This window comes from Pseudomonas sp. LBUM1658, from assembly GCF_059716055.1.
The window spans coordinates 4,080,335-4,193,590 of record NZ_CP166798.1 but is presented as its reverse complement, the minus strand read 5'-3'; the positions used below and the strand labels follow the sequence as shown (position 1 = coordinate 4,193,590).

At 58.3% G+C, this 113,256-nt stretch carries 102 protein-coding genes and 19 pseudogenes (2 of these 121 only partly in view); 59 read left to right on the top strand and 62 right to left on the bottom strand.

Annotation, left to right across the window (positions count from 1 at the left end; translation table 11 throughout):
- The 4 genes from cobN to ACA064_RS19190 all read left to right on the top strand — a co-directional run.
- Positions 1-3,677, top strand: partial view of a cobaltochelatase subunit CobN gene (gene cobN / locus ACA064_RS19205; RefSeq protein ID WP_497669530.1) — the 3' portion only. 97 nt of this gene lie to the left of the window's left edge; 3,677 of the gene's 3,774 nt are visible here — the last part of the coding sequence; the start codon falls outside the window, past its left edge; its stop codon occupies positions 3,675-3,677.
- A gap of 192 nt (positions 3,678-3,869) precedes the next feature.
- The gene (locus ACA064_RS19200; RefSeq protein ID WP_497669529.1) at positions 3,870-4,877 is read left to right on the top strand and encodes a magnesium chelatase ATPase subunit I; all 1,008 of its coding nucleotides are present in this window, start codon (positions 3,870-3,872) and stop codon (positions 4,875-4,877) included.
- Positions 4,878-4,930: 53 nt separating this feature from the next.
- Positions 4,931-5,533: a vWA domain-containing protein gene (locus ACA064_RS19195; protein ID WP_497669528.1), complete on the top strand. Its 603-nt coding sequence runs from the start codon at positions 4,931-4,933 to the stop codon at positions 5,531-5,533.
- 90 nt (positions 5,534-5,623) lie between these two features.
- A complete protein-coding gene (locus ACA064_RS19190) occupies positions 5,624-7,270 on the top strand; it encodes a phospholipase D-like domain-containing protein (protein ID WP_497669527.1) in 1,647 nt (548 codons plus the stop codon).
- 63 nt (positions 7,271-7,333) lie between these two features.
- Here ACA064_RS19190 and ACA064_RS19185 read toward each other — a convergent pair whose 3' ends face one another.
- Positions 7,334-7,591 carry a DUF2790 domain-containing protein gene (locus ACA064_RS19185; RefSeq protein ID WP_497669526.1) on the bottom strand — a complete coding sequence of 86 codons (258 nt, stop codon included), beginning with the start codon at positions 7,589-7,591 and terminating at the stop codon, positions 7,334-7,336.
- A gap of 63 nt (positions 7,592-7,654) precedes the next feature.
- Positions 7,655-9,193 (bottom strand): MFS transporter, encoded by a 1,539-nt coding sequence (locus tag ACA064_RS19180; protein WP_497669525.1) that lies wholly within the window; start codon positions 9,191-9,193, stop codon positions 7,655-7,657.
- 209 nt (positions 9,194-9,402) lie between these two features.
- Here ACA064_RS19180 and ACA064_RS19175 point away from each other — a divergent pair, with 209 nt between their 5' ends.
- The 4 genes from ACA064_RS19175 (at position 9,403) to ACA064_RS19160 (ending at position 14,416) form a co-directional block, all read left to right on the top strand.
- Positions 9,403-10,284 (top strand): LysR family transcriptional regulator, encoded by an 882-nt coding sequence (locus tag ACA064_RS19175; RefSeq protein ID WP_497669524.1) that lies wholly within the window; start codon positions 9,403-9,405, stop codon positions 10,282-10,284.
- A 359-nt stretch (positions 10,285-10,643) separates the two neighbouring features.
- Positions 10,644-12,218: a TerC family protein gene (locus ACA064_RS19170; RefSeq protein ID WP_497669523.1), complete on the top strand. Its 1,575-nt coding sequence runs from the start codon at positions 10,644-10,646 to the stop codon at positions 12,216-12,218.
- A gap of 492 nt (positions 12,219-12,710) precedes the next feature.
- Entirely contained in the window at positions 12,711-13,100 is a 390-nt protein-coding gene (locus tag ACA064_RS19165; RefSeq protein WP_497669522.1) for a RidA family protein, read from the top strand.
- A 98-nt stretch (positions 13,101-13,198) separates the two neighbouring features.
- Positions 13,199-14,416, top strand: coding sequence for an amino acid deaminase (locus ACA064_RS19160; protein ID WP_497669521.1), 1,218 nt, complete (start codon positions 13,199-13,201; stop codon positions 14,414-14,416).
- A 145-nt stretch (positions 14,417-14,561) separates the two neighbouring features.
- On the opposite strand, the gene ACA064_RS19155 is transcribed toward ACA064_RS19160, so the two are convergent.
- From ACA064_RS19155 to ACA064_RS19105, 11 genes are all read right to left on the bottom strand, one after another.
- A complete protein-coding gene (locus ACA064_RS19155) occupies positions 14,562-14,837 on the bottom strand; it encodes a peptidylprolyl isomerase (RefSeq protein ID WP_150642867.1) in 276 nt (91 codons plus the stop codon).
- A gap of 56 nt (positions 14,838-14,893) precedes the next feature.
- Positions 14,894-17,431 (bottom strand): PAS domain-containing hybrid sensor histidine kinase/response regulator, encoded by a 2,538-nt coding sequence (locus ACA064_RS19150; RefSeq protein WP_497669520.1) that lies wholly within the window; start codon positions 17,429-17,431, stop codon positions 14,894-14,896.
- A 136-nt stretch (positions 17,432-17,567) separates the two neighbouring features.
- Positions 17,568-19,523, bottom strand: a complete 1,956-nt coding sequence (locus ACA064_RS19145) for an acetoacetate--CoA ligase (RefSeq protein ID WP_497669519.1) — start codon at positions 19,521-19,523, stop codon at positions 17,568-17,570.
- Positions 19,524-19,730: 207 nt separating this feature from the next.
- Positions 19,731-20,504, bottom strand: a complete 774-nt coding sequence (locus ACA064_RS19140) for a 3-hydroxybutyrate dehydrogenase (protein ID WP_497669518.1) — start codon at positions 20,502-20,504, stop codon at positions 19,731-19,733.
- A gap of 7 nt (positions 20,505-20,511) precedes the next feature.
- Positions 20,512-21,903 carry a GntP family permease gene (locus ACA064_RS19135; RefSeq protein WP_497669517.1) on the bottom strand — a complete coding sequence of 464 codons (1,392 nt, stop codon included), beginning with the start codon at positions 21,901-21,903 and terminating at the stop codon, positions 20,512-20,514.
- 295 nt (positions 21,904-22,198) lie between these two features.
- Complete coding sequence (locus tag ACA064_RS19130) at positions 22,199-23,614, bottom strand: sigma-54 interaction domain-containing protein (RefSeq protein ID WP_497669516.1); 1,416 nt, start codon at positions 23,612-23,614, stop codon at positions 22,199-22,201.
- 18 nt (positions 23,615-23,632) lie between these two features.
- Positions 23,633-23,872, bottom strand: coding sequence for a hypothetical protein (locus ACA064_RS19125; RefSeq protein WP_497669515.1), 240 nt, complete (start codon positions 23,870-23,872; stop codon positions 23,633-23,635).
- A gap of 42 nt (positions 23,873-23,914) precedes the next feature.
- The gene (locus ACA064_RS19120) at positions 23,915-25,504 is read right to left on the bottom strand and encodes an ABC transporter ATP-binding protein (RefSeq protein ID WP_497669514.1); all 1,590 of its coding nucleotides are present in this window, start codon (positions 25,502-25,504) and stop codon (positions 23,915-23,917) included.
- Positions 25,505-25,519: 15 nt separating this feature from the next.
- Positions 25,520-26,542, bottom strand: coding sequence for an ABC transporter permease (locus ACA064_RS19115; protein ID WP_497669513.1), 1,023 nt, complete (start codon positions 26,540-26,542; stop codon positions 25,520-25,522).
- Positions 26,542-27,600 (bottom strand): microcin C ABC transporter permease YejB, encoded by a 1,059-nt coding sequence (locus ACA064_RS19110; protein ID WP_497669512.1) that lies wholly within the window; start codon positions 27,598-27,600, stop codon positions 26,542-26,544. Before ACA064_RS19110 ends, ACA064_RS19115 begins: the two co-directional genes overlap by 1 nt.
- Entirely contained in the window at positions 27,600-29,468 is a 1,869-nt protein-coding gene (locus tag ACA064_RS19105; RefSeq protein WP_497669511.1) for an extracellular solute-binding protein, read from the bottom strand. Before ACA064_RS19105 ends, ACA064_RS19110 begins: the two co-directional genes overlap by 1 nt.
- A 450-nt stretch (positions 29,469-29,918) precedes the next feature.
- On the opposite strand from ACA064_RS19105, the gene ACA064_RS19100 reads away from it, so the two are divergent.
- Positions 29,919-30,896 carry an IS5 family transposase gene (locus tag ACA064_RS19100; protein WP_497669155.1) on the top strand — a complete coding sequence of 326 codons (978 nt, stop codon included), beginning with the start codon at positions 29,919-29,921 and terminating at the stop codon, positions 30,894-30,896.
- A gap of 218 nt (positions 30,897-31,114) precedes the next feature.
- Positions 31,115-32,092, top strand: a complete 978-nt coding sequence (locus ACA064_RS19095) for an IS5 family transposase (protein WP_497669155.1) — start codon at positions 31,115-31,117, stop codon at positions 32,090-32,092.
- A 358-nt stretch (positions 32,093-32,450) separates the two neighbouring features.
- Here ACA064_RS19095 and ACA064_RS19090 read toward each other — a convergent pair whose 3' ends face one another.
- On the bottom strand, positions 32,451-32,909 hold the full coding sequence (locus tag ACA064_RS19090) for a hemerythrin domain-containing protein (protein WP_497669510.1): 459 nt from the start codon (positions 32,907-32,909) through the stop codon (positions 32,451-32,453).
- Positions 32,910-33,237: 328 nt separating this feature from the next.
- Here ACA064_RS19090 and ACA064_RS19085 point away from each other — a divergent pair.
- From ACA064_RS19085 to ACA064_RS19075, 3 pseudogenes are all read left to right on the top strand, one after another.
- A pseudogene (locus ACA064_RS19085) lies at positions 33,238-33,408 on the top strand (IS5/IS1182 family transposase); the annotation flags it as partial.
- Positions 33,405-33,557, top strand: a pseudogene (locus ACA064_RS19080) (methyl-accepting chemotaxis protein); the annotation flags it as partial. The pseudogenes ACA064_RS19085 and ACA064_RS19080, both read left to right, overlap by 4 nt.
- Positions 33,558-33,633: 76 nt before the next feature.
- Positions 33,634-33,858, top strand: a pseudogene (locus ACA064_RS19075) (putative PII-like signaling protein); the annotation flags it as partial.
- A 158-nt stretch (positions 33,859-34,016) separates the two neighbouring features.
- Here the strand turns inward: ACA064_RS19075 and ACA064_RS19070 are convergent.
- On the bottom strand, positions 34,017-35,144 hold the full coding sequence (locus ACA064_RS19070) for an alkene reductase (protein WP_497669509.1): 1,128 nt from the start codon (positions 35,142-35,144) through the stop codon (positions 34,017-34,019).
- 195 nt (positions 35,145-35,339) lie between these two features.
- On the opposite strand from ACA064_RS19070, the gene ACA064_RS19065 reads away from it, so the two are divergent.
- Positions 35,340-36,257 carry a LysR family transcriptional regulator gene (locus ACA064_RS19065; RefSeq protein WP_497669508.1) on the top strand — a complete coding sequence of 306 codons (918 nt, stop codon included), beginning with the start codon at positions 35,340-35,342 and terminating at the stop codon, positions 36,255-36,257.
- A 3-nt stretch (positions 36,258-36,260) separates the two neighbouring features.
- On the opposite strand, the gene ACA064_RS19060 is transcribed toward ACA064_RS19065, so the two are convergent.
- Positions 36,261-37,423, bottom strand: a protein-coding gene (locus ACA064_RS19060) for an IS3 family transposase (RefSeq protein WP_497669507.1) whose coding sequence is annotated in 2 segments (ribosomal slippage) — positions 36,261-37,168 and positions 37,168-37,423 — 1,164 coding nt in all. Because the reading frame shifts where the segments join, the coding sequence is not laid out codon by codon here.
- 550 nt (positions 37,424-37,973) lie between these two features.
- Between ACA064_RS19060 and ACA064_RS19055 the strand changes: the two genes are divergently transcribed.
- Entirely contained in the window at positions 37,974-38,300 is a 327-nt protein-coding gene (locus ACA064_RS19055) for a helix-turn-helix transcriptional regulator (RefSeq protein ID WP_497669506.1), read from the top strand.
- Between the two features lie 56 nt (positions 38,301-38,356).
- Positions 38,357-39,811 carry an ApeA N-terminal domain 1-containing protein gene (locus ACA064_RS19050; protein WP_497669505.1) on the top strand — a complete coding sequence of 485 codons (1,455 nt, stop codon included), beginning with the start codon at positions 38,357-38,359 and terminating at the stop codon, positions 39,809-39,811.
- A 133-nt stretch (positions 39,812-39,944) separates the two neighbouring features.
- Here ACA064_RS19050 and ACA064_RS19045 read toward each other — a convergent pair whose 3' ends face one another.
- A complete protein-coding gene (locus tag ACA064_RS19045; RefSeq protein WP_497669155.1) occupies positions 39,945-40,922 on the bottom strand; it encodes an IS5 family transposase in 978 nt (325 codons plus the stop codon).
- 230 nt (positions 40,923-41,152) lie between these two features.
- Here ACA064_RS19045 and ACA064_RS19040 point away from each other — a divergent pair.
- From ACA064_RS19040 to ACA064_RS19010, 7 genes and pseudogenes are all read left to right on the top strand, one after another.
- Positions 41,153-41,298: pseudogene (locus ACA064_RS19040) on the top strand (integrase); the annotation flags it as partial.
- Positions 41,299-41,801: 503 nt separating this feature from the next.
- Positions 41,802-42,242: a PRC-barrel domain-containing protein gene (locus ACA064_RS19035; RefSeq protein ID WP_497669504.1), complete on the top strand. Its 441-nt coding sequence runs from the start codon at positions 41,802-41,804 to the stop codon at positions 42,240-42,242.
- A gap of 118 nt (positions 42,243-42,360) precedes the next feature.
- A pseudogene (locus ACA064_RS19030) lies at positions 42,361-42,464 on the top strand (IS5/IS1182 family transposase); the annotation flags it as partial.
- A 218-nt stretch (positions 42,465-42,682) separates the two neighbouring features.
- A pseudogene (locus tag ACA064_RS19025) lies at positions 42,683-42,808 on the top strand (aldehyde dehydrogenase family protein); the annotation flags it as partial.
- Between the two features lie 105 nt (positions 42,809-42,913).
- Entirely contained in the window at positions 42,914-43,072 is a 159-nt protein-coding gene (locus tag ACA064_RS19020) for a hypothetical protein (RefSeq protein WP_497669503.1), read from the top strand.
- A 49-nt stretch (positions 43,073-43,121) separates the two neighbouring features.
- A complete protein-coding gene (locus ACA064_RS19015; RefSeq protein ID WP_497669502.1) occupies positions 43,122-43,313 on the top strand; it encodes a PLDc N-terminal domain-containing protein in 192 nt (63 codons plus the stop codon).
- Between the two features lie 39 nt (positions 43,314-43,352).
- Entirely contained in the window at positions 43,353-43,889 is a 537-nt protein-coding gene (locus ACA064_RS19010) for a hypothetical protein (RefSeq protein ID WP_497669501.1), read from the top strand.
- Positions 43,890-44,085: 196 nt separating this feature from the next.
- Here the strand turns inward: ACA064_RS19010 and ACA064_RS19005 are convergent, their stop codons facing one another.
- From ACA064_RS19005 to ACA064_RS18980, 6 genes are all read right to left on the bottom strand, one after another.
- Positions 44,086-44,334: a hypothetical protein gene (locus ACA064_RS19005; protein WP_497669500.1), complete on the bottom strand. Its 249-nt coding sequence runs from the start codon at positions 44,332-44,334 to the stop codon at positions 44,086-44,088.
- A gap of 70 nt (positions 44,335-44,404) precedes the next feature.
- Entirely contained in the window at positions 44,405-46,018 is a 1,614-nt protein-coding gene (locus ACA064_RS19000; protein WP_497669499.1) for a sensor histidine kinase, read from the bottom strand.
- Between the two features lie 5 nt (positions 46,019-46,023).
- Complete coding sequence (locus ACA064_RS18995) at positions 46,024-47,529, bottom strand: ATPase domain-containing protein (RefSeq protein WP_497669498.1); 1,506 nt, start codon at positions 47,527-47,529, stop codon at positions 46,024-46,026.
- Positions 47,526-47,948 (bottom strand): hypothetical protein, encoded by a 423-nt coding sequence (locus ACA064_RS18990; protein ID WP_497669497.1) that lies wholly within the window; start codon positions 47,946-47,948, stop codon positions 47,526-47,528. Before ACA064_RS18990 ends, ACA064_RS18995 begins: the two co-directional genes overlap by 4 nt.
- Positions 47,949-48,247: 299 nt before the next feature.
- Positions 48,248-48,520, bottom strand: coding sequence for a helix-turn-helix transcriptional regulator (locus ACA064_RS18985; RefSeq protein ID WP_497669496.1), 273 nt, complete (start codon positions 48,518-48,520; stop codon positions 48,248-48,250).
- Positions 48,517-49,215, bottom strand: a complete 699-nt coding sequence (locus ACA064_RS18980; RefSeq protein WP_497674282.1) for an AraC family transcriptional regulator — start codon at positions 49,213-49,215, stop codon at positions 48,517-48,519. Before ACA064_RS18980 ends, ACA064_RS18985 begins: the two co-directional genes overlap by 4 nt.
- A gap of 201 nt (positions 49,216-49,416) precedes the next feature.
- Here ACA064_RS18980 and ACA064_RS18975 point away from each other — a divergent pair, with 201 nt between their 5' ends.
- Together ACA064_RS18975 and ACA064_RS18970 are read left to right on the top strand one after the other, a co-directional pair.
- A complete protein-coding gene (locus ACA064_RS18975) occupies positions 49,417-49,905 on the top strand; it encodes a hypothetical protein (RefSeq protein ID WP_497669495.1) in 489 nt (162 codons plus the stop codon).
- Between the two features lie 195 nt (positions 49,906-50,100).
- The gene (locus ACA064_RS18970; RefSeq protein WP_497669494.1) at positions 50,101-50,283 is read left to right on the top strand and encodes a hypothetical protein; all 183 of its coding nucleotides are present in this window, start codon (positions 50,101-50,103) and stop codon (positions 50,281-50,283) included.
- A gap of 170 nt (positions 50,284-50,453) precedes the next feature.
- Here ACA064_RS18970 and ACA064_RS18965 read toward each other — a convergent pair whose 3' ends face one another.
- Both ACA064_RS18965 and ACA064_RS18960 read right to left on the bottom strand, forming a co-directional pair.
- Complete coding sequence (locus ACA064_RS18965) at positions 50,454-51,269, bottom strand: DUF1206 domain-containing protein (RefSeq protein ID WP_497669493.1); 816 nt, start codon at positions 51,267-51,269, stop codon at positions 50,454-50,456.
- 226 nt (positions 51,270-51,495) lie between these two features.
- Positions 51,496-52,179: a winged helix-turn-helix transcriptional regulator gene (locus ACA064_RS18960; protein ID WP_497669492.1), complete on the bottom strand. Its 684-nt coding sequence runs from the start codon at positions 52,177-52,179 to the stop codon at positions 51,496-51,498.
- A 104-nt stretch (positions 52,180-52,283) separates the two neighbouring features.
- On the opposite strand from ACA064_RS18960, the gene ACA064_RS18955 reads away from it, so the two are divergent.
- From ACA064_RS18955 to ACA064_RS18940, 4 genes are all read left to right on the top strand, one after another.
- Entirely contained in the window at positions 52,284-53,225 is a 942-nt protein-coding gene (locus ACA064_RS18955; protein ID WP_497669491.1) for a carbon-nitrogen hydrolase family protein, read from the top strand.
- Between the two features lie 69 nt (positions 53,226-53,294).
- The gene (locus ACA064_RS18950; protein ID WP_497669490.1) at positions 53,295-53,729 is read left to right on the top strand and encodes a GFA family protein; all 435 of its coding nucleotides are present in this window, start codon (positions 53,295-53,297) and stop codon (positions 53,727-53,729) included.
- Positions 53,730-53,932: 203 nt separating this feature from the next.
- Positions 53,933-54,148 carry a hypothetical protein gene (locus ACA064_RS18945; RefSeq protein WP_497669489.1) on the top strand — a complete coding sequence of 72 codons (216 nt, stop codon included), beginning with the start codon at positions 53,933-53,935 and terminating at the stop codon, positions 54,146-54,148.
- 168 nt (positions 54,149-54,316) lie between these two features.
- Positions 54,317-54,763, top strand: a complete 447-nt coding sequence (locus ACA064_RS18940; RefSeq protein WP_497674281.1) for a cupin domain-containing protein — start codon at positions 54,317-54,319, stop codon at positions 54,761-54,763.
- A 113-nt stretch (positions 54,764-54,876) separates the two neighbouring features.
- On the opposite strand, the gene ACA064_RS18935 is transcribed toward ACA064_RS18940, so the two are convergent.
- On the bottom strand, positions 54,877-55,296 hold the full coding sequence (locus ACA064_RS18935) for an organic hydroperoxide resistance protein (protein ID WP_497669488.1): 420 nt from the start codon (positions 55,294-55,296) through the stop codon (positions 54,877-54,879).
- A gap of 417 nt (positions 55,297-55,713) precedes the next feature.
- Between ACA064_RS18935 and ACA064_RS18930 the strand changes: the two genes are divergently transcribed.
- Entirely contained in the window at positions 55,714-56,187 is a 474-nt protein-coding gene (locus tag ACA064_RS18930) for an HvfA family oxazolone/thioamide-modified RiPP metallophore (protein WP_497669487.1), read from the top strand.
- A 98-nt stretch (positions 56,188-56,285) separates the two neighbouring features.
- On the opposite strand, the gene ACA064_RS18925 is transcribed toward ACA064_RS18930, so the two are convergent.
- Positions 56,286-58,010: an amidase gene (locus ACA064_RS18925; protein ID WP_497669486.1), complete on the bottom strand. Its 1,725-nt coding sequence runs from the start codon at positions 58,008-58,010 to the stop codon at positions 56,286-56,288.
- 406 nt (positions 58,011-58,416) lie between these two features.
- Here ACA064_RS18925 and ACA064_RS18920 point away from each other — a divergent pair, with 406 nt between their 5' ends.
- The 3 genes from ACA064_RS18920 (at position 58,417) to ACA064_RS18910 (ending at position 63,762) form a co-directional block, all read left to right on the top strand.
- Positions 58,417-60,093, top strand: coding sequence for an MFS transporter (locus ACA064_RS18920; protein ID WP_497669485.1), 1,677 nt, complete (start codon positions 58,417-58,419; stop codon positions 60,091-60,093).
- A 490-nt stretch (positions 60,094-60,583) separates the two neighbouring features.
- Positions 60,584-61,327, top strand: a complete 744-nt coding sequence (locus ACA064_RS18915) for a protein-L-isoaspartate(D-aspartate) O-methyltransferase (protein WP_497669484.1) — start codon at positions 60,584-60,586, stop codon at positions 61,325-61,327.
- 2 nt (positions 61,328-61,329) lie between these two features.
- Complete coding sequence (locus ACA064_RS18910) at positions 61,330-63,762, top strand: SAM-dependent methyltransferase (RefSeq protein ID WP_497669483.1); 2,433 nt, start codon at positions 61,330-61,332, stop codon at positions 63,760-63,762.
- Between the two features lie 252 nt (positions 63,763-64,014).
- Here the strand turns inward: ACA064_RS18910 and ACA064_RS18905 are convergent, their stop codons facing one another.
- The 4 genes and pseudogenes from ACA064_RS18905 to ACA064_RS18890 form a co-directional block, all read right to left on the bottom strand.
- A complete protein-coding gene (locus tag ACA064_RS18905) occupies positions 64,015-64,683 on the bottom strand; it encodes a polysaccharide lyase family 7 protein (RefSeq protein ID WP_497669482.1) in 669 nt (222 codons plus the stop codon).
- Between the two features lie 292 nt (positions 64,684-64,975).
- Positions 64,976-65,087, bottom strand: a pseudogene (locus ACA064_RS18900) (DNA adenine methylase); the annotation flags it as partial.
- 479 nt (positions 65,088-65,566) lie between these two features.
- Positions 65,567-65,779: pseudogene (locus tag ACA064_RS18895) on the bottom strand (transposase); the annotation flags it as partial.
- Complete coding sequence (locus tag ACA064_RS18890; protein ID WP_497674364.1) at positions 65,742-65,882, bottom strand: hypothetical protein; 141 nt, start codon at positions 65,880-65,882, stop codon at positions 65,742-65,744. The pseudogene ACA064_RS18895 and the gene ACA064_RS18890, both read right to left, overlap by 38 nt.
- 184 nt (positions 65,883-66,066) lie before the next feature.
- Here ACA064_RS18890 and ACA064_RS18885 point away from each other — a divergent pair, with 184 nt between their 5' ends.
- A complete protein-coding gene (locus tag ACA064_RS18885) occupies positions 66,067-66,270 on the top strand; it encodes a hypothetical protein (protein ID WP_497669481.1) in 204 nt (67 codons plus the stop codon).
- A 147-nt stretch (positions 66,271-66,417) separates the two neighbouring features.
- On the opposite strand, the gene ACA064_RS18880 is transcribed toward ACA064_RS18885, so the two are convergent.
- From ACA064_RS18880 to ACA064_RS18870, 3 genes are all read right to left on the bottom strand, one after another.
- Positions 66,418-66,657, bottom strand: a complete 240-nt coding sequence (locus ACA064_RS18880) for a hypothetical protein (RefSeq protein ID WP_497669480.1) — start codon at positions 66,655-66,657, stop codon at positions 66,418-66,420.
- 548 nt (positions 66,658-67,205) lie between these two features.
- Positions 67,206-67,493 (bottom strand): hypothetical protein, encoded by a 288-nt coding sequence (locus ACA064_RS18875; RefSeq protein WP_497669479.1) that lies wholly within the window; start codon positions 67,491-67,493, stop codon positions 67,206-67,208.
- A gap of 391 nt (positions 67,494-67,884) precedes the next feature.
- On the bottom strand, positions 67,885-68,517 hold the full coding sequence (locus ACA064_RS18870) for a TetR/AcrR family transcriptional regulator (RefSeq protein WP_497674280.1): 633 nt from the start codon (positions 68,515-68,517) through the stop codon (positions 67,885-67,887).
- Positions 68,518-68,932: 415 nt separating this feature from the next.
- On the opposite strand from ACA064_RS18870, the gene ACA064_RS18865 reads away from it, so the two are divergent.
- The 6 genes and pseudogenes from ACA064_RS18865 to ACA064_RS18840 all read left to right on the top strand — a co-directional run.
- Positions 68,933-70,963 carry an oxidoreductase gene (locus ACA064_RS18865; RefSeq protein WP_497669478.1) on the top strand — a complete coding sequence of 677 codons (2,031 nt, stop codon included), beginning with the start codon at positions 68,933-68,935 and terminating at the stop codon, positions 70,961-70,963.
- 52 nt (positions 70,964-71,015) lie between these two features.
- A complete protein-coding gene (locus ACA064_RS18860; RefSeq protein ID WP_497669477.1) occupies positions 71,016-71,441 on the top strand; it encodes a nuclear transport factor 2 family protein in 426 nt (141 codons plus the stop codon).
- A 276-nt stretch (positions 71,442-71,717) separates the two neighbouring features.
- Positions 71,718-72,158, top strand: a complete 441-nt coding sequence (locus ACA064_RS18855) for a hypothetical protein (RefSeq protein WP_497669476.1) — start codon at positions 71,718-71,720, stop codon at positions 72,156-72,158.
- 299 nt (positions 72,159-72,457) lie between these two features.
- Positions 72,458-72,859 carry a GFA family protein gene (locus tag ACA064_RS18850; RefSeq protein WP_497669475.1) on the top strand — a complete coding sequence of 134 codons (402 nt, stop codon included), beginning with the start codon at positions 72,458-72,460 and terminating at the stop codon, positions 72,857-72,859.
- A gap of 317 nt (positions 72,860-73,176) precedes the next feature.
- A pseudogene (locus tag ACA064_RS18845) lies at positions 73,177-73,371 on the top strand (tyrosine-type recombinase/integrase); the annotation flags it as partial.
- Positions 73,372-73,434: 63 nt separating this feature from the next.
- A pseudogene (locus ACA064_RS18840) lies at positions 73,435-73,813 on the top strand (N-acetyltransferase); the annotation flags it as partial.
- 288 nt (positions 73,814-74,101) lie between these two features.
- On the opposite strand, the gene ACA064_RS18835 reads toward ACA064_RS18840, so the two are convergent.
- Positions 74,102-75,556 (bottom strand): TrkH family potassium uptake protein, encoded by a 1,455-nt coding sequence (locus ACA064_RS18835; RefSeq protein WP_497669474.1) that lies wholly within the window; start codon positions 75,554-75,556, stop codon positions 74,102-74,104.
- Between the two features lie 689 nt (positions 75,557-76,245).
- Positions 76,246-76,538 (bottom strand): annotated as a pseudogene (locus tag ACA064_RS18830) (fructose-bisphosphate aldolase).
- Between the two features lie 668 nt (positions 76,539-77,206).
- Between ACA064_RS18830 and ACA064_RS18825 the strand changes: the two are divergent.
- The 6 genes and pseudogenes from ACA064_RS18825 (at position 77,207) to ACA064_RS18800 (ending at position 81,330) form a co-directional block, all read left to right on the top strand.
- Positions 77,207-77,629 carry an HD domain-containing protein gene (locus ACA064_RS18825; protein ID WP_497669473.1) on the top strand — a complete coding sequence of 141 codons (423 nt, stop codon included), beginning with the start codon at positions 77,207-77,209 and terminating at the stop codon, positions 77,627-77,629.
- 557 nt (positions 77,630-78,186) lie between these two features.
- A pseudogene (locus tag ACA064_RS18820) lies at positions 78,187-78,261 on the top strand (hypothetical protein); the annotation flags it as partial.
- A 33-nt stretch (positions 78,262-78,294) separates the two neighbouring features.
- Entirely contained in the window at positions 78,295-78,948 is a 654-nt protein-coding gene (locus ACA064_RS18815) for an alpha/beta fold hydrolase (protein WP_497669472.1), read from the top strand.
- Positions 78,945-79,577, top strand: coding sequence for a 4'-phosphopantetheinyl transferase family protein (locus ACA064_RS18810; protein ID WP_497669471.1), 633 nt, complete (start codon positions 78,945-78,947; stop codon positions 79,575-79,577). Before ACA064_RS18815 ends, ACA064_RS18810 begins: the two co-directional genes overlap by 4 nt.
- Positions 79,481-79,750, top strand: a complete 270-nt coding sequence (locus ACA064_RS18805) for a hypothetical protein (protein ID WP_497674279.1) — start codon at positions 79,481-79,483, stop codon at positions 79,748-79,750. The genes ACA064_RS18810 and ACA064_RS18805 overlap by 97 nt, the downstream gene beginning before the upstream one ends.
- Positions 79,747-81,330 carry an ATP-binding cassette domain-containing protein gene (locus ACA064_RS18800; protein WP_497669470.1) on the top strand — a complete coding sequence of 528 codons (1,584 nt, stop codon included), beginning with the start codon at positions 79,747-79,749 and terminating at the stop codon, positions 81,328-81,330. Before ACA064_RS18805 ends, ACA064_RS18800 begins: the two co-directional genes overlap by 4 nt.
- A 72-nt stretch (positions 81,331-81,402) precedes the next feature.
- Here the strand turns inward: ACA064_RS18800 and ACA064_RS18795 are convergent.
- From ACA064_RS18795 to ACA064_RS18775, 5 genes and pseudogenes are all read right to left on the bottom strand, one after another.
- Positions 81,403-81,711: pseudogene (locus ACA064_RS18795) on the bottom strand (transposase family protein); the annotation flags it as partial.
- A gap of 43 nt (positions 81,712-81,754) precedes the next feature.
- Positions 81,755-82,069: a hypothetical protein gene (locus ACA064_RS18790; RefSeq protein ID WP_497674363.1), complete on the bottom strand. Its 315-nt coding sequence runs from the start codon at positions 82,067-82,069 to the stop codon at positions 81,755-81,757.
- A 110-nt stretch (positions 82,070-82,179) separates the two neighbouring features.
- Positions 82,180-82,757 (bottom strand): annotated as a pseudogene (locus tag ACA064_RS18785) (isochorismatase family protein); the annotation flags it as partial.
- Positions 82,758-82,814: 57 nt separating this feature from the next.
- Positions 82,815-83,651, bottom strand: a complete 837-nt coding sequence (locus tag ACA064_RS18780; protein ID WP_497669469.1) for a pirin family protein — start codon at positions 83,649-83,651, stop codon at positions 82,815-82,817.
- A 10-nt stretch (positions 83,652-83,661) separates the two neighbouring features.
- Positions 83,662-84,669 (bottom strand): annotated as a pseudogene (locus ACA064_RS18775) (alkene reductase); the annotation flags it as partial.
- Between ACA064_RS18775 and ACA064_RS18770 the strand changes: the two are divergent.
- Positions 84,643-85,501: pseudogene (locus tag ACA064_RS18770) on the top strand (LysR family transcriptional regulator). The pseudogenes ACA064_RS18775 and ACA064_RS18770 sit on opposite strands and share 27 nt — an antisense overlap.
- Here the strand turns inward: ACA064_RS18770 and ACA064_RS18765 are convergent.
- Entirely contained in the window at positions 85,464-86,384 is a 921-nt protein-coding gene (locus ACA064_RS18765) for a LysR substrate-binding domain-containing protein (protein ID WP_497669468.1), read from the bottom strand. The pseudogene ACA064_RS18770 and the gene ACA064_RS18765 sit on opposite strands and share 38 nt — an antisense overlap.
- A 166-nt stretch (positions 86,385-86,550) precedes the next feature.
- Between ACA064_RS18765 and ACA064_RS18760 the strand changes: the two genes are divergently transcribed.
- Together ACA064_RS18760 and ACA064_RS18755 are read left to right on the top strand one after the other, a co-directional pair.
- Complete coding sequence (locus ACA064_RS18760) at positions 86,551-87,852, top strand: NAD(P)/FAD-dependent oxidoreductase (protein ID WP_497669467.1); 1,302 nt, start codon at positions 86,551-86,553, stop codon at positions 87,850-87,852.
- A 43-nt stretch (positions 87,853-87,895) separates the two neighbouring features.
- Entirely contained in the window at positions 87,896-88,984 is a 1,089-nt protein-coding gene (locus ACA064_RS18755) for a polyamine ABC transporter substrate-binding protein (protein WP_497669466.1), read from the top strand.
- 54 nt (positions 88,985-89,038) lie between these two features.
- Here the strand turns inward: ACA064_RS18755 and msrA are convergent, their stop codons facing one another.
- The 4 genes from msrA to ACA064_RS18735 all read right to left on the bottom strand — a co-directional run bounded on the left by msrA (position 89,039) and on the right by ACA064_RS18735 (position 91,170).
- Positions 89,039-89,545, bottom strand: coding sequence for a peptide-methionine (S)-S-oxide reductase MsrA (msrA, locus tag ACA064_RS18750; protein ID WP_497669465.1), 507 nt, complete (start codon positions 89,543-89,545; stop codon positions 89,039-89,041).
- 5 nt (positions 89,546-89,550) lie between these two features.
- Positions 89,551-90,009 (bottom strand): MarR family winged helix-turn-helix transcriptional regulator, encoded by a 459-nt coding sequence (locus ACA064_RS18745; RefSeq protein ID WP_497669464.1) that lies wholly within the window; start codon positions 90,007-90,009, stop codon positions 89,551-89,553.
- A 145-nt stretch (positions 90,010-90,154) separates the two neighbouring features.
- Positions 90,155-90,607 (bottom strand): Ohr family peroxiredoxin, encoded by a 453-nt coding sequence (locus ACA064_RS18740; protein ID WP_497669463.1) that lies wholly within the window; start codon positions 90,605-90,607, stop codon positions 90,155-90,157.
- Positions 90,608-90,717: 110 nt separating this feature from the next.
- A complete protein-coding gene (locus ACA064_RS18735; protein ID WP_497669462.1) occupies positions 90,718-91,170 on the bottom strand; it encodes an Ohr family peroxiredoxin in 453 nt (150 codons plus the stop codon).
- A gap of 550 nt (positions 91,171-91,720) precedes the next feature.
- On the opposite strand from ACA064_RS18735, the gene ACA064_RS18730 reads away from it, so the two are divergent.
- From ACA064_RS18730 to ACA064_RS18720, 3 genes are all read left to right on the top strand, one after another.
- A complete protein-coding gene (locus ACA064_RS18730) occupies positions 91,721-92,092 on the top strand; it encodes a hypothetical protein (RefSeq protein ID WP_497669461.1) in 372 nt (123 codons plus the stop codon).
- Positions 92,093-92,095: 3 nt separating this feature from the next.
- Complete coding sequence (locus tag ACA064_RS18725; protein WP_497669460.1) at positions 92,096-92,278, top strand: DUF1289 domain-containing protein; 183 nt, start codon at positions 92,096-92,098, stop codon at positions 92,276-92,278.
- Between the two features lie 116 nt (positions 92,279-92,394).
- Positions 92,395-93,750 carry an MATE family efflux transporter gene (locus tag ACA064_RS18720; protein ID WP_497669459.1) on the top strand — a complete coding sequence of 452 codons (1,356 nt, stop codon included), beginning with the start codon at positions 92,395-92,397 and terminating at the stop codon, positions 93,748-93,750.
- Between the two features lie 353 nt (positions 93,751-94,103).
- On the opposite strand, the gene ACA064_RS18715 is transcribed toward ACA064_RS18720, so the two are convergent.
- Together ACA064_RS18715 and ACA064_RS18710 are read right to left on the bottom strand one after the other, a co-directional pair.
- Entirely contained in the window at positions 94,104-95,321 is a 1,218-nt protein-coding gene (locus ACA064_RS18715; RefSeq protein ID WP_497669458.1) for a DUF3422 domain-containing protein, read from the bottom strand.
- Between the two features lie 126 nt (positions 95,322-95,447).
- On the bottom strand, positions 95,448-96,350 hold the full coding sequence (locus tag ACA064_RS18710) for a LysR family transcriptional regulator (protein ID WP_497669457.1): 903 nt from the start codon (positions 96,348-96,350) through the stop codon (positions 95,448-95,450).
- Between the two features lie 105 nt (positions 96,351-96,455).
- Between ACA064_RS18710 and ACA064_RS18705 the strand changes: the two genes are divergently transcribed.
- The 5 genes from ACA064_RS18705 to ACA064_RS18685 all read left to right on the top strand — a co-directional run bounded on the left by ACA064_RS18705 (position 96,456) and on the right by ACA064_RS18685 (position 101,031).
- Positions 96,456-97,853, top strand: coding sequence for an MFS transporter (locus ACA064_RS18705; RefSeq protein WP_497669456.1), 1,398 nt, complete (start codon positions 96,456-96,458; stop codon positions 97,851-97,853).
- Positions 97,850-99,124 (top strand): glucarate dehydratase family protein, encoded by a 1,275-nt coding sequence (locus tag ACA064_RS18700; protein WP_497669455.1) that lies wholly within the window; start codon positions 97,850-97,852, stop codon positions 99,122-99,124. The genes ACA064_RS18705 and ACA064_RS18700 overlap by 4 nt, the downstream gene beginning before the upstream one ends.
- Before the next feature lie 236 nt (positions 99,125-99,360).
- Positions 99,361-99,690, top strand: a complete 330-nt coding sequence (locus ACA064_RS18695) for a hypothetical protein (protein WP_497669454.1) — start codon at positions 99,361-99,363, stop codon at positions 99,688-99,690.
- 326 nt (positions 99,691-100,016) lie between these two features.
- Entirely contained in the window at positions 100,017-100,733 is a 717-nt protein-coding gene (locus tag ACA064_RS18690) for an AzlC family ABC transporter permease (RefSeq protein WP_497669453.1), read from the top strand.
- A complete protein-coding gene (locus tag ACA064_RS18685; protein WP_497669452.1) occupies positions 100,723-101,031 on the top strand; it encodes an AzlD family protein in 309 nt (102 codons plus the stop codon). Before ACA064_RS18690 ends, ACA064_RS18685 begins: the two co-directional genes overlap by 11 nt.
- Before the next feature lie 54 nt (positions 101,032-101,085).
- On the opposite strand, the gene phnE is transcribed toward ACA064_RS18685, so the two are convergent.
- From phnE to amrS, 5 genes are all read right to left on the bottom strand, one after another.
- Positions 101,086-101,853, bottom strand: a complete 768-nt coding sequence (gene phnE / locus ACA064_RS18680) for a phosphonate ABC transporter, permease protein PhnE (RefSeq protein ID WP_497669451.1) — start codon at positions 101,851-101,853, stop codon at positions 101,086-101,088.
- The gene (locus ACA064_RS18675; protein WP_497669450.1) at positions 101,850-102,677 is read right to left on the bottom strand and encodes a PhnE/PtxC family ABC transporter permease; all 828 of its coding nucleotides are present in this window, start codon (positions 102,675-102,677) and stop codon (positions 101,850-101,852) included. Before ACA064_RS18675 ends, phnE begins: the two co-directional genes overlap by 4 nt.
- Positions 102,671-103,468, bottom strand: coding sequence for a phosphonate ABC transporter ATP-binding protein (locus tag ACA064_RS18670; protein WP_497669449.1), 798 nt, complete (start codon positions 103,466-103,468; stop codon positions 102,671-102,673). The genes ACA064_RS18675 and ACA064_RS18670 overlap by 7 nt, the downstream gene beginning before the upstream one ends.
- Positions 103,465-104,316: a putative selenate ABC transporter substrate-binding protein gene (locus ACA064_RS18665; RefSeq protein ID WP_497669448.1), complete on the bottom strand. Its 852-nt coding sequence runs from the start codon at positions 104,314-104,316 to the stop codon at positions 103,465-103,467. The genes ACA064_RS18670 and ACA064_RS18665 overlap by 4 nt, the downstream gene beginning before the upstream one ends.
- Positions 104,317-104,435: 119 nt before the next feature.
- Positions 104,436-105,512, bottom strand: coding sequence for an AmmeMemoRadiSam system radical SAM enzyme (gene amrS / locus ACA064_RS18660; RefSeq protein WP_497669447.1), 1,077 nt, complete (start codon positions 105,510-105,512; stop codon positions 104,436-104,438).
- Positions 105,513-105,875: 363 nt separating this feature from the next.
- Here amrS and ACA064_RS18655 point away from each other — a divergent pair, with 363 nt between their 5' ends.
- The gene (locus tag ACA064_RS18655; protein ID WP_497669446.1) at positions 105,876-106,355 is read left to right on the top strand and encodes a VOC family protein; all 480 of its coding nucleotides are present in this window, start codon (positions 105,876-105,878) and stop codon (positions 106,353-106,355) included.
- A gap of 500 nt (positions 106,356-106,855) precedes the next feature.
- Here the strand turns inward: ACA064_RS18655 and ACA064_RS18650 are convergent, their stop codons facing one another.
- The gene (locus tag ACA064_RS18650) at positions 106,856-107,308 is read right to left on the bottom strand and encodes an MAPEG family protein (protein ID WP_497669445.1); all 453 of its coding nucleotides are present in this window, start codon (positions 107,306-107,308) and stop codon (positions 106,856-106,858) included.
- Between the two features lie 70 nt (positions 107,309-107,378).
- Positions 107,379-108,332: a diiron oxygenase gene (locus tag ACA064_RS18645; protein ID WP_497669444.1), complete on the bottom strand. Its 954-nt coding sequence runs from the start codon at positions 108,330-108,332 to the stop codon at positions 107,379-107,381.
- Between the two features lie 199 nt (positions 108,333-108,531).
- Between ACA064_RS18645 and ACA064_RS18640 the strand changes: the two genes are divergently transcribed.
- Positions 108,532-109,488: an AraC family transcriptional regulator gene (locus ACA064_RS18640; protein ID WP_497669443.1), complete on the top strand. Its 957-nt coding sequence runs from the start codon at positions 108,532-108,534 to the stop codon at positions 109,486-109,488.
- Positions 109,489-109,565: 77 nt separating this feature from the next.
- Here the strand turns inward: ACA064_RS18640 and ACA064_RS18635 are convergent, their stop codons facing one another.
- The 7 genes and pseudogenes from ACA064_RS18635 to ACA064_RS18605 all read right to left on the bottom strand — a co-directional run.
- A complete protein-coding gene (locus ACA064_RS18635; RefSeq protein WP_497669442.1) occupies positions 109,566-110,183 on the bottom strand; it encodes a DJ-1/PfpI family protein in 618 nt (205 codons plus the stop codon).
- Between the two features lie 259 nt (positions 110,184-110,442).
- Complete coding sequence (locus ACA064_RS18630) at positions 110,443-111,117, bottom strand: NADPH-dependent F420 reductase (RefSeq protein WP_497669441.1); 675 nt, start codon at positions 111,115-111,117, stop codon at positions 110,443-110,445.
- A gap of 282 nt (positions 111,118-111,399) precedes the next feature.
- A pseudogene (locus tag ACA064_RS18625) lies at positions 111,400-111,618 on the bottom strand (glutathione binding-like protein); the annotation flags it as partial.
- A gap of 307 nt (positions 111,619-111,925) precedes the next feature.
- Positions 111,926-112,324: pseudogene (locus tag ACA064_RS18620) on the bottom strand (SDR family NAD(P)-dependent oxidoreductase); the annotation flags it as partial.
- A gap of 21 nt (positions 112,325-112,345) precedes the next feature.
- Entirely contained in the window at positions 112,346-112,492 is a 147-nt protein-coding gene (locus ACA064_RS18615; RefSeq protein WP_497669440.1) for a hypothetical protein, read from the bottom strand.
- Entirely contained in the window at positions 112,489-112,953 is a 465-nt protein-coding gene (locus ACA064_RS18610; protein ID WP_497669439.1) for an NAD-dependent epimerase/dehydratase family protein, read from the bottom strand. The genes ACA064_RS18615 and ACA064_RS18610 overlap by 4 nt, the downstream gene beginning before the upstream one ends.
- A gap of 177 nt (positions 112,954-113,130) precedes the next feature.
- Positions 113,131-113,256, bottom strand: a pseudogene (locus ACA064_RS18605) (D-cysteine desulfhydrase family protein) (it continues 899 nt past the right edge of the window).

The following is a 113,256-nucleotide window of genomic DNA, read 5'->3' as shown; positions in this document are numbered from 1 at the left end:
GCGATTCCAGCCTGGCACTGCTCGCCGAAGCCGCGCAGCAGTTGCCGGAGGATTATCCGAGCCTGCGCCTTGCCAACCCGATGCAGGTGCAGAATCACGCCTCGGTCGACCTGTATGTCGACGAAGTACTGCGTCACGCAAAAATCATCCTGATCTCGCTGCATGGCGGAATCGGCTATTGGCGGTACGGCGTGGAGCGGCTGGTGCAGCTGGCCGAGCAGGGTGTGCAACTGATTCTGGTGCCGGGCGATGATCGCCCCGACCCTGAGTTGAGCGACCTGAGCACGGTGGCCGTCGAAGACCGCGATCGGCTTTGGCACTACTTGCGCCAAGGCGGTATGGGCAATGCGCTGGACCTGTATCGCTGCCTGGCCAGTCGCTGGCTGGGCCGCGATTACCCCTGGGCCGAACCACAAGTCCTGCCGCGCACGGCGATTTACCATCCGCTCAAAAGCCCCGCCGCACTCAGCGACTGGCAAACTGATTGGCGCGCCGATCAGCCGGTGGCGGCGGTGTTGTTTTATCGCTCGCACTTGCAGGCGGCCAACACCGCGTTCATCGATGTGTTCTGCCAGCGTTTGCAGGCAGCGGGGCTCAACCCGTTGCCGATTGCGCTGGCCAGTCTGAAGGAGCCCGGCTGCCTGACGGTAGTCGAGGACTTGCTGGATGAAGTCTCAGCCTCGGTGATTTTGAACACTACCGGCTTTGCCCAGTCCAGCCCCGAAGCCCCGCACCTGCGACCGTTCCGCCGCAATATTCCGGTGATCCAGGCGATCTGCGCCCAGGACAACGAGCCCGGCTGGCGCGCCAGTGAGCAGGGCCTCGGGCCGCGGGACCTGGCGATGCATATCGCCTTGCCGGAACTGGACGGACGGATCATCAGTCGGCCCATCAGCTTCAAGGACCTGGCCTGGCGCAGCGAGCGCAGCCAGTCGGATGTGGTTTGCTACCGCGCTGCACCTGCGCGCATGGACTTCGTCGCCGAACTGGCGCGGCGCTGGATCGAGCTGGCGCGGGTGCCGAACAGCGAAAAGCGCATCGCGCTGATCCTCGCCAATTACCCGACCCGCGATGGCCGGATCGGCAATGGGGTCGGTCTCGACACCCCGGCTGCCGCACTGAATATCCTGCGGGCGCTGCATGCCGAAGGCTACCCGCTACCGGCTGAGCTGCCGGAAAGTGGCACGGCGCTGATTCAGCAATTGCTCGGTGGGGTCAGCAATGACCTGGAGACCATCGACCAGCGGCCGTGCCAGCAAAGCCTGGCGCTGGACGCTTATTACGCAATGTTCAACACCTTGCCCGAAACCAATCGCAACGCAGTGCTGGAGCGTTGGGGCGCGCCTGACAGCGACCCGATGTTCCGTGGCGGGCGGATGATGATCGCCGGTCTGCGCTTTGGCCTTACCTTCGTAGGTATCCAGCCTGCGCGGGGCTATCAGGTCGACCCGAGCGCGGTCTATCACGACCCGGACCTGGTGCCGCCCCATGGCTATCTGGCGTTCTATTTCTGGCTGCGGCAAACCTACGGCGCCCACGGGGTGATCCACGTCGGCAAGCACGGCAACCTCGAATGGCTACCGGGCAAGGGCGTCGGCCTTTCGGAAAACTGCTGGCCGGACGCGCTGCTCGGCCCGTTGCCGAATATCTATCCGTTTATCGTCAACGACCCGGGCGAGGGCGCTCAGGCCAAGCGGCGCACCCAGGCGGTGATCATCGATCACCTGATGCCGCCGCTGAGCCGCGCCGAAACCTACGGCCCGCTGCGCGATCTTGAGTTGCTGGCCGACGAGTATTACGAAGCCCAGCTGCTGGATCCGCGCCGCGCCCAGGAGTTGCAGCGTGACATCCTGAAACTGGTACGCGATACCCACATCGATCGCGAACTGCAGCTGGACGAACAACTCGACAGCGACGCCGATGCGGCGATCTGGCTGCCGCGCCTCGACACCTATTTGTGCGACCTGAAAGAATCGCAGATCCGCGACGGTCTGCATGTGTTCGGAGAATCCCCTGTCGGCCGGCTGCGGATCGATACGCTGCTGGCGTTGTTGCGCATTCCCCGTGGCGATGGACGCGGCGCCCAGTCGAGTGTGCTGCGGGCCCTGGCCAAGGCTTTCGAACTGGGCTTCGATCCGCTGGATTGTGCCCTGGCCGAGCCCTGGACCGGGCCGCGGCCGGTTGAGCTGCAAGCACTCAGTGACGAGCTTTGGCGCAGCGCTGGCGACAGTCGCGAACGACTTGAGTTGTTTGCCGCGCAGTTGATCGAGCGGGCATTAAGCGCGGATATCGACCTATTGAATACACCTGGCTGGAGCGAAGTGAAGGCGATCATCGATAGCCTGCGCGAAGTCGTTGCGCCGCGTCTGGACGCTTGCGGCCCGGCAGAAATGCGCGGCCTGCTGGATGCCCTGAGCGGTCGTTTCGTCCCTGCCGGGCCCAGTGGTGCGCCAAGTCGCGGGCGGCTCGACGTGCTGCCCACCGGACGCAACTTCTTCTCGGTGGATGTGCGCAACCTGCCGACCACCACCGCCTGGCGCATCGGTTTTCAATCGGCCAACCTGATCCTCGAGCGGCATTTGCAGGATCACGGCGACCATCTGCGTCAGCTCGGGCTTTCGGTCTGGGGCACCGCGACCATGCGCACCGGCGGCGACGACATCGCCCAGGCCATGGGATTGATGGGGGTGCGCCCGGTGTGGGCTACCGGCAGCCAGCGGGTCGACGATTTCGAAATCCTGCCGCTGAGCCTGCTTGACCGGCCACGGGTGGATGTCACCCTGCGGGTCTCCGGGTTTTTCCGCGATGCTTTCGCCAACCTGATTCGCTTGTTCGATGCCGCGGTGCAGGCCGTGGCCGCGCTGGACGAGCCGGATGACATGAACCCGCTGGCGGCCAAGGTTCGCAGCGAACGTGAAGCGCTGATGTTGTCCGGACTGGATGAAGAGGCCGCGGCACGTCAGGCCGGCTGGCGAATATTCGGCGCCAAACCCGGTGCTTATGGCGCAGGTGTGCAGGGCGCCATCGACGGTCGTCTGTGGCAAAGCCGCGAGGACCTGGCCGAGGTCTACCTGAACTGGGGTGGCTATGCCTATGGCGGCTCCGATGAAGGCACCGCGGCGCGCGAGCAGTTCGCTCAGCGTTTGAGCCAGGTTCAGGCCGTTCTGCAAAACCAGGACAACCGTGAGCATGACCTGCTCGATTCAAACGACTATTACCAATTCCAGGGCGGCATGCTCGCCGCCGTGGAAAGCCTCAGCGGTGAACAAACCGCCAGCTACCATGGCGACCACAGTCAGCCCGACCTGCCGAAGATCCGCACCTTGAAGGAAGAGCTGAACCGGGTGATCCGTTCCCGCGCCGCCAATCCCAAGTGGATCGAGGGGGTCAAGCGCCATGGCTATAAAGGTGCTTTCGAACTGGCGGCAACCGTGGATAATCTGTTCGCCTTCGACGCCACCACGCAGTTGATCGACGATCATCAGTACGCCTTGCTGGCCGATGCCTATTTGCTCGATCCGGCGACCCGTGAATTCGTCCGGCAGCATAACCCCCACGCCTTGCGCGACATGACCGAACGCCTGCTCGAAGCCCAGCAGCGCGGGATGTGGAGCGAACCGGGCGAGTACCGCGAGGCGCTGGAGAATCTGTTGCTGGATATTGAAGAAGACACCTGATGCGGTAAACCTGTGGCGAGGGGGCTTGCCCCCGTTCGGCTGCGTAGCAGTCGTAGACTCAGGCAGCTCGGTGTATCTGAAAAATTTAGGGGGCCGCTTCGCGACCCAGCGGGGGCAAGCCCCCTCGCCACAGGTGTGAAGTTTGCCTGTGATATGTACTGATTGCCCCCGACCATGATGAGAAAACCGAATATGAGCCACGCCCCACATTTCCCCCTCTGCGCCGTGGTCGGCGCCGACGCCCTGAAGCTCGCGCTGTGCCTCACTGCCATCGATCCGAAGATCGGCGGGGTGCTGATCGAAGGTCCGCGGGGCATGGCCAAGTCGACCCTGGCCCGAGGTCTGGCGGATCTGTTGGCCAGTGGGCAATTCGTCACTCTACCGCTGGGCGCCACTGAAGAGCGGCTGGTGGGCACCCTGGACCTGGACGCGGCACTTGGCGAAGGTCGCGCGCAGTTTTCCCCGGGTGTGCTGGCCAAGGCCGACGGTGGCGTGCTCTACGTCGATGAAGTGAACCTGCTGCCCGACCATCTGGTTGACCTGCTGCTGGACGTCGCTGCCAGCGGCACCAACCTGATCGAGCGAGACGGCATTTCCCATCAGCATTCGGCGCGTTTCGTGCTGATTGGCACCATGAACCCGGAAGAGGGCGAACTGCGCCCGCAATTGCTCGACCGCTTCGGGCTGAACGTCGCCTTGAGCGGCCAGACGCCACCCACCGAACGTGGCCAGATCATCCGTCGGCGGCTGGACTTCGACAGCGATCCACAGGCGTTCTGCGCACAGTGGGAGAGCCCGCAGCAGGCCCTGCGCGAACGTTGCCAGCAGGCGCGCTCGACCCTGGCCAGCATTCCTCTCGACGACCAGGCCCTGGCGCAGATCACCGAGCGCTGCTTTGCTGCCGGCGTCGACGGCATGCGCGCCGACCTGGTCTGGCTGCGTGCTGCTCGGGCCCATGCCGCATGGCGTGGTGCTCCAGCGATTGGCGAAGAGGATATCGACGCGGTGGCGGAGTTCGCCCTGCGTCATCGTCGCCGTGAACAGTCGCCACCCGCGCCAAACCAGGCCAGCGCGCCACAGCCTCCATCAACACAAAATCCCGACCCCGGCGAAGGCCAGGGTCAATGGGGCGAAATGCCCGCCCAGGCGTTGCCGGTCGGTGCGCGACGTGAAGTTCCGAGCTGGCCAAAAAAGTCCTAGGCATTCGCCCCCGATCCGACGCGGGGGCGGATGCCAAACCCCGCGCGGGACGGTTGCAAAATGGCCGGCAGGGCCAGAGCCGCACAGCACAAAGCGGCTCGATCAACTGGCCCGGCACCTTGCTCAATGGCCGTCCGCGCCAGCGCGAAGACCTGTTGTACCGCCTGCGCAGTCGTTCGCCCCAAGAGCTGTGGCTGGTGATAGTCGATGCGTCGGCCTCGACTCGCCGCCATCAGGCCCTGAGCGACGCCAAAGGGTTGTTGGCACAGCTGTTCGATGACGCTTACCGGCGCCGGGCACGGCTGGCGTTGTTGACTGCCAGCGGTCACTCGCCGCAATGGCAGGTACAAGGCTTGAAAGCCTCGAATGGTCTGCGCGGCTGGCTCGATGCGCTCGGCGCCGGGGGTGGCACGCCGCTGCTGGCGGCCCTGGATGAGGCAGTCCGCTGGCTGGGGTTCAGGCAAAAGCGTTTTCCAGCGGAGCAGCAGCGCCTGTTGCTGCTGACCGATGGCCGGTTAAAAAGCTGGCCGGCGCTGCCGACGCTCAATTGCCCGGGATTGCTGGTGGACATCGAAAGAGGCCCGATCCGCCTCGGTCGGGCCAAGGAACTGGCCAGCGGACTGCAAGCGCAGTATCGACATATCGATACCCTGTAACGGCTTGTCGCGTATTGCCGCGCGTCGAGGCTGGAGTCTGCAAGCGATCTGCTCGTATGCTGCCGGCTTCGCGAATCACAGGAGTGAAGCATGCGCGTACTGGTCAGCAATCTTAAGGACGATTTTCGCGTCAAGGCCTATGCCGGCACCAACGGCGTGTTGCTCGCCATGGACCTGGCCGAGTCCCGCCGCGCCGGGCTGCTGGGCTTTGCCATCGAGAAGCAGCAAGGGCGCAAGCCCTGGATGTTTCTGTTCAACAGCCTGACCTTTCCCGGCAAGGCCCATACCTTCCCTCAATACAACGCCACACCGAGCAATATCGCGCCGCTGCAGAAGTTTCGCTGGGCCGACTATGCGATCAACCCGGGCACTCGCAGCCAGTACCGGGTGTATCTGGTCTATGGCAGCGCCGATGACCCACAGCTGGGAGAATGCCTCGAGGTCGCGGTGCTCACCGATAATGGCTCGCCCCAGGGCCAACGGGTAATTTTCAACCGTGCAGTGGCCGCCAGCCAGGCGTTCTCGCGAAAATTCACCGAGCTCGACGCACTGCTCGGCACCAACAAGAACCTGCCGATCGAAGCCTGGCCCGACGCACCGCGCCAGTGGCTGGAAAACGGTTTGCTGGATCAGGTCCTGGGGTTTATCGAGCGCGCCGTAGACGGGCAGTGGGCACTGGATATCGCCATCTACGAGTACCAGTTGCAGGCGATCGTCGATGCGGTCAACGCCGCCTTCAGTCGTGGGGTCCAGGTGCGGGTGCTGTATCACGCCAAACGGGGCGACAAAGACACTGCGATCAACGAAGCGAGCCTGGCGCAGATCCCGGCGTCGAACAAGCGCGGACGGGTCACCAGCCGGATCTTCCATAACAAGTTCATGGTCCTGAGCAAACTCGACGCCACCGGCCGGCACCAGCCGCAGGCGGTGTTGAGTGGCAGCACCAACTTCACCGCCAACGGCATCTACCGCCAGGCGAACGTGGTGCATGTGCTGGACCACAGTGCTCCGGCCACCCACTATTGGCAGGTCTTCGAGCAGATCTGGGCGGCTCCGGGCGATGTCGCCGCGACCCGCAAATGGCTCACCGAGAACAATCCGATGCAGGCGGAGCAGGCGTTGTTTGCCGGTTTCTCGCCGCGCTCGGGGCAGGGTGATCTGCAAGCGTTCGTCGAAATCATCAATGCGACCAGGAAAGACCTGCTGTTTGCCACCGCCTTCGCGCTGCCGGAAAGCATTCTCGATGCCTTGCTCGGCCAGCCTCACGACCAGGTGTTGCGATATGGCTTGCAGAACAAGGCCAGCCGCATCAGCGGTTACCACGCCGATCGCACGGCCGAGTTCACTGCCACGGCCCTGTTGAACAACGGTCTGGAGGGTTGGCTCAAGGAAGGCCTGAAGGGCCAGAAGGGCAACCTGCTGGTGCATACCAAGGCGGTGGTCTGCGACTTCACCAGTGATGCCCCGGTGATCATCAGCGGCAGCCACAACCTCAGCGCGAGTGCCAGCAGCGGCAATGACGAAAACTTCCTGATCATGCGCGGCGATACCGATCTGGCCGATCGTTACGGGCTGGAGCTATTGCGCTTCTACGAGCATTACCGGTTTCGTTACTACGTGAAAAAGCTCGCGTTGAAACAGGTGCGGCCGCTGTCCATGGACAATGGCTGGAGCGACGACTATTACCGCCCGGGTGATTTGCGAATGATGTCGAGGTTGCGTTTCTCCGGGCGTTGAAGGCGCCCGGTGATCTGTGGCGAGGGAGCAAGCTTCCTCGCCACAGGGATTGAGGACTCACTCTCAACTCTGATCAATACACCCATCCCCAAACGCCTGATAACGCAAAATCCGTGTCACCCCCGAACTGTCCACGTAGACCATTTCCCGTGGCCCGATGCCGCAATAGCTGTTGTCCGACATACTGATGATTCTTGCAACATCCAGCTGCATGGAATAACGGTAATCCTCGACTACCGGCTGTTTGCCGTCATCGGTCGAAGCGGCCAATGCCGTACCGCTCAAGGTGATCAAAGCCAGGGCGAACAAGGTGCTTTTCATGATGAGCTCCCGTAAGTGGCTACTGAAGGATTTCAGTAACCGTACGACGAGCCCCGTGGTGATTTATTCCACGCTCAAGGACACCGTTCGAAGTTGTGGAATCGGATTGCGCATCAGCGTGCCAACCACCAGCGCGCCCAGCAGCGCCAGGACACCGGCGACCCATAGCACCAGACTGAAACCACCGACAAAGGCCTGGCGAGCCAGCGGTTCGACCACCTGTCGTGCCGATTCGGGTAACTCGCTCAAGGCTGCCGACATGTCACCGGCGACCACCCGCGAGGCGATGCTTTGCGCTTGTCCGAGCCATTGCGCCGCCTCGACCTTCAGGCTGCCTTGCAACAGTTGTTCGGTATGGCTGCTGAGCAGCGCGCCAAACACCCCGATGGTCAGCACGATCGCACTGAAGCGCATAGTGGTGCTCATGCCCGAGGCCATGCCGACACGATCGCGCGGCACGCAGGCCATGATGTTCTTCTGGGTATCGCCATTGAGCAGCCCGGCACCGGCCCCGGTCACGGCAATCGCCAGGGCGAAGTTCAAGTAGCCACCGCTGGTGACCGCCCAGGCGCTGAGCAGATTGCCAGCCCCCACCAGGGTCAAACCGGCGGCCATCAGCGTCGCCGGGGCGAAGCGGCTTGCCAGACGTGCGCCGATGCGTGGGCAAATCAACATGGTCAGCGCAAACGGCAACATGCCCAGCCCGGAGGCGATTGCCGAAAAGCCCAAACCGTTCTGCAGGTAAAACGGCAGCAAGGTCATCATTACCTGGGCGCAACCGGCATAAGCGAACATCCCCAACAGCGCACCGATAAAACGCGGATGACGGAACAGCTGTAGATCGACCATGGGCCGTTGTTGCAGGCGTTCGATCACCACGAATAGACCGAGCAGCAGCGCGCCACCCAACAGGCGGGAATAGGTCAGCGGGTTGCTCCAGCCGATCCGGTTAGCTTCAATCAACCCCCAGATCAGGCACAGCAGGCTGGCGCTGAAGGCCAGGCTGCCCCAAGGATCGAGACGGGCGGCCTGGGTGTCCCGAGACTCCGGCACCGCGCGCCAGACCATGGCCATCAACAGCAGCCCCACCGGCAGGTTGAGGTAAAAAATCCAGCGCCAGCCCATGAATTCGGTGATCAGCCCACCGACGGTCGGCGCGGCGGTCATCGCCACTCCCATGCAGGCGCCCCAGAACGCCCAGGCCTTGGCCCGTTCCACTTCATCGTGAAAGATGTGGCCGATCGAGGCCAGTGCCGAGGTCAGCAGCAGCGCCGCGCCGACCCCTTTGACTGCGCGTGCGATGTCGAGAAACAAGGCATTCGGTGCCGCGCCGCAACCGATGGAGGCAAGGATGAAAATGCTCAGGCCCCAGAGCAGGGTTTTCTTGCGCCCGAAGCGGTCGGCGATACTCCCGGCCGGCAGCAGCAGCGCGGCGAAAGCCAGCATGTAGGCACTGACCACCCATTCGATATCGGCGAAGTTGGCTCCCAGGTCGCGGGCGATACTCGGCAGGGTGACGGCGACGATATTGGTGTCGAGCACGATCAGCGAGCAAACCCCGGAAGCGGTCAATAGCGTAAGGCGTGGGCTGACGCGATTCATGGCGTCACCCGGCCTGGGGTTGCCTTGCAGGCAATGTCTGCCACGTTGGCGCCGACAAGGGCTGATTTCAAACGGGTCAGCAACAGAGCAAGGGGTTTGACGCGCATGGCATAGGCTCTCTACTGTGAAGTCTCACCAGACTATCCCAGTCACTTCGGTGCTTTGTTAGCTGAAGACCAGCATTTCATTACCTTTGAGCTAATGCCGCTATGGAAATACGTCATTTCCGCTACTTCCTGGCCGTTGCCCGGCAGCGCAACTTCACCCGCGCCGCCGAGCAATTGGGCATCGCGCCGCCAACCTTGACCCGGCAGATCCAGGATATGGAAGCCGCCCTGGGCACCCGACTGTTCCTGCGCCAGCACCGTGAGGTCAGCCTGACCGAGGCCGGTGCCGCCCTGGTAATCGAGGCCGAGGCCACCGTGCGGCAGTTTGAGTTTGCTCAGCTCAATGCCCAGCGTGCCGGGCGCGGTGAGATTGGCCATATCGAATTGGGGTACGTGGCCTCGGCGGTGTACTCGGGCTTGTTGCAAAAACAGGTTCAGGGTTTTAGCCGTGTTTACCCGGATATCAGTCTGAGTGTGCGGGAAAGTCCGATGGCAGCCTTGCCGGGACTGGTTGCCGAGGGGCGTTTCGACATCGGCTATATTCGCTCGCCCATGACCTTGCCCGAGGCGCTGGAAGCGATCCGCCTGAATGCCGAAGGCTTCGTTCTGGCATTGCCGAGCGAGTCCTGGTTGAGCCGCTTGGCGGACATCACGCCTGAGCACTTGCAGGATCAAACCTTCATTCTCCCCGAACAAATCAGCGGCACCTTGCAGGTCGCCGCCCAAGGTGGCTATGCGCCAAAACTGGGGCCGCAACCAGGCGGGTTGGTGGCGGTGATCGCGCTGGTGTCATTGGGGCAGGGTGTCGCCGTGGTACCCGAGTCGGTGGTCGGGCACGTCAGTTTGCCGAATGTGCTGTACCGGGCGATCAAGGGCAGCGAGGCCTGTTCCTGGCTGTCGTTGATCCACCGCCGCTTCGAAAAGGCTCCGGCGGTTGTGCGTTATATCGAGCAGGTCAAAGATCGGTTTCCAATAGATAAATGATGTGTGGCCCGGAAAAGATCTTTTTGCACCCTAAACAGATTTTGTAATGATTTCGCGCTGTAGGAATTCTCGCTTCTGGCTGTACCCTCCAAGTCCGTTTTTTTCTCAGGACTTGCATGAACACCCTTTTGGAGCCTCCCAGTCGTCCCTGCGTCTGGACACTCAATCTTCCTTTCGCTCGATACCCCTCACGCCAATCGGCCACTCTGAGGCTGTGCGGACAAGCTAAACATCCCGTCTTTCGACTCTCTTCGGCCCGTACCCCCGGGCAGCCAGATTTTATTACCTTTCGCCGACCTTCAGGTCGTGCCTTGCCGTGCCCGGCATTCTGAATTCATTAAAGAGATCGACTGGTTTTTATGGAATGGATAGCTGACCCCACGGCCTGGCTTGGCCTGTTGACCCTGATTGTGCTGGAACTGGTGCTGGGCATCGACAACCTGGTGTTTATTGCGATCCTGGCGGACAAGTTGCCGCCCGAGCAGCGTGACCGCGCGCGGATCATCGGCCTGTCCCTGGCGTTACTGATGCGCCTGGGCCTGCTGGCCAGTATTTCCTGGCTGGTGACACTGACCCAGCCGCTGTTCGAGGTATTCGACAAGAGCTTCTCCGGCCGCGACCTGATCATGCTGTTCGGTGGTGTGTTCCTGCTGTTCAAGGCGACCATGGAATTGCATGAGCGACTCGAAGGCCACGTCAGCCAGCGCGCCGGCAATGCGGCGTACGCGATGTTTTGGCCAATCGTTGCGCAGATCGTTGTACTCGACGCGGTGTTCTCGCTCGATGCGGTGATTACTTCGGTGGGTATGGTCGAAGAACTGGCGGTGATGATGATCGCGGTGATCATTTCCATCGGCCTGATGATTGTCGCGAGCAAACCGTTGACCCGGTTCGTCAACGAGCACCCGACAGTGATCATGCTGTGTCTGGGCTTCCTGATGATGATCGGTTTCGCCCTGACAGCTGAAGGTCTGGGCTTCCACATCCCCAAAGGCTACCTGTACGCGGCCATCGGTTTCTCGATCCTGATCGAGGTGTTCAACCAGATTGCCCGGGCCCGGCGCAAGAAGTCCATGCAAGGCCTGCGGCCGATGCGCGAGCGCACCGCTCATGCGGTGATGCGCTTGCTCGGCGGCCGCAAGCTGGCGGCAGAGGAGGTCGGTGAGGAAATTGCCGATATGCTCGAAGGCGGTGAGGGTGCCAGTGGGGAGCTGTTCGATCGTCGCGAGCGGGTAATGATCAGCGGCGTGCTGCAATTGGCCGAGCGGCCGATCCGCAGCTTGATGACGGCGCGGGCCGAGGTCGACCATCTGGATCTGGCCGACAGCGCCGAAACCATCCGCACCACGCTGATGCACTCGTCCTATTCACGTTTGCCGCTGATTCGCGGCGGCGCGGTGGATGAGCCACTGGGTTTCGTGCACAAAAAGGAACTGCTCAAGGAATACCTGGCCGGTGAAGAGCCGAACCTCGAGCACCTGGCGCGCAAGACCATCAACCTGCTGGACAACTATTCGATCCTCAATGCCCTGGAACAGATGCGCAAAGCCTCGACCCACATCGCCTTTGTGGTCAACGAATTCGGCGACTTCATGGGCGTACTGACCATGACCGACATCCTCGAATCCATCGCCGGTGAGCTGCCTGACGCCAGCGAGATCGAAGGCCCGGACATAGTCGAAGAGTCGGGCGGGTTCATGGTCAACGGCGCGCTTAACCTGGCGCGAATTGGCCAGCGAACCGGCTTCAAGGCCGCAGCGACCGAGGACTACCAGACCTTGGCCGGAATGGTGATGAGCCTGCTGGATCGCCTGCCGATGATCGGCGACAGCCTCGAATGGGAGACCTGGCGCATGACCGTGGTGGCGGTCGAGGAACGGCGGGTTACGCGGGTGTTGTTGGTCCGTGCAGAGGAAGAGCTCATCGGCGCCTGACAGACCGCTATCGCGAGCAAGCCCGCTCCCACAGGTTCCGAGTCGAACGCAGGTTATGTGAACGATGAAAAAACTAATGTGGGAGCGGGTTTGCCCCAATGCCGATCAGTTAAGGATTTTCAGATGAACATCACACCTGTGGCGAGGGAGCTTGCTCCCGCTGGGGCGCGAAGCGGCCCTAAAATCTGCGAACCCGTTGTGCCAGGCACACCGCATTGTCAGGTTTTTACGACTGCTTCGCAGCCGAGCGGGAGCAAGCTCCCTCGCCACAGGTGATCGTCCGACCATAGATTTTTGTTAACTGACCTGGCGCTATGGTTTGCCCTTGAAGACGATGGAACAGTCGACTCAGGATCCAGCGAGTGTTCACCGATAGAGTGTCCCCACTCAGACCGATCCCATTTCACTCCAGCCTCGTCACTCCATTTCGGGACAAGGCCTCGGGTTTGTTAACCTTGTTCAACTTTAATCTTCTACACAGGAGAAACACCCATGAGCATTACTCGTTACGGCACCGGTAGCACAGCCGGTGGCGGCCAGTCCCGTCCTTTTGCCCGCGCAGTCGAAGCCGATGGCTGGCTGTACGTGTCCGGCCAGGTCCCGGCGCTGGATGGCGAGATCATCAGCGGCGGGATTGTCGAGCAGACTCACCAGACCATGCGTAATCTGATCGCCATCCTCGAAGAGGCCGGTTATGGTCTGGAAGATGTGGTGCGTACCGGTGTGTGGCTTGAGGATCCGCGGGATTTCTGGAGTTTCAATAAGGTGTTTTCCGAGTACTTCAAAAGCGAACACGCTCCGGCCCGGGCCTGTGTGCAGGCGAACATGATAGTGGACTGCAAGGTCGAGATTGATTGTGTTGCGTACAAGAAGAAGGTCTAGACGGTCGCAAGTACAGGGTCGCGCCGGTCAAGGACGAGCGCGGTGTTTGCATTGAATAACAGCGGCTGCTCCCGGTCGCGTTTGTAAGGAATCGGATCATGCCTTCTGCTTTGAATATCGCTGCTGTGGAAAAGGGCGCTGCCCAGCCCGGGGTCAACCTGGTGCGTGACGTCAGCCTGCCGGCGCTGGTGCTGCATCGGGACGCCCTGGAGCACAACATTCGCTGGATGCAGGACTTCGTCAGCAACAGCGGCGCGCAACTGGCGCCCCATGGCAAGACCAGCATGACCCCGGCGCTGTTCCGTAGGCAGTTGGCGCAGGGCGCTTGGGGCATCACCCTGGCCACAGCGGTGCAGACCCGTGCGGCCTATGCCCACGGCGTGCGTCGGGTGCTGATGGCTAACCAGTTGGTCGGTGCGCCGAACATGGCGCTGATCGCCGAGTTGCTGGGCGACCCGTCCTTTGAATTCCATTGCATGGTCGATCACCCGGACAACGTCGCCGACCTCGGGGCGTTTTTCGCCGCGCGCGGTGTGCGCCTGAACGTGATGATCGAATACGGTGTGCTCGGCGGCCGTTGCGGTTGCCGCAGCGAGCAGCAAGTGCTGGATCTGGCGCAGGCGATCAAGGCGCAACCGGCGCTGGCCCTGACCGGCATCGAAGGTTATGAAGGTGTGATCCATGGCGATCAGGCCGAGAGCGGGATTCGACAGTTTGCCGACTCGTTGGTGCGTCTGGCGGTGGAGTTGCAGGACAGCGGCGCCTTCGCCATCGACAAGCCGATCATCACGGCATCGGGTTCGGCCTGGTATGACCTGATCGCCGAATCCTTCGAAGTGCAGAACGCCAGCGGACGTTTCCTCAGCGTGCTGCGCCCCGGCAGTTATGTGGCCCACGACCATGGCATCTACAAAGAGGCGCAGTGCTGCGTGCTCGATCGGCGCAGCGACTTGCACGAAGGCCTGCGTCCGGCGCTGGAAGTCTGGGCCCATGTGCAGTCGTTGCCGGAACCAGGGTTCGCGGTGATCGCCCTGGGCAAGCGCGATGTCGCCTACGATGCCGGATTGCCGGTGCCGTTGTTGCGTTACAAGCCTGGTGTGCTGCCGGCCAAAGGCGACGATGTCAGTGCCTGCAAGGTGACTGCGGTGATGGACCAGCATGCGTTCATGACCGTGGCACCCGGTTGCGAGTTGCGCGTGGGCGACATCATCTCTTTCGGCACTTCCCATCCCTGCCTGACCTTCGACAAGTGGCGCACCGGGTGTCTGGTGGATGAGCAGTTGAATGTCATCGAAAGCATGGAGACCTGTTTCTAGGTCCGGGACCGAGTCGGGGCCATCGCGAGCAAGCTCGCTCCCACAGGGTTGGAGCCAGCCAGGGTTTTGTGGCGAGCAGGGAACAATGTGGGAGCGGCGGTGCGGCGATCCGACTTGCTCGCGAAGAGGCCCTCAAGCCAATCGATCAATCCCGATAAAACACCTGCACCAAGTGATAACCGAACTTGCTCTTGATCGGCCCATGCACGATCCGCAGCGGTTTCTTGAAGATCACTTGGTCGATGGCGCCGACCATCTGCCCCGGCCGTACTTCGCCCAGGTCCCCGCCGCGTTTGCCGGAGGGGCAGGTGGAGTACTTCTTGGCCAACACATCGAAGGCTTCGCCTTTGGCGATACGCTGCTTGAGTTGTTCGGCTTCTTCGGCCGTTTTCACCAGGATATGGCGGGCTTGAGCTTTCATTGGGGCAGTTACCTTGAAGCGATGGTGTCAGCGGGGCGCGGGATTATGCCCGAAACTCAGCTTTTCTGGCTGATCATCGTACGAATCTTGTTGGCCAGCACGTCGATGGAAAACGGTTTGGCCACCATGTCCATGCCTTCCTCAAGGAATCCCTGGCGTTCAAGAGCCTTTTCCGCGTAACCGGTCATGAACAGTACTTTGAGTTCAGGGCGATACTGGCGGGCGATTTCCGCCAGTTGCCGGCCATTCATGCCAGGCAGGCCGACGTCGGTCACCAGCAGGTCGACCCGCAGGTCAGACTCCAGCAGCGGCAGTGCGGTTTTCGCGTCTTCGGCTTCATGGGCGTTGTAACCCAGCTCGCCCAGCACATTGAGCACCAGCATCCGTACCGCCGGGTCGTCCTCTACCAACACCACGGTTTCACCGGCAATGGCTGGAGGAGTGTCCTGGGAGCTGACCAGCGGGAGTTTTTCCACGGGCGCGAGATAAAGCCTCGGTAGATACAGGCGTACGCTGGTGCCCTGGCCCGGGAGGCTGGAAAGGCTGACATGACCACCGGATTGCTGGGCAAAACCGTAGATCATCGACAAGCCCAGGCCGGTACCCTGACCTATGGGTTTGGTGGTGAAAAACGGGTCGAAGGCTTTGGCCAGCACTGAAGGGGTCATGCCGCTGCCGTTGTCGGTGACGCCAATCATCACGTAGTCGCCAGCCTTGACCGGTTCCAGGGTGCTGATATCCGTCCCGTCGAGGTAGCTGTTGGAGGTTTCGATCAGCAGTTCGCCGCCATTGGGCATGGCATCACGGGCGTTGATCACCAGGTTGAGCAGGGCATTTTCCAGTTGGCTGACGTCGGTGCTGACCGGCCAGACTTCGTTGGCCAGCTGCAGCTTGAGGTCGATGTGCTCGCCCTTGGTGCGGCTGAACAGGTCTTCCAGCGAGTGCACCAACTGGTTGGGATCGATGGGTTTGCGGTCCAGCGATTGCCGGCGGGAGAACGCCAGCAGCCGATGAGTCAGGGCCGCAGCGCGGTTGGCAGAGGACACCGCCGCTTCGGTGAACCGGCCAATCTCGGCGCTGCGGCCATCGGCGATATAGCGCTGCATCAGGTCGAGGCTGCCGATGATCCCGGTGAGCATGTTGTTGAAGTCATGGGCGATACCGCCGGTGAGCTGGCCCACGGCTTCCATTTTCTGCGCATGACGCAGTGCCTCTTCGGCACGCTCGCGTTCGAACATTTCGTTTTGCAGGCGCAGGTTGGCTTCAGCCAGTTCCCGAGTCCGGGCGGCGACGCGTTCTTCAAGGGTTTCGTTGAGGTTGCGCAGGGCGGCTTCGGTCTGTTTGCGCTCGGTTTCATCGATCACAAAGATGTAGAAACCATTGACCGCGCCGTCGGCACCGTGGCGCGGCAGGTACTTCATCAACGCATGGCGCGGGCGACCGTCACGGTGGAAGGACTCGGCCTCGAAGCTGCAAGGGTGGCCGGCGAGCGCTGCGGCGATCTGCTCGGCGCGAGTGGCGTAGAGTTCTTCGCCGATGACTTCGCGGATGGTTTTGCCGTACAGCTCTTGCGGGGTCATGCCGTACCAGTCCAGGTAGGCGGCGTTGTTCAGCCGAAAGCGTTCTTCGCGATCGACATAACCGATCAGCACCGGCATGGCATTGATAATCAGTTGCAGCTCGGTCTGGCTTTGGCGCAGGGCCTGCTCCACCTGCTTGCGATCGGTCAGGTCCAGCGCGGCACCGAGGAAGCGGATCGGCCGGCCATGGTGATCCTTGTAGCAGCGGCCACGGGCAAACACCCAGCGCAGTTGGCCGTCGGGCAGCAGCAGACGGTACTCCTCGGCATATTCAGTGCCATGGTTGATGCAGTACTTGATGCTGCGGGCGACCATTCCTCGGTCTTGCGGGTGGACGGCGGTCAGGTAGTCGCTGATGGGCAGTTGCCCGGCCAAGGCCGGATCGACCCCGTGCAACTGGGCAAAGTGTGCATCGGCAATGAAGCGATCCTCAGCGATATCCCAGTCCCAGGTGCCCACCCCCTCGGTGGCCGACAACGCCAGTTGCAGGCGCTCTTCGGACTCGTGCTGAGCCTTGCTGCTGGCTTCGGAGCGCAGTTTCAGCTCCAGCGCGACCCGGCGGCGTTCGTTGGTTTCGATGGCGGTAACCAGAATCCCGGCAACCAGCCCGTGTTCGTCGCGGATCGGGCTGTAGGTCAGGTCAAGCCAGAGTTCCGAGTCGCGGCCCAGGTGTTGCAGGTTGAAGCACTGTTCGCTGTAGGTGCGCACCTGGCCTTGCAGCACGGCCTTGTAAATGGGCGCGGTGAAGTCTTCGAGTTCCGGCCAGATCAGGTGCGTCGGCTGTCCGAAGGCCTGTGGATGTTTGTGGCCGGCAAGCAGGGCGAAACCGTCGTTGTAGATTTGCGTGAGCTGCGAGCCCCACAGCAGCAACATGGGCATCGGTGAATGAATCACGATATCCACGGCCGTGCGCAGGCTTTGCGGCCAGTTGCCGGGCTCGCCCAGCGGACTTTGCGTCCAGTCCAGACGGGCTATCAGTGCCTGGGCTTCACTGCCGGTGGGCGATTCGTTCATCGGAGGGATCCTGAGGGGAAGCCTTGGGGCTGTTGTATCTAGGATGCTTTCAGGCTTTAGACGTTCAATACCTCAAAAAATCGCATTTATTGATTTATTCTATTCGAATGGGTATTTCAGGGGTGGGTCCGGAATTTTACACCTTCAACTCCGCGCGGTCGCGAAACTGCTCCAATGCCTGCGGATTGGCCAGTGCATCGGTATTCTTCACCACCTCCCCATGCACCACGTTCCTCACCGCCAGCTCGACAATCTTGCCGCTGATGGTGCGTGGGATATCGGTGACGGCGAGAATTTTTGCCGGTACATGCCGCGGCGTGGTGTTGCTGCGGATCACCTGGCGAATTTCTTCCTCGAGCGCTGCATCGAGCTCCACGCCTTCGCGCAGGCGCACAAACAGCACCACGCGCACGTCGTCCTGCCAGCTCTGACCGATAGCGATGCTTTCCAGCACCTGCTCGATTTTTTCTACCTGGCGGTAGATCTCTGCGGTACCGATGCGCACGCCGCCCGGGTTGAGCACGGCGTCCGAACGGCCGTGGATCATCAGGCTGCCATGGAGCAGTTGTTCGGCATAGTCACCCTGGGCCCACACGCCGGGGAACTGGCTGAAATACGAAGCGCGGAATTTTTCCTGCTGCGGGTCGTTCCAGAAGCCGATCGGGATGGCCGGGAAGTGCCGGGTACAGACCAGTTCGCCTTTCTCGCCGACGACCGGCTGGCCGGCGTCGTTCCATACTTCAATGGCCATGCCCAGGCCCTTGCCCTGCATCTCGCCACGGCACACCGGTAACAGCGGATTGCCGGCGACAAAACACGAAACGATGTCGGTGCCGCCGGACATCGACGCCAGGCACAGATCGCTTTTGAAATCGCGGTAGACATAGTCATAGCTTTGCGGCGAGAGCGCCGAGCCGGTGGACAGAATGGTTTTGAGACTGTCCAGCTGGTGGCTGCGGCGCGGCTGCACGCCAGCGCTTTCCAGGCTCGCGAGGTACTTGGGGCTAGTGCCGAACACGTTGATCTGTTCGCTGTCGATCAGGTCGATCAAGCGCGCCGGACCCGGGTGAAACGGTGAACCGTCGTACAGCAGCACACTGGCGCCGACCGCCAGCGCCGAGACCAGCCAGTTCCACATCATCCAGCCGCAGGTGGTGTAGTAGAACAGCAGATCATCACGGCCCAGGTCGACATGCAGGCCATGTTCCTTGACGTGTTGCAGCAGTACCCCACCGGTGCTGTGGACGATGCATTTCGGTACGCCGGTGGTACCGCTGGAGTAGAGGATGTACAGCGGATGGTCGAAGGGCACGGCGACAAATTCGGGCTCGCCGCCGGCCTTATAGAAATCATTCCAGAGCGCCACCTTGGCCGGGCTCTGGTAATCCTCGACGCGAGTCTGGGGTCGCGCATAAGGCACGATGATCAATTGCTGCAGGGATGGCAGGCGCTGGAGAATCTCGTTGATTTTCGCGGTCTGGTCGATCTCTTTGCCGGCATAACGGTAGCCGGCGCAGGTGATCAGCACTTTGGGTTCGATCTGGCCGAAGCGGTCGATCACCCCTTGGGTGCCGAAATCCGGCGAGGAACAGGACCAGATCGCTCCCAGGCTGGTGGTGGCGAGCATGGCGACCAGGGTTTGCCAACTATTGGGCATACAGGCAGCGACCCGGTCGCCCAGGCCGACACCAGCCGCTTGCAGACTCTTTTGCAGGCCGGCGACATGTTTGGCCAGGTCGGCGAAGGTCAGTTGTTCGCGCTGGCCGTTCTCGCGGATGGCGATCACCGCCGGATACTTGTCACGGCGCCGCAGCAGGTGTTCGGCGAAGTTCAGCGTGGCGCCGGGAAACCACTGGGCGCTGGGCATCGTCGGGCCTTCGACCAGCACTGCGCTGGGCGGGGTGTGAAATTCGATGTCGAAGAAGTCGACAATGGCCTGCCAGAATTCCTCGCGCCGCTCGATGCTCCATTGGTGCAGGGCGGAGTAGTCGGCGATGTCGAGGTCGTGGCGGTGATTGATGAAGCGCCGGAAGGCCTCCATGTGGGTCTTGCTGATTCGCTCGGCGCTGGGTTGCCACATGATTTCGGACATAGAGGGCCCTTTTCTTTTATTGTTTTATTACATGCACACAGATTGATGTGACTGGCGAGTTTTTGTGGCGAGCGGGCTTGCCCGCGCTGGGCTGCGAAGCAGCCCCAAAACCTGCCGCCGCGACTCTTCAGGTCGAACGCATCAGCCGGTTTACGACTGCTTCGCAGCCGAGCGTGGGCAAGCCCACTCGCCACAGTGTATGGCGGCTTACTGCGCCAACCACCCACCATCGATATTCCACGCCGCGCCACGCACCTGGCTGCCGGCTTCGCTGCACAAAAATAGTACCAGTTCACCCAGCTGTGGAGGAGTGACGAACTCCAGCGAAGGCTGTTTCTCGGCCAGCAGATCATGTTGCGCCTGCTGCGGGTCGACACCCGCGGCGATGCGCGTATCGATCTGCTTTTGCACCAGCGGGGTCAGCACCCAGCCCGGGCAGATGGCGTTGCAGGTGATGTTGCTGGTGGCGGTTTCCAGGCCGACCACTTTGGTCAGGCCGATCACCCCATGCTTGGCGGCGACATAGGCTGACTTGTTCGCCGAACCGACCTGGCCGTGCACCGAGGCGATGTTGACGATCCGTCCCCAGCCTTTGGCGCGCATGCCTGGCAGGCTCAACCGGGTGCCATGGAATACCGAAGAGAGGTTGATGGCGATGATCGAGTCCCAGCGCTCCAGCGGAAAGTCTTCCACGGGCGCCACATGCTGGATGCCGGCGTTGTTCACCAGAATGTCGACGCCGCCGAACTCGCGCTCGGCATAGGCGATCATCTCGGCGATCTGCGCCGGGTCGCTGACATCGGCCGGGTGATGGCCGACCTTGCCACCGAATTGTGAAACCTCGGCGATGACCGCGGAGGCATCACCGAAACCATTGAGAATCAGATTGGCGCCAGCCTTGGCCAGGCTCAGGGCGATGCCCAGGCCGATGCCGCTGGTGGAGCCGGTGACCAGTGCGGTTTTGCCGGAAAGATTAGTCATAAGTTCCTCACACAATGCCGGTGGCGTAGAAGGTGCTGATCACCACGAAGACCGCGAGGGTCTTGATGATGGTGATACCGAAGATATCTTTATAGGCTTCGCGGTGGGTCAGGCCGGTAACGGCCAACAGAGTAATCACCGCGCCGTTGTGCGGCAGGGTGTCCATGCCGCCGCTGGCCATGGCTGCGACCCGGTGCAGGACTTCCAGCGGAATATTCGCCGCATTGGCCGCCGCGATAAAGCTGTTGGACATCGCCGCCAGGGCGATGCTCATGCCACCCGAGGCCGAGCCGGTGATACCGGCCAGCAGGGTGACGGTGATGGCTTCATTGACCAGCGGGTTGGGAATGCTCTTGAGCCAGTCGGCCAGCACCAGGAAGCCCGGCAGCGAGGCGATCACCGCGCCAAAGCCGTATTCCGAAGCGGTGTTCATCGCCGCCAGCAGCGCGCCGCTGACCGCGCTTCTGCTGCCTTCGGCGAGTCGGCCGCGGATCGCCTGGAAGCCGAACACCAGCACCATGATGATGCCCACCAGCAGCGCCGCCTGGACCGCCCAGATGGCGGTGAGCTTGGCGATTTCGGTCTGCACCGGTACGGTCATGCCCGGCAGGCTGAGGCTGTGGGTCTTGCCGTACCAGAGTGGAATCCAGTGGGTGAACAGCAGGTTCATCACGCCAACCAGCAGCAGCGGCGAGAGGGCAATCCAGGGGTTGGGCAGCTTGATGTCTGGGGCGGTTTCCGGCTCGTTGCGCAGCTCCGTGCCGTAGCCTTCACCCGAGCGCTGGGCCTTGTTGCGCTGGCGTTGCAGATAAAGCATGCCGGCGCAGAACACGAAGATCGCGCCGATCAGCCCGAGCCACGGCGCGGCCCAGGCGGTGGTGTTGAAAAAGGTACTGGGGATGATGTTCTGGATCTGCGGGGTGCCCGGCAGGGCGTCCATGGTGAAGGAGAACGCACCCAGGGCGATGGTCGCCGGGATCAGGCGCTTGGGAATATTGCTCTGGCGGAACATCTCGGCGGCAAACGGGTAGACCGCGAACACCACCACGAACAGCGACACACCGCCGTAGGTCAGCAGGGCGCAGACCAGCACGATCACCAGCATCGCCTGGCGGGTGCCAAGCAAACGAATGGCGGCGGCGACGATCGAGCGTGAGAAGCCGGACAGCTCGATCAGCTTGCCGAACACCGCACCGAGCAGGAACACCGGGAAATACAGTTTGATGAAGCCGACCATTTTCTCCATGAACACCCCGGTGAAAGCCGGAGCGACAGCGGAAGGGTCAGTGAGCAGTACCGCGCCGAGGGCGGCAATCGGGGCGAAGAGGATAACGCTGTAGCCACGGTAGGCGGCGAGCATCAGCAGCGAAAGGGCTGCTAAAGCGATGATCACACTCATGGTGTGTCTCCTGGATTGTTATTTTTGTAGAGGTGAATCTTTGGTGGCTGTGGGTATAGCCAGTTTCGTGCCAGTACATTAAGTGATTGAAATATATGGATATTTTATTTTTTTGTGGTGCGGGAGAGTAAATGTGTCTCTTTGTGGAGACGTGGGGCGCCGGAAAAGATCGCAGTCTGCGGCAGCTCCTACGGGTTTCCGGTCGCGCCCGATCGGCGTAGGAGCTGCCGAAGGCTGCGATCTTTTGATCTTCAGCAATCTGAAAGGCCATCTCTATTATGAGATTTATGTCTCTCTATTGAGACTCAGCAATCCCCAACGCCACCATCTTCTTGTACAGCGTCGACCGCCCCAACCCCAATCGCGCCGCGGCCTCGATAACTTTCCCGCCGCATTGCGCGAGGGCCGTTTCAATCAACTGCCGATCAAACCGCTCCCGCGCCATGCTGAAGCTTTCGTTGACGATAGGCTCCAGCGCCGAAGACGCAAGACGCTCCACCGGACTGAAGGTCCCGATCGCCGCGCGGATATCCGCCGCATTCAACATCAGGTCATCGCTAAGCAATGCCGCGCGCTCCAGCACATTGCGCAATTCGCGGATATTGCCCGGCCAGGCATGCTGGCCGAGCAGCGCCAGGGCTTCGCTGTCGAGTTCATGCTGGCTGCGCAGTTCTTCGAGAATGGCTTCGCTCAGCGCCGGCAGATCGTCGAGCCGTTCACGCAATGGCGGCACCTGAATCGGCAATACGTTGAGGCGGTAATACAGGTCAGCGCGGAACTCGCCGCGCTTGATCGCCGCCTGCAAGTCGGTGGAGGTGGCGGCAATCACCCGCACATCGCTCTGGATTACTTCGTTGGAGCCGACCGGTTCGAACTCTTTCTCTTGCAGCACCCGCAGCAGCTTGCTCTGCAGCGGCAGCGGCATGTCGCCGATTTCGTCGAGAAACAGCGTGCCACCCTGGGCGATCTGCAGTTTACCGCTGCGGCCCTTGCGATCCGCGCCAGTAAAGGCGCCGGGGGCGGTGCCGAAGAATTCCGCTTCCAGCAGGGTTTCCGGAATCGCTGCGCTGTTGATGCTGACAAAGGCTTTGTGCGCCCGCGGCGAGGCGCCATGGATCGCCTGGGCGAGCAATTCCTTGCCGGTGCCGGTTTCGCCCAGCAGCAATACCGGCGACTCGGCACTGGCGCTACGCCGGGCCCGACGCTTGACCTCCAGGCTGGCGGCGCTGGTGCCGATAAAGTGCGCGAAGTTGTATTTGGTCTGCCGCGCCCGCAGCAGCGAACGCGTGGACGCAAGCTCCTCCTGCATGCTCATGTAGCGCTTGAGCATCGGCGACAGGCTGCGCAGTTCATCGAACAGGGCGAAACCGATGGCACCGATCACCGTGCCGGCATCGTCATGGATCGGCAGGCGCATCACCACCAGCGGTTCTTTCGGGGTGTCCTGCATGTCCAGCAAAATCGGCCGACCGGTGCGCACCACTTCGCGCAACAGGCTGCCGGGGATCACGCTTTCACAGGGCTTGCCAATGGCTACCTCGGCCGATTCGAGGCCGAAGCGTTTGGCGTAACGCTCGTTCATCCAGACGATATTGGCATCGCGGTCGACGATCACCGTGCCTTCGCTGGATTGCTCGATGATCTCGAACAACGAGCGGATCGCCAGCAGGCGCACACGCTGGTAATCCTTGAGGCTTTCGGTGTCGTTCATGGACGGTCCCGACAAAGGTTACTTTTTCCGGGCGCCAGCCTCGGCCGCCAGACACTCAAGGGCGAACTGTTCGGTATAAGTCATCTGGATCAGGGTGGTTTCGCCTTTGACGGTGCGCGAGCCTTCGAGGATGTAGCGAATACGCTTGTCGGTGACGCCGATGCGTTTGGCGATCCAGGTTGGAGTCTGGCCAATGCGCGAGATCAGCTTGTCGGCATAGTCGGTGGAGGGGTTATAGAGTTCAGCATTAGGGCTCATGGGTGACGTCCGGATAAAAAATGGGCTGCAATAGGCTCAAGGTTACAGGGTCGGCGGCGAATGCGGGAGCGCGGCAGCCAGGAGTTCTTTGGTATAGGGGTGCTGCGGCGCATCGAACACCACATGGCTGGCGCCGCTTTCCACCACTTTACCGTCCTTGATCACGATCATGTCGTGGGCCAGGGCGCGGATCACCGCCAGGTCATGGCTGATGAACAGGTAGGTCAGGCCGTGTTTTTCCTGCAGCTGACGGAGCAGGGCGACCACTTGCTTTTGCACGGTGCGGTCCAGCGCCGAGGTCGGTTCGTCCAGCAAAATCAGCGCCGGCTTGAGCACCAGGGCTCGGGCGATGGCGATACGCTGGCGCTGGCCGCCGGAAAATTCATGGGGGTAGCGATGGCGGCTTTGCGGGTCGAGGCCGACTTCTTCGAGCACCCGAATCACCTGGGCTTCGCATTCGGCAGGGGTCGACTGGCTGTGAACTTCCAGGCCTTCGCTGATGATCTGCGCCACGGACATTCGTGGGCTGAGGCTGCCGAAGGGGTCCTGGAATACCACCTGCATCTGTTTGCGCCAGGGCCGCAGTTGCTTCTGGGTCAGGCCGTCGAGGGCCTGGCCCTGAAACCGGATGCTGCCTTCGGAGTCGAGCAGGCGCAGGATCGCCTGGCCGAGGGTGGACTTGCCGGAACCGGACTCGCCGACGATGCCCAGGGTCTTGCCGCGCTGCAGGCTGAGGCTGATGCCATCGACCGCGCGCAGGTAAGTCTTGCGTTGGAACAACCCGCCGCTCAGCGGGAATACCACGCTGAGGTCGTCGACCTGCAACACCGCCTCACGTTCATCCCGCGGCAAGGCCTGGCCTTCCGGTTCGGCGTTGAGCAGTACGCAGCTATAGGGGTGTTTCGGCTGAGTGAACAAGGTCTCGGAGTCCGCCTGCTCGACGATTTGCCCTTCGCGCATCACGCAGACCCGTTGCGCGATGCTGCGCACCAGATTGAGGTCGTGGCTGATCAGCAGCAACGACATGCCCAGACGCTGTTGCAAGGATTTGAGCAGCAGCAGGATCTTGCGCTGCACCGTCACATCCAGCGCGGTGGTCGGTTCATCGGCGATCAGCAGTTCCGGTTCGCAGGCCAGGGCCATGGCGATCATCACCCGTTGCCGCTGGCCGCCGGAGAGCTGATGAGGATAGGCCTTGAGCCGCTCCTGGGGTTTGCGTATGCCCACCAGCTCGAGCAATTCGATGATGCGTTTTTGTGCGGCTTTGCCACCCAGGCCCTTGTGCAGCAGCAGGGTTTCGCCGATCTGCTTTTCGACGCTGTGCAGCGGATTGAGGGAGGTCATCGGCTCCTGAAAAATCATCGCGATGCGATCGCCGCGCAGCTTTCGCAGCACGCCGGGATCGGCGCCCAACAGTTCCTGGCCGCGATAACGAATGCTGCCGCTGGAGTGTGTACCCGTTTGGGGCAGCAGTTGCAGGATCGAGTGGGCGGTCACCGATTTGCCCGAGCCCGACTCGCCCACCAGCGCCAGGCATTCTCCACGACGGATATCCAGGCACAGATCGCGAACTACCTTCTGGCCATTGAAGGCCACGCTGAGGTCGCGGATTTCGATCAGGTTGTCACTCATATCTTTGGGTCCACTTCATGATCGCGGATCAAAGGCGTCGCGCAACGCCTCGCCGATAAACACCAGCAACGAAAGAATCAACGCCAGGGTGAAAAACGCCGTCAGGCCCAGCCAGGGCGCTTGCAGATTCTGTTTGCCCTGGCCGATCAGTTCGCCCAGCGAGGCGCTGCCGGCGGGCATGCCGAAGCCGAGGAAATCCAGGGCGGTGAGGGTGGAAATCGCCCCGGTGAGAATGAACGGCAAGTAGCTCAACGTAGCGTTCATCGCATTGGGCAGGATATGCCGAACGATCACCTTGCGGTCGGTCAGGCCCAGGGCCCGGGCGGCTTTGACGTATTCCAGGTTGCGCCCGCGCAGGAACTCGGCGCGCACCACGTCCACCAGCGCCAACCAGGAAAACAGCGCCATGATCCCCAGCAGCCACCAGAAATTCGGCTCGACAAAACCCGAGAGGATGATCAGCAGGTACAGTACCGGCAGCCCCGACCAGACTTCCAGCAGCCGCTGGCCGAGCAGATCGACCCAGCCACCGTAGTAACCCTGCAGGGCCCCGGCGGCAATACCGATCAGCGCGCTGATAAAGGTCAGCGCCAGGGCAAACAGGATCGACACCCGGGCGCCGAAAATCACCCGAGCCATGACGTCGCGGGCCTGATCATCGGTGCCGAGCCAGTTGACTTTCGACGGCGGGCTGGGGGCGGGCTGGGTGAGGTCGTAGTTGGGGGTGTCGTCGTTGAACGGGATCGGCGGGAACAGCATCCAGCCGTCGCCCTCGCGAATCAGCTGCTGCACGTAGTCACTGCGGTAATCGGCCTGGAATGGCAGCTGACCGCCGAACTCCTGCTCGGTGTAGCGTTTGAATACCGGGAAATACAGTGAATCCCGGTAGCTGAGCACCAGCGGTTTGTCATTGGCGATCAGTTCACCACCGAGGGTCAGGATGAACAGGCCGATAAACAGCCACAGCGACCACCAGCCACGGCGGTTTTTCTTGAAGCGCTCAAAGCGCCGACGACCCAGGGGCGAGAGTCTGAACATCAGGCGTTCCTCGCGGCAAAGTCGATACGCGGGTCGACCAGGGTGTAGCAGAGGTCGCCGATGAGTTTAATCAGCAGGCCGAACAGGGTGAAGATAAACAGTGAGCCGAATACCACCGGATAATCCCGCGAGACCGCCGCTTCGTAACTCATGCGGCCCAGGCCATCGAGGGAGAAGATCACTTCGATCAACAAGGAACCGGCGAAAAACACACTGATGAACGCCTGGGGAATCCCCGAAACCACTAGCAGCATCGCGTTGCGAAACACATGGCCATAGAGCACTCGCCGCTCACTCAGCCCTTTGGCGCGGGCGGTGACCACGTACTGACGGGTGATTTCATTGAGGAACGAGTTCTTGGTGAGAATGGTCAGCGTGGCAAAGCCGCCGATCACCAGAGAAGTGACGGGTAGTACCAGGTGCCAGAAGTAATCGGCGATTTTGCCGATTGTCGAGAGCTGTTCGAAATTATCCGAGACCAGGCCGCGCACCGGGAACCAGTTCAGCGAAGTGCCGCCAGCGAACACGACGATCAGAAACATCGCGAACAAAAACGCCGGCATCGCATAGCCAAGGACGATCGCGGTGCTGCTCCAGATGTCGAAGTGGCTGCCATGATGCACCGCTTTGCGAATTCCCAGGGGGATCGACACCAGGTAGGTGATGAGCGTCGCCCAGAGCCCGAGGGAGATGGTCACCGGCATCTTGTCCAGAATCAGATCGGTGACCGTGGCGCCGCGAAAGAAACTTTTGCCGAAGTCCAGTCGGGCGTAGCTCTTGAGCATCAGCCACAGGCGTTCCGGTGCCGGTTTGTCGAAGCCGTATTGCTTTTCGATGTCCTTGATCAACTGTGGGTCGAGGCCGCGACTGGCCCGTGAGCCATGGTTCAGCGACTCACTGGAACCGCCGATGCCCGCGCCGCCGATCCCTTGCAGGTGAGCGATGGCCTGTTCCACCGGGCCGCCTGGCGCCGCCTGGACGATGACAAAGTTGACCAGCAGGATCATCAGCAGGGTCGGGATGATCAACAGCAGGCGCCGCAGTATATAAGCCAGCATCAATGCGGTCCTCCGGGTTTTCCGCGGCGAATGCGCTCGGCGGCCATCTGTTCGTTGGTCAAGGGGAAGCTGCTGGTTTCCCACCAGGTTTCGATGGCTTCGTCATTGCTGGCTTGCACCGCGGGCCTGCCAAACCGGTTCCACCACACGGTGGAGGTCCCCGGTGGATAGTAATTTGGAATCCAGTAGTAGTTCCACTGCAGCACCCGGTCCAGGGCATGGGCATAACGCAACATCTCTGGCGCAGTGGTGGCCTTGACCAGCCCGCTGATCAAACTGTCGACTGCCGGATTCTTCAGGGCCATGTAGTTATTGGAGCCGGGGTCGTTGGCCGCGGCCGAGCCAAAGTAGTTGTACAACTCCATACCCGGTGAGGTGGTGACCGGGTAGCCGGTGACGATCATGTCGTAGTCGCGGGCCATCAACCGGTTCACATACTGCGAGGAGTCGATGCGCCGAATGTTCAGGGTGATACCGATCTGCGCCAGGGTGCGTTTATACGGCAGCAGCAGGCGGTCGATGCCGCTTTGAGTGTTGAGGAAGGTGAAACTCAGGGACTCGCCAGCGGCGTTGATCAGTCGATCGCCGTCCGGTTTCCAGCCGGCCTCTTGGAGCAAGGCCAGTGCCTGCAACTGTTTGTCGCGGATCAGGCCGCTGCCATCGGTCTTCGGAGCTTCAAATACCTGGGTAAAGACTTCATCGGGAATCTGCCCGCGCAGCGGCTCGAGAATTGCCAGCTCGCCCGCATCGGGAAGGGCCCGGGCCGCCAGCGCGGTATTGGAGAAGTAGCTCTGCTGGCGGATATACATATCACGCATCATTTGCCGGTTGCTCCACTCGAAGTCCCAGAGCATCGCCAGCGCCTGCCGCACGCGGCGGTCCTGGAATATCGGGTTCTGCAAATTGAACACAAAGCCCTGGGAGGGTTGCGGTGCCTCTTTGGCCAGATGGGCTTTTTGCAGGCGGCCATCACTCAGGGCCGGACCTTCGTAACCGATGGAGTAGCCAGTGGCCGAGAACTCCCGGTTGTAATCATAGGCGCCACCACGCAGCACCTGGCGCGCGACGTCGGTATCGCCGAAGTACTCGATGCTGAATAGATCGAAGTTGTAGAGCCCGCGGCTGACGGGTAAGTCCTTGCCCCACCAGTCGGCGTTGCGGGCAAAGGTGATGCTGCGCCCGGAGTCGATCTTGATGACTCGATACGGACCGCTGCCCAGCGGTGCTTCATAGCCGCCACCATTGGCAAAATCGCGGGTTTTCCACCAGTGCTCGGGAAGCACCGGCAAGGTCGCGATGTCCAGCGGCAGGGTGCGGTTTTCATTGCTCTTGAAGTCGAAACGGATGGTGCGCGGCGACTCCACTTCGACGCCTTTGACATCGGCGAATTGGGTGCGATAACGCAGGCTGCCCTGGGTCATCAGCAAGTCGTAGGTGTAGCGCACATCCTCGGCGGTAATCGGCGTGCCGTCGGCGAAGCGGGCTTTGGGGTTCAGGTAAAAGCGCAGCGACAAACCGTCTTCGGCCCGTTCCATCTTTTGCGCGACCAGGCCATACACCGTGTAGGGCTCATCCAGCGAGCGTTGGGCCAGCGGCGAGTAGATCAAGCCATCGAATTGCGAAACGCCGATGCCCTTGTCGATATAGGGCAATACATGGTCGAAATGGCCAATCTCGATGGCCGAGCGGCGCATGCTGCCACCCTTGGGAGCCAGTGGGTTGGCATAGGCAAAGTGACTGAAGTCGGCGGGGTATCTGGCGGGTTCGCCATACACCGTCATCGCATGTTGCGGTGCGGCATTCGCAGCCGTGGCGCCCAGTAACAGGGTTAGGACGGTGAGCATCAGTAGGGGGAAAGCCAGTCGCATTGTCAGCCTTAAGCGTGCAGGTCGTGGGGTTTTGCCTGAGTCGATGAAGTTATGCACTAGTAAACCACATTGGCTGAACCAGTCCTCCAAGGTGCGGTGTTTTTGTGTTGAAGGTGTGAGCATACAGTGTGATCAGGGGTTCGTATTCCGATAATTGGTGGATCAACCTGTCATTTCTGACAGTAGATGTCCTATGTTTAGTGTGCTCAACTATTCAGGTAAGAACCCAATATTGTTTTGATATTTAACCGATATGAGGAACTACTTGGTGAGCACTGAACACGAAATTCAAAATCGACGTTTGCATCTGGATCCCGATGCGCAGCGTCCAATAATTAGAGAGTCGCTTGATGGTCATACTCTCTATCTCGACACGCTAGGGAAACTCTGAAAAAGACTTCCATCTCTGGTGAAATACCCATCTCACACGAATCGAACGGTTGAGCCCCGATGAAACAGATGTCCTTCGCCGATGCCGAGTATGCCGGTAAACGTAAGCAGACCCGCCGCGAGCGCTTCCTGATCGAGATGGATCAAGTCGTGCCCTGGAAGGGTTTGATTGCCTTGATCGAACCGCATTATCCGAAGGGTGAAGGTGGTCGTCCGGCGTATCCGTTGCTGGCCATGTTGCGGGTTCATCTGATGCAGAACTGGTTCGGCTACAGCGATCCGGCGATGGAAGAATCGCTGTATGAAACGACGATCCTGCGCCAGTTTGCAGGGCTGCATCTGGATCGAATTCCTGACGAAACCACGATTCTCAACTTCCGCCGCTTGCTGGAGAAACATGAGCTGGCGGGTGGGATTTTGCAGGTTATCAACGGTTATCTGGGTGACCGTGGATTGATGTTGCGTCACGGAACGATCGTGGATGCGACGATCATTCATGCACCCAGCTCAACCAAGAATAAAGACAAGAAACGCGACCCCGAGATGCATCAGACCAAGAAAGGAAATCAGTACTATTTTGGAATGAAATCCCACATTGGCGTTGATGCGGATTCGGGCTTGGTTCATAGCGTTGTCGGTACTCCCGCCAACGTGGCGGACGTGACACAAGTGGATCAATTGCTTCACGGAGAAGAAGTTCACGTCTGTGGCGATGCCGGTTACACCGGGGTGCAGAAACGCCCAGAACATCAGGATCGCAAGATGATTTGGTCGATTTCTGCCCGGCCCAGTTCGTACAAAGAGCATGGCAAAGACACGGTGATCGGTAGCGTGCTACGCGGGATTGAGTATGCGAAAGCGCAAGTCAGAGCCAAGGTTGAGCATCCGTTTCGAGTGATCAAGCGCCAGTTTGGCTATACGAAAGTGCGCTTTCGTGGTCTGGCGAAAAACATCGCTCAGCAGACGACGTTGTTCGCCTTGTCGAACCTGTGGATGGTGCGAAAACGATTGTTGAATGCAGGAGAGGTGCGCCTGTAATGCGGGCTAATCGCCCTGAAACAGCGCGATTAGAGGAAAAATCATGAATTAAAGAGTGGAAAGGTCCGATTTTCGACCGAATCAGCGTTTTTTGAACCTCTCACAGAGAGGGCATCAAAAATCGGTGGGTACTTCAGACCTTCCCTAGGGAAACTCTGAAAAAGACTTCCATCTCTGGTGAAATACCCATCTCACACGAATCGAACGGTTGAGCCCCGATGAAACAGATGTCCTTCGCCGATGCCGAGTATGCCGGTAAACGTAAGCAGACCCGCCGCGAGCGCTTCCTGATCGAGATGGATCAAGTCGTGCCCTGGAAGGGTTTGATTGCCTTGATCGAACCGCATTATCCGAAGGGTGAAGGTGGTCGTCCGGCGTATCCGTTGCTGGCCATGTTGCGGGTTCATCTGATGCAGAACTGGTTCGGCTACAGCGATCCGGCGATGGAAGAATCGCTGTATGAAACGACGATCCTGCGCCAGTTTGCAGGGCTGCATCTGGATCGAATTCCTGACGAAACCACGATTCTCAACTTCCGCCGCTTGCTGGAGAAACATGAGCTGGCGGGTGGGATTTTGCAGGTTATCAACGGTTATCTGGGTGACCGTGGATTGATGTTGCGTCACGGAACGATCGTGGATGCGACGATCATTCATGCACCCAGCTCAACCAAGAATAAAGACAAGAAACGCGACCCCGAGATGCATCAGACCAAGAAAGGAAATCAGTACTATTTTGGAATGAAATCCCACATTGGCGTTGATGCGGATTCGGGCTTGGTTCATAGCGTTGTCGGTACTCCCGCCAACGTGGCGGACGTGACACAAGTGGATCAATTGCTTCACGGAGAAGAAGTTCACGTCTGTGGCGATGCCGGTTACACCGGGGTGCAGAAACGCCCAGAACATCAGGATCGCAAGATGATTTGGTCGATTTCTGCCCGGCCCAGTTCGTACAAAGAGCATGGCAAAGACACGGTGATCGGTAGCGTGCTACGCGGGATTGAGTATGCGAAAGCGCAAGTCAGAGCCAAGGTTGAGCATCCGTTTCGAGTGATCAAGCGCCAGTTTGGCTATACGAAAGTGCGCTTTCGTGGTCTGGCGAAAAACATCGCTCAGCAGACGACGTTGTTCGCCTTGTCGAACCTGTGGATGGTGCGAAAACGATTGTTGAATGCAGGAGAGGTGCGCCTGTAATGCGGGCTAATCGCCCTGAAACAGCGCGATTAGAGGAAAAATCATGAATTAAAGAGTGGAAAGGTCCGATTTTCGACCGAATCAGCGTTTTTTGAACCTCTCACAGAGAGGGCATCAAAAATCGGTGGGTACTTCAGACCTTCCCTAGAGATCTATAATCGAAATAATGCGATTAGCCGCAACGCTTATTCCACGCCCGGCGAATGTGTGGGGTAAGGCTCACAATACATCTCGGTTGTAATTTTATATAAGTAATCCCACAAGCCAGTGGTGTATCATCTGGCATCCACGCAATAAATTTGTGAGATCGAGTATTAAGTAGCAGCCTAATCTTTAAGTAAGATGGTGAGAGTTCCGATTAATGCCACTGACGCTTTATTTCCTGCCACTGGATGTCTGACAACCACTTATCTGCCGCCGGAAAGAAAATGTTCTCCTCAGCATCCATATGATCGTAGTATTTCTTGATGAAGTCATCGATAGCGTCAGCGATTACTCTCGTCTCCTGAGTTGAGTCCTCCAACATCTTGAGCTGTCCAGCAATGCGCTCAAATGCTTGATGATCTCGCTCGATATCCTTGACCCGTTGGTGGATCGGTGCCTTAGTCGCTAGCAAGGCCCGCCGAATAAGCTCTTCATTTTCATGGTGGTGTCTCTCTACATCACCATGCAAGGCTTCCAGCAGCTTAAACAACAGCTTGCAGTCATCGGCACCAGCGGATTCATGCCTCACCCTCCCCAGCAATCCTTTGATCTGAGTAATTTTGATAGCCACCTCATGATGATAGGTGTGCAGTTTTTTCAACAAGACGTTCATATCAAATCCTCACCACTACACCAAAAAATCACAGAAAAAATATTATTATCCACCAACCTCCAAGGATAGCCAGACATATCAATTCCCATAACTTCTAATACCTCCACCCCAGCACTAACCAGCGCGTATTTAACCTTTTTATTATAGTCTGGCGCAAAACTCTCGCCCCAAGAAATTTGCCACCCTTGGATGAATTTGAAATATCAAGTGAATGTTCATATGCGCTATTTGATCTACTTAAGAAGACGCTAAAAAAATAGCCAACCGCCCCCTTGGCACACCGAGCACCGTCAACCAGCCACCCTCTCCGTGTGCCTTGTTACGCGCCATGCAGAAGACCTTCTCCGAACTCGAATGCACCGGCAAGAAAAAGCAGACTCGCCAAGATCGCTTCCTGGTTGACCTAGAATAGCTGGTGCCCTGAGCATAACTGGAGGTGCAAGTGGCTCCGTTCTATAGCGACATCACAGGCAAGCGCGTGCGCCCTGCGATTGGGTTGCCGAGCAGACCAACCTGCTGGCGTTCAACGCCGCCATCGAAGCGGCCCGGGCGGGGGAGCAGGGGCGAGGCTTTGCCGTGGTCACCGACGAAGTTCGCTCTCTGGCGCAGCGTACACGGACTTCGACCCAGCAGATCCACGGGATCATTGCTTCGTTGCATGCCGGTGCCGATCGCGCTGTTTCGACGGCGAGCAAGGGCGAGTAAATCTCTCGCGAGAGCGTAGGCAACCGGTATCGAAGGCTTCGGGCATTCGGGGAAACTGCATTCCTCGCAATTTTTTGAGCTGGCTGATCAGCCAACCGAGATCCGCCTGGCGATTATCGAAGAAGAGTACGCTTGCCTGTTTGAGCGACTCGAGGCCGAGGATATCTCCTTGTTTTACATAAAGGCCCCGGTTGAATTCGGAACCGTCGGTAAAAAGGCCGACCAGCTCAATCGCCAGCCTTGATATCTGTAACAGATAGTCGTGTTACTACGAGGGAATGACTGCTTTTAGCCGATTTCTGCCTGTCGCGACCGGCTTAAAACGACCCAAAGCTGCCGGTGGCAGCCTGCAGAAAAGGCGATGGGAGTGACCTGCCTCGCCATCGCCTGGATTCAGCCGCGTTAGGCGGGTACGTAGGGGGGATAGTCCACATAACCCTTGGCAGTGCCACCGTAGTAGGTGTCACGATCTGGCGTCGTCAAAGGCCAGTCATTTTTCAATCGTGCGACCAGATCAGGGTTGGCAATGAAGGGTTGTCCAAAGGCTGCGAGGTCGATTAGACCGGCGTCCACCAAGTCTTGAGCACGCTCCAGTGTCATATCTCCGGCGAGAATCAGAACGGTTTCGCCCAATTCAGCCTTGCAGTGTTTCAGTAGGTCTCGCAAAGCCTGCTCCTGCGCAGCAGAGCTTTCGCCCGCCATGAAGAAGTGCGTTTGATCCATGACGTGGACATAGGCGATCCCACGCTTATTCATGCCGGCGCAGAGTGCAGAGTAGGTTTCGTCAATCTCGGGGTAGACGGGCATATCGAAGAGCTGTCCGTACGGAGAGATCCGGATACCTACCCGGTCTGCACCAATCCTTGCGCAAACCGCATCAACGACTTCAAACACGAAGCGCAGTCGGTCTTCCAGGTTTTTCGCCGAATAGCGATCGGAGCGATCATTGACGAGTGGGTTTAGGAACTGCTCGACCAGGTAGCCGTTCGCGCCGTGGATTTCCACGCCATCGAAGCCGGCAGCAATCGCGTTTGCGGCAGCTTGCGCGAAGTCTTCAACGACTCGACCGACTTCCTCGGTGGTAAGAGGTCGTGGTGCAGACGTTGGGACAAACCCTGGCTCACCGCTCTCCGTATATCCGAATGCCACTGCGCCTTTCGCGGTTTTACTCGTGGCACTGACGGGAGCTTTCCCATCGATCTGGATGGAGGTGTGCGAAACACGTCCGACATGCCACAGCTGGGCAAACATTCTGCCGCCCACACTACGGACGGAATCAGTGACCAGCTTCCAGCCTTTGATTTGTTCGTCAGTGTAAATACCTGGGTTGAAAAGATAGCCCTGGCCCTCGCGGGAGATGGGGGTACCTTCGGAGACGATCAGACCAGCGGTACCTCGCTGGGTGTAATGCAAGGCGATCTGATCAGTCGCAATGTCTTCCGGTGCTCGTGACCGGGTCATTGGCGCCATGACGAAGCGGTTGTTCAGTGTCAGTCCGCTGAGGTCATATGTGTCAAACAGGTTAATCATTAGATTCAAGCTTCCAATTCGGGAAAGCTGCCTAGGCATTCAGAATCTAACGCCTGGACAGAGAAACGGTAATGCGCTCGGGTCATTAATAATTGAGCCCGTCCAACGCTTCCCATAGGGTATTGGAGAATTCTGGTAACATCTTGGCTATTTACTACGAAGTGATGTGAATTTTAGTCACTAATGAGAGGGGCTATGATTTCTTCCGACACCTTGAAAGGAATCAACGTTTTTGTCTGCGTTGCTAACATGGGCAGCTTTTCCGCCGCTGCAAAGCGCTTGAATTTGACTAATTCGGCAGTCAGCAAAGGGATCGCTCGGCTGGAGCAGCGACTAAATACCCGGCTGTTCAACCGTACGACACGCCGGCTTTGCTTGACCGATGCCGGTACCCAATATTATCGGACGTGCTCCGAGGTGTTGGGTTGTCTTGAAGAAGCAGAGCAGTCGCTTGGAACAGAGAATTCCGAACCTCGTGGAAAGGTTCGCCTAGACCTTCCTGCGTCCTATGGTCGTATCCATGTGCTGCCGTTAATGCTCGATTTTTTGCGCAACCATCCTCTGCTGCTACCCCACGTGACATTCTCTGATCGATTTATCGACCCCGTGGAACAAGGCATCGACATCGTGGTGCGTATTGGTACTCCAGACGCATGGCCGGCGCTTTTAGGGCACAAATATCTGGGCGCTCAGCGACTGCTATTCTGCGCTGCGCCCTCCTATCTGAATGCTCGCGGGACGCCGAAGTCTGAGTACGAGTTAGAGGAGCACGAATGCGTGCTGTATGGGCACGATGATGGCGCAGTCAGTCCCTGGTATTTATCCGGGCTGCTTGGCAATGTGGATCGCCATATCATGCCCGGACGAATTGCGATAGGCGATGGGGAGGGCCAGCTTATGGCCGCATTGGCAGGACTGGGAATTGTCCAGCTACCGACTTGGCTAGTGAATCGGTACCTGGAAAGTGGAGCTCTTGTGGAGGTGCTTCCCCATCTGGCTGTCGATAGCTTACCGATGAATCTAGTGTGGCTAAAAAGCCGACAGAGTCTTCCCAAGGTGCGTGCGTTGCTTGAGGTGTTGGGAGCTTGTTTAACGCCTTCGGGCAGGATGTAGTGGTCAACTAATCCCGGACACGACGTTAAGTTTTTCTTCGGCCCGAGCTGGCGCCAGCCCACCGTTGAATTGATGGGGTCGAATCCAGTTGTACCGATGCATCAAGAAATGGCTGATATCGCGCTGGGCCTCTTGAGCAGTTCTGTAACCCAGAGTCGGTATCCATTCGGTTTTCAAGCTGCGGAACACCCGCTCCATCGGCGCGTTGTCCCAGCAATTTCCCCGGCGACTCATGCTCTGGCGCATTCGATAACGCCACAGCCGCTGGCGAAATAAACGACTCGCATACTGCGACCCTTGATCCGAGTGAAACAGCAGGCCCTGAGGCCTTCCACGTTGCTCGTAGGCCATATCCAGTGCCTTGATAACCAACTCGGCGTCCGGCTTTTCCGACAATGCCCAGCCCACCACCCGGCGCGCGCAAAGATCCAGCACGACCGCCAGATAGTGCCATTTCCCCTGGGCCCAAATGTAGGTGATGTCGCCGCACCACACCTGGTTGGGTGCCGGGACATCGAACTCCCGATTCAAGATGTTCGGGATATCCAACCGTTCAACCATTGCTCGTTTATAGGCATGAGAACCTGGCTGTTTGCTGACGAGGTCAAGCTCACGCATCAAGCTGCGCACTTTGAACCGACCGAGTTGCTCACCATCGTCACGCATCAACGAGAGAAGGCTACGGCTGCCGGCAGCACTGCGACTTTGTGAAAACAACTCGCTCACCCGGCTGCGCAACCGAAGCCGTTCGACATCAGGCGTTCGGCGCTTGAGGCGGTAGGCGTAGTAGCTTGAGCGGTTGATTTCAAACACTTTGCACAGCCAATCAACCGGCTCATGGACGCTCAGCTGATTGATCAGCGCGTACGCTCGTGATCTTCCGACATCAAGAGCGCGGTAGCCTTTTTTAATATCGATTTTTCCCGTTCAAGGCGGGCGATCCGGGCTTCCAGCTCCTGGATTTTCTGCTGTTCCGGTGTCAGCGCTTTGCTCTGCGGGGTAACGCCTTTGCGCTCCTGCTGAACCTGACTGACCCAGCGGCGTAGTGCCGACTCGCCGACGCCGAGTGAACGGCTGGCTTCGATGTAGCTGTAGTCTTGCTTGAGCACAAGGTCGGCAGCCTCGCGTTTGAATTCAGCAGAAAAGGAACGGCGTTGTTTGGTCATCTGACACCTCGATCTGGCGAGCATTCTCGCCTAAATGGGTGTCCGGTTTCATTAGACCACTACAGGATGCCCGGCAATCCGCAGCAGTTTGATGCCTCAACCCCATCTGTGTTCTAGCTTGCAGGCAAGCAGGACGGCACATTTTCTCCCGGTCCATCGATCCATGGCCGGCTGCTTTTGGCCTATTGCTGCCTGTCGCGACCGGCAGAAATCGGCCAGAAGCGGTCCTTCAGAAGCCTCAACCCGTCGTTCGCTCAAACCGTCTCGGACGCTTGGATCACGTTGTTCCACTGAAAAAGCACCAGGTGGACGCGGCCCATGCCGAGATCAAGAGCATTGCCAAGGCACGCCAGCTGGCGATCAACGCTGATCACCGATCGTTGTTGAGTTCTGGGAGCTGTACGAGTACTTGAACAGCACTGCAGGTGGGCTCAACCCGCAATGACGGCCTGATCGCGGTGAGCCTCAATGACTTCTCCAAGGAAGCCGCAGAGAAACGCCAGAAAGTCCCGGACCTGACTGAGCTCAAGCGCTACCTGAAAACCAGCAAGTGCCCCAAATTCGTTCAGACCAGCAGGAACGTCTGCTCGGCATGGGATACCGATGCCGCCGACAAACCGAAAACCCTGCGGTGCTGGATCTTCCAAGCCTCCTGGTCATGGGAGTTAACCGCAGTAAGACATCTGGACCGATTTCTGAAGGAGCGGAGGTGATCGAGGTCACCACTTTGTCGCATGCCACTTTATGGCGGGAAGTGAAAAAGGGAACATTGCCGAAGCCAGTTCGGATTTATCCTGGCCGGGTCGGCTGGCGTAAATCAGCCATGGCAACCTCGCAACAAAATCCTGAAAGATGGCAAGCCACCGAGGCCGCGTAAACGGCCTCTCTTGTCCCTGCATTGGTTGTGTCGGAGCAACCAGTAGGACAGTGGACATGAGTCTTCTTACTGGCTACCTTGAGGCCTTTCTGAGCAGCTTGGATGCCAAGCCTAGAAGCACCAAAACACGAAAAATAGGGCTCGTTATGGAAAACAACACGATTAAAGAAAGCGGCTACTTTTGGTGGCGAAACGAGCCTATTCCAGAGGACGACATTGTCCCGGAGTCAGCAGTAGCTGGTGATTTGATAATTACTGATGACGGACAAATAAGCCTTGAACTGCATGGGTATTTACCTTCAGCAGATCACCCAATGTCCAGAATTTTTGTGGGATCGGGCAACTCATGCCCAGATATTGAAGGCCGGCTCAAAAACTCAAGCGAACACGTGCTATTGATGGACGTCTATACCCAAGGAGGAAAAGCATCCTTCGGTGGAATTTCTTATGAGAACTATGGAGCAACAAGTTGCTTAATTGGTTCTAAGCCGCTTCCCATAGCGAAAGGGGAAATAAAGTTTGACAGTCTTTCAATCCCGCTAACTGGATTTGAGGATTGGCTAGGCTTAAGCTCCATTGAGACGACCAGAACAACAAGAAAGCTAGTAGCAACCCACAAGACACAGAAAAACATAAAATACACACTAGACGATAGCAGTACTATATCCATAGAATTTGACTTATTCGCCCCTATGTTCGGCAAGCAAAAGAACCACGCAATAAACATCACTGAAAAAATCAACTTTAAGTACTTGTCCAAGATCAAGAAAACATCATCAGAGTTAAGAAAATACTTTTTCTCTATTTCGGATTTTTTCTTAATCCTAACGGGTTCCGACTATAGTATGGAATGGCCATCACTAACAGTAGGCCGTACAACAAACAGCATGAAGTCATATAAATTTTATTTTTTAAGATCTCGAAATTCAGCCACTCCACCCGCACGCCATAATTGCTGGCTCACATTCCCAATTATTCAAGAAAATTTTGGTCAACTTTTTCAACAGTGGCAACTTAAGCGTGAGGAATTAGGACCCGGTATGAGCCTATATCTAGGAACTCGCCGTGGTGTCGAGCTATACGTTGAACACCGCTTTGTTAATCTAATATGGGGGCTCGAATCGTTACATCGCACATTAAACAAAGACGCACCTCCGACGAAATTAGAATTGAAAGCTCAACGTATTATTGAGCAAATCAAATTATCCAAGGATCGAAAATGGTTGGAAGGCAAACTTGAGCATTCTGCCGAGCCTTCTCTCGCCGAGCGCTTGGTTGAGTGTATAAAACTTCTGCCGTTAAGTTTTCCAGCAGAATCCATTCGCGATTTTTGTAACGAATGCGCTGGCAAACGCAATGACATTTCGCACTTCGGAGGACAACGTGCGCCGGGAAGTTACGGTGATTTTCTCGGAAAAATATACTCGCTCAACAATGCACTTAACAATATCTATCCCGCTATACTTCTAAAATTGTGCGGACTTAATGACTCACTTCTAAGGAAGGTCTGAAGTACCCACCGATTTTTGATGCCCTCTCTGTGAGAGGTTCAAAAAACGCTGATTCGGTCGAAAATCGGACCTTTCCACTCTTTAATTCATGATTTTTCCTCTAATCGCGCTGTTTCAGGGCGATTAGCCCGCATTACAGGCGCACCTCTCCTGCATTCAACAATCGTTTTCGCACCATCCACAGGTTCGACAAGGCGAACAACGTCGTCTGCTGAGCGATGTTTTTCGCCAGACCACGAAAGCGCACTTTCGTATAGCCAAACTGGCGCTTGATCACTCGAAACGGATGCTCAACCTTGGCTCTGACTTGCGCTTTCGCATACTCAATCCCGCGTAGCACGCTACCGATCACCGTGTCTTTGCCATGCTCTTTGTACGAACTGGGCCGGGCAGAAATCGACCAAATCATCTTGCGATCCTGATGTTCTGGGCGTTTCTGCACCCCGGTGTAACCGGCATCGCCACAGACGTGAACTTCTTCTCCGTGAAGCAATTGATCCACTTGTGTCACGTCCGCCACGTTGGCGGGAGTACCGACAACGCTATGAACCAAGCCCGAATCCGCATCAACGCCAATGTGGGATTTCATTCCAAAATAGTACTGATTTCCTTTCTTGGTCTGATGCATCTCGGGGTCGCGTTTCTTGTCTTTATTCTTGGTTGAGCTGGGTGCATGAATGATCGTCGCATCCACGATCGTTCCGTGACGCAACATCAATCCACGGTCACCCAGATAACCGTTGATAACCTGCAAAATCCCACCCGCCAGCTCATGTTTCTCCAGCAAGCGGCGGAAGTTGAGAATCGTGGTTTCGTCAGGAATTCGATCCAGATGCAGCCCTGCAAACTGGCGCAGGATCGTCGTTTCATACAGCGATTCTTCCATCGCCGGATCGCTGTAGCCGAACCAGTTCTGCATCAGATGAACCCGCAACATGGCCAGCAACGGATACGCCGGACGACCACCTTCACCCTTCGGATAATGCGGTTCGATCAAGGCAATCAAACCCTTCCAGGGCACGACTTGATCCATCTCGATCAGGAAGCGCTCGCGGCGGGTCTGCTTACGTTTACCGGCATACTCGGCATCGGCGAAGGACATCTGTTTCATCGGGGCTCAACCGTTCGATTCGTGTGAGATGGGTATTTCACCAGAGATGGAAGTCTTTTTCAGAGTTTCCCTAATTAACATGCTCAGCACTGGCCGAACGGCAAGCAGAATTAAATACTCCCTCAACGAAGTAGGGATCCACATCAAATAGGACAAGCTAATTAGCCCTCAATCGAATCATCAAGAGCGACCAGAGTAAATAAAATACTAGTAGTTACCTGTCTTTCAGCACCTTCTCAGCGCTGATCTATCGCAGGACAAAGAACCTGAGAGCTCCAACTATTTTGCTTGGTCATACGAAGCTTGCAAGCACCGTCAGATACCTGGGAATCGAGGTCGATGACGCACTGAAATGGCGGAGCAGACGGATGTCTGACCACCCACTGCGACGGTCGATGCTAGATCGTCGCTGTCCGACCCTTAGCAGCCATCCGCTAACGCCCGCGTTAACCGGCAGCAGGTTGCGGACGAGGTCGGCAACGTCGTGTGGCGGGTGACGCCCGGGCCACCATCGAAGGAACGGTGATGAGGCGGACGTCCACGTCAGGGAAAATCGAACACAAACCATGAATAAAGACGGTCTTCGAACCTATCCAAACCCGAGGAACGACAGGATAACCAGGACGATCACAACTGCCCCGACGATGTAGACGATGTTGTTCATGAAATCCACCTCTCAACCTGAACAGGATTGCGACACCAGGGTGTTGCAAATACAAGGTACGGCACCTTTGCTCGCAATTCCGTTCGGCAACACACATAGATCCGTTCCTCATTAGACCGCCTCCGGCTTTGCGTATAGCATGAATAAACGCAGCGCCGAAACCTTGGTTTGACGCTGCGCTCGATTGACCCCGTGGTTATTGCCAGGAGTTGAACATGAACTATGAAGAACGCGACACCTATGGCATGTACAAGGTCACCGCCGGCGTTGCGACCGAGCCCAACATGAGTCCGGGACCCGGACCTCGGTTGATGGGTGCAGACACCCTCATGGGAAATGACGTCTACAACCAGAAGGACGAAGATCTGGGTGACATCAAGGAGATCATGCTGGACTTGCGCAGCGGTCGGGTGGCCTATGCGGTGCTGTCCTTCGGTGGATTTCTCGGCATGGGCGAGAAGCTGTTTGCCGTGCCGTGGAGCGCATTGAAGCTCGATACGGTGAATAAACGCTTCGTGCTGGACGTCGACAAGGAGCGCCTCGCCAATGCGCCTGGATTCGACAAGGATAAGTGGCCTGATATGCAGGACCCGACCTGGAGTAAGGAAATCCATGCTTACTACGGCACGACGCCGAATGCGGATGACCGGTTTTAGGACGACCCGCTAGGCCAGAGTTCAGGTTAACTGCTAACACGCGCGCTTTAGAGCCTGTTCACGATCTTTTCGCATTGGACATAATCGCCCGATGCGAAAGATCTAATACCCGAGCAACGTGAGTCGCGAACAGTTCGAGCAGATCAGGCCTTGCTCGAGAGCGTCCGCAAGCGCACGAAACCACGCACAGTGGACTTGTACGAGATGCGGTGCGCGGTGCTGTAGGCAAGAACCTTTGCATATGGTGTTCAGTAAGCGTCGAGGGTGGCGCGGGGCAAGGAAGAAGGACAACCGGGACAACGCTCGTCGTCCTGGCTCTTGGGGTGAAAAAGGCGAACGTCTGCTTCTGGCCGATTTCTGCCTGTCGCGACCGGCTTAAAACGACCCGAAGGGGACATTCACGACCAGTGCTTGGTAGAAGGCAAAACGTGGACTTACGGATGCGGATCCGCAAAGCAAGCCCAGCCGCAGGCTGCAGCATGGTAATCAAAGCAGCCTCTGAAACTCCGTTTTCGCTGCTCGTCATGGTTGCGCTTGCAGAGGAAGCCGGTATTCCGAAAGGAGTGTAAAGCGTTACCACCGGGAGTACGGGTGGCAACGAGTTCTAGTCTGTGTCCAGCGTCGTAATGTGAAGACCACACTTTTCTGGATGATCGGGATTGGAGGGCTGCATGGAAGATCTGGACGAGAAGATAGCGGCTGGGCAGCCATTTTGCAGCAGGCTCTTCAACCATTGCGGCGGTACAACTGGATTCGACCCCATCACCAACGGTGGGCTGGCGCCAGCTCGGGCCGAAAAAAAACTTAACGTCGTGTCCGGGATTAGTTGATACCAATTCAATGAACTCCAGAGCTACCTCCAGGCCTAAGCCGATATGAGTGATTGTGCTGTTGTTGGATCTTCTATGGGCTTTTAACAGTGTTCTGAGAAGCGAAAACTCTTCAGCCAGCAAGGGCATATGGACGGCGATCATTTTGCTTTTACCACTGCTGGGCCTCGGCATATGGGGTAGCGCCTGGCCGAGAGGCATCACCAAGGGGCCGTCATCGCCCGAACACAGCAAAGGTTGAAAGCCGGAGCTTCACATATTTGATCAGGATGAGCCCACCTTGCCGAGAATTTTGACTTCCCAGATAGGCGACACCGCACTCAGCGAGCACAATGCCAAGATGTTCGGGTCGCCAAAGGAGCGCCTGGATTTTTACCGAAGGGAGATTCAGTACGAGACCAGCATCTTGGCCAATCGAACTGACGCCTATCTGGCGTCCCAGTCCTTTTTGGTCATCGCATTTGCCTCTTGTATGGCCAATCTCAACCCTGAATGGGGCAAGTTGTTCACGCTGGTGGTACCACCGTTTCTTGCGTTGCTTGGAGTGCTAAGTTCGCTGAATGCTTGGCCTGGTATTCGTGCGGCATACGACATTATCGACCACTGGCATTTCAAGCAAAGCGAGCTATTGCGTAGCGAGCCTTTGATTGGGTTGGCATATGATGAATCGCCTTTGTTTTGTGAGCGAGAGTCCACGCACAGGGGGTACCGAAAGGCGTTGCTGTTTTCGGTTCGTACACCTTGGATCTTCGCGACGTTCTGGATATTGCTTGGCATCTGGGCGGTCTATATCCAAATCACAAATCCAGGTGCTTGAGACGCAGACAGAGAGGCAAATCCATGCTGTTTGGGACTACGTGTCAGGTTGATTCCATGGCCGCCATCCTCTACCGGGATATTTCCCAAATCGTAGGGATGACCCTCTCCAAGCAGCCGATATTAAAACCAAATTCGTTCACCCTCGTGGTTGATCAAACTTCAGCTTGAGGAAGGGACATTGGTTGAAGTGGCCGTCAACGTTTAAACAAGGCTCCCCGTCGAGTAAGCAGCATTCGGGTGCCTGATGTCAGGAGCAATCCAATCGGATCACCCTGTGCTCCATAGATAAACAGTCCTGTAATCATCTGCAAGTCAAAGAGGTCTCTTAACCCAAGAAGAACTTGATCATGATCTTCCCCGAGATTTTTCGAGTCTGAAGGCTCCTCCAAAGAGAGTTGATCGATCAGAGTCCTTAGAAAAATGCAATTGTCTTCGATGGACATCGTGCTATCCGGCATTCAAGGTAGAAGCAATTGGTACTACTCGCTTACGAAGCTTGGAGAGTTACCTCGTTCAGTTTTTTAGGATGATCGAGGGCAGTGTGACGACGAACTTGCTGCCGAGTCCACGGCCGGCGCTGTTTACGCTCACCTTGCCCTGATGCCCTTCAACCAGCTCGCGCACTACGGTCAGTCCGATGCCCAGACCTGCGCCATTGAAGCCGACGGCGTGCGTATCTTGTACGAAGGGGTCGAAAATAAAAGCTAGCACCTCGGCGCTGATGCCTATGCCGTTGTCAGAAAAAGTCATGGTAATGACATCGGCACTGGCGCTCACATTCAGTTCTATCGAGCCACCGTCCGGCGTGTATTTGGATGCATTGCCCAGCAGGTTGCACAAAACCTGAGTCAGTCGGATGGAATCGCCATTGACCATGAGCGGACAGCCCGGCATGTGCACGACAAATAGCTGCAAGCGCAAATCCATCGCGGAACGACAGACACTGACCGCGTGATCGATAATTTCCGTCATGTCGGTAGGTTGGATATCCAGCCTGAGTTTCCCGGTTTCGACGCGCGACACATCCAGGAGGTCGTCGATTAGGCGGGAAATTTGACTGACCTGGCGTTCGATAATCTCCTGGATGCTCGGGAGTCTTTCCGAGGGGGAACGCACCAGCATCCCTGCCACCATGGTTAACGGTGTCAGCGGGTTACGCAATTCGTGCGCAACCATCGCCAAGATGGCTTTCTGCTTCTCGTGGGCTTGTTCCGCTGCGGTCTGCAATTGCTGAGCATTGATTGCCGCTAGCACCAACTGCTGATTGGCCTCTCGCAATTGAGCATGCCTTCGTCCGTATTCCTCCTGGGCAATGTGGTAGTGAGCGATCGGACTTTTCAGTGAGAGGGAAATCGGGGGCGTAGAAGTCGCCTCGGTAGGTGAGACGTCGCTGTGGAACGCTATACCGAGACCATAACGCTTTGCTCGGTACATCGCCGCGTCGGCGCAGTCGATCAGAGTATGAGGGGCGTCGCCATCTTCAGGGTAAAGGCTAATACCAATGCTGGTCGTCAGACGTAGCACGTGTTTACCTATAAGACGTGGCGTGCCAAGCACCGTGACGATTTTATCGCAGATACCCAATACATCGGCGCGCGTTAGAGCGCCACCCAGCAGGATAATGAACTCATCGCCACCGTAGCGCCCCACGGTATCTTCTTCTTGCACCACGCTACTCAAACGTAGCGCTGTTTCTTTAAGCATCTCATCGCCGACTGCGTGCCCAAGCGTATCGTTGATCAGTTTGAAATCATTCAGATCCAAAAAAAGTACGGCCAGGCAGTCACGGCCCTGCTTTGCTTGGTCGATGGCTTGCGCTAAACGCCCCAACAGCAGTCTGCGATTGGGAAGGCCGGTCAACACGTCGAGTTGAGCCGCGAGAGAAACCTCGCGTAATGCCTTGGCCGCTTGCTCGACACTGGATTGCGCCTCTAAAAGTGACAGCACCAGGTGCTCATTGGCTTCTATCAGCTGGCCAGACTGATGGTTTTGCAACACATTGTGCTCAGTATTCAGCACCTGTTGTTCCAATGCTGCGAGCTTTACGCGAGCCTCGTGAGTTCGTCGAATAAGGAGAGCCAGCTCGCTGTTGACGATGGACAGAGCTTGCTTGTCGTTGCCAGTCACCCCGCTCACAAGGTGGGCTCACGATTACCCGTTTCAGACTGCTGTATAGGTCTTTGTGGCTTTTTCTGAGTCGGTCTGCCACCCAGTAGTCCTTCTTGATCCACGAGCATCTCGCCTATACGAATGCCTTGAGCGTCGATACGGTACAGACGTAACTGATCGGAATGGGCGCTGGCACGAACTTTTACCACCGCTAGGATCCGCAGTAATCGACTATCGACTTCTATGTAACGCTGCACAATGATCGCGTCGGTTAAAAATGCTGTGCCATAGGGGCTGAAACGAAGGTCGGTATAGCGATCCTCAAGCTCCGAAGTCATCAGTACGGTGACACCTGAACTGGTCAAAGAGCTGACCAGGCATGAAAGCGACTCACGGAAATCTTCTCGGAAAGTCGGAGCCAACAACAATTCGAAACCCGACAGAGAGTCGATGACCACGCGGCTGGCGCCAAGGCGCTCGATCTCTTGAAGAAGCTTGTGGACAATCTCCTCGATCGACAAATCAGGCGAACGACTGTCTACCAGACCCACCTGGCCAGTTTTGATCAGGTTCGCTAGCGTGGGGTTTTGCGAGTGATCCGGACGCTGCTCGAACACCGCTATGACACCGGTTTCACCTAACCGGGCCCCTTCCGCGAGGAAGGTTGTTGCAAGGATACTTTTTCCAGAACCGGATGGCCCCGCCACCAAGAGTGAATAACCGCGTGGCAAGCCCCCCCCGAGCATTTCGTCTAAGTCTGGCACTCCTATCGACAGGCGCGAATCGAGTGCAGACAACTTCTCAAAGGGTTTGCTCGCGTTGATCTGGTTGGCTGCAGGGGCGTATATCTTGATACCCGCGTTACTGATACGAAAAGAGTGCAAGCCAGGTAGCGTCGGTTGGCCGCGCATCTTCATAATCTCTATTTTGCGCACCATGGAGTTGCGCTGCACGCTCTGGCGCAGCCAGATCAGGCCGTCGGCCACGGTGAAAATCGGATTGGTGTCGGTCTCGGTGAAGTATTCGCCAATCAGGAAGGTCGTTGCCTGCCACGTGGTCATCAACATGCCCAGTTGCTGAACGAACTGCGGCAAATTGTTGTTCGGATTGGCTTGAGTCTGGCTCGCCAGCACCACCGAACGAAACGAGTCGACGAACACCAGCGACGGGCCGTGGGCCTCAACCTCGCTGACGATGCGCCGCAGCACTTCATCCAGATCACCCGTCAACGTGTCGTCAGACAGGTTGATGTAGCGGATCGAATGGTTGATTACGTCACTGTCGAAAAAATCGAATTGCTGCTGATAGCGCAGCATTTTCAGTGGCGGCTCGCCCAAAACTGTAAAGAACAGCGCCGGGCGTTCAGACGTTGCGAGGGCGAACATCATCTGATGGGCCAGGGTGGTCTTCCCGCAACCTGGAGGCCCGGCGATCAAGTTGAACGAAAACTCCGGCAATCCTCCGCCAAGCACCTCGTCCAGTCCTGGCACTCCGGTGGCCAAGCGGTTGATTGTCACTTTGGGGGTCATGGCGAAGTATCCTGCGATGAGGTGCCGCTTAAAGAATTCTCCCACACGGAGCGAAGCAAGCGCTCGGAAAGAGAAGATCCGATGAGCGATGACAGTAGGTCGTTGAAGGTCTTCAACAAATCGTCGCCATAGAGTGTGGCGGTGTCGCTGCTTTGCTCCGCGAGCAGAGATCTCAGCCAGGCAAAATCGGGATCTGAGGTTTCATCAAAGTTGCAAAGGCATTTGTGACGCGAGGAACACAGATGCAGGCTACGTCTGTAGAGCGCAGCAACCCCTCCCAAGCCAAGGATAGGGGTGAGAACCAGGTAAACATCTTTCAGGGTGGCCACGATCGCGTTGGCGACTTCATCTGAGCTAGGGGCTTCCCCAGTTCGCCGAGCAGTCGATACCGCGATCCTACGGCTCTCGTCGCTTTCCATGGACATACGTCCCTTCGTGGATGCGATTAACTTGGATGGTACACCCTACAAACCGAACGACTGAGCTAATTCGAGCTTGAGGGTTTTATGCTGGCAAGAGTTCGCTTGGGCCAATGGCGAAGCTACATGGGAGGCGGCGAGGCGGTAGCTACCGATAAACAGTCGATGGGGACATGAAACTTTGCGTTTGGTCGACGTGCCGACCTATCCTGAATGGGGTATGCGCACGGCTATCGAAGCCGAACTTGAGGTGCTGCAACCGACGCCGGCTGGATGGTGCCCAAGGTGTAACGCATTCTTTAGCCGGCTAGACGGATCTGGGTTTCCCTGGTCTCAAGCACCGATTCGTTGGCTCGATACTGACCGGGGGTCATGCCGAACCAGCGGGTGCAGGCCTTGTGGAAACTGCTTTGGTCATGGAAGCCGAGCAGGAAAGTCACCTGCTTCATATTGAATTGGGAATGCCGCAGGTAGAAGTCGGCCAACTGCCGACGCACATCGTTCAGGACATCCTTGAATTGCGTGCCATCCTTTTCGAGTGCCCGTTGCAGCGTTCGCTTGCTGAGATTCATCGCAGCCGCAATCGATTCCATATCACACTGAGCCCCTTGCCCCTTGCCCCTTGCCCCTGACTCAGGCGCTCGGTGATCAGCGCACGAATCCTGCACACGATGGTGAGGCCGTACAACAGCTCCAGCTGAGCTTCGGCAAAACTGTCATGGAGCGAGGCCAACTTCTCGTTGGCCATGCCCAGCGGACGCAGAAGCTCCTGGCCATCGAACAGGATGCTGTCATAGGCCGCCCCGAAACGCAGCTCACAGCCAAACAGTCGTTGATGCTCGCGGATGTCTTCCGGCTGGGGATAGCTGAACTCCACGCTCAGCGGTTGCGGTGATTTGCCACCGGTCAGCCAGCGGCAGAAAGCCAGCAGCGAACCAAGACTGGCATCGGTGTACTGCCGTGGCTTGATCGAACCGCGCTGCTCGTGATCGAGCGCGGCCAGGCGGTAATGCTGCTGTTCCTGGACAAAAAACAGACTGAAGCCCGTGCTGATCAACGGGCTGAAACGAACCAGGCGTTCGAGGGCTTTTTTCAGGTTCAAGCTGGACATCATGGTGTAGCCAACGATCTGAAAAGTACCCGGATGGAAGTTCTCGTAGGCTTTCAAACCGATGTTCGGATCGCCGCAGGCTTGGGCCGCCAGATCCCATAGACGGTAGATAGCGCTTCGCGCGCAGAATGTTCCCCGGGTGTCCGCGAGGTTTATATCAACTCCAGCTTCCTGGCACAGACGGGCTGGCCCGAAAGCGTATTCGCCAGCACGCTGGCATAGCCCGAACTCATTCTATACATGACGATCCCAACTACCTGTTAAACCAGACATCCTTTACCGCTCAAGCGAAGTCGGCGGCCTCATGTTGTCGGGCGAGTCGGGAGGGACGTGATATTCGGTCATGAGCAACCGCAAGTGCTCGATGGCATCATGGTCTTTAAGATCGGCGTATCGTCGTTTTTCCTGGTACTGGCTGAAAACTTCCGCATCCAGGCAGGGCCGATCAAGAAGCTCCAGGGCGGCGCAACTCAAGCTATGTGCTTCGCTGAAAAGCTGGTTGTTACGTTCAAGAGCCAGGTTCAGACAGGCTATGGTTTGATGGGACACCCGCGTGTCGTTCATTGCAATACCCTCTTGATCGACCTGTTGTTATTTTTTGGGGCTCAACCTGCTCTCACTTTCTTCTGGCAGGCCTGGCATTCTTCAGGTCAGGCACCAACAACGAAAATCTCTCCGTATTGGTCATCGTTCCTGAGCATAGTGACACAGTGGAATGAAATTATTTTGTACAAAATTGAACCTATTTGTACTGTAGTGATGGTGGCAGTTGGCCGGTTTTTTTCCGGACATCGAGCATCTGCAGTCGCCAGATGCCCGCATTCGACCAGTAGATACTCGCTGTAGGCTGACGGATGGTTTTATTTCGAACTGCTCACATCCGGGCTGGTCTTTCGCAAGATAGCTCCATAAGCAGGATGGCATTTGTGGAGTCCGACAACGAAGCGCGAAGCTGACCGGTTGCTGGCGCAGTGCCGGGATGAGGCGGTAGTGCGACGTTGCCTGTACCGCCCTGCCTAAATGATCAACATTCGAGAATGTATGAAAGACCTTAGCGAGAAGATGGCGGCGGGGGAGCCGTTAATGCAGCGGGCGCTGCAAGCACTGCTCCGATACAACGAAGCGAAAGGCGTGAAGTCGGCCGGGGAGGTCGAGCGTTTGCGGCTCGATGCGGAATCGCTCACGGCTGGAATGCATGAATATCATCAGCGAATACTGAGTTAGCCGGTGCCGTCACTTCACTCAATTGGCAGGACAGCTTGCCCCTGATTCCACACATTTCCCACCGCCACGTCGACCCTGAACGCTTCGCGGGTTTGGCCCTTGTCCCCTGCGGGTCCTTGCCTTCGTTCCATTGCAAGGGAGGATGGCGAGATACAGCGCAAATGATTTGCCTATGCTTCCGGTACTCCAGGCACATCCATGTTTATCTTGCGCCAAGCGGCTTCGGCAAAGCTGTAAACCGAAAAGGCGATCAGCCCCAAGGCCATCACCATCAAAACCACACCTCCGGCCGGTAGGTTCTGAAGAGCATTGAGGGCGTCCTTCATGCCCGGTGGATCCATGGTTTGATAACTCGATCCACTGATTGTCAGCAGCAGGGCGATCTCAATAAAGGCGACTCCACGGGCTATGAGACCGAACCGCGACACCGGACGTACATATCGCATAACGTCTTCGTCAGCTTCAAAATATTTCTCGAACGACGCCTTCCAGCCCTTGATGATGTGAGCAATGCCTACGCCTAATGGTACGAGTGCGACGAGGTAAACCAATAAATTCGAGTGTTCCCAGGACAAAATATGCGCCAGTAAATCCTTGGTTTGTTCCCCTCCCGAGCCGCCCGAGCTTTTGAGACCGCTGATGAGTAGGCCCAAGGCAAAAAACGCCAGCGCGCCGTTGAACACGCCTCCCGCCAACAAACCTGCACGAATCACCAAGCCTTTGAACTGTTTGCCGTGATGATCAACGTCGCGCGTTGCTTGCAACACGCGCCAACAGGCGAAAGCGAGCAGACCAGCCACCACTAGCCCGACTAAAGCATGGCCGAATGGCTGGCTTAACAAGGCCTCCAGGCTTCTGTGGCTATCCTTCGGTTTTGTCGAGTCTTGAGCGGCCAGCAAGGCGAAGATACCAATGATCAGATAAATAACGCCTCGAGCGGCATAACCACTCCGTGCGAGTACAACAAGGCTCTGTTGCGTGGACATAGGATCTAATTCCAGAGAAGTAATACAGGAGCAGACCTATCGAGTGGGGAGGGGTTCGATTAAAGGTCGGGATGAACGGTTCTGGATTTCCACTGCCGCATCAAAGCTCATTTAGCAAGTGCTCAAGCCGCCCACACATCTGCATGATGGATAATTTTGAACACAACCTCCGCCCTCACCGCCCGCGAGGTCTCGCCTCTACGTTTCGCGATGGCAGGTGCCAGGGCTAGAGTGCAGCGCTCCGGGTTCCCGCGAACGCGCTTGTGCCAAGCCAGCGCCACAAGTTTTCCGCATCCTGCACTGCGCCGTCTACACGCAGCTCTCGCGACTGAAGAACCTCCCGCGGTGTGCGGTCGCCAGTCCACACCTCGGTCAACGCGCGCACGCTGGAGTCCACGACGAGCGTCAGTTCGCGTCCGGGGTCGTCGCGACACAGGTCTGCCACACCCTGTTCAACCACGAGCCACCACGCTTGCTCGCCGGGCCGCGCGTCGCGGAACTTGAACTGGATGACCACTGGTCGGGACGGGAACGTCTCAATGCGCACGAACCGGCGCACGTCCCACATCAGCAAGCCTGCATCGAGTTCGTCATCGCGAAGGCGACTGCCGATCCAGCGCGCGCCCCAATGACCTAGCGCCATTATTATGGGGCGCAATTCCTCGCCCGCCTCGGTCAGGCTGTACTCCCAGACTTTGCCTGCGGCCGTGCGATGCACGACACCGATATCCTCCAAATGGCGCAGCCGCTGTGCCAGCAGGCTGGTGGACATCCGTGGTACGCCGCGGTGCAGTTCATTGAAGCGCTTACTCCCGCACAGCAGCTCGCGCACGACCAAAGGTGTCCAGCGCTCGCACAGCGCTTCAGCACCGCGCGCGACCGTGCAGAACTGACCGTAGCTTTCTTCCATCGCCTGGACTCCGCAACTGCAACACTTCAGATTTTGAACTAGCCCCGCGACTTCGCCACGCGCACGCTGAAGCCTCCGAAAGCCAACCGCCAAAGGAGAACGCCATGACAAAAGTAGCCATCATTCAGCGCCCGCCCGTGCTGCTCGATCGCAGCGCGACGATCGCCCGGGCCGTGCAATCGGTCGCAGAGGCTGCGGCGGCGGGAGCCTCGCTGATCGTTTTGCCCGAATCGTACATTCCCGGTTACCCGTCGTGGATCTGGCGACTGGCGGCGGGAAAGGACGGTGCTGTAATGGGCCAGTTGCACACGCGGTTGCTGGCCAACGCCGTCGATATCACCAACGGTGACCTGAGCCAATTGTGCGAGGCCGCCAGGGTTCACGCCGTGACGATCGTGTGCGGCATCAATGAGTGCGACCGGCGCAATGGAGGCGGCACGCTCTATAACAGCGTAGTCGTTATCGGCGCGAACGGCGCCGTGCTCAACCGACACCGCAAGCTGATGCCAACCAATCCCGAGCGCATGGTGCATGGCTTCGGTGATGCCTCCGGTTTGCGTACGGTCGATACACCGGTCGGCCGCATTGGTGCGCTCATCTGCTGGGAAAACTACATGCCGCTGGCACGCTATTCACTGTATGCCCAAGGGGTGGAAATCTACGTCGCCCCCACGTACGACACGGGCGACGGCTGGATCAGCACGATGCGTCACATTGCACTCGAAGGCCGCTGTTGGGTGCTCGGCAGTGGCACCGCGCTGCGCGGCAGTGACATCCCCGACGACTTCCCGGCTCGTATGCAACTGTTTCCCGATCCGGACGAATGGATCAACGACGGCGACTCGGTGGTGGTCAATCCTCAAGGCCGGGTCGTGGCCGGTCCATTGCACCGAGAGGCAGGCATTCTGTATGCGGACATCGACGTCTCACTCGTGGCGCCAGCGCGGCGAGCGCTCGACGTTACCGGCCACTACGCGCGCCCTGACATTTTCGAACTGCAGGTGCGGCGCACGCCGGCGACAGTAGTGCGCTACATCGACGGGTGAAGGCAGGTAACGATCAAGCGATCCATGCCATGTCCGGCGGTATCGCCTGACAACTGAAGGAGTCATGCCATGAGTATTGAACGGTCTTACAAGGGCAGTTGTTTTTGCGGCGCAGTCGAGTTCACCGTCAGCGGCGAGCCGGCCGCGATGGGCTATTGCCATTGCGAGTCGTGTCGGCATTGGTCAGCAGGGCCGGTCAATGCCTTCACGCTGTGGAAACCCGAAGTGGTGCAAGTGACTCGGGGTGCTGACAACATCGGCACCTACAACAAGACACCGCAGAGTTACCGCAAGTGGTGCAAGACGTGCGGCGGGCACCTCTTCACCGAACACCCCGGGATGGGGCTCATCGACGTGTATGCCGCGGTCATCCCGGATCTCGCGTACTCGCCAGGCGTTCACGTCCACTATCAGGAGACCGTGCTGCGCATCAAAGATGGATTGCCCAAGCTGAAGGATGTCCCCAACGAATTAGGGGGATCGGGCATCAGCGTGGACGAATAGCGCTAAAGGACACAACAGGTCTCTAAGGAAGCCTGCGCAGGCGCCTGAATTTTCGATCGGCCAACTTACAACGACGGTGGTTTAGGTCTCTCAAGCGGCAATTCAGCCGGCGGCGGTTGCGCAAGGCCAACTCTTGCAACTGAAACACTGGCGAAACATTCGGGCCGTATGATTCGCGTCATCGAAAACCGAGGGTGCTAGAGATGAATCGGCCATCAAGAAGCATGCGCAAACTGCTCGACTCCGTCGCCACCAATAATGAGGTCGCGGCGCTGGATGTTATGCGCGCAGCTGAGCTGCTCGAAGACGAGGTATTGCGCCAGCGGTTGCTCAACCTGATTCACCGGCTCAATCAGGACGCCGATGAGTTGCGATTGGCGCGCGACGACATTCAGGGCAGTGTCATCAAATTCGCGTGATCGGCCGCCAGCGAGCCGTAGCTGCTATTGGACATGGAGGGCTTTTGTATTTTCATGTATCAATCGGGGCGGCATACACACGTGCTTAACAAACTCCGCCATCCCGACACATCGTCAACACACCCCGTGAACAGAGTAGGGCTTCCACTACTTTGAGAGGGCTTGATGATGCGACGCAATCTTTTACTGGTCACCGCTGCGGTATTCGCCTCAATGGTTGGCTACGTTCACGCTCAAGAGGTGAAGCCGGCCACCGCGGCGAGCCATGAATCACAGCCGTTGAAAAGTTGGCAGAAAGGTATCCAGCGCACGGATCTGCTGCGCCAGAATCTGGATGTATCCGAGCACGAGGTTATCCAGGCCCGTGTCGATATAGAGCCGGGCGTGGCTTCCCCCAGGCATGCTCATCCGGGCGCGGAAGTTGCCTACGTGATCGAGGGCACCTTTGAGTATCAGCTCGAGGGGCGGGCGCCTGTCACGCTCAAGGCCGGTGATTCGTTGTTCATCCCCGCTGGCGTTGCCCATGTCGCGAAGAATATCGGTCAGGACAAAGCGTCAGAGTTGGCGACCTACATTGTGAAAAAAGGCGAACCATTGTTAGTGCTCAAGGAGTAAACGACATAATCGCGAGGGACCAGAAATGGTCCTTTTTTTTCACTTGAGAAAGGCCTGTCTCTACGGGTGTCAGTGCGGCCTGCCGGGAAGGCAGGCCGCACTGCGTGCCCTGGTTAAACCAGATTGATCGTGACGTCGATGTTGCCACGGGTCGCTTTGGAGTACGGGCACCGCTGGTGTGCGCCATCCACCACCGCCCGTGCGACAGCGGGATCCAGGCCCGGAAGGCTTACATTGAGGCGCGCCTGGAGGAAAAAGGCGTCTTCGGTTTTGCCCAAATCCACTTCGGCATCGACGGCGACGTCGCTCGGCAAAGTCACCTGCAACGCGGCAGCCGCCTTGCCCATTGCTCCGATGAAGCAGGCCGACCAACCTGCGGCCAGTAGCTGTTCGGGATTGGTGCCACTGCCTGAACTGCCAACAGCAGAAAGCTTGATGTCCAAACGTCCATCGGAACTTCGCGACTCGCCGTTGCGGCCTCCGGTAGTGTGGGTCTTGCCGGTATAAAGCACTGTGTCGATTTCATGAATCATGGCTGGTTCCTGCTAAGGTTTTGGGCTCTTCAGCATGTATGTCGCTGAGCACCCCACTTTTTCACCCTCATGTACTGCGTATATGTCCTGATCCAGCGATTGTGTATCTCTGTGTAAGATCGCCAGAGAAAAATACAGACCGTTACAAATCATTGGCCTGGATCTGCCAACGCAACTTGATACGTATCCGAGTCGGCGTCTTTGCTGCAGATTTTCAAGGATGTCGCCTGGTGTATCCCTCTGTATCTGAAGGTCGTATTCGCAGACTGGCTTACAAATATCCCTGCCCCTTGATACTTCGCAGACACGTCGTCGTGGCCAAATTACCCCGGCCCGAAGAGGTTCATCCTCCAGGGTATTGCGCCGCTTTGGCATGATCCGCACTGCCTGGCCGTGCACCGTATCCGGAGAAACAAAATGTCTCGAATCTCGAACAACACCCGCTTTGGTTTGATCGCCGTCGCCCTGGCCGGCGGCCTGAGTCTGGCCTCTTCCTCCTTTGCCGTGGAGGCGCTGCCCCAGGGCTATCAACTGGCTTCCGCGGAGAAGGCCGGGGAGGGCAAGTGTGGCGAAGGGAAATGCGGCACCACTGGCGCCAGCGCCAAGCAGACCACGGCCGAGGGCAAGTGTGGAGAAGGCAAATGTGGAGAGGGCAAGTGCGGCGATGCATCCTTCTCGCGCACCGACACCGATGACGACAGCCGGGTTTCGCGCAAGGAGTTCCTGGCCGTGGCCCCCACCCGCGGTGCGGATTTCGACGTGATCGACGCCGACCACGACGATTACCTGTCCGAGGCCGAAACCTACAAGTACATGAAGAACGTCTATGAATCCAACGGTAAGGACGCGCCCAAGGAGCTGTTCACGCGCTTGGCCAAAGCCCGCGGCTGAGTGTTCATTGCATCCACCGCCCTCCTTGTGCCTTTGGCCGGGGAGGGCGGCTTTGCATTAAAGGCTTCAGTGCACAAGCCCCCGAAATGGGGACTACTTTATTTTGGGTATTTTTTGCCCCCCGGCAATGGCGGGGTTCGAGGGGGGATCAATCGCTTCGTCCCAATCGACTCAAACGCTGAAGCCAGGCGCAGCAGCGTCGAATCGTCGTAGGCACGACCCGCGAATGTCAGCCCTACGGGCACGCCAATGTCCGGCATTATTCCCATCGGTACAGTGACCGTGGGAACACCCAGGTGGCGGATGGCGAGATTGCCATTGGCGACCCATACGCCGTTACTCCACGCAACATCCGCAGACTTCGGATCGACGTCGGCATTTGCCGGCCCAACGTCGGCTACCGTCGGGAATATCACCGCATCGAGCCCCAGCCGATCCATCCAGTCCTCAAGATCGATTCGACGCGTCTGTTCAAGCCCCCGCAGTCCGTCAGGCAGCGTGGCGATCTTGTCCCAGGGTGTAATGCCGCGCTCGGCCATCTTCACATACTCGTCCATGCCAGCGGCAAGGTCGTCCTCTCGGTTGGGGAGAGTGCCCGGGTCGTGGGGGAAAATCAGCGATCCGTTCACGTCGACCAGACGGTTCAATTTCGGATCGCCGTTGGCCTGAAGAAAATCATCGAACGCCCATGCCGACAGGTCCCACAACTCATGATGAAGAAACTCTTTGGACACCAGGCCCCGAGTAAACACTGTCGGCGCTCCAGGACGATCACCCTCGCAATTGGATACCATCGGGAAATCGACCTCGACCACTTCGGCACCCGCGGCTTCGAGTGCCTGGCGAGCCTCTTCCCAGAGCCCGATCACCGAGGGGCGGGTGTTGATCCGCTGCCCCGTCGGACCACCGATGCCAGGCGTGTCGCTCGTGCCCGCTTCGGGATCGGCGTTGATGTACATACGGGGAACGCCGAAGCGTTTTCCCGCGAGCGCATCAGTATTCGCGGCAAGCGACCCATAGGAGGCGGGGCGAACCGAGGCGACACTCGGAATCGGCACCCAGGGTTGCATCCGCCACAGATCGCCCCGGGTGTCGGGATCATCCGCCACCACCACGTCGAGCACCTCGAGGAGGTCCGCCATGGTTCTGGCAAACGGCACGACAACGTCCATCGTCGGCGTCAACGGCCAGTTGCCGCGCACCGAGATCACCCCCCGCGAAGGCGTATAGGCACACAGCCCATTGTTCGAAGCTGGACCCCGTCCGCTCGACCAGGTTTCTTCAGCGAGGCCGAATGCCGCGAAACTGGCTGCGGTTGCGGTACCAGCGCCGTTCGATGAGCCCGATGCGAAGGGGGCGGTGAGATAGTCAGCGTTGTACGGGCTCTCTGCGCGGCCATACACGCCGCGCTGCATGCCGCCGTTCGCCATGGGCGGCATATTGGTCTTGCCCAGGCAGATCGCTCCAGCGGCGCGAAGCCGTTCGATGGTGAACGCATCGCGATAAGCAATCAGGTTGGCGAATGCGGGACTTCCAGAGGCCGCGGTGAGCCCCTTGACCAGATAACTGTCCTTGGCCGTATAGGGGATGCCATCGAGCGGACCCAGCGTCTCGCCCTTGGCCCGACGGTCGTCGGACACTTGCGCCTCCTTGAGCGCATCGGGGTTTCGAACCACCACCGCATTGAGGGCGGTGGGCGTGTCGGGTCCGTCATAGGCATCGATCCTGGCGAGATAGGCCTGGACCAGCTCAACCGCAGTCGTCTGGCCAGATTCCAGTGCAGCACGCAGTTCGGCAATGGAGACCTCGGTGACCTCGATCATGCTGTCACCACCGGCTGCTGATGGGGGATGCGGTGAGTGTTTTCATTACGCTGGATCCTGGGCTCAAGGACATCACTTATCTCAAAATGGGTGCTCATAACGGTTCTCGTGCACTGCATTACGTAACAGGATCTGGACTTACAACTTTATCGTCCTATTTAACACCAAGCCGGGAGCGGAGGAATCGGTGAAACGGTTCGCCCGCAGGTAGGGCCTTGTGGCCAGCCTGAGTGGATATCTGCGCGAAGCCGATTATGCTTCAAGAAACCTTGCAGCGATGCGAGGCCGTCAGCCTATGTGCATGCTTTGCGCAATCCGTAATCCGATGACATCAGCCCTAGGGCCTGGGTGTGGCAAAAAGGTAGTGGGGTACTCCGGCCTATAACAAGAAAGACGGAGAAGACTCATGGCCGCAATCGACAATACCTCCACGGGCAGCGCGCCCCACCACGGGATCACCAAGGAGGAGCGCAAGGTCATTTTCGCTTCGTCCCTGGGCACCGTGTTCGAGTGGTACGACTTCTACCTTTACGGCTCCCTCGCCGCGATCATCGCCAAGCACTTCTTCGCCGGCGTCAATGAGACAACTTCCTTCATCTTCGCGCTGCTCGCGTTCGCCGCGGGCTTCGCCGTCCGGCCCTTCGGGGCGATTGTGTTCGGCCGACTGGGTGACATGATCGGGCGCAAGCACACCTTTCTGATCACCATTGTGATTATGGGTATCTCCACTGCCATAGTGGGCTTTCTGCCCGGCTACGCGACCATCGGCGTGGCGGCGCCGATCATCCTGATCAGCCTGCGCCTGTTGCAAGGCCTGGCCCTGGGTGGTGAATACGGCGGCGCGGCGACCTATGTGGCCGAACACGCACCGAAAGGCAAGCGCGGCTACTTCACCTCGTGGATCCAGACCACCGCGACTCTCGGTCTGTTCCTCTCGCTGCTGGTGATCCTCGCCTGCCGCACCATCCTCGGCACTGAAGCTTTCGAGGCCTGGGGCTGGCGGATTCCCTTCTTGCTGTCGATCCTGCTGCTGATCGTCTCGGTCTACATCCGCCTGCAACTCAGCGAGTCGCCGGTGTTCCTGAAAATGAAGGCCGAAGGCAAGTCCTCCAAGGCACCGCTGACCGAATCCTTCGCCCGTTGGGACAACCTCAAGATAGTGATCATGGCCCTGCTCGGCGGCACCGCCGGCCAGGCTGTGGTCTGGTACACCGGGCAGTTCTATGCACTGTTCTTCCTGTTGCAGACGCTCAAGATCGAACCGCAGACCGCCAACCTGTTGATTGCCGGCTCGCTGCTGATCGGCACGCCGTTCTTCGTCATATTCGGCAGCCTGTCCGACCGCATCGGCCGCAAGGGGATCATCATGGCCGGCTGCATCCTGGCGGCGCTGACCTACTTCCCGATCTTCCATGCGTTGACCCAATACGGTAACCCCGACGTGTTCGCCGCGCAGGCGAAGAATCCGGTCACTGTGGTCGCCGACCCCGATCAGTGCGCGTTCCAGTTCGACCCGGTGGGCAAGGCCAAATTCAACAGCTCCTGCGACCTCGCCAAGAGCCTGCTGGCGAAGAAGGCCATCCCCTACGCCAACGAGAAGGTCGAACCAGGTGCGGTCGCGCAGGTCCGCATCGGCGACAAGGTGATCCAGAGCTTCGAGGGCACCGGCATGCCGGCCGCTGACTTCAAGGTCCGCAACGATGCCTTTACCACTACCCTCAGCACCGCCCTCAAGGACGCCGGCTACCCCGAGAAGGCCGACCCGGCCAAGACCAACTACCCGATGGTGCTGCTGCTCCTGACCATCCTGGTGATCTACGTGACCATGGTCTACGGCCCGATCGCCGCCTGGCTGGTGGAACTCTTCCCGGCGCGCATCCGCTATACCTCCATGTCACTGCCGTACCACATCGGCAATGGCTGGTTCGGTGGCTTTCTGCCGACGGTGGCGTTTGCCATGGTCGCGGCCACGGGTGATATCTACTACGGGCTGTGGTACCCCATCGTCATCGCCGTGATGACGGCGATTCTTGGCACCTTCTTCCTGCCGGAAACCAAGGATCGGGAAATTCATCACACATAAGGTTGGCACCCGCTCTCTCTCGTGAGGGGGAGGGCGGTCCTCCTGCCTGCTGGTAACTGGCAATTACCAGGTCCCCCCTTGGCGACGGTGCACTGCGCATGTTTGTGCTGCACCTCCGACGACCGGGCTACACGCCGCTTTAGATCGCCGCGCTGTTCCTGCCCACAGACCTTCGCGAATGTCAGCAATTGACCGCTTTCTGCCTGTCGTCAATTTTGCGCGTACTGGTCAATTCCGTTCAATTTCGCACCAGGGGCCCCGTCGTCATTTCTGCTGGGCTTCCCGGATGCGTTTCTGAGTAATGACGTGCATTGTGAGCCTGTTATCGCAGCTTGCTATGAAGCTAAGGTATCGTGATGCCGGTAGTATTACAGGTTGCGATATTTTCTCAGGCAGTCGCCGCAGCCTGGTTTGGTCGCCGGCACCCCCTGCTTGCCGAACCAGCCCGCCGGCCATACGATTCGACTATTCCTCAGGCGGAGGAGTCATTGTGAAGCTGGTGATGCTCCTGACGCGCATCCTGGCGCCTGCCATCGCTCTGGCGCTGGCATCCGCCGGCCTGCATGCCGACGACCCGTTCGCGCCGTTGCGCGACGCCATGGTGCGGGAGATCGCCGACATGTCGTCCGTCACCCGCGACGAAACCGGCAGGGCCGAGTTTGCCGCGCCGGTGATGGCCGCGATGGCCAGGGTGCCACGCCATAAGTTCGTCCCGCCCGACGAGGTGCCCTACGCCTACGAGAACCGCCCGCTGCCGATCGGCTACGGCCAGACCATCTCCCAGCCCTACATCGTCGCCCTGATGACCGACCTGACGCAGGTCGGGCCCGGCGACGTGGTACTCGAGATCGGCACTGGCTCGGGCTACCAGGCGGCGATCCTCGCCGAGCTGGCGCAGGCGGTCTACACGATGGAGATCATCGAGCCGCTGGCAGTGCAGGCCGGGGAGCGCCTGGGCCGGCTGGGATATGCGAAGGTGCAGGCCCGGCTGGGCGATGGCTACCACGGCTGGCCCGAGCACGGGCCTTACGACGCCATCCTCGTCACCGCCGCCGCCAGCCATGTGCCGCCGCCACTGATCGCCCAGCTCAAGGCAGGCGGGCGGATGGTAATCCCGGTCGGCGCGCCGTTCATGATCCAGTACCTGCTGCTGATCGAGAAGGCCGGCGATGGCAGTGTGTCTACCCGGCAGGTGCTGCCTGTGCGCTTCGTGCCGCTGGTCGGAGGCGGTTAAGCATGCATTCGCCGCCGTTGCTCGCCCTGGCGCTGCTGTCTGCCTCCGCGCTCGGCTATGAGGTGCTGCTGCTGCGACTGCTTTCGATCATCCAGTGGCACCATTTCGCCTACATGACGATCAGCGTCGCGCTGCTCGGCTACGGCGCTGCCGGCACCGCCGTGGCGCTGGCGCGGCCTGTGCTGGCGCCGCGCTTCCACGGCGTGTTCATCGGCGGCGCGGTGCTGTTCGGGCTGAGCGCCATCGCCTGCTTCAGCTTGGCCCAGCAGGTTCCATTCAATCCCCTCGAGATCCTCTGGGACGCGCGGCAGTCGGCGCGCCTGCTGATGATCTACCTGCTGCTGTTCGTGCCGTTCTTCTGCGCGGCGGTGTGCATCTGCCTGACCTTCACCTGCTTTCAGGAACAGATTCACCGGATCTACGCCTTCGACATTCTCGGCGCCGGCGTGGGCAGCCTGGCGATCGTCGCCGCGCTGTTCGCCCTGACGCCCGTCGATGCGCTGCGGCTGCTGGGCGGCACCGGCATCGCCGCCGGGGCGCTGGCCGGCATGGCTTGCACGGGGCATAGGCACTGGCTCGCGCCGTTGCTGCTGGCGGCGGCGGTCGCGGTGCCGGCCGGCGTGCCCGGGCGCTGGATCGCCCTGTCGCCCTCCGAGTACAAGGAACTGAGCCAGACGCTGCGTATTAAGGATGCGCGCGCAATCGCCCAGACCTGGAGTCCGCTGGGCCTGCTCACGGTCGTCGACAGCCCGACCATTCCCCTGCGCCACGCGCCGGGCCTAAGCCTCAACGCGACGCAGGAACCGCCCGCACAACTGGCCATCTTCACCGACGGCGACGGCCTTTCCGTGCTGAACCGCTATGACGGGCGCCGCGAGCCGCTCGCCTACCTGGACTACCTGACCTCGGCTCTGCCCTATCACCTGCTGCGGCAACCCCGCGTGCTGGTGCTGGGCAGCGGTGCCGGCGCCGATGTGCTGCAGGCGATCTACCACGGCGCCAGCGCGGTGGATGCCATCGAACTGAACCCCCAGGTGATCGATCTGGTCCAGCGCCGCTTCGCCGACTTCTCCGGCAAGCCGTACAGCGCGCCCAACGTCCGTGTGCTGATCGGCGAGGCGCGCGGCCTGGTGGCTTCGCGCAGCGAGCCTTACGACCTGATCCAGATCGCCCTACTGGACTCCTTCGGCACCGCCTCGGGCGGCCTGCATGCGCTGTCCGAGAACTACCTGTACACGGTGGATGCCTTCGCCGAGTACTTGCGCCATCTCGCGCCCGGCGGCCTGTTGGCCATCACCCGCTGGGTCACCCTGCCGCCGCGCGATGTTCCCAGGCTGCTGGCCACCGCGGCCGCGGCCATCGAGCGTGACGGGCAGGCCAGCGCGGCGCGCCGCATCGTCATGATCCGCGGCTGGAAGACCGCGACGCTCCTGGTCAGCAACAGGGATTTCGACGACGCCGGCATCGCCGTGCTGCGGGAGTTCTGCCGGGCGCGCTCCTTCGACCTGGCCTACTACCCCGGGATGACCGTGGCCGAGGCGAACCGCTACAACCTGCTCGACCGGCCCTGGTTCTTCGAAGCGGCACAGGCCCTGCTGTCCGGCGAGCGCGCGGAGTTCCTGGCACGCTACAAGTTCGACGTGCGTCCGACCATGGATGACCGGCCGTATTTCTTCCACTTCTTCAAGTGGCGCTCGCTGCCGGAACTGCTGGCGCTGAAGGCGCAGGGCGGCCTGTCAATGCTGGAGTGGGGCTATCCGGTGCTGATCGCCACGCTGCTGCAGTCCAGCGTGGCCGCCGTGCTGCTGATCCTGGCGCCGCTATGGGTGGCGCGGCGGCGCCAGCGGCGCTCTCGGAATGCGGCTTTGGCCAGGTTCGAACTTCGGGTCGTGTCCTACTTCGCCGCCATCGGCTTCGCCTTCATGTTCGTGGAAATCGCCTTCATCCAGAAGTTCACCCTTTTCCTCAGCCACCCGTTGTATTCGGTGGCGGTAACGCTCAGCGCGTTCCTGATCTTCGCTGGCCTCGGCAGCCGTTACTCCGGCCGGCGGCGGGGGGACATTGGAACGGGTGTGGGGCCCCGACATCCGCTCGCGCGGCCAGTCCTGGCGATCTGCGCGATCTCCCTGCTCTACCTGATCGCCCTGCCCGCGTTGTTCCAGCTGCTGGCGCCGGTGCGGACCCTCGCCAGGTTCGGCATCTGCGCCGCGCTGGTAGCGCCGCTGGCGTTCGCCATGGGCATGCCGTTTCCGCTCGGACTCGGGCGCGTCTCCGCGCGCGCCGAAGCATTGGTGCCGATCGCCTGGGGCGTCAACGCCAGCGTATCGGTGGTGGCGGCCGTGCTGGCGACCCTGCTGGCGATCCACTTGGGCTTCACCGTGGTGTTGCTGCTGGCGTTGCTGCTGTATCTCGCGGCGGCGGTCGCGTTTCCCTGATCGCGGCGGTTCGGAGCGAAACGTCAACAGACCCTGGTGAGACGAATGGCCTGTTGGAACGCCGCTTGCCGCAGTTCACACGTCTCGCCGTGTCGATCAGCGAGGGTGACGCCTTTCCTGCTTCGAAACATACACGCAACTATTGCATTGCAACTTTTATCGTTGTGATCAAGCGGGAGATGCCCGTGCCAACGAATTGACAAGCAGCAGGCGAGCAGCGTTCCGTGATGCTGCGAAGCCCGAAAGAAGCGACTAAATTTCGTGGTGGATCTCCAGCATCTTGAACGTCACTTTTCCGCCCTCGGAGGGATAGCCGGTGTTGTCCTGCACATACGCACCTGCTTTGAAATACAGTAGTTGGGTCTTCCAACTCGGATCGATGGTGGTTCTCCAATTGTATCCTGCTGCGCTGATGCCCAGCGCGCCCTTCGGGCTGAGGTGGATCTGGTAGGAGAAATTGCGGTTGAGTTGCACACCCGTCGCAATTGTAATGACCTGGCCCGATTTATCGTCGGGACGCATGCGCACCTTGGCGACAATGTTTCCGGTCGAGCTAGAGGTGTTGTACTGGTATTCCAGCTTCACCATGGGGCTATTGCTGTCCTTGCTGTGGATCTGACCAATCACGATCTTGCCGGTGCTGGGTACCTGATTGACGGCCAGATTCGCCCGCAGTTTGTTATCCGCCGCTGGATACTGCCAGTTGCGCAGAGTTCCATTGCTATAGGTTTCTCGCAATTCGCTACGTGGGTAAATAGCATTGGCCGTCTTGGAACCGGTCACTGGTGCCCAGAAGGAAAGGGTACCCGTTTCAGAATTGAAATACTTGTCGTTGAACCCTTGCGCCAATCGAGGCGTTTCTATGGTGGCCGGTGGGCTGCCTTCAGGGATGCTTAAATTCCAAGTGGCGAGGTCGATCATGTCAAGGGTCCTATGTACGGGGTTGAAATGTTGGAGCCACAGTTGCGCTCTGACCTGCGCAATTGGGCTGGCTGAGTGTGAAATCCGCATGGCGGTTGATTGACGTCAAATGTTCGTCGAGGGTGCTGTTGCAGGTTTTGTGCCCAATGTGGTGACCGTTAGTCGGCTATTTTGGGCATTGACTGGACGATAGCGTGTTGACTCCTACTGATCTGCAGAACCAGATATAGAGGGGGGGAACAATATCTGTCCGCATTACTATGCAAAACGGGCGGGCGTCCTTATAGCGAGCTCGGTTGTAGTGTTCAGTACAGTCGAGCCAGGGGCGGTTTGCAACGTAGGTGCCAGGCAGGCGCTGCCATGCGGCCGAGAGATTTATCCTCGATTCTCAGAAAATAGATCGCCGAGCGGTCGTGGTTGGGACGGCAGTTACCTGCCCCCCCGCAAAGATCCGAACGTGCCGAACTACCGCATACGGATCCTGTCTCGGATATGTGACGCGAAGCGATCCTCAGGGTAAGGATTTGCATATCTGGGTCTAGGTATGTAGAGGTCGGCAAGGCGTCCGTAGCCTCACCACTGAAGCCGGCTACGCTGGCTGCGACGTTTAAGGGCTTGCTGCCATGGGCGGCATGCCACCAGACGAAAACCACCTGGACGTATCAGGCACCGCGTAGTAGTTGAAGTACCCACTGACAATTCGGTTTAGCCACTGACCCACGACTCGAACAGGTTCATGACGTCGGCGTTTCAGCTCATCCCGAATAGCCATTGCCTTGGCCAGCACTCGCTGACAAAGCTCCTAGACTTGTAGCAAGTGCTGTCGGCGAATGGGTAGTCACATTGGCGTCGGATTAATTGAGAGAATTTGAGCGGATCCTTCCAGGATTTCTTCACTTTTGAAATAACCTTTGTCAGCCACCACTGAGAGCGTTTCCCAGCCCATGGCCTCACGCGCCTGCTTGGCCATCGAACTGAGTTGATCGCGATCAGAACCGACGTTGGTTACTTCATGAGCCACGATCAAATGATGCTTCGCATCGACCGCCGTCTGCACGTTATAACCGACGATTCCTGTGCCTCGCGTCGACGAAGACGTTGACCACACGCACCGGATTTTCTTCCGCCACGTAATCGTCCAGACATTCCGGCAGCAAGGTGACTTGAGTTCGAGCCTCGCCTTCAATGAATCGCTTCATGATCGTCCCCCTTACGATCTCGACGTCAGAAGGTTAGACAATCCTGGACGTTTTCACACAGCCTGGACCCATTGCCGACGCTCAGACAACAGAAAATAGCTATGATCCAGATAATTCCGGCGACGAATAGATAAGGCCAGGAACAGCGGGTGCGCTGACCAAATGATCGGCAATGGAGGCCAGCATGGGAGATCTTGACGAGAAGATAGCTGCAGGGGATCTGCTAATGCAGCAGGCACTGCAAGCGTTGCGCCGGTACAACGAAGCGAAAGGTGTGGTGTCGGCTGAAGAGGCTGAACGCCTGCGACTCGAAGTGGAAGCGCTCATGACCGCGGTGTCGGTGTATCAGCTTCGGGCACTGGGTGGTCCGGCGCGGTCACTTCATTGAGTTGGAGATGAAGCACCGAAGAACTCAGTGCAGGTTCCCAGCAAGAAGTTATCTCAGCAGCCCACTCACAACCCCGAAGGCCGTTGCCAGCCACACCGCACCTATGACGAAAAGCAGCGCTACAAAGCGTTTTAAGTTCATTTCGGCTTACCGATCGAGCTTACCTTTGGTTTCGAGCCATTTCTGACGAGCTTCCAGGTACTTTTGGTCCGCACGCCTTTTGAGGTCCGAGAACTCATGAAGGGTCTGAGGCGAAAGAGGTTGATTGCTCAAGAGTGCATAGGCTGCTTCGCTGAGCTGATCGGCTTCAACAAAGAGCTGATTGCTGAGATCAATAGATTCAGGCCATGGGGAGTTTTGCGCTTTTTTCGAAGTGATCGGAGTCATAGCGGCATTTCCTTTTGGCAGGACTCGAAGGTGAAAACGCACTCCTGGCATTCCTTCAAGTCATCCGCCGAGCACGAAAAATCGCGCGGCGTGGTCATCGCTCCTGACCATAACGGCATATGGCATTCAATGAGTCTGTACTAAGTTGAACTGTTTTGTACCATTGCTGCTGACGGGTGGCGTTTATTTCGAACTGCTCATCCTGGCTGGTCTATCGCAATATGGATTATGGCGGCAATTGTGGAAGACGCAATGTTGGGTGCGACAACGAAGCGCGAGGCTGACCGGTTGCTGGCACTGATCGGGCGGGCTGATTCCATTATTTGTCGCAATGCAGGGTGGTGCGCGAGCCAAAGGCTTCGTGCTGGGTCTTGAGGTGGCTGGCACACTAAGGGCAGGCGGCGTCGAGAACCTCTATCTAGTGTTCGAGTCGGCGCTTCAGCAGCGACTGAAGATTTTGATTGCCTGAACGTTAACGCTGAGTTCATTACGGGGTGGAGTCGAGCAGGCACGATCGCTGAGGCTTTATCCCTGACCAACTTTCTTCATCAGTGATAGATAGAAAACTCGAGGTCAGACATTAATTGCAGACGGCCTACTTTGATTCCCTGCCTTGCCAGGACCATCTCTTCCAAAATTTCCCGGGCAAGCCTGGCGATTGAATCGCTCCCAGGGTAATTCGATCTGACTATGCCAGTGATCGCGAAATGATCCGAGCCAGGTCCGGTCAAAACCGCTGAAAGAGTACCGTCTGGATGAAGGCTGCATTCAACCAGGTAGCTGGGAAGCCGTGCCGCTAGGGCTGCTTGTATTTCGCCCTTATTGAGCGTGTCCATCTGGACGTTGTTCCTGCGGGAAGAGTAGAGCTCTTGATCGTAGGCTCTATTCTGTCTCTGTAAATGATGGCTTTCTACCATCTGATATCGATGAATTTCACGAATGCTTAAAGCCGACTCCAACTGTCATTTGCGGTCCTGAGATCTATAAATAATGGGCATGTTGCTACGTGCGTAATTGCATGGACTTGACCACCCATTTGCATTGCCACTGACCAGTCAATTGCATTCGTGCTGACCTACCGTTTGCATTCGACTTGACCAGCACACGCGGTAGTGACGACCGGCAGAGAACGACCCATAGCTGCCGGTGGCGAGAGGCAGAGATCGGCCAAAAGCCGCCATTCAATCAGTATTCAGTTCCGCAAGATACGCCGCTGTTCGACGATGGTTACTCCCCCTGGTCCCTGCGCCCTGCATAAAAGAGATGCGCAAAACCCAGCAGTGCCGTGTCCACGAAACGCTCATCGCTAGTGCCAGCGGGGAACTGCATAACGCCATGTATGACCAGCGACGCCAGTCCGTGCATGTGTGACCAGCCGGCAAGGGCAGCTCCCCGTACCTCACGGCTTTCAACGTCAAGCCCGAGAAGCTCGGCGATGATGCGCTTGTTTTCACCAAATGCGGCTTCGCGGGCCATGCGAAGTTCCGGGATCATTTCTCCAGAGGCGAATTCAGGGCCGAACATGAGTTGGTAAAGCGCCGGGTTGCTCCGCGCGAAGCTGAAGTAGGCCATCCATGCCTCGCGCAGTTTCTGTTCCTCCGTGGCGGCTAAATCCCTGGCAGCTAGCACCTTGGCAAGTTCTCGAAAACCTTGGGCGGCAAGATGCCCGAGGAGTTCGGCCCGGTTTGCATAGTGGTGGTAGGCGGCGGTGGAGCTGACCCCGACCCTTTCGGACACGGCGCGTAGCGAAAGCTTGTTGGGTCCCACCTCATCGAGCATTTCCCGGGCGGCACTAAGCAGCAGCGGCGCAAGATTTCCCACGTGGTAGGTGTCGCGTGTTCGTACGTTGATTTTCGCCATCATTTACTCGATTCCAGAAAGCGATGGTGGGCCCTACGGGCGGGCGTCTCCATAGCGCAATCCTAACACGGCTAAGTATCTTTACACCGACAAGATACGAGCTAGCCTCAGCTCACAACAAGTCTAAGGAGAAGCCATGTTCTTCTCGGTTTTACACCTGCCGCCCTACGTCTGGCGGGTGTTCGCTGAGGTAGTCAATCAGAGTCGGCTGTCCTCACGGGCGCGCCTAAAAGGTGCTCGTGAGGATGTCCCCGACCTCCGTGCGAGAGCGACTTTGTCCGATTGGCTGCTCATTTCGATCAGTTAACCGTCACTTTCGATCATTGAGCATGCCCTGGCAGCTCTTTATTCTTTCCATGCAATCTTAACGACGCAAAGATTAGCGCCCGTGTATGGCTAACCCCTGGAGAGTTAGATGAACGCCTCGTTTGTCCCGCACCTGCTTGCACCACTCGATCTGGGTTTCACCACCCTGAAGAACCGAACCCTGATGGGGTCCATGCACACTGGCCTGGAAGAGACGCCCGAAGGCTTCCAGCGTATGGCCGCTTTCTTCGCTGAGCGTGCACGTGGCGGTGTCGGCCTGATTGTCACTGGCGGCATCGGGCCTAACGAAGAAGGCAGCGTCTATCCCGGCGCGGCCAAGCTGACTACCGCCGAGGAAGCCGAGAAGCATAAGATCGTTACCCGTGCCGTGCATGAGGCGGACGGCAAGATCTGCATGCAGATACTGCATGCCGGCCGCTACGCCTACAGCCCGAAATCAGTCTCGGCTAGCGCCATTCAGGCGCCGATTAACCCGTACCAACCGCGCGAGCTGGATGAAGAGGGCATCGAGAAGCAAATCCAGGATTTCGTCAACTGCTCCAGTCTGGCCCAGGTCGCCGGCTACGACGGCGTCGAGATCATGGGGTCAGAAGGCTACTTCATTAACCAGTTCCTGGTCGCTCACGTTAACCATCGCACCGACCGCTGGGGCGGCAGCTTCGAGAACCGTATGCGCTTGCCGGTGGAGATCGTACGCCGCGTGCGGGCGGCGGTGGGCCCCAACTTCATCATCATCTATCGTCTGTCAATGCTCGACCTGGTCGAGAACGGCAGCAGTTGGGATGAGATCGTCCAGCTGGCAAAGGCCATCGAGGCCGCTGGCGCGACCATCATTAACACCGGCATTGGCTGGCATGAGGCGCGCATCCCCACCATCGCCACCAAGGTACCGCGTGCCGCATACGCCAAGGTGACCGCTAAACTGCGTGGCGTGGTGAAGATTCCGCTGGTCGCCACCAACCGCATCAATACCCCGGAAGTTGCCGAGCAGGTGCTCGCCGAAGGGGATGCCGACATGGTCTCCATGGCCCGCCCCTTCCTCGCCGACCCGGACTTCGTCAACAAGGCCGCCCAGGGGCGCGCCGACGAGATCAATACCTGCATCGGCTGCAACCAGGCCTGCCTGGACCACACCTTCGCGGGCAAAGTGACCAGTTGCCTGGTCAACCCGCGTGCCTGCCATGAGACCGAGCTGAACTACATCCCCACCCGGCAGGTGAGGAAAATCGCCGTGGTGGGCTCCGGCCCGGCCGGCCTTGCCGCTGCCACCGTGGCCGCCGAGCGCGGCCACAGCGTGACCCTGTTCGAGTCATGCGGAGAGATCGGCGGCCAGTTCAACGTGGCCAAGCAAGTGCCAGGCAAGGAAGAGTTCTTCGAGACCCTGCGTTATTTCAAGCGCAAGCTGGGGACCAGCGGCGTCGAGCTGAGGCTGAACACTCGGGCCGATGTCAACGACTTGGCCCAGGGTGGCTTCGACGAGATCATTCTTGCCACCGGCATTGCGCCACGCACGCCGGCGATCCCCGGCATCGACCATCCGAAGGTGATTAGCTATTTGGACGCCATCCTCGAGCGCAAACCGGTCGGCCAGCAGGTCGCGGTGATCGGCGCCGGTGGCATTGGCTTCGACGTATCCGAGTTCATCACCCACCAAGGCGAAGCAACCAGCCAGAACCGCGAGGCGTTCTGGAAGGAATGGGGCATCGACCTCAAAGCGCGCGGTGGCATTGCCGGTGTCAAGGCTCACCCCCATGCACCAGCGCGCCAGGTGTTCCTGCTGCAGCGCAAGAAATCCAAGGTCGGCAATGACCTTGGCAAGACCACCGGCTGGATCCACCGCGCCGGTTTGAAGAACAAACAGGTGCAGATGCTCAACTCGGTCGAGTACCTGAAGATCGATGACGCCGGCTTGCATATTCGCATTGCCGAGGGTGAACCGCAGGTGTTGCCGGTGGACACCGTAATCATCTGCGCCGGCCAGGATCCGCTACGCGAGTTGCATGAGGGCCTGGTCGCAGCCGGGCAGAGTGTGCATCTGATCGGTGGTGCCGATGTTGCCGCTGAACTGGACGCCAAGCGTGCAATCAACCAGGGCTCGCGACTGGGCGCGGAGCTCTGATCTGCCTCCCCAGAACACCAACCCCAACGCAAGTGACCAAGAGGAATTGAAAATGTCTGAGCTCAAACTACACCCCCAGGCCAGCGTGTCCCTCCAGCGCTGGCACACCATGATTGCGCAAGGCGACCTGAGCGCTTTGCCTGAACTGCTGGACTCGCAGGTCGTTTTCCGCTCCCTGGCGCACACCCCGTATTCTGGAGCGCCCGTGGTATCGACGATCCTCAATACCGTGATTAAGGTGTTCGAGGACTTCACCTATCACCGCGAACTAGCGACTGCCGACGCTCTCAGCGTGGTGCTGGAGTTCAGCGCCCGTGTCGGCGGCCGGGAGCTTAAGGGCATCGATATGATCCGCTTCAACGAGCAAGGCAAAATCGTCGATTTCGAGGTGATGATCCGACCTCTGAGCGGCGCGCAGGCTCTGGGTGAGGAGATGGGGCGGCGCCTGGGCGCTTATCTAGCAGCCAGCAAGAGCTGACCCACGGTGGTCCCAGCTCCGTTGAGGGGAAGGAAGCGTCCCTGTTTCCTGGTATGGGTTCGAGGACATGGTGATTGCAGATCAAACGTGATGAGTCTATCGGAGCACGTATCTAGGCTCTCATGCTGGACTCTCGGAGTAATTCAATAGAGTCAACCCTCAAACTCACTACGATTACCCCAGTTTGCGGGATGATTGAAGTCACACTCAGCATCCCGTTTTTTCTGGCCACTATTGATTTTAGTAGGTTGCTCTTACGGTTCACAGAGGAAAACCATGTCGAGAATAAACGTGATATCCGGTGACTTTCTGGCAGGCGACGCCGAGTTTCAATCAGGTCTGTTCACCTTAAAATCCGTATTAAAACCGTCTCTTAAATTAACCATACCCATATCAAACATAAAGGAATTGGAAACAGCATCCGAAGAAGTCGTAAAAAATCAAGCGAGCGTCATTCGATGGAGCCTGGCTGGAGTATTACTTTTAGGGCCGATCGGGCTAATTGCAGGCTGGTTGCTATGTGATAAAGAAAGGGAAATAACCTTCTTCGCAATGTTCAAGGATGGCCGCTACTTTCTTGCTACAACAGATATCGGCACTTACTCCAAGATCTCCCAATCCCCACTCGTAACACGGGACTTCGATGCAAAAGCAGGGCTTCATCCCAGTAATTCAGTCCCGATGATCTATGGTTCGGACTCATATTCCCTCAGGTAAAGGATCACTGTCATGACTCAATACACCGCCTTCAGCGTCGATGAACTAAACGAGGACATCGTTGATACTGCGTTGAAGTGAACGACTTGAACCGCTTAGGCTGGAGAGTCTTTCACACCAATGACAGCGATTAATGATGCATTCCCCGTCCGCTTTTGGCCGATTTCAGCCTGTCGCGACCGGCTGAAAACGACCCAAACCGGTCATTCGCGATAGGCAGAAAACGGCCAATAGCAGTCAGTCGACTGTATTGATTGAGATGGTTAAGCTGGCGTGTTTTCACGTGCAGGGTTGGGCGCATGACAGAGGTATACCAAGGAAGCTGCCTATGCGCAGCAGTCAGTTACGAGCTACTCACTCCACCAAAAGCAGTGAGCCATTGTCATTGCAGCCAGTGTCGCAAAGGTCACGGGGCAGCATTCGCTTCGTACGGCAGCGTTCCCCGCAACGCGCTACGGATACTTGGCGGCGCCACCAGCATCAAAACCTATGCTTCCTCAGAGACGGTGTTACGCGAGTTCTGCGCGCACTGTGGTTCGACATTGTTCTGGTCACGATCTCAAGGCGAATTTGCCGACTGGGTTTCGATAGCACTGGGCACGCTCGACACGCCCTTCATACCTCAAAAGCAAAAACACGTTCATGTCGACTCCGCAGTCCACTGGTACACGCCATCCAAATTATGTCCCCTGGTCGACTGACTGCTTTGGGTCGTTTTCAGCCGGTCGCGACAGGCTGAAATCGGCCACCTACAGCCGTTCGCATTCGTGCTCAGCCGGCCATTCAAGCGGCCACTCCGCCCAGACAGCGGACCGTTTCACGCCAACGGTCGTCACCGCACCATCGTGCAGAAAAGACAACCCGGCTCGGTGGGCGAACTCGGCGGCGCGTATTTCAACAAGCTGTTTGAGTTACCGAAAAGGGTCAAAATTAAGCCCTTGCGTTAGGCTGCGACGAAGGGCACGTTTTGATACACGGATATTCGCTGCGAGTCGGTAATACGCTCTGCTCGATGATCGCTTCTGGCCTTGACCCAACCATGTACGGTACCCACACGCTACGGAGAACCAAGGCATCGCTGATCTATCGCAGGACAAAGAACCTGAGAGCTGTCCAACTCCTGCTTGGTCATACGAAGCTTGAAAGCACCGTCAGATACCTGGGAATCGAGGTTGATGACGCACTGGAAATGGCGGAGCAGACGGAAGTCTGACCACCCACTGCGACGGTCGATTCTAGACCGTCGCTGTCCGACCCGTAGCTGCCTGTGGCGAGCGCTATTGGCTTCATCTGGGGTAGCAACCGTGACTACCATGATCGCCACTATTACGGCTGCTGGTTCCCGGTGAGGCCCGGGGAGTTCTTCGAATTCGGCGGCGAGATGACCCGGCGCTACTTCGGCACAAGTCTTTCAGTCGATGGCCAGATCGACTGTGGAGGGCCATGCAGGCGCAGGGCTGCACAAAGGTGGTGGATGTCTGCGAGACGCACAACATTCTTGCCCTCAAACTACATATCCGCATGGGCGATCAGGAGCAGGCCGGGTCGCGCATGTGTATGGATTGTTTGGGCGCTGGCGGTTCTTCCGCGAAACGCGCTACAGCGGCTCACGACTTGACACCCTGCGTAAACCAATGAGCCCTGTTACCGCATGAGGCCACCAATGTCGACTCCGGCCACGATCAATTCAGCTCGATAGCCAAGCGGGCACGCGAAGCGATGGTGTCAGAAATGCTGACGGTGTTGGCTGGCCGAGGCACCCGTTTCCGCATGGTTGTGATTGATGATATCGGAATCCTGACATTCCGTTTAGGCGCCAGCTACATTTACGAAGCCTGACCTATCAGCATGCGTGTGGACAGGTCGCCAAATTAAGGCGCGCCTGTATGTCAGCTTTCCGCCCACGGCGGGCGGGCATAAAAAACGCGCTCCTACCAACCCAATTAGTACCTCCAAAAGACGGGTGTGAGCAGCACCAGCACGGTCAAAATTTCAAGCCTTCCCAAGAGCATGCCGACAGTCAACAGCCATTTTGCTGCATCCGGCAAGGTCGAGAAGTTGCCCGCAGGACCAATGATCGTGCCCAGTCCGGGACCAACGTTGCATACTGCGGTGGCAGCACCGCTTAAAGCAGTCGTCCAATCAAGACCGATCAGCGCCAACCCCAGGGCAATGCCACCGATGGTGATGGTGAAAAAGAATGAAAAGGTCAAGAGCGAGCGCGCGATGTCTTCGTCAATAGGATGGCCGTTGTATTTTTTTCGAATCACCGCACGAGGATGAATCAGTTGTTTCAGGCTGCCCAACAGCAATGAGGAGGCGACCTGAAAGCGGAATATTTTAAGCCCTCCCGCCGTAGACCCAGAGCAGCCGCCGACGAAGGTCAAATAGAAAAACAGCAAAACAGAAAAGCTGCCCCATAAGGTGTAATCCCCGAGGGCTAAACCCGTGGTCGTGACCACCGAGGTTACATTGACGGCCACGATACGAAACGCTTCCCACCAGCTGTAGTCACTGTTAAAGCACAACCACGTACCAAATAGCAGCCAGGTAATCACCAGAAACCCAATGAACCCTCGCACCTGATGGTCTTTTAATAATGCACGTCTGTTGCCCCGTAGTGTGGCGACATACAAGGTGAAAGGCAGGCTGCCGAGTATCATGACGACCACGGATATCCAATGAATAGCCGGTTGAGGCCAGTGCGCCAGGGATGCATCCGAGGTTGAAAAGCCGCCCGTTGAAATAAATGACATCGCATGATTGATCGCTTCGAAAGGCGTCATGCCCGCTACCCATAGCGCCAGAGCGGACACCCCGGTCAGTCCTAGGTAGAGCACCAGAATATATTTCGCCGCGACGTGAGAGCGTGGTGTCACTTTCTCTGACCAGTCTGAAGATTCTGTCTGAAACAAACGCATGCCGCCGACTCGCAACAAAGGCAAAATCGCCACAGCCATACCGATAAAACCAATTCCCCCGAGCCAGTGCAGCATCGAGCGCCAAATCAGTAATCCTGGTGACGCGGTATCCAGCCCCGTCAAAATCGTCGAGCCGGTGGTGGTGATGCCGGACATCGTTTCAAAAAATGCATCGGTATAGCTGATGTGATGGATGAGCACCATCGGCAAAGCCGCAAAGGCGCAGACGACAACCCAACTGGCCGTGGTCAACAGGTACATATCTCGTGGACGTAGTTGGGCAACCTCTGGACGACCGCGAATAATCAGCGCCAGCCCACAGACGAACGTGATCAGGCTCGACCAGAGAAACGCCGACAGATCATCACTGCGGTCATAAACCACCAGTGTAAACATGGGAATCACCATGCTCACGGCCAACGTGATCAAAAAAATACCCAGGATAAATCCGATAAGCCGCAGTACTGCAATGGACATAAAAGACGCCTGGCTGATGAGCACCGCACAGTATCAATTGACTCAACATGGCTGCCCGTAAAATTTGCGTAAAATTCACCGATGGAACTGAGTCCATCTGATCGGAATTAGGCAAATGCGTGAACGATTAGCCAAAGCGTCGCGACTGACCATGTCCGCGGTCACTGTGGACCCCAGAGCTTCTATTCCTGTGACATATGGCCCGCGGGACCGGTTGAAGTGATCCGAACGACATACTGTGAGCTGCAACTATTTCTATGCACAGAGCGGTGGGCTTGGCTGCTTAACGAATTCCTGTTTCAAGCAAAGGGATTCATGTAGATCTGTAGAGGCTATCTTGCCGGGTTCTACCTGGCAGATTCGTAATTCTATCGCCCGTTACCATCTGACATTAACGCGTTATTAATGCTTAAGCTCAAATCCTGACAGGTCGTTTCAATCCTAAAATCTATAGCTGATGGGCAAGTTTCCAAGAGTGGGAAATGACCGCTTCTGGCCGATTCCTGCCTGTCACGACCGCCAGGAAGCGACAGTGAAGAAAGGGGGAGAGACCACCATTTCTTCACGAAAAAAATGATCTTTCCCCCAATTTCCTTTCGTCGCTGGATCGAACCGCCAGGTTGTTATTCCAAATTCAGGGAGGCATAAAAAAACCGCAGTAATGCGGTTTTTTTACGACTGAAATTTAGTCACTGCCCCTTGGGCGTTTCAAACCCACGCTGCTCAATCACCCGAAACACATCGCTCACATCCTGGACCATGATCCGGGCGATGTCGGTGACGGTGTTGATATCGTTTCGGCGTAGTCGGGGAGGCTGGTGCAGGCCATGAGGTGCAGGTATTTGAGGACGGCGTTGAGGCGTTCGCTGACGCAGTTGTGGAGTTCGCGGAGCGGGGCGTCGCTGTCTATGAGCAGGACGGGGTAGTCGGTGGCGAATTGGGACATGGGGGTGAAGCGGCGGGGCGGGTTGTTCATGGTCATAAGTAAATCTTCCTCGTATCTGTAAGAAGAGCTACTGCCGTTCGCTGCGATTCGAATTGGGTGGTAGCTGTGTGCGGGTTCGCAGACCGAGGATACGAGGAACCCGGCAGACCTGAAGGTCTCCCACACACAGCCACCATAAAGCGGATTCCGGGCACTGCTGCGACCGTCATTGCTGATTATGATGCTGGGTTCTACACGTATCTTAAGGGCTGCGAAACCCCATCGCTAACTGCTGTCAGCGACGGGTCGAATATAAGTGCCCATTTGGCGGCCACAACCGGGCTGTAGGACGTCTGCGTGGCCATTGCGGCGAGGAGGATTGCCACCGTTCGGCGGCATAGTCTTTGTAAACCGGGGCGTGCGGTGTGGATTTGGATTGCTTCGCAACCCAGCGGGAGCAAGCTCCCTCGCCACAAAAGGTGGATTCCTACAGATTTTGCAGACTTCAAAATCTTGGCCGCTCCTTCATCGAACGATCAGTCGCGGGATTTTCGAGGGTGAGGATGCTTGCTTCCGTTCAGCGCCGCGGGCGACAGTGGTGTCGATGATTCTCTTACGCCATGCCGAGGGCGCCAGGTCTGTGGGGCGGAAGGTGATTGCAAGTTGGTTCAAGCGCAATATTCATTTCACCGGCCGTTACGGCGTTTAACGCGAGGAGAATCAGTATGAGCCAGACACTGGAACGCGCCATTGCCATCGCCGCCGCGGCACATGAGGGGCAGGTGGACAAGGGCGGCGCGCCTTACATCCTGCATCCGCTGAAAGTCATGCTGCGGGTGAACACTCTGGAAGAGCGCATCGTAGCGGTGCTGCATGATGTGGTCGAGGACTGCGGCATCAGCTTCGACGATTTGCGCAAGGAAGGCTTCAGCGAAACGGTGCTCACGGCGATTGAGTCGGTGACCAAGGTGCCGGGCGAGTCCTACGAGGCGTTTGTCGAGCGCGTGGCGCGGAACCCGATCGGGCGTGTGGTGAAGCTGGCGGATCTGGAGGAGAACAGCGACTTGTCGCGGATTGCCCAGCCGTCCTGGGAGGATCTGGAACGCATTGAGAAGTATCGGCGGGCGATGAGTGTGTTGCGTTCGTAGCGAAGCGGTGTGGGTTCGGAGCCCATCAATCCGTGGTTGCAGGCGAGTGCCGACCGCTACGGGATTTGCGGACGTCAGGATCAAAGATCGCAGCCTTCGGCAGCTCCGCCGATGGGGTTGGCGTCTGGATTTGGGGACAGCCCACGATTCACCGAAGTTTGGCAGAACCGCGCATAGCGATTTCTGCCAATCGCTCACGAAAGTCTTCAGCCTTGAAGCGCCGTTATCAGGGTTGGCACCAACTGACCACCTTCCGGCGTAGCTCAGCCTACATCCTGTTGGCCCTCAATGTTCTGCCCGGTGAACGCGGCAATCTCAATTACCTTCGTACCGAGGATTGGCCAAGCTACGCCTTCCTTTCTGCCGGTCTGTCCCCCTTCATATAATTCTTGCTTGTACTTATTAATAACTTGGGGTGTTTGCTCCCGGGCTCGGCTGCGCCTAGGTTAGCGCCTAGCCAAGCTTTGCGCTTTGCGTAAAAAGAACAACAACAAGAGATACGAAAATGCCTGTTATAACCATCGGTATGGCGGGGGGTCGGTCAACTAGGCCTTCCCATTGCAACTAACCTGCTTGCTGCCGGGTTTCGCGTCGTCGGCTACCGACGTCGAGATCGTGAAGCCTTCGTTAGTCAGGGTGGCATCGCGCTTGAAAGCCCAGCCGCGGTGGCGGCCGAAGCAGAGTATGCCCTTACGCGCCAGGGTTTCGCCCTGCATATCCCGTCGTATCCCGGCCATCAGGGCACCCCGCTTGAGGAGGGCAGCTTTAGCCTGGAGGGGCTGGCCCTGGAGATCGAGGCCTATATCAATGAGCAGCTCGAAGGCCGGCCGGTACCCGTGGTGGGCTGGTCGTTGGGGGGCTGTTTCGCATTGGCGCTTTGCCGCCGAGCCCCGGCACTGGTCGAGTCGATGATCCTGATCAGTACAGCCGCGCGTTTTTACGATGATATCTTCGGTAAAACCATCGAGTTGAACGCTGAACTGCAATCCCATGCCGATTACCTGGATATTTTGCTCGAACCTCGGCAGAGCATCGTCGAACAAGTCGGGGCCGGGGCATCGATGAGCACGCTGAGTCGTTACTATCAGATGCTCGTACTACTGGATTTCAGTGCGCAACTACCGAGCAATGGCGTGCGGACGCTGATCGTTCATGGTCAGCAGGATGTGGTCATCGCTGAGGCCGATGTGAAGCTGTTACAGCACCTGCCCAATGCCCGACTTGAAGTGTTCATCGATCAGGGGCATTTCATTCCATTGACCGCCGCGCGCCGCTTCAATGAATTGCTGCTCGACTTTGTGCAGACTCGGCAACCTTGAACAACACGGCCTGTACCCTCCAGGGCTTGGGCGATTGCGCACTTGACGGATTTCTGACCGGTATCGAGCCGCTGAACACCGGTCTGGCGGCTGTCACGGCGGTGCTGGGGCGCTTCAACCTAGACCGCTTCGATCCTGGTTTGTACACCCGCACGGGTGTGGAGTGTCCGCCTGCCATTGTTCGGGCTGTCCTGCGCCGTCAAGCCGAATACCTGGCAGGGCGCTGGTTGAGCCAACAGTTGTGGGCCGAGCGCAACCTCGCGCCGGTGCAGGTTCATTCAGGGGAGCATCGTCAGCCGTTATGGCCGACCGGTTGGGTCGGCTCCATCAGCCACACACCGGACATCGCGGTCAGTTGCCTGGCCAGGTCTTGCGAGGTCGGTCTGCTGGGCCTGGACCTGGAGAATTGGCTGGCACCCGAGGTCGCCGGCAGGATCAGCGCCACCATCATCGACCGTCAAGAAGCACACTACCTTGAAACGCTGGGGCCTTTTGAGCAAATGTTGACCTGGTTTTTTCGGCCAAGGAAAGTCTGTTCAAGGCAGTTTATCCGCAGGTTGGCCGTTATTTCGATTTCGATGCGGCGCGCTTGGTCGAGGTACATTGGCCCACGGGACGTCTGGTGTTGAGCGTGACACAAGATCTCTCGACGTCGATCAGGGCCGGCATTCTGTTTGAAGGTTTTTTCCAGATGTGGGCAGGCGCCGTGTTCACGATCATTGCCCATCCGCCGGACGCCGTTGCGCACCATCAGGGAGTGGTTAAGTACCTATCTGGCCGAATGTTTAAGGAAGCGTCATGACTCAACGGTTACTTCAACTTGATCAAGTGTCGTTCAACCTGCCCGACGGGCGCGTTCTGTTCGATCACTTGAACCACACCTTCAGTAACCGGGCCACCGGCATCGTGGGTGCCAATGGCTGTGGCAAGTCCTTGCTTGGCCGGCTTCTGACGGGGGAACAACTGCCCACCAGCGGTATCGTCCGTCGCGAAGGGCGGGTTTACGCCGTGGCACAGTTACTGGAACCCGAGAGCTATCCCAGCGTTGCTGCGCTGGCCGGAGTCGACCATATTTTGGCGGCGCTGGATCGTATTGCCCAGGGCAGCGTCGACGATGAGGACCATTCGCTGGCGGTCGATCAATGGGATTGCGCCACACGCCTTGAGGCGGAGCTGAAGCAGATCGGTCTGGGCCATTTGAATGCCGACGTTCGCACCGACGCACTCAGTGGTGGCGAACGGCAACGGGTGGCGCTGCTGGGGGCGTGGTTGTCCAGGGCCGACTGGCTCATTCTGGATGAACCCAGCAACCACCTGGATATTGATCAGCAACACAAGCTCGCGCAGCAGATCGATCGCTGGCCCAACGGCCTGGTGTTGATCAGCCACGACCGAGGCCTTTTGGAACACATGAACGAAATCGTCGAGCTTTCGCCGTTGGGGCTGGCGGTCTATGGCGGCAACTACAGTCAGTATGCGGCGGCACGCGAGCAAGAACAGCAGTCGTTCCAGTCGGCATTGCAAGGTGAGCGGGCACAGGCCAGGCGCGAACAACGTGAGATGGTCGTGCTGATGGAGCGTCAGCAACGGCGTAATGCACGCGGCGACTGTCAGGCCCGCGACGGCAATCAGACCAAACTGATCACCAATGCCCAGAAAGAACGCAGTGAAAACAGTCAGGGAAAATTGCGCCTCAATCAACAGTTGGCCCGGGAGCAGCAACAACAACGGATCGCCGAGGCCCGTGCACGGTGCGCGCCGGACATTCAGCGCATGATGCTGTCCCCGGAAAGCATGGTGCCCAATGGCAAGCTGATATTGCAGCTCAACGACGTCGTGCTGCCGTTCGGTTACACAATGCCTGTCAACCTGACGCTGACGGGGCCTATGCGCATGGCAATCCTGGGCGCCAACGGTAGCGGCAAGTCAACCCTGTTGCAGGTGATCGCCGGCCAACTGCCGGTGCGCGAAGGCGAGCTCATACGCAGTTGCCTGGTCGGCTGGCTGGATCAACACGCCGGATTACAGTACCCCGAACGCACGGCGGTGCAATGGCTCTACGAGAGTAATCCGGAGTTGCCCGAAGCCGAGGCGCGAACCCGGCTGGCGCAGATGGGGATTGATGCGGATCGTGCGATGCTCAAGACCTGTCAGTTGAGTGGCGGCGAACGCCTGAAAATAGCACTAGCTGCGCAGCTGTATGCACAGCGACCACCGCAATTGCTGTTGCTGGACGAACCGGACAACCATCTGGACCTGCCCAGCAGAATCGCGCTGGAGCAGATGCTTAATCAGTACCAAGGGGCATTGATCGTGATCTCTCACGACAGCGCTTTTTTACAGGCCATTCATCTGGACGCCGAGCTCCATCTCAAAAGCTAGAGGTTGTTGTCTAAGCTTTGACAGTTTATTCAATTAGTACGCCGTGCGAGGAGTAGCAAAGCTTTCTGTTCGGGCCAAGCGGCGCGTCATGCGGGCATAGCGATCCAGCCAACTGACGGCCTCCATGCGTTTGCCGCAGTCACGACAGCCAACACGCCTGAGCAAAACGCTGAGGCGCACCGCGCGACCGAGAATGGGCAAATCACGAACGACTCGTTCGCAATACTCATGAGTGGTTGAACAGGTTTTTTGGCAGCCACCACAGGAAGGGAATCGGGTAGCGTGGGGAATCAGATCGATCTGTAGAGCGTCGCCATCAGGCTTGATCGTGATGACAGAAAAGCCCTCCCAAAAAGGAAGGAAAGTATTAATATCGCGCATAAGAACGCCGGTTTGTTAGATGTGTTTGCTCGCACGAACATCATCAATCAAATCGGCGTTCTTGTTTCAGTGTTTCCCGGGATTCCGTGAAGAACCTAAAAAAGAGGCCCGCCAACAGCATGGCTCGGACTCTTCCCAAAGACGCTGCCATCGTCATGACAATGGGCAATCCGCAGATCGCGCCCACGTTGTACAAGGTGTTGAACCAGGCTGCGTCGTCGCTGCTGACCGAAAGGCCACCGGCAATATCAGCCATGGTCAGAATCGCCATGATGGAAAAGGTGGTGCCCGCCACAGCGCCGAGGCTGGAAACCGCAATAGCGTAGTGCACAGGGGGAATATGCTTGAGCATTGCCATCTCAAATCTCCGGACAATAGGTCAACGATCATTGCTTCCCCTGGAAAGCGATGCGATATCGCAAAGCAAGTCCGCTGCTTTCGCCAATCGCTCACGGAAGTATTTAGCGCTTGAAGCGCCGTCATCAACACTTGCACCAGCTGCCCGCTTTCCGGGGTGCCCAGCTTCCGGCGAGTTCCGCAATCAGCTGGTTGGTGGTGGTCAGCGTCACGCCGCCTTTATCCATCCGCCGCAGGGCGATGTCATCGGCCATTACACTCGGTGAGCCGCCACCATCGGCAACCACCTGAACTTCATACCCATCGCGCACCAGGCTCAGCGCCGGATAGACCGTGCAGACGTCGTTGGTGACACCGGCAATGATGAGTTTTTTCCGGCCCGTGGCCTTGACCGCCGCGGCGAAGTTTTCATCGTCCATGGCATTGACGATGCCCAGTCTTTGGACGCGGGACGCAAATGCTTCGGGCAGAATCTCTTCCAGCTCGCTCAGCAGTGGGCCCTGAGCGTGTTCTTCCATACTGGAAGTCAGTACCACCGGAAGCTTCAGAATGCTGGCCGCCTTGGCGAGCATCAGCGCGTTGAGTTTCAGCTCTTCGAACGGAATGGATTTCACCCAGCCCATCGTTCCCACCTGGTAATCAATCAACAGCAAGGCGGCATTGTCGGCACTGAATTTTTCGTAGGTCATGATGATTCTCCTGGCACTACGGTTGGGGCACTAACGCCCCGGGACTGTGATGATCACTCAACGAGGTTGCAGCTTTCCGAACGCACCACGCTGGTAGCCCTCGACGGCCTCGGCCAGCGCTTCTGAAGAGGCAAGCGCCAACGGCCCTTGCCAATACACCGGTTGATGAAGCGGGACGCCAGAAAACAACACGGCCTTGGCGTTTCCCTTGTTTGCACGCAAGGTGACGATGCGATCCTCGCGCTGCGGCAGGTTCACTGGCAGCTTTGGCTCAACGAGGTTGAAGAGTTGGCCATCGACCAACACCTCACCGTCAATCGGCATCACGAACGCAACATGGCCGTCCGGTATCGTGATGCTCACTTCAGAGCCGTCCTCAATGGAAATGTCCAACATGCGCACGTCGGTGGGCAGCGAGAGCGGCGAAGCGACATCCGCGAAAACGCCCAGCGGCACTCTGACTTTGGCCCCCGGCAAATGCACCACAGGTACATCCTGCGCTTCGAGGCTGAATACAAACGGTGCTGCCGCTTGCCGATCCAGTGGCAGGTTGATGAAAATTTGCAGCATGTGCACCGTCTTGCCAGGCTCGGCGGGCACCTCCTCATGCACCACGCCGTTACCCGCCGCAGTCCAGTGCAGACCACCAGGCCGAATCAGGTTGCGGTTGCCCAGCGAGTCGCGGTTATCAATTCCGGTTTCGGAATCAAGAAACACATAGGACACTGCTGAAAAACCAGCATGCGGGTGCGGTGGAAAAGTCGGCCCGCTGATCCAGGCATGGTCGACCGCGAGGAAGGGGTCAATGGGTTCGGCGGACTGACCGCCCCGCAGCGTGAAAGCCCTGAACTGGCTGCCGTGATTCATCCGCTGTAGCCGTGCGACGGTCGTCATGGCAGTTTCCTCAGGAGCTTTGCGCCGGGCTCATGGCCGGGTAATCGATATACCCTTGCGCGCCCGGTGCGTAGAACGTGTCCTTGTCCGGAGCATTAAGCTCAGCGCCTGTGCGAAAGCGCTCGGGGAGATCGGGGTTGGCGAGGAATGCGCTGCCAAAAACCGCCGCGTCTGCCCGGCCCTCGGCGATCAGGGATTCGGCGGAGCGTTGATCGAGTCCGCCACCGATCAGGTAGCTGCCGTCGAACAGTGGGCGCAACACGGCGTGGTAGTCGATGCTGGCGCCGAACAGGGCCACGTGCAGATAGGCGAGCTTCAGCCCGCGCAGCTGCTCGACCAGCCAGGTGTAGGTTTCTTGCGGGTTGGCATCGACGATGTCGTTGAAGTTCATTTCAGGTGAGATCTTCAAGCCAACACGATCGGCACCAATCTCCGTCGAGATGGCGGCCAGCACGTCCAGTACAAAACGAACTCGGTTTTCAACCGATCCACCGTACTCATCGGTGCGCTGATTGCTGCCAGTCGAGAGAAACTGTTCAGGCAGATACCCCGAAGCGGCATGCAACTCGACGCCGTCGAAACCGGCCTCTATGGCCAGGCGCGCCGCCTGCCGATAGCCCTCGATCACCGCGGCAATCTCGACCACGCTCAGCGCATGGGGGGTGACGAAGTCCTGAAGGCCCGTCGCGGTCCAGGTCTGGCCTGCGGGTTTGATCGCTGAGGGTGCCTGTGGCTGGGCGCCATTCGGTAACAGCGAAGGGTGCGAAATGCGTCCGCAGTGCATCAACTGCATGAAGATCCGGCCGCCGCGAGCATGTACCGCTTCGGTGACCTGTTTCCAGGCAGCCACCTGCTCGGCGGTTTCGATACCGGGGGTGCGGACGTAACCCTTGCCCAGGGCGACAGGGAACACCCCTTCAGTGATGATCAACCCGGCACCGGCGCGCTGTGCGTAGTAGGTGGGTACCAGCTCGGTCGGTACCCCGGAGTCATCGGAACGCGAACGAGTCATCGGGGCCGTTTCCGCCGGGCAGCGGAGGCGATGGGGATGCCGAACTCGACGCTGTCCCGGCGGATAAGTGGTCTGGAGAAGGAAATCGGGCTAAGGCTTCTGCATCGCACAACGCGCAAGATCGAGCTGACCGAGGCGGGGCAGTTGTACTTCGATCGCTGCAAACGCATCGTTGACGAAGCCAGGCTGGCCCATGAACAGCTTGGGGAAATGCTGGCTCGACCCAGCGGTGTACTGCGCGCCTCGCTCCCGGTGGATTTCGCCACTATCTACCTGGCGCCGCTGATTGCGGAGTTTGCGCGGCTCTATCCCGGTATCAGCTTCGAGTTCGATCTGACCCCGCGTCAGGTCGATCTGGTGAGTGAGCCGGTCGATGTGGTCATTCGCATGGGCGAGCCTGCGAGTTCGAACCTGATTGCCCGTAAGCTCGCCAGCTTGCGACGCGGTCTTTACGCCTCCCCCCCACTATCTCGAACTGTCCGGTGAGCCTGTTCATCCCTCGGATCTGACCAACCACGAGTGCCTGCGCCTGCGCGGAGCGGGCGCTGACCGCTGGACGCTCTCCAGCAGTGAAGGGGAGGTGGAGGCGGAGGTTGGCGGTCGATTCGAACTCAACAGCGTGGGAATGATTCGGCGTCTGGCGACGCTGGATCTGGGTATCGCGTTACTGGCGCAAGGGATCGCTGCGCAAGACGTTGCCAATGGCACTCTGCGCAGAGTGTTGCCGCAGTGGCAGGCCTCGCCCATCTCGGTTTACTCCCTCACCGAGACGCGGCTGTTGCCGGCGAAAACCCAACGATTTATCGAGTTTCTGCAGGAACGACTCGAAAATTCATAGATTCCGCCTGCTGGGCGAACCATTGCCTGATCTGCGAGCACGCCGGATGAGAGGCGGCTGAGGGTTGCAGGCACAGCGAGTAAATTCCCCTGGTCTTCAACGGGCGGCCGAACGGGACCACGAGCACACCGCGTTCGATAGACTCCTCTGCCAGGGTCAGGTCAGTCACGGCCACCCCCAGACCTCGCGCCGCGGCATCGAGTGCCAACTCGTCGAGGTTGAAGGGTATGTGCCTGTAGTCCTCCAGCGACTTGTTGCCATTGGCTGCCAGCCATTCGATCCAGGCTTGCTTGTCCGCCGACCGATGGAGCAGGGGAAAGCGTACTAGATCCTCCACCGACGTCAGTGGCTGGGATGAGCTGGCCAGGCCAGGGGCGCACACTGGAACCAGCGTTTCCTCGAACAAGGTCAGGCAATCAGGATCGCTGGACGGCTCGGGTAGATAGAGGATGTAGGCATCGCTGTCGCTGGCCGGCTCGACGATCTCCGTCGCCACGGTCTCGATCGACAGGGAAATATCCGGGTGACGCCGGTAGAAGTCGCTGAGCTTGGGCAGCAACCAGCGAACCGCCAGCGACACATGCATGCGTATGCGAAACGCTCGTTTCTGCCCAGAAAGCCGATCCTCGAGCATCTGCAATTGCTCGAGGATCTTCCGGGCGCTGCCAAGCACCTGTTCGCCCTCAGGGGTCAGTCGAATACTGCGGCTGCTCCTCACGAACATCGGTACGCCGAAGTGACTCTCCAACTGCTGAATTTTGCGGCTCACTGCACTTTGGGTCAGGCAGAGCTTTTGCGCAGCTTGGGTGAAGCTGCCCGAATCAGCGACCTCCACCAGGGCTTGCATGGCCTGGAGAGAGGGGACGTGGCGAATTTTATCCATGCGTTTTCAGAATGTCTCGATGATTTTATAACGTTGGTTGAATGACCACAGACCTTATAGATTCTAGCTCTAGCTACCGTCATCTCAAACCACTCATGCAGTTATCGCATGTAGTTCTGCTTTGGATATAGGCGGCTCGCAGAACGACAGTCAAATGAGGTGACGCATGGAAAATGTATGTGGCTGGATTGCGCAAGCTGGTAATTCACCAGGTCGCGCTCGCCTGAGCGGCACGCAAAAAGCCGATTGGCTGGTCATCGGTGCCGGTATCACCGGCCTTTGTGCCGCTCACACGCTTGCCCAAATGCACCCTCAGGCACGCATCGTAGTCGTCGATAGACAGCGGGCGGCGCAGGGGGCCTCGGCGCGCAATTCCGGATTTGTGGTGGCCCACGAACATCCGGGCAATGATGAGCTGATTGGCTGCCAGGGGTTTGCTGATTTTGAAGTGGATACGTCGATTTCCCGTGCCGCCAGCGAAGAGGTGCGCCAGCGCATTGCTCGTCATGACATCCAGTGCGACTTCAGAGACTCCGGCTATTTCTTCGCCGTCAGCGATCCTGGCAAGCTGACCCATGTCGAGTCCAAGCTTGCGACGCTACGAGCCGTCGGTGCTTCTGCGCAATTTCTGCAAGGTGAGCAGCTGATCGAAAAACTGGGAACCCGGCATTACCAGGCTGCAATATGGTGCGGCAAGGGCAACGCACTGCTTCAACCGGCGAAATACGTGAAGGGTCTTCTGGATGCGCTGCCGGAGAATGTGAGCCTTTTTGAGAACACCGATATAACTGGTCTGGAGCGCTTGGGTGAAGGGCGTATTCGCGCCAATGGCATTGATGGAAACATTGAGGCGAAGCAGGTCCTGGTGTGCCTGAACGCCTTCATCTCACGCACGGGGATAGACGACAGCGCAACCTTTCCGATGGAGCTCAGCGCCAGCCTCACGCGGCCGCTCAGCGACGCGGAGTTCCGTGCCATTGGCGGTGTCGAGCCTTGGGGCGTGCTGTCCACCCGGCCACTCGGCGCTACGGTGCGACTGACGCCGGATCGTCGAGTGATGATCCGCAACACGGCGGAATACCGCTCTCGGGATTTGTCCGACAGTGATCTCTTGCACCGTCGAAAACACCATGTGCTGGGCTTGCAGCGACGTTTTCCGTGGTTTACCGAGCAGGATATTCAATACACCTGGACCGGACATCTGAGCGCTTCACGCACCGGGCAACCTTATTTTGCCAAGGTTGAAGAGGGCTTGTTTGCCGTGGCCGGATGCAATGGTTCGGGCGTCGCGCGCGGCACTCTTTGGGGGCGGCTGCTTGCTGAATTGGCATCGGGTGCCAGCTCGCCACTCTTGCAGTCGGTCATGCACAGGGCTCAGCCCGGCTGGCTCCCGCCCCGACCCTTACTCGACATCGGTGCCATGCTTCGAATGCGTGTGGAGGCAGTCAGGGCCAGAACAGAAATCTAGTCAGCCGCAAAAGAATAAAAGCTCCTAAAAAAGGTGATTGAACATGCACGTCAACAACATTTCCCTGGTGGTCTTGCTCACTACGTTTTCGGCAGCCACCTGCGCGGCCGAAGCCGTCAATATTTCCAACTGGAACGGCTACATCGCCGACGATACCCTGACCACTTTCACCAAGGAAACGGGGATCAAGGCGACTTACGACATTCACGACAGCAACGAAGTACTGGAATCAAAGCTGATGACGGGTAGTACCGGTTATGACGTGGTCAGTCCTTCAAACCATTTCCTGTCCAGACTGATTAAGGCTGGGGCTATTCAGAAGCTTGATAAAAGCCAGCTGCCGAACTGGAAAAACCTTGATCCGGCGTTGATGAAGAAACTGGAGGTCAATGACCCAGGCAACCAGTACGGCTATCCGTACATGTGGGGCACCGCGGGTATTGGCTACAACGTTGAGAAAATCAAGGCGATCTTCGGCAACACGGATGTCACCCATTCCTGGAACCTGTTTTTTGATGAGAACAACATCAAAAAGCTGAGCCAGTGCGGCGTGGCGATTATCGATAACCCGACGCAGATCCTGCCGATCACCCTCAATTATCTGGGGCTGCCACCTCACAGCCACGAGCCTGCGGATTACAAAAAAGCCGAGCAGGCATTGCTCAAAATCAGACCCTACGTCCAGTATTTCCACGCCTCCAAGTACATCAGTGATCTGGCCAATGGCAATATCTGCGCGGTGATCGGCTTCAATGGCGACGTTGTGCAAGCGGCTGCCAGCGCCAAGGAAGCCAACAACGGAATCGACATCGCTTATTCGATTCCCGACGAGGGTTCTACTTTATGGCTCGACATGGTCGTGCTGCCCAAGAGCGCACCGCACGAGAAGAATGCCTACACCTACATGAACTACCTGCTCGAGCCGAAGGTCATCGCCAACATCAGCAACAGCATCCATTACGCCAACCCCAACAGTGCGGCGGATGAGTTCGTCATTCCGGCGGTGAAGCAGGACCTGGCGATTTACCCGCCGAAAAGTGTCATGGACAAGTTGTTCACCGTTGAGGATCTGCCCGCCGCGATTGCACGGCTGAGTACTCGTCTGTGGACCAAGTTGAAAACCAATACCTGACGCAATTGAAGTGGTCCCTGGGTTCCGGCGCTGGAACCCAGGCATCACAAAACGTCACGCTCGTTTCGGCAGTTTCCAGTTCGGCCGGATGAAATGGCAGGTGTATCCGTTGGGCAATCTTTCGAGATAGTCCTGATGCTCCGGCTCTGCCTCCCAGAACGGGCCAGCGGGCACAATTTCAGTGACGACCTTGCCGGGCCAGAGACCGGATGCATCCACGTCGGCCGCGGTGTCCTCGGCTACCTCCAGCTGCTTTTCGTCGAGATAGAAGATTGCCGAGCGGTAGCTGGTGCCCATGTCGTTACCCTGGCGATTGGCCGTCGACGGGTCGTGAATCTGAAAGAAAAACTCAAGGATCTGGCGATAGCTGATGACATTCGGATCGAACACGATTTCGATCGCTTCGGCGTGGGTGCCATGGTTGCGGTAAGTCGCGTTGGGCACGTCACCGCCGGAGTAACCCACCCGCGTAGACAGCACGCCCGGTTTTTTCCTCAGCAAATCCTGCATGCCCCAGAAGCAGCCGCCGGCCAGAATTGCAGTTTCAGTTTGCGTGGTCATAGCGCTCACTCCTCAGTGTGCATCGATTTGATCAGATTGTTACGCAGCGTCACGATTGCCTTCTGCATTTGCGTGAACTCGTCCAATGTCAGTCCCGTCGCATCGAGGCCCATTTCCGGGCGGTCTGCGCGCAGGTCTCGTCCGCTTTTGGTCAGGTTGATCCGCACTTGGCGCTCGTCCTCGGGATCGCGCTGCCTTTGCAGAAAGCCCATCGCTTCCAGCTTCTTCAGGATCGGCGTGAGGGTGTTCGATTCAAGAAACAGCTTTTCACCCAGGCTGCCGACGGTCTGATTGTCTTCCTCCCACAGCGCAACGATGGTGATGTATTGCGTGTAGGTCAGACCGAGTTTTTCGAGTAACGGCTTGTAGGCCTTGCCGAAGGCGAGGTTTGTTGAATAGACCGCAAAACACAGGAAGCCGGATAGCTTCAGGTCCGCGGGTACCGCTTTGTCGGTGGATTTCATGTGTCGCCTCGTTCGTCAAAGACTGCTGTCTCGCAAACTTGAAATATACCTCGTGTGCGATGGTGTCGTAAGTGCTCGAACTTCCAATTGTGATCAACGGCCGGTGGCCGGTTCGACGGCAACGTCGAACCGGTCGCGCGGTGCATCACGCCGTGAGGACGTTGAGGGCTACGTCAATGTTGCCTCGGGTCGCCTTCGAGTACGGGCAGATCTGGTCTGCGGTGTGCGCCAGCGTCGTCGCGACGTCGTGCGCCAGGCCCGGCACGCGGAGAGTCAAGCGCGCCTGGAGGAAGTAGTCCGGACCGGTCTGACCCACATCGACTTCGATATCGACGGACAGATCAGACGGCAGCACCACGTTCAGGTCATTGGCCACGAGCCCGACGGCGGCGGTGTAGCAGGCCGACCATGCGCCGGCGAACAGTTGTTCGGCGGTCGGGTGCGGCTGGGTGGCGGCGAACAGGTGCGCGGGCTTCGGGTTTCCGGGCGACGAAAGCTCGATGTCGAGGCTGCCGTTATGCCCGCGCGCGGTGTGGCCAGCGCTGCTGGCGGTGGTATGGGTTTTGCCGGTGGCCAGTACTTTTTCGATCTTGCTCATGGATGATTACCTGAAGGTTTCAATAAAGTTGTAATACGTATGCGCTTTTATCGCATGCGATATATATGTGGTGACAAAAATACCAATCGATGTTAAAGCCGCGCCGTGGGTCAAGCCGTGAGGACGTTGAGGGCTACGTCAATGTTGCCTCGGGTCGCCTTCGAGTACGGGCAGATCTGGTCTGCGGCATGGGCCAGCGTCGTCGCGACATCGTGCGCCAGGCCCGGCACGCGGAGAGTCAGCCGGGCCTGGAGGAAGTAGGCCGGACCGGTCTGGCCCAGATCGACTTCGATGTCGACGGACAGATCGGACGGAAGCTCGAGCTTCATCTCCTTGGCTGCGACGCCGACCGCGGCGATGTAGCAGGCCGACCAGGCGCCGGCGAACAATTGCTCGGCTTTCGGGTGCGGCTGGGTGGCTTCGAACACATGCACGGGCTTGGCGTTTCCAGGCGACGAAAGCTGAATGTCGAGGCTGCCGTTATGGCCGCGCGAAGTGACGCCCGCGCGGCTCATGGTGGTGTGGGTTTTGCCGGAGGCCAGGACTTTTTCGATCTTGCTCATGGGATGAATCCTCAACGTTAGGTTCGGTAAGATTTATTTGTCGTGTGCGTTTAGATCGCATCCGATGTAAGTAATATTCGCGCAGGAGCCCATCGCTGTCAAGAGGTGGTACTCGCTCTCGGCGACGAGTGGTCGGGTCAACGCGGCGTCAGCTTGGGGAGTTGGCGCTTGCTACCGGTTTTGCATCTGCGGATACGACAAAGCCCGCACATGGCGGGCTTTGGAAATCGAGTAGGTGGCCAGTGCTGGTATCCGGCTTACAAGGTTTATCAGGACTCTGACAGAACAGTTTTGTGCTCTTCTGCTTCACACGGCATAAGGGCTGGATCTCAGCGCGGAGATCTTTCTAACCGTGTACCCTTCGGAACGCGCCCCACGTCTCCTTGCTATCCTTATTGCGCATCAGTCTGCGTCTTCACCTACAACCTCAGAATAGCAAAAGGTCGAAAAAGCTGGCCGGGACTTTTTAGATCGATTTCATCCAGGGGTAAGAGCGGCAGGATGGAAAAATGCTATCGCCAATCGAACATTGTCATTCAAGGACTAACCCATGCTTTTAAGCAAACGCGATCAGGCGCATATCGAGCGTCGCCTGGTGGCTACCCTGACCGAGGCGTGCGAGACGGCCAAAGCGGAAATAGTGGGGTTCTCCTGGCTGACCCACGAGATCGATTACGCGGTGTTCCCTTCCAGCCTGATGGTTGTCTGGATCTTCGATACGCAAGCCAATAAGGACCGGGCCCTGGCCAGTGGGCAGGGCGAACGCATGGTCGAACTGACTGCCGTGGCACTGGGTGAGGCGGATGTTCTCGTAAGCCCGGTATCGGCCCATGTGCATTTCGATTCCGAAGAGCAATGTCAGCGAGCCAATGCCGGAAACTGGCAACAACGCTTGGCGCGCAAGCGCTCGACTCGGGGTTGAAGCGTGGCCAAGGATATCGAAAACCCTTGTATTTCAGTTTGCCAGTTGAATGGTGAACTGTGTGTGAGTTGTGGCCGCACCAAGGAGGACATCAGGAAATGGAAGCGCATGAAGCGACCCGAAAAGATGGCCGCAGCGCAACGAGCAAGCCTGCGCCTGAAAAGTCTTCAAAAAAGCAACGCTTGAGCCTTTGGCCCAATTTCGGACAAGCCATGCTCCCGTCTACGCGTTCTGAATTGCTTCAGCATCCCGTAGAATCGAATCCCCCAACGCCAGGTCATCAAGCGAGCTCCTGCCACCTCATGCAAACCCCCACCCAACGCCCCCTCTGGCAAACCTATCTCCTATTCCTGGCCCCCATGGTCCTCTCCAATTTCCTCCAATCCATGTCGGGCACGATCAACAGTATCTACATCGGACAAATGCTCGGCACTCAAGCCTTGGCGGCCGTGTCCGGCATGTTTCCCATCGTGTTCTTCTTCATCGCTTTGGTCATCGGCCTCGGTGTGGGGGCGGGCGTATTGATCGGTCAGGCCTGGGGCGCGCGTGAGCCGGCGATGGTAAAGGCCATCGCCGGTACGACGTTGCTGTTGGGGGCGATGATCGGATTGGTGGCGGCGGTGTTGGGGAGTGTGTTTGCGCGGCCGGCGTTGCAGGGGTTGGGGACGCCGGTTGATGTGTTGGAGGATGCGGTGGCGTATGCGCAGGTGATGATGTGGATCATGCCGTCGCTGTTGGTGTTTGTGCTGTTTACGCAGTTGCTGCGTGGGGTGAGCGATACGCTGTCGCCGCTGTTGGCGTTGGTGGTGTCGACCTGTGTCGGGCTGGCGCTGACGCCGGCGTTGATTCGCGGCTGGCTGGGGTTGCCGCCGATGGGAATTCAGAGTGCGGCGTTTGCCGGGTTGGCGGGTAACCTGGCGGCGATGGGGTGGCTGGCGTGGCGGTTGATTCGCAAGGGGCATCCTTTGGCGCCGGATCGGGCGTTTTTTGCGGCGATGCGGTTGGACATGGACATCCTCGGCAAGGTGCTGCGCATCGGGTTGCCCACGGGGTTGCAGATGGTGGTGATTTCGTTGTCGGAGTTGGTGATTCTGGCGCTGGTCAACCAGCACGGTTCCCAGGCGACGGCGGCGTATGGGGCGGTGACGCAGATCGTCAACTATGTGCAATTCCCGGCGCTGTCGATTGCGATCACAGCATCGATTCTCGGCGCCCAGGCCATCGGGGCCGGGCGCATTGAGCGTATCGCGCTGATTTTGCGCACGGGGCTGTTGATCAACGTTTGGCTGACCGGTGGGTTGGTGGTGTTGGGTTACCTGCTGTCGCACTGGCTGCTGGGGTTGTTCCTCACCGATCCATCCACCCAGGCCATGGCCCAACACCTGTTGCACATCATGCTCTGGAGCATGCTGGTGTTCGGTTTCCAGGCGATCATCGGCGGCACCATGCGTGCCAGTGGGACGGTGCTGGTGCCGATGGCGATTTCAGTGTTTTGCATCCTTGGCGTGGAATTGCCGATGGCCTATCTGCTGGATGCGCGCTTCGGGTTGCAAGGGGTGTGGATGGCGTTTCCGGTGGCTTATCTGAGCATGCTGGCGTTGCAGACGGCCTATTACAAAATGGTTTGGCAGTATCAGAAGATTGAACGGTTGGTGTAAGAGGGCGCCCGGGTTGCCGCCAGGATCGAAACCTTGGGCTGTTCAAACGGCGTGCTCGGGCCTGAATCCTTGGTGTCCGACAGGGCCCCATCGCGAGCAGGCTCGCTCCCACAGTTGATCTTCAGCGAACACGGGATTGGAGTACGACTGCGGCCTGGTGTGTGCGGGCTTGCTCGCGAAGAACGATGATGCGGTCCAGTAGACAGACTTCAATCAGAATCTTGTTTGGGTCCGGCGAAAGCTCATCGGTGATTGACACACCGCCATCACGCCCTGAGCCTTTCCGTCAACTCGGTTTGGCCTTGTCCGGCTCGCTGATTAACGGCTCGCTCAGAGCCTTTCGATCCGCCTGATCAATGCTCTTTGGCCTTCTTGATCCTGAATAGAATCAACAGCAGGATGGCGATGGCCAGAGGGGTCATGGCCAACATGGACTCTCGTGGGGAAACGTTCGCCCCCAACAGGTTCAATCCCGAGTACACAAGCTTGAGCAGGCTCAGCAGATAGTAGGTGATGGCGATAATCGACAGGCCTTCCACGGCGCGCTGAATCTTGATCTGGGCATCGGCTCGGCTGTTCAGGTTTTTGAGGATTTCCGAGTTCTGTTCTTCCATTTCGACCTGCACCCGCGCCTGCAGCAGGTCGCCAAGATTGGCCACGCTTTTGGCCAGGTGCTCCAGGCGCTGCTCGGTGGCGGCACAGAACCTGACGGTGGGCTTGAAGCGCCTTTCGATGAAGACGCCAAGGCGCTGGCAATCCCCCACGTGACTCTCCCGCAGTTCGCCAAGGCGCTCGAATACCAGCTGGGCGTAGGCCTGGGTGGCGCTGAAGCGGTGGCGGGTCTTCGCCGTGCTGCTGACGACTTGTGCCGAGAGGTTGGCAATGTCGGCCAGCAGGATTTTGGCGTTTGCGCTGTCGGAGCCGGCATTGCGCTCGGAGAGGGTGACCAATGTCTTGTCGAAGACATCAAGTTGGGCGCTTAAGGTCTTGGCAGTGGTCAGCGACAGCGAGGCCATCATCCGATAGGTCTCGATTTCCAGCAGGCGTCTGATCATCCGTCCCTGACGATAGGCATTCAGGCGACTATTGACGAACAGAAAGCGGTTCGCGCCATCATCGTTCAGACGAAAATCGCTCCAGACCACGGCATCACCCCCGCCCACGCAAGAGCCGCAAGGGTCTTTGAAACCGTAACTCGAAAGGTCAATGGTGGTTTCTGCGCGCACCACAATCTGCACGGAGTTGATCAGTTGCTGCAAATGCGGCTTGACCCTATTCGCCAGCGACTCGGGCAACGATGTCCATGTCAGGTCATTGCTCGACGAGGTAACCACCAGGGTGAGGGTAAAGAACTCAGTGTGGCGTTCCCATTTCAACGGGTTGCCGTCGAGCAGAGTGATGCCCTGGGCAGCGTTCGGGTCGAAGGGGGCAGGGCAGCAGCTTTTCAGCAGCGCATTGCACTCGGGATCCCCGCCGAGGAAGGCCAGATGAAACACGTGGGCCGGCTCGTCGAAGTACAGGGACGGGCGAGCGTGCAATTCATTGTGCAGGGTTTGTCTTTGCTGATGCATGCGGTTGAGACCGTGTTGATATTGTTTTTGGTTGTTGATGGGACAGGTTGACGGACTCAGGAGTCACCGATTTTGTTTCCACTATTTCTACAGGCGATGCCGACGCTGGGGGCCAGTGTCTGCGCACTAAACGCCCCATCCCTCCCTCACCGCCCGTCGAATCCCCTCCAACAACATCGCAAACGCCGGATTGTCATTATTCTCGCGCCAGATCAAATGCAGCTCGCTCTGTACACCTTCGCCCAAATCGATATCACGAAACACCACATTCTTGAACACCACGCTGCTGGCGCAACGAGGCACTAGCGCCAACCCCATTCCGGCGTTGACCAGGGCCAGGATCGTCAGTGATGAGCCGAGCCATTGCACGTATTCCGGGGCGACGCGGGCAGAGCGGAGCATACCGGTCAGCAGTTCGTTGAAGGGTGGGTAGGCGGCGTGGGAGTACATTAGGAACGGTTGCGCATCGAGGTCTTTGACGGACACGGTGTGTGTGCTGGCCAGTCGGTGTTGGCTGGGGACGGCCAGGACGAACGGCTCGCGCACCAGGCATTCGGTGGCGTAGCCCGGCTCCAGCAAGGGCGCGCGGACAATGCCCAGGTCGATACGGCGGGCGCGAAGGGCTTCGTGCTGCTGGTAGGTGTTCATCTCCGACAGATCGATTTTGACATGGGGCTGTTTGAGCCGTGCTTCAGCGATGACCTTGGGCAGGAACTCGTACACCGCGCTGCCAACGAAGCTGATGTTGACCGAGCCGATGTCGCCTTCGGCGAAGCGGCGGGCGGTTACTGCGGCTTGCTGGGCGCGTTCCAGCAGATTCTGGGCTTCGATGAAAAACGCGCGGCCGGCAGCGGTCAGGGCGACGCTGCGGGTGGTGCGGGTGAACAGCTCGACGCCCAGGTGATGCTCCAACAGTTGAATCTGCCGGCTGAGGGGCGGTTGAGTCATGTTCAGCCGTTCGGCGGCACGCCGGAAGTTGAGTTCAGTCGCCACGGTGGTGAAACAGCGCAGTTGAGTCAGTTCGAACATTGATCTAATCCAGGTATCAATCGAATGCCAAGTTAGATTAGACGGGATCAATGCCTGCGTCCATGATCGCCGTGTCCCTAAAAAAACAATGATCGGGAGTTGCCCTTGAATACCCTCCAGAATCCGCCGGACCCGAATCTACTTGCCCGCGCAGCGGCCAAGGTGAAGCGCCATGTACTACCGCTGTTCGTGGTGATGTTCATCGTCAATTACATCGACCGGGTCAACATCGGCTTCGTCCGTAGCCATTTGGAAACCGACCTGGGCATTGGTGCCGCTGCCTATGGTTTGGGCGCCGGGCTGTTCTTCATCGGTTACGCGATATTCGAAGTCCCCTCCAACATGCTGCTGCAACGCTACGGTGCTCGCGCCTGGCTGACGCGCATCATGTTCACCTGGGGCGCAGCCGCCATGGCCATGGCGTTTGTGCGCGGCGAAACCAGCTTCTATGTGCTGCGTTTTATTCTCGGTGCAGCCGAAGCGGGCTTTTTCCCCGGGATCATTTACTACTTCACCCAATGGCTGCCAGCGTCCGAGCGCGGCAAGACTATGGCGATCTTTCTCAGCGGTTCAGCCATCGCCTCGGTCATTTCCGGGCCGATATCGGGGGCACTGCTGCACATCAACGGTTTGAGCCTGCACGGTTGGCAGTGGATGTTCCTGATTGAAGGTTTTGCCTCCATCGTGCTCTGCGGTTTTGTCTGGTTCTGGCTGCAATCCCATCCGCGGGAAGCGAAATGGCTGAACCCAGAAGAAAAGGCCGCATTGATTAGCGCCATCGCGCAGGAACAGCAGGCACGCGAAGCCGTGCAGACGGTCAAGCCGTCCATGTTCAAACTGCTGGCCGACCGGCAGATCGCACTGTTCTGCTTCATCTACTTTTCCATCGCCTTGACCATCTATGGCGCCACGTTCTGGCTGCCGAGCATGATCAAAAAGATGGGCAACCTCGGCGACTTCCAGGTCGGCCTGTTCAACTCGATTCCGTGGATCATTTCGATCATCGCGATGTATGGCTTCGCCGCCATGGCCAGCAAATGGAAATACCAGCAGGCCTGGGTTGCAGTCACGCTGGTAATTGCAGCGTTCGGCATGTTCATGTCCACCACGGGCGGGCCGATCTTCGCCTTCGTCGCCATCTGTTTTGCCGCCATTGGTTTCAAGGCTGCCTCAGCCTTGTTCTGGCCGATTCCCCAAGGCTATCTGGACGCCCGCATCGCCGCAGCGGTGATCGCCTTGATCAACTCCATCGGCAATCTCGGCGGGTTCGTCGCCCCGACTGCATTCGGTTTTCTGGAGCAGACCACTGGCTCCATCGAAGGCGGCCTGTATGGCCTGGCGGCCACTTCACTGGTGGCGGCCGTAGTGATCTTCTTCGCCCGCACTGCACCGCGTGGTGACGCGCTCCGCTCGCTGACCGGCAAACCGGCCGAAGACACTGCGCCAAAACAATCCATCAGTCATCAAGCCTTGAGTTCAGGTCCAAAGGGAGCCGCTTCTTGAAAATCAAACGAGTCACCGTCACCCCCATCGCTTTTCGTGATCCGCCGCTGCTCAACGCCAGTGGCATTCACGAACCCTTCGCGCTGCGCTCGATCATCGAGATCGAGAGCGACAACGGCTACATTGGCCTGGGTGAGAGCTACGGCGACGCCCCGGCGCTGGCGATTCAGCAGCAGCTGCAAAATCAGCTGATCGGGCTGGACCCGTTCAACCTCAATCAATTGCGCGCCATCGTGCAGGCCACCGTGGCGGCGAACAAACCCGTCAGCATTGCCGGAGCGGAACTGGCGCCGGGCTCCCATGCCAGCAAAGCGGTGAGCAACGCGTATTCGGCGTTCGAAGTGGCCTTCCTGGATCTACAGGCGCACTCGTTGAACGTGCCACTGGTGGATTTGCTGGGCGGTGCGATCCGCGATGAGATTCCATTCAGCGCCTATCTATTCTTCAAGTACGCACGGCACATTGATTCACCTTACAAGCCCGACAGTTGGGGCGAAGCCCTGAACGAAGAGCAGATCGTCGCCCAGGCCCGCCGCATGATCGAGGCCTACGGTTTCAAGAGCATCAAGCTCAAGGCCGGCACGCTGGCGCCGGAACACGAAGTGTCGTGTATCAAGGCGTTGAAAAAGGCCTTCCCCGGCTACCCGCTGCGCATAGACCCGAACGGCAACTGGTCCCTGGAAACCTCGATTCGTATGGCGGAACTGTTGGGTGACGACTTGCAGTATTACGAAGACCCGACACCCGGCCTGGAGGGCATGGCCGAGCTGCACAAGCGTACTGGCCTGCCGTTGGCGACCAATATGGTGGTCACCGACTTTGATGAGTTCCGCCGCAGCGTGGCATTGAATAGCGTGCAGATCGTCCTCGCCGATCACCACTACTGGGGTGGCCTGCGCGACACTCAGGCGCTGGCCAAAATGTGCCAAACCTTTGGCCTTAGGGTGTCCATGCATTCCAACTCGCACCTGGGTATCAGCCTTATGGCCATGGCCCATGTCGCCGCCGCGGTGCCCAACCTGGATTATGCTTGCGACACGCATTACCCCTGGCAGGAACCGGATGAAGAAGTGATCAAGGGCGGCAAAATACCCATAGTCGATGGCTGCGTGAAGATCACCCGTGCGCCCGGGTTGGGGCTTGAACTGGATCACGATCAATTGGGCAAGCTGCATGACCAATACTTGACTTGCGGTATTCGACAGCGCGATGACGTGAAACAGATGCAGCGTTACAAGCCGGAGTGGAAGACGATCAAACCGCGTTTTTGAGCCAGCCTGATGCGACCCCTGATTGTACGACGCTTGATTCAGACGCTGGAACCTCTGTAGGAGCGAGCTTGCTCGCGATGGACGTTAACGATTACGCGTGTTGTCTGAATAAACGCGCCGCCCTTGAGTCCATCGCGAGCAAGCTCGCTCCTACAGGCATAGGGCACATTGCTGGCCCCTTTGCCTCCGGGTTTTTGTAAGAATTATTTTTCTTTCAGCAGGTTAGGCGTGGCGGCATGCGGATTTTTGTATTTGCCCTGGCAACATGCGTTTTGACTGGCGCCGCGATTTCGGCTCAGGCAAAGGAGTTGAGTAAAAACGATCGCTTCATGTGTAGCTGGGGTTCCGGCATCGCTGGAACTGCGCAGGCAACGAAGCTTTCCGGAGTGAGCCTTTACGGCGCACGACGCAAGCTCCAGGCACGCAAATTCACTCAGCCCTGGATGCGAATGATGGCGATGGGCATCACCGAGCAAACCTATGACAGCAGTTCCCGCATGCAGCCTGCCAGCGTCAAGCAAGCGTACTATGAGGGCTGCATCAAGCATGAGTTGGCGCGCCGTTAGCTCGCCATGTCAGCCGCGTCTTTCAACCACGCAGCGCAGGTTTCACTACACCCTTTGCTCAGCCTGATGTGGCCAGCTCTTCGAGCCGTTGCTGCGTCAGCGGTCTGTACGTGGTTTTTTTGTATTTCCATGTATCTATCCGGTCTGCGTACACCCGTGCTTTTAAAACTCATCGCACCCAAATTCGCCAGTGGAAACCCAGCCGACCTTATGTTGTATGGGGGATAGTGCTGGCTGGTGGACAGCGCGGAGTGCGCCGTAGAAGACAAGGGGTTCGGCATACTCCATTGAGATATGACGGAATCGCCACATGAAGGAGTTACGTTTTGTTATCAGTTGATAAGCGTTTATCTGAGTTGGAGCTCAACGATGTTTGGGGTGGCTTCAAACAGTTATTTCCCATTTCTTTCTTTGTCATTGTCTTCGGGGTGGCCTTTGGTCTTGCTGCCGCACAGACAGGACTGAATGATTCTTCGATTGTCATGATGAGCAGCCTGGTGTTTGCCGGGGCATCACAGTTTGCCGTGCTCAAACTGTGGGGAGACCAAGTGTCCCTTATTCCGTTGATTATCACGGTATTTGCCGTCAATGCCCGGCACCTTTTGATGGGGGCGACGTTATATCCCTGGCTGCGCGAACTACCGCGTGCGAAGCGTTACGGTGTGATGCTGGTTGTATCGGACGCCAATTGGGCAATGTCCATGCAGGCATTCAGTCGTGGTGAGCCGGGTCTGGGTCTTCTATTCGGTGGCGGCATTGCGCTTTGGTCAGCCTGGATATCAGGCAGTTGGCTGGGCCTGTATTTTGGCAGTGCGATTCACGATCCGGTGAGCTTGGGACTGGACATGGTGATGGGTTGCTTCCTGCTAGCCATGGTGGTCGGCGGGCAGAAAAACCTGCGTATGTTAATCATCTGGGTAGTAGCTGCCTGCTCATCACTATGGGCTTACTGGTACCTGCCTGAAAACACTCATGTAGTCGTAGGGGCATTAGCCGGCGGCATTCTGGGTGCTTTATGGATGGAGAAAAAAATTGAGCATTGAAACCACCGGCTTCGGCACACTCATCATTGTTTTGATAATGGCAGTGGTAACCCTTGCAACGCGTTGGGGCGGCATTTTTGTGATGTCATTCGTCCGCATTAATTATCGGGTACAGCTGTTCATCAGCGCCATGTCCGGGTCGGTGTTGGTGGCACTTCTTGCTCCGCTGGCGGTTGCTGGTGACAACGGTGCGCGACTAGCCTTGTTAACCACGGCGATCGTCATGCTGCTTCTCAAAAAACCCTTGCCAGCGATCGCGGCAGGCATAGTCGCAGCGGCCTTATTCAGGCAGCTATGAGTTAACTGTTTCGCTATTGGGCGCCTTGCAGCTACATCCGTTCTGCGAAAGCAGTCAAGCCTTGACCCAGCGTTGACGGCTCCAGCTGCTTAAACTATCGACGGCGAATACCAGTAACAGCATGGCCAGAATTACCGTGCTGGCTTGAGCTTCCTGGAACAGGCTGAGGCTGACATAGAGCATTTGCCCCAAACCACCGGCGCCGACGAAGCCGAGCACACTGGCCATGCGGATATTGTTTTCCCAGCGGTACAGGATGTAGGCCACTAGCTGTGGCCACAGGTTGGGCAGTGTGCCGTAACAGAACGCCCATACGGCATTGCCGCCCTGTAAGCGGATTGCTTCGGCGGGTTCTGGTGGGGTGTTTTCCAGTGCTTCGGCGAACAGCCGGCCGAGCACGCCGGTGGTGTGCAGGGCTAATGCCAGGGTGCCAGCGTTGGGGCCGAGTCCGGCGGCAAGGACCATCAGCGCGGCCCACACCAGTTCCGGAACCGCGCGCAAGGCGTTGAGCACCAGACGCGACGCGCTCTGCAGCGGCCAGCCGAAGCGCCCGGCCGCGGGCAATGCCAATAGCAGCCCGAGTACCGCCGCGAGCAGGGTGCCAAGGGCGGACATGGCAATGGTTTCCAGGGCGCCATGGCCGATGGCTTGCAGATGACCGGAGCTCAGGTCCGGGCTGAGAAAACGCTGCGCATAAGCGCCCATCTGCTTCAGGTTGCCGGCGCCGCCGAGCTCGCCGAGTTCGATGCCCAGGTAGATGAAAGAGGCGACGACCGCTGCACCGATGCAGAGGACCAGTACCAGGTTGAACAGGCGATTCATGCCAGCCTCCAGCGCAGCAGGCGGCTGAGTTGATCGGCGAGCAACACCAGTACGAGGAATGTCAGTAACAAACTGGCCACTTCACCGCCGGCGAACATGCGTAACGACAGATCCATTTGCTGGCCCAGACCGCCGGCACCGACGAAGCCCATCACCACCGAGGCGCGGATTGCGCATTCCCAGCGGTATACCGTGTATGACAGCAGCTCCGCAGCGACATTGGGCAGGATCCCGTAGAAGAAGGCTGGAAGCCGACCGCTGCCGGCCTGCAGGAGCGCGTGGGCCGGGCGCTGGTCGACCGACTCGAAAATTTCCGCGTAGACCTTGCCCAACATGCCGCTGTAGGTAATGGCAATGGCCAGTACCCCGGCAGTCGGGCCGAGGCCGACGGCGCGCACGAACAGCAGGGCCCAGACGATTTCCGGCACGCTGCGCAGGAAGATCAGTAAACCGCGTACAGGCCAACGCAGCAGTTGGCCCCAATAGCTCGGGTGGCCGGCACGGGAGGCAGCAGACAGCGACAGAGCACGACTGGCCAGCAGGCTGGCGGGGACTGCCAACAGCAACGCCAGGGCCATGCCGGCCGTGGCGATGGCCAGGGTCTGCAAGGTGGCTTGCAACAACAGCTCAATGAACTCCTCGCCATGGGCCGGTGGCCAGAAGGCTGATACAAACTTGCCCATCTCGCTCTGACTGTCACTTGCTACCAGTACGCCCAGGTCCAACTCGCTGTAGCGGATGCCAGGCCACAGCAGGGCAAGGGCCAGCAGGCTGAGCAGCAAGCGGGGGCGGGTGGCGGGATCTCGGGTATCGTGCGTCAGCATCGGGGAATCTGCACACTCAAGGGTGCCGGAGGAACCGGCGAGAATTGCAGCTGTTCGTTGGCGTAGAGCTTGTCGAGCAGCTCGCGGTCGACAGCGCTGGCCGCAAGGTCGAACAGGACCTGTCCATCACGTAAGCCGATGATCCGCGAAAAATGCGCCAGCGCCAGCTCCACCGCATGCAGGCTGGCAACCAGGGTGACGTTGTGCTCCCGGGCATGGCGGCAGAGCACCGAAAGCGTGTGCTCGGCCAACACTGGGTCCATGGCCGATACCGGCTCATCGGCCAGCAACACCTCGGGCGCTTGATACAACACGCGGGCAATGCCCACGCGCTGTAGCTGTCCACCGGACAGTTGCTGGCATTGCGCGAACAACTTGTCACTCAGGTCCAGCCTGGCCAATGCCGCGAGTGCGCCCGGAATATCCAGCGGATGCAGCAGGTTCAGCAGGCTCTTGCCCAGACCCCACTGACCGATCTTTCCGGCCAGAACTGCGGTAACCACGCGCTGGCGTGGTGGCAGGGGTGGCGACTGATGCACCAGACCGATGCGAGCGCGCAGACGCTGACGCTGACGTGCAGAAAGACGCCAGGCTCGCTCGCCGAGCACCTGCAGCTCGCCGCTACTCGGTCGCAGGGCGGTGGCCAGCAGGTTGAGCAGGCTCGACTTGCCTGCGCCGGACGGGCCGATGATGGCGACCTGTTCGCTTGCACCGATGTGCAGGTCCACGCCACGCAGCGCCTGGACGCCGTTGCCGTGGGTAAGGCTGACCTGGGTCAGATGCAAGGTCATTTGAGCAGTTCGGCGGCGCGTGCGGCTTCCTCGATACCCTTGTAGTTCTCAGGCTTGGTTTCGATGAATCGGCTGGCGGCCTGCAGATCCAGAATCTCCTTGTCCTTAGGGTTCGCCGGATCGAGAGCAATGAAGGCTGCCTTTATCTTGGCCGCCAGCGCTGGGTCGAGGGTCCCGCGCACAGTCCAGTTGTAGTCGTAGTAGGCCGGGGTGGTCGCAAACACTCTGACCTTGGTGGTGTCGACCTTGTCGGCGGCGACCAGTTTTTCCCACACGCTGGCGTTAAGTACCCCGGCGTCCACCTTGCCGGCCTGGACCCAGGCGACGGTAGCGTCATGGGCGCCGGAGTAGCCTACGCGACTGAAGTAGCTTTCCGGCTTGATGCCGTCCTGGAGCATGAAATAGCGCGGCATGAGGCTGCCTGAAGTGGAGGACACCGAGCCGAATGCAAAGGTCTTGCCCTTGAGATCGGCGAGGGACTTGACGGCTGGGTCGGCGGTGATGAACTTGCTGGTGAATTGGGCGTCCTGTTCGCGCTGTACCAGCGGTATGGCATTGCCGGTTTTCAGGCGTGCCTGCACGAACGTGAAGCCGCCCAGCCAGGCCAGGTCGATTCGGTCGGTGGCGAGCGCCTCGACCACGGCCGGATAGTCGCTCACGGGCACGAACTCGACCTTCATGCCCAATCGTTGTTCCAGATAGGTGCCAAGCGGCTTGAACTTGCGAAGCAGTTCGGTAGGGGCTTCATCGGGAATCGCGCTGACTTTCAGGGTGTCGGCGGCCTGCGCCAGCAGGTTGCAAAATGACAAAATCAATCCGACGGCCAATGCCAGGGGACGTTTGAACATGGAAGTTCTCCGGTACATTAACGCAAGAATGTCGAGGCGCCTGGCACAAGATGATTGCTGCATGGCGCTTCGTGAGGGTAGACGAAGCGGAGCGAAATTGACTGCTTTTGGCCCAATTGCTATCTGTCGCGAAGGGTGGCAATCGACCCTTGGCGGTCGGCATAGTGGTCGAAACGCCCGGCGATGGGGAAGTTGCACTGCGGACAGCGACCGCCTGCCGTCACCTGGTAGTGCAGGATGCGGTGCCAGTCTCGCACGATCAATGGCTCGCCGCAGCCCGGACAAGAAGTCGTGCCGCCCTCAGCATCATGCACATTGCCCGTGTAGGCATAGCGTAGCCCTTGTGCACAGGCTATCTGTCGGGCGCGGGTGAGCGTCGCCGCCGGAGTCGGCGGTGTGTCGAGCATCTTGAAATCGGGGTGGAAGGCGGTGAAGTGGATGGGCACGTCCGGCCCCAGCTCCTTGAACACCCAGGCGCACAGTGCGTCGATTTCATCATTCGAATCGTTGTAGCCCGGAATCAGCAAGGTGGTAATTTCAGTCCAGACCTCGGTTTCATGATGCAGATAGACCAGGGTATCCAGCACTGGCTGCAGATGCGCGCCGGTGAGTTTGAAATAGAAGTCGTCGGTAAAAGCCTTCAGGTCGACATTCGCCGCGTCCATCACCGCGAAGAATTCGCGCCGGGGCGCGTCGTGCACATAGCCCGCGGTCACTGCCACCGTCTTGATGCCGTGCGTATGGCAAGCGTTTGCTGTATCGATGGCGTATTCGGCAAAGATCACCGGATCGTTGTAGGTGAAGGCCACGCTGCTACAGCCCGACCTTTGCGCAGCCAGGGCTATCTGCTGCGGGCTGGCCTGATCCATCAGACGGTCCATGTCCCGCGATTTGCTGATATCCCAGTTCTGGCAAAACTTGCAGGCGAGATTGCAGCCCGCCGTGCCGAAGGAGAACACCGCCGAGCCGGGGAGGAAGTGGTTGAGCGGTTTCTTCTCGATAGGGTCGATGCAAAAGCCCGATGAGCGGCCGTAGGTGGTCAGCACCATTTGCCCGCCTTCGCGCATGCGCACGAAGCAGGCGCCGCGCTGTCCGTCCCGCAGCTTGCAGTCACGAGGACAGAGGTCGCACTGAATTCGGCCATCGGGCAGGTTGTGCCACCAGCGGCCCGAGTAATGTCCAGACAGGTCATTCATAGCCAGGCTCCTACCGCTTGCCGACTGTGTCGCACGCCAGACGGATATCCGTATGCCAGAAGTCGGCGGGCGCGTTTCAGCAGTGTGCGCTCCCCACTGGTGGTGGGAAGCTGCCGTTGAAAGGGTATTTCGCAACTATGTCATCGATAGGCAACCGAGGTCCCTGTGGTCTTCAGCGTTTCGATCGCACTCGATGTCGGTATCGGTGTTGATTTTACCTGATTCTGAAGGGAGGGTTCCCACGCTTGGGGAGTTCACCTCAGCGGCTACTGAGTGAAAAATAAAGGACCTGTGTTGGTAATTCGAGTCCGACTGCCTGCGCTGCTAGAATCCACGTATCAGTCCCAGTTTTGGAGAACCAGGATGATCAGCAAGAACATGATTTGTCTTTGGTACGAAGGCACCGCGTTGGACGCTGCGAAGTTCTACGCCGAGACGTTCTCGGACAGCGCTGTGGGAGCTGTCCATCGCGCGCCTGGCGACTATCCGGCGGGCAAGGAGGGCGATGTCTTGACGGTCGAGTTCACGGTGATGGGCATCCCTTGTCTCGGACTGAACGGGGGTCCGGTATTCAAGCACAACGAAGCTTTCTCGTTCCAGGTTGCGACCGACGACCAGGCCGAAACGGACCGCTTGTGGAACGCGATTGTCGGAAACGGCGGCGAGGAAAGTGTATGCGGCTGGTGCAAGGACAAGTGGGGCCTGTCGTGGCAGATCACTCCACGCGTTCTGACGGCTGCGATAACCAATCCTGATCGAGCGGCGGCCAAACGCGCGTTCGAAGCCATGATGGAGATGAGAAAGATCGACATCGCTGCGATCGAAGCGGCGCTGGAGCGTTAACCAGCGCTGCTGGGGTAGGGTGCTTGGACATGTCAGATGCTGGCCGGTGCTGAAGCCAGGCGCTGCACTGGAAAACTGTAGCCGGCAGCTTTCGGCCCAGAGTGTGTAAAAACGCGACCACGATCTTGCGAATGAGGAACGGAGCTATGTGTGTTGCCTAATGGAATTGCGAGCAAAGGTGCAGTACCTTGTATTTGTAACACCCTCGTGTCGCAATCCGGTTCAGGTTGAGAGGTGTATTTCATGAACAACATCGTCTACATCGTCGGGGCAGTTGTGATCGTCCTGTTTATTCTGTCGTTCATCGGGTTTGCATAGGTTCGAAGACCGTTATTCATCGTTTGTCTTCGATTTACCCTGACGTGGACGTCCGCCTCATCACCATTCCTTCGATGATGGCACGGGCGTCACCCGCCACACGACGTTGCCGAAATCGTCCGCAACCTGCTGTCGGTTAACGCGGCGTTTGCGCATGGCTGCCAAGCGCCGATTTCTGCCATTCACGACTGGCCACTTGGGCAGACGCTTACCATCACACCACCAGAAGCGGCTATAACAATGAGCGCGAGAAAACAGACCAACTGAACGCAAAAGAAGGTAAACCGAACCGCCACGAACGTATCGGTTTGCACATGGGATACGTGAACCAGAGACTGGCACACGCGAGCGATCAGGACGATTATGGACAAGTAGCTCACTGCAGGGCCGTCGATACCAAGGGCTGAAATCACCAACACGATGGCGCCAAAGACAGGCAGATTTTCCACACAGTTCGCGTGTGCTCTTGTCCCGCGCCGATACCAATCCTCGCCTTCGAGCTGATCGCTTCGGAAAGAGGCAATCGGAACATTCGAGAACAAGATTCTGACCCAACGATACACCCCGACGGTTGCCATCAACAGCAGCAAAGTCCAGGTCGCAAATCCAAGCAACATCCACATCGGTATTGTCATGGCTGCCAGCCTCGATAAATAATTTTCAGCACGTCATTCCACAACCGCGCGGTCGGTCGCGCCCTGTCGATCAATTGCTCATGATCGGTGCCAGTGCGGTCTGAATCAGGGACATCTGTGCGGGTGTTGTCATGCGCGTAAGCAGCCGGCCAAAGTGTGGATGCTGCACGCCCGAGATAATGTATTGCCAGCGGTAGGCGCTCAGCACGCAGGCGTTGATTTGCGCTGTCTCATCGACACTGAACGATCGTGAAACATTTCGAATAAAGTAGTCGGCATCGGATGCCGATTGTGCCTGCAGGATTGCGTCGACGGCCGCCACCAGCGCAATCAGATCGTTTACTGCCTGGTCGCACTCGGCTGGCGAGAGTTTCGCGTGCTCCGCCTTCCACTCCAGTTCATCGACTACGACGTGCCGGCTTTCATCCTTCCAGTGAAATTTGAAGACATCCTTGAATAGTGGGCACAACTCCTCGCGCGGGGCGATGCTTTGCGCGTAGTGCGCCTGAACAAACAGCTCGATATGACAGGTCAGCGCCAGCACCGACCAGGTGCTGGCCGCAAGTACCGCGCGCGCCACATCGTTTGGATCGGCAACTTGACGATATCCCGCTGGCAATTGCGAACCAATCATCGTTTCCATGCGCCGGAACAGCTCCTGGTGCTTGATCTCATCGTTAGAAAAGCGCACCAGCGCTTCGAGTGCGAGCTGATCGTCAAATACATGGGCCCGACCTTGATCGAGCATTTTGGCACTGATAAAACGCTCGACCAAGCCAAAGATATACGCATAGGTTCGACCCTGAATCTGACTGAGCAGGCGCGCCTCGTCCGCGGCGAGAAAGGTCAGGCGGTCGATCCTCGATAGTCCGTCGGGCAAGAATTTGCGCGAGAAGTCGAAGCTGCGGTCCTGTAGCAAATCGCGATCGATCTGCCATTCCGCTTTCTTCGAGGATCTGACAATTTGAGCATAACGGGCGGCGTTGCCCGAATCCGGGCCGGGTATGTTGGCGACGGTGTTCATATTGATCTCCTGCTTCCCTGGTCGAGTCGGGATAAGGCAATTACGGTTAACGTCGGAGCCAATGACCATTGGTGAAGCGTCTGGGGATCGTCTCGATCACTGACTCCACGTTGGTGCTAATCTAGGCCTCGCAGTTCAGGCGGTGAATGACCAGTGCGCCTGATTACATGCTCCGGACTCCGGAAAGGAGGGCTGGCAATTGTTGGATGCGCTTTCTGATGTCTTGCGTGTGATTCGGCTGTCTGGAGGGGTCTTCCTCGAGGCGGAGTTCACTGCGCCCTGGTGCATCAACGGAAGAATCTCTGCGGACGATTGCAAACCGTTCCTGGCGGCACCTCGACATATCATTGCGTCGCATTTTGTCGCGGCGGGGCACATGCAATTGCGAATCGACGATGGCGCCACCCTCGACGCACGGGCAGGCGAACTCATTCTGCTTCCTCGCAATGACGTTCATACTTTTGGCAGTGATCTAAGCATTGCGCCCATGTCGGCGCGCGAAGTTATTCAGCCGCCGGAAGTCGGCGGCATTTCACGAATCAAGTACGGCGGGGGCGGCGAGGCCACACAGTTATTGTGCGGATTCCTCGGCTCTGAAACACCGTTCAGTCCGTTGCTTTCGTCGCTGCCATCCTTATTGAAATTAGACGTGCGCGCGACGGCTTCGGGAGCCTGGATTGAAAGCTCATTCCGTTTCGCTGTCAGTGAGATCGCGGCAGGAAGCGTCGGTTCGACAACGGTCATCGCCAAGCTATCCGAATTGCTGTTCGTCGAAGCCGTCAGCCAGTATGTCGCGAACCTCCCCGCTGAACGGCGCGGATGGCTGGCGGGTTTGCGAGATCCGCATATCGGGCGTGCATTGGCGCTGCTCCATGCTCGTCCAACCGAGGGCTGGACTGCAGAAGCCCTGGCGCTTGAAGTGGGCATGTCGCGTTCGGTATTCGCGGAGCGATTCACGGCATTGGTCGGACAGCCACCGATGCAATACCTGACGCTCTGGCGTATGCACGTGGCGGCTCAACACCTGCGCGAAGGTCGCGGTAATGTGGCGCAAATTGGCTTTGCAGTTGGCTACGAATCCGAAGCCGCGTTCAGTCGTGCATTCAAGCGCCAGTTCGGCACATCACCCGGCACTTGGCGCAGACAATCAGCATGAGAAGGTCCGGTGCCGATGGACACATATTGCCTGGAAGAAAGTGCCAGGCTTTTTCGAGCGAACCCGGCAATCCAGTACTAAATAGCGACCTGCTGTCGTGGTAGATAGGGCGCAATATTCCCCATGGCACGCAGAACGTAGTCGTCTTTCTCGCCGACCGGTGCGACGTAGTGCAGGGCGCTCCGCGCGGCTTCTATTCCTTCCAGGCGAGCAATAACCCATGCCGCGAGATAATGAGAGGCGAGGCATCCACCCGCAGTCGCGATGTTTGCGCTCGCGAAAAAGGGCTGGTTCAGTACGGTGATGCCAGCTTCCTCAGCCCAGGGTTTTGTCGTCAGATCGGTACATGCGGGCACGCCTTGGAGCAAGCCCAGTTTCGCCAAAACCAGCGTTCCCGAGCATTGAGCACCAAGAAGCTGTCTCGACGGATCAAGCTTCAGTTGGGCCATCAGGGCAGGGTCAGCCACTACTTCCCGAGTCCGCCGGCCACTCCCGACGATGACGGCGTCCGCTTCACTTGCTTCTTGCAGAGTGACGTGTGACTCGATCACAAGCCCATTCATGGATCGAACCCTGGCCGTAGGGCTGGCAATAGAGACTCGCCACCCAGGCCTGCTGACACGGTTCAGAACGCCAAGGGCGATAAGGGAATCGAGCTCGTTAAAACCTTCGAAAGTCAGAATTGCGATATGCATACTCTTCTCCCTGTGCAATTGGGTTCAGGAGTCAATATTGCTTGTAGAGAGGCACTTGCCGCTGAAGCCGGTATGCACACGGTGACTTGAGGGTTCAACGTCCAGGGCGGCAGTTGATGCAAGTCTACCCGGATATTTTCACGGCTCATCAAAGGGTGGCTATCACGTAGTGCCTCGAGCCGAAGAGTATCAGGAAAGCTGATATGTCCAACAGCAACAAGAGAAACGGTGTCAGACCACGGTTCGAGTGTCTTCTCGGCTAGTGGCCCAGCTTGCGCTTGAGTTCGGCCTCGCTCATAACGCCGCTGAACGGGCCGCCCGGCAAACCTTCATTAGCCCGCGCCAGCGGTAGAAGTACCGGTACAAATCCGGCGTCGCGCACCAACCGGGCGCCCAGGTCCCGGGCCTGGGGGTCGTCGGCGAAGGTTGGAATCGCCTTGTCTTTGCCAGACTGGCTTTTCATTGATGCGTAGCCTATGGCGTTGAACGCCCGCACCAGGTGCACACCGGGCAGGTACTGCTGGTCCGCCAAGGCTACTCCCTGATCCAGCGCCTTGCGCCCGACGTCTGCGTCACGGTCGCTGAATGGGTTGCTGGTGCTGAGCACCACCTTGCCGTCCAGCTTGCCCTTCAGCTGTTCGGACAGCGCCGGCATTGCCTTGTAGGGAACACTCAACACGATCACATCGCCCCATGCCGCGGCATCGCTTACCGTGCCCGCCCGAGCGTTTGGGCCGGCAGTCTTGACCAGGTCCGCCAGCTCCTCGGGGTGGCGTGACGAAAACATCACAGAGTGGCCAGCCTTTACCCATAGCGTGCCAAGCGTACCGCCGACGTTACCGGCGCCGATCACGCTGATCTTGAGGGTGTCCGCCATAGCTTGGCTGGTGCACAGGACCAGGCCGGCGAACGCTAGAAAGAGGGTTCCGGACATGAGCTGCGCTCCTGGGTTGGACAAATGGTTTTGTAACTACCGTAGTCGAGCCTGCGCCTAAACGAAAGGCGCGTACGGGGGCAGCGGACATTAGCTGACCCCCCAGCGCCAACTGCACCGACGACCTGGCCCCGGATGGCCACTCTCGACCCCAAAACGGACATTGGCGATGGGAAACTCAGTATCGCGAACACTGCGCACAATCGGATTTACATCGCTGCCGCAAAGGACAGCCAGCTTTCGACCGGTTGACTCGCAGGGTGTGCGGTCAAGATATCGATTTTATACGCACGCATTTGTCGAGTCTGACATCGTCACACAGTTTTGTACGCTGGGACGTTCCTGCATTCTCGCGTGCCATGCTTGCAGCGCCTCGCACCCGGCAGGCACGGCGAGATCGACGAGCCTTGCGAATATCAAACCGCCGATCACCGTGATGTCGGCCATTGAGAAGGCATCTCCCGCGATGAACGGCTGTGTTTTCAGAACAGAATCGAAATAGTACAAGGAATTCCTCGTGGGTAAAGCCTTGGAAATCGGTGGAAGTTGAAAGCTCTCGCCAGTGGGAAAGCTGCGCCGCAACGAAAGCGAGCTTGTCTTCGACGATTTGCACCGCATCTGCGCCGGCGACGAACCGCAGCGGCGGTTCGTCCTGCGCGACCAGCTTCACGACCGCAAGGCCGAGCTTGTCCGGATCACCGATTTGCCGGTGATTGCGCGCTTCGAACACCGCCAGGGCCTTGGTGCGGAATTCGCTGTAGTCATCCAGTGCGCGAGTGCCCATTTCCAGCATGCGGCTGTCCAGAAAGTCGGTCCGAAAAGCCCCTGGTTCAACCAGCGTGAGCTTGATGCCGAAACTGGCGATTTCCTGGGCCAGGGATTCGGAAAAGCCTTCGATGGCGAACTTGCTCGCCGAGTACATCGAGGCCCCGCAGACGCCTTTGAAACCACCGTTCGACGACATATTGATGACATGCCCGGAACGTTGTTTGCGCATCACCGGCAGCACGGCGCGGGTCACATTGAACGTGCCGAACACATTGGTTGCGAACTGTCGCTCGATGGCCTGGGGCTCGACTTCCTCGAAGGGGCCGAACTGGCCATAACCGGCGTTATTGACCAGTACATCGATACGACCGAATTGCTGGAGGGCGGCCTCGACCACCGATTCGGCCTGTGCGGCATCTCGAATATCCAGCATGACGACAAGGGCCTGGCCTTCATAGCCTCAGTAGACTTGTTCCAGTCGAGCGAGGTCCAGGTCAGTGGCAATGACTGAGTCACCATTGTTCAGTGCGGCCTTGGCAATACCCGCACCCAAGCCGCTGGCGCTGCCCGTCACCAGCCAGACACGTTCAGGAGTTGGTTGGCTCATAGCGGCATTTCGGTTTTGATCCAGTTCAGAATCGAACTGTGACGTGGCGCCCAGCCAAGTTCTGCTCGTGCGCGTTTGGCGATCACTCGGCTGTTAGTCCCGAAGGTGTAATGCGAGTGCATTTCGCCCCAGTGTTTAGCCGCTTCTTCCACTGGCCATGACTGCACCGGGCCAAGTCCCATGCGTTCGGCAAGCGCCGCGCCGATCTCGGCGAATGAAGCTTCACCGTTTTCGATGAAATAAAACGCACCGGCCGGGGCTTTTTGCAGCGCCAGCAGGAACAACTCTGCAACGTCTTCGATGTGCACGTTGGACCAGCTATTGACGCCTGTGCCGACAATACGTACCACACCGGTTTCACGAGCGCGGGCTATCAGGGCGGTTATTTCAATTTGCTTTGGCCTTCCGGTCGCCAAGTGACGCCGAAGCTGCGGGCTTTCATTGATTTTTTTACGGCGCATATGCCACTGACTCGTTAAGCAAACCCACCCCGCTCGACCTGTTCTACGGATCTTCCAGGAGGACCGCGAGCGTCATCCCCATGTGCGAAATCTTTAATGGGGTCATCCAAGTCCGTTCCCAGAGGTTTCGGACTTTAAGTGAGCGGCATTGGGTTATGCCTTGATTACCGTGACGGGTCAGTCGGCCTGAAAGGTTTCGCGATAGGCGTATAGCCCCGGCGTGCCGCCGGTCATCACGAACAGCACATTTCGCCGGCACTGTAGCGACCCTGGCGCAGGTCGGCCAGCAGGCCAGCGAAGGCC

Bases quoted from the DNA above. Each gene is read 5' to 3' on its own strand.
- ACA064_RS19200 (WP_497669529.1), top strand. From the start codon at position 3,870: ATGAGCCACGCCCCACATTTCCCCCTCTGCGCCGTGGTCGGCGCCGAC.
- ACA064_RS19190 (WP_497669527.1), top strand. From the start codon at position 5,624: ATGCGCGTACTGGTCAGCAATCTTAAGGACGATTTTCGCGTCAAGGCC.
- ACA064_RS19185 (WP_497669526.1), bottom strand. From the start codon at position 7,591: ATGAAAAGCACCTTGTTCGCCCTGGCTTTGATCACCTTGAGCGGTACG.
- ACA064_RS19180 (WP_497669525.1), bottom strand. From the start codon at position 9,193: ATGAATCGCGTCAGCCCACGCCTTACGCTATTGACCGCTTCCGGGGTT.
- ACA064_RS19175 (WP_497669524.1), top strand. From the start codon at position 9,403: ATGGAAATACGTCATTTCCGCTACTTCCTGGCCGTTGCCCGGCAGCGC.
- ACA064_RS19170 (WP_497669523.1), top strand. From the start codon at position 10,644: ATGGAATGGATAGCTGACCCCACGGCCTGGCTTGGCCTGTTGACCCTG.
- ACA064_RS19165 (WP_497669522.1), top strand. From the start codon at position 12,711: ATGAGCATTACTCGTTACGGCACCGGTAGCACAGCCGGTGGCGGCCAG.
- ACA064_RS19160 (WP_497669521.1), top strand. From the start codon at position 13,199: ATGCCTTCTGCTTTGAATATCGCTGCTGTGGAAAAGGGCGCTGCCCAG.
- ACA064_RS19155 (WP_150642867.1), bottom strand. From the start codon at position 14,837: ATGAAAGCTCAAGCCCGCCATATCCTGGTGAAAACGGCCGAAGAAGCC.
- ACA064_RS19150 (WP_497669520.1), bottom strand. From the start codon at position 17,431: ATGAACGAATCGCCCACCGGCAGTGAAGCCCAGGCACTGATAGCCCGT.
- ACA064_RS19145 (WP_497669519.1), bottom strand. From the start codon at position 19,523: ATGTCCGAAATCATGTGGCAACCCAGCGCCGAGCGAATCAGCAAGACC.
- ACA064_RS19140 (WP_497669518.1), bottom strand. From the start codon at position 20,504: ATGACTAATCTTTCCGGCAAAACCGCACTGGTCACCGGCTCCACCAGC.
- ACA064_RS19135 (WP_497669517.1), bottom strand. From the start codon at position 21,903: ATGAGTGTGATCATCGCTTTAGCAGCCCTTTCGCTGCTGATGCTCGCC.
- ACA064_RS19130 (WP_497669516.1), bottom strand. From the start codon at position 23,614: ATGAACGACACCGAAAGCCTCAAGGATTACCAGCGTGTGCGCCTGCTG.
- ACA064_RS19125 (WP_497669515.1), bottom strand. From the start codon at position 23,872: ATGAGCCCTAATGCTGAACTCTATAACCCCTCCACCGACTATGCCGAC.
- ACA064_RS19120 (WP_497669514.1), bottom strand. From the start codon at position 25,504: ATGAGTGACAACCTGATCGAAATCCGCGACCTCAGCGTGGCCTTCAAT.
- ACA064_RS19115 (WP_497669513.1), bottom strand. From the start codon at position 26,542: ATGTTCAGACTCTCGCCCCTGGGTCGTCGGCGCTTTGAGCGCTTCAAG.
- ACA064_RS19110 (WP_497669512.1), bottom strand. From the start codon at position 27,600: ATGCTGGCTTATATACTGCGGCGCCTGCTGTTGATCATCCCGACCCTG.
- ACA064_RS19105 (WP_497669511.1), bottom strand. From the start codon at position 29,468: ATGCGACTGGCTTTCCCCCTACTGATGCTCACCGTCCTAACCCTGTTA.
- ACA064_RS19100 (WP_497669155.1), top strand. From the start codon at position 29,919: ATGAAACAGATGTCCTTCGCCGATGCCGAGTATGCCGGTAAACGTAAG.
- ACA064_RS19095 (WP_497669155.1), top strand. From the start codon at position 31,115: ATGAAACAGATGTCCTTCGCCGATGCCGAGTATGCCGGTAAACGTAAG.
- ACA064_RS19090 (WP_497669510.1), bottom strand. From the start codon at position 32,909: ATGAACGTCTTGTTGAAAAAACTGCACACCTATCATCATGAGGTGGCT.
- ACA064_RS19070 (WP_497669509.1), bottom strand. From the start codon at position 35,144: ATGATTAACCTGTTTGACACATATGACCTCAGCGGACTGACACTGAAC.
- ACA064_RS19065 (WP_497669508.1), top strand. From the start codon at position 35,340: ATGATTTCTTCCGACACCTTGAAAGGAATCAACGTTTTTGTCTGCGTT.
- ACA064_RS19050 (WP_497669505.1), top strand. From the start codon at position 38,357: ATGAGTCTTCTTACTGGCTACCTTGAGGCCTTTCTGAGCAGCTTGGAT.
- ACA064_RS19045 (WP_497669155.1), bottom strand. From the start codon at position 40,922: ATGAAACAGATGTCCTTCGCCGATGCCGAGTATGCCGGTAAACGTAAG.
- ACA064_RS19035 (WP_497669504.1), top strand. From the start codon at position 41,802: ATGAACTATGAAGAACGCGACACCTATGGCATGTACAAGGTCACCGCC.
- ACA064_RS19020 (WP_497669503.1), top strand. From the start codon at position 42,914: ATGGAAGATCTGGACGAGAAGATAGCGGCTGGGCAGCCATTTTGCAGC.
- ACA064_RS19005 (WP_497669500.1), bottom strand. From the start codon at position 44,334: ATGTCCATCGAAGACAATTGCATTTTTCTAAGGACTCTGATCGATCAA.
- ACA064_RS18995 (WP_497669498.1), bottom strand. From the start codon at position 47,529: ATGACCCCCAAAGTGACAATCAACCGCTTGGCCACCGGAGTGCCAGGA.
- ACA064_RS18990 (WP_497669497.1), bottom strand. From the start codon at position 47,948: ATGGAAAGCGACGAGAGCCGTAGGATCGCGGTATCGACTGCTCGGCGA.
- ACA064_RS18985 (WP_497669496.1), bottom strand. From the start codon at position 48,520: ATGAATCTCAGCAAGCGAACGCTGCAACGGGCACTCGAAAAGGATGGC.
- ACA064_RS18970 (WP_497669494.1), top strand. From the start codon at position 50,101: ATGAAAGACCTTAGCGAGAAGATGGCGGCGGGGGAGCCGTTAATGCAG.
- ACA064_RS18965 (WP_497669493.1), bottom strand. From the start codon at position 51,269: ATGTCCACGCAACAGAGCCTTGTTGTACTCGCACGGAGTGGTTATGCC.
- ACA064_RS18960 (WP_497669492.1), bottom strand. From the start codon at position 52,179: ATGGAAGAAAGCTACGGTCAGTTCTGCACGGTCGCGCGCGGTGCTGAA.
- ACA064_RS18955 (WP_497669491.1), top strand. From the start codon at position 52,284: ATGACAAAAGTAGCCATCATTCAGCGCCCGCCCGTGCTGCTCGATCGC.
- ACA064_RS18950 (WP_497669490.1), top strand. From the start codon at position 53,295: ATGAGTATTGAACGGTCTTACAAGGGCAGTTGTTTTTGCGGCGCAGTC.
- ACA064_RS18945 (WP_497669489.1), top strand. From the start codon at position 53,933: ATGAATCGGCCATCAAGAAGCATGCGCAAACTGCTCGACTCCGTCGCC.
- ACA064_RS18940 (WP_497674281.1), top strand. From the start codon at position 54,317: ATGCGACGCAATCTTTTACTGGTCACCGCTGCGGTATTCGCCTCAATG.
- ACA064_RS18935 (WP_497669488.1), bottom strand. From the start codon at position 55,296: ATGATTCATGAAATCGACACAGTGCTTTATACCGGCAAGACCCACACT.
- ACA064_RS18930 (WP_497669487.1), top strand. From the start codon at position 55,714: ATGTCTCGAATCTCGAACAACACCCGCTTTGGTTTGATCGCCGTCGCC.
- ACA064_RS18925 (WP_497669486.1), bottom strand. From the start codon at position 58,010: ATGATCGAGGTCACCGAGGTCTCCATTGCCGAACTGCGTGCTGCACTG.
- ACA064_RS18920 (WP_497669485.1), top strand. From the start codon at position 58,417: ATGGCCGCAATCGACAATACCTCCACGGGCAGCGCGCCCCACCACGGG.
- ACA064_RS18910 (WP_497669483.1), top strand. From the start codon at position 61,330: ATGCATTCGCCGCCGTTGCTCGCCCTGGCGCTGCTGTCTGCCTCCGCG.
- ACA064_RS18905 (WP_497669482.1), bottom strand. From the start codon at position 64,683: ATGATCGACCTCGCCACTTGGAATTTAAGCATCCCTGAAGGCAGCCCA.
- ACA064_RS18890 (WP_497674364.1), bottom strand. From the start codon at position 65,882: ATGAAGCGATTCATTGAAGGCGAGGCTCGAACTCAAGTCACCTTGCTG.
- ACA064_RS18885 (WP_497669481.1), top strand. From the start codon at position 66,067: ATGGGAGATCTTGACGAGAAGATAGCTGCAGGGGATCTGCTAATGCAG.
- ACA064_RS18880 (WP_497669480.1), bottom strand. From the start codon at position 66,657: ATGACTCCGATCACTTCGAAAAAAGCGCAAAACTCCCCATGGCCTGAA.
- ACA064_RS18875 (WP_497669479.1), bottom strand. From the start codon at position 67,493: ATGGACACGCTCAATAAGGGCGAAATACAAGCAGCCCTAGCGGCACGG.
- ACA064_RS18870 (WP_497674280.1), bottom strand. From the start codon at position 68,517: ATGGCGAAAATCAACGTACGAACACGCGACACCTACCACGTGGGAAAT.
- ACA064_RS18865 (WP_497669478.1), top strand. From the start codon at position 68,933: ATGAACGCCTCGTTTGTCCCGCACCTGCTTGCACCACTCGATCTGGGT.
- ACA064_RS18860 (WP_497669477.1), top strand. From the start codon at position 71,016: ATGTCTGAGCTCAAACTACACCCCCAGGCCAGCGTGTCCCTCCAGCGC.
- ACA064_RS18855 (WP_497669476.1), top strand. From the start codon at position 71,718: ATGTCGAGAATAAACGTGATATCCGGTGACTTTCTGGCAGGCGACGCC.
- ACA064_RS18850 (WP_497669475.1), top strand. From the start codon at position 72,458: ATGACAGAGGTATACCAAGGAAGCTGCCTATGCGCAGCAGTCAGTTAC.
- ACA064_RS18835 (WP_497669474.1), bottom strand. From the start codon at position 75,556: ATGTCCATTGCAGTACTGCGGCTTATCGGATTTATCCTGGGTATTTTT.
- ACA064_RS18825 (WP_497669473.1), top strand. From the start codon at position 77,207: ATGAGCCAGACACTGGAACGCGCCATTGCCATCGCCGCCGCGGCACAT.
- ACA064_RS18800 (WP_497669470.1), top strand. From the start codon at position 79,747: ATGACTCAACGGTTACTTCAACTTGATCAAGTGTCGTTCAACCTGCCC.
- ACA064_RS18790 (WP_497674363.1), bottom strand. From the start codon at position 82,069: ATGGCAATGCTCAAGCATATTCCCCCTGTGCACTACGCTATTGCGGTT.
- ACA064_RS18780 (WP_497669469.1), bottom strand. From the start codon at position 83,651: ATGACGACCGTCGCACGGCTACAGCGGATGAATCACGGCAGCCAGTTC.
- ACA064_RS18765 (WP_497669468.1), bottom strand. From the start codon at position 86,384: ATGGATAAAATTCGCCACGTCCCCTCTCTCCAGGCCATGCAAGCCCTG.
- ACA064_RS18760 (WP_497669467.1), top strand. From the start codon at position 86,551: ATGGAAAATGTATGTGGCTGGATTGCGCAAGCTGGTAATTCACCAGGT.
- ACA064_RS18755 (WP_497669466.1), top strand. From the start codon at position 87,896: ATGCACGTCAACAACATTTCCCTGGTGGTCTTGCTCACTACGTTTTCG.
- msrA (WP_497669465.1), bottom strand. From the start codon at position 89,545: ATGACCACGCAAACTGAAACTGCAATTCTGGCCGGCGGCTGCTTCTGG.
- ACA064_RS18745 (WP_497669464.1), bottom strand. From the start codon at position 90,009: ATGAAATCCACCGACAAAGCGGTACCCGCGGACCTGAAGCTATCCGGC.
- ACA064_RS18740 (WP_497669463.1), bottom strand. From the start codon at position 90,607: ATGAGCAAGATCGAAAAAGTACTGGCCACCGGCAAAACCCATACCACC.
- ACA064_RS18735 (WP_497669462.1), bottom strand. From the start codon at position 91,170: ATGAGCAAGATCGAAAAAGTCCTGGCCTCCGGCAAAACCCACACCACC.
- ACA064_RS18730 (WP_497669461.1), top strand. From the start codon at position 91,721: ATGCTTTTAAGCAAACGCGATCAGGCGCATATCGAGCGTCGCCTGGTG.
- ACA064_RS18720 (WP_497669459.1), top strand. From the start codon at position 92,395: ATGCAAACCCCCACCCAACGCCCCCTCTGGCAAACCTATCTCCTATTC.
- ACA064_RS18715 (WP_497669458.1), bottom strand. From the start codon at position 95,321: ATGCATCAGCAAAGACAAACCCTGCACAATGAATTGCACGCTCGCCCG.
- ACA064_RS18710 (WP_497669457.1), bottom strand. From the start codon at position 96,350: ATGTTCGAACTGACTCAACTGCGCTGTTTCACCACCGTGGCGACTGAA.
- ACA064_RS18695 (WP_497669454.1), top strand. From the start codon at position 99,361: ATGCGGATTTTTGTATTTGCCCTGGCAACATGCGTTTTGACTGGCGCC.
- phnE (WP_497669451.1), bottom strand. From the start codon at position 101,853: ATGAATCGCCTGTTCAACCTGGTACTGGTCCTCTGCATCGGTGCAGCG.
- ACA064_RS18675 (WP_497669450.1), bottom strand. From the start codon at position 102,677: ATGCTGACGCACGATACCCGAGATCCCGCCACCCGCCCCCGCTTGCTG.
- ACA064_RS18670 (WP_497669449.1), bottom strand. From the start codon at position 103,468: ATGACCTTGCATCTGACCCAGGTCAGCCTTACCCACGGCAACGGCGTC.
- ACA064_RS18665 (WP_497669448.1), bottom strand. From the start codon at position 104,316: ATGTTCAAACGTCCCCTGGCATTGGCCGTCGGATTGATTTTGTCATTT.
- amrS (WP_497669447.1), bottom strand. From the start codon at position 105,512: ATGAATGACCTGTCTGGACATTACTCGGGCCGCTGGTGGCACAACCTG.
- ACA064_RS18655 (WP_497669446.1), top strand. From the start codon at position 105,876: ATGATCAGCAAGAACATGATTTGTCTTTGGTACGAAGGCACCGCGTTG.
- ACA064_RS18650 (WP_497669445.1), bottom strand. From the start codon at position 107,308: ATGACAATACCGATGTGGATGTTGCTTGGATTTGCGACCTGGACTTTG.
- ACA064_RS18645 (WP_497669444.1), bottom strand. From the start codon at position 108,332: ATGAACACCGTCGCCAACATACCCGGCCCGGATTCGGGCAACGCCGCC.
- ACA064_RS18635 (WP_497669442.1), bottom strand. From the start codon at position 110,183: ATGCATATCGCAATTCTGACTTTCGAAGGTTTTAACGAGCTCGATTCC.
- ACA064_RS18630 (WP_497669441.1), bottom strand. From the start codon at position 111,117: ATGTCCGGAACCCTCTTTCTAGCGTTCGCCGGCCTGGTCCTGTGCACC.
- ACA064_RS18615 (WP_497669440.1), bottom strand. From the start codon at position 112,492: ATGAGCCAACCAACTCCTGAACGTGTCTGGCTGGTGACGGGCAGCGCC.
- ACA064_RS18610 (WP_497669439.1), bottom strand. From the start codon at position 112,953: ATGCGCCGTAAAAAAATCAATGAAAGCCCGCAGCTTCGGCGTCACTTG.